At 63.5% G+C, this 115343-nt stretch carries 97 protein-coding genes and 1 pseudogene (2 of these 98 cut by a window edge); 52 read left to right on the top strand and 46 right to left on the bottom strand.

Going from position 1 to position 115343, the window contains the following annotated elements:
• From DV532_RS11185 to pobA, 3 genes are all read right to left on the bottom strand, one after another.
• On the bottom strand, positions 1–744 hold the 5' portion of the coding sequence (locus DV532_RS11185; protein ID WP_056801062.1) for a LysR substrate-binding domain-containing protein. The gene continues 138 nt to the left of window position 1, outside the view; 744 of the gene's 882 nt are visible here — the first part of the coding sequence; it begins with the start codon at positions 742–744; the stop codon falls past the left edge of the window.
• A gap of 70 nt (positions 745–814) precedes the next feature.
• On the bottom strand, positions 815–2605 hold the full coding sequence (ggt, locus tag DV532_RS11180) for a gamma-glutamyltransferase (RefSeq protein ID WP_056801060.1): 1791 nt from the start codon (positions 2603–2605) through the stop codon (positions 815–817).
• A 312-nt stretch (positions 2606–2917) separates the two neighbouring features.
• On the bottom strand, positions 2918–4105 hold the full coding sequence (gene pobA, locus DV532_RS11175; protein ID WP_056801058.1) for a 4-hydroxybenzoate 3-monooxygenase: 1188 nt from the start codon (positions 4103–4105) through the stop codon (positions 2918–2920).
• A 172-nt stretch (positions 4106–4277) separates the two neighbouring features.
• Here pobA and DV532_RS11170 point away from each other — a divergent pair, with 172 nt between their 5' ends.
• The 3 genes from DV532_RS11170 (at position 4278) to DV532_RS11160 (ending at position 6613) form a co-directional block, all read left to right on the top strand.
• Complete coding sequence (locus DV532_RS11170; RefSeq protein ID WP_056801057.1) at positions 4278–5156, top strand: helix-turn-helix domain-containing protein; 879 nt, start codon at positions 4278–4280, stop codon at positions 5154–5156.
• A 139-nt stretch (positions 5157–5295) separates the two neighbouring features.
• The gene (locus tag DV532_RS11165; RefSeq protein ID WP_056801055.1) at positions 5296–5694 is read left to right on the top strand and encodes a MerR family DNA-binding transcriptional regulator; all 399 of its coding nucleotides are present in this window, start codon (positions 5296–5298) and stop codon (positions 5692–5694) included.
• 19 nt (positions 5695–5713) lie between these two features.
• Complete coding sequence (locus DV532_RS11160) at positions 5714–6613, top strand: hydroxymethylglutaryl-CoA lyase (RefSeq protein WP_056801053.1); 900 nt, start codon at positions 5714–5716, stop codon at positions 6611–6613.
• A 532-nt stretch (positions 6614–7145) separates the two neighbouring features.
• On the opposite strand, the gene DV532_RS11155 is transcribed toward DV532_RS11160, so the two are convergent.
• Positions 7146–7664, bottom strand: coding sequence for an MgtC/SapB family protein (locus DV532_RS11155; protein ID WP_056801051.1), 519 nt, complete (start codon positions 7662–7664; stop codon positions 7146–7148).
• 240 nt (positions 7665–7904) lie between these two features.
• On the opposite strand from DV532_RS11155, the gene DV532_RS11150 reads away from it, so the two are divergent.
• The 5 genes from DV532_RS11150 to DV532_RS11130 all read left to right on the top strand — a co-directional run bounded on the left by DV532_RS11150 (position 7905) and on the right by DV532_RS11130 (position 14975).
• Positions 7905–8144, top strand: a complete 240-nt coding sequence (locus tag DV532_RS11150; RefSeq protein WP_056801049.1) for a DUF3203 family protein — start codon at positions 7905–7907, stop codon at positions 8142–8144.
• A gap of 121 nt (positions 8145–8265) precedes the next feature.
• On the top strand, positions 8266–9669 hold the full coding sequence (gene ccoG, locus DV532_RS11145; protein ID WP_056801047.1) for a cytochrome c oxidase accessory protein CcoG: 1404 nt from the start codon (positions 8266–8268) through the stop codon (positions 9667–9669).
• Positions 9670–9719: 50 nt separating this feature from the next.
• Entirely contained in the window at positions 9720–11129 is a 1410-nt protein-coding gene (mapR, locus tag DV532_RS11140) for a GntR family transcriptional regulator MpaR (RefSeq protein ID WP_013972935.1), read from the top strand.
• Between the two features lie 57 nt (positions 11130–11186).
• Positions 11187–12836 carry a PAS domain-containing sensor histidine kinase gene (locus DV532_RS11135; protein ID WP_056801045.1) on the top strand — a complete coding sequence of 550 codons (1650 nt, stop codon included), beginning with the start codon at positions 11187–11189 and terminating at the stop codon, positions 12834–12836.
• Between the two features lie 72 nt (positions 12837–12908).
• On the top strand, positions 12909–14975 hold the full coding sequence (locus DV532_RS11130; RefSeq protein WP_056801043.1) for a PAS domain-containing protein: 2067 nt from the start codon (positions 12909–12911) through the stop codon (positions 14973–14975).
• A 9-nt stretch (positions 14976–14984) separates the two neighbouring features.
• On the opposite strand, the gene DV532_RS11125 is transcribed toward DV532_RS11130, so the two are convergent.
• The 6 genes from DV532_RS11125 to DV532_RS11100 all read right to left on the bottom strand — a co-directional run bounded on the left by DV532_RS11125 (position 14985) and on the right by DV532_RS11100 (position 21247).
• Positions 14985–15731 carry an SDR family oxidoreductase gene (locus DV532_RS11125; RefSeq protein WP_056801041.1) on the bottom strand — a complete coding sequence of 249 codons (747 nt, stop codon included), beginning with the start codon at positions 15729–15731 and terminating at the stop codon, positions 14985–14987.
• A 116-nt stretch (positions 15732–15847) separates the two neighbouring features.
• Positions 15848–17383: a DHA2 family efflux MFS transporter permease subunit gene (locus DV532_RS11120; RefSeq protein WP_056801039.1), complete on the bottom strand. Its 1536-nt coding sequence runs from the start codon at positions 17381–17383 to the stop codon at positions 15848–15850.
• A complete protein-coding gene (locus DV532_RS11115; protein ID WP_056801037.1) occupies positions 17380–18573 on the bottom strand; it encodes an HlyD family efflux transporter periplasmic adaptor subunit in 1194 nt (397 codons plus the stop codon). The genes DV532_RS11120 and DV532_RS11115 overlap by 4 nt, the downstream gene beginning before the upstream one ends.
• A 30-nt stretch (positions 18574–18603) precedes the next feature.
• On the bottom strand, positions 18604–19077 hold the full coding sequence (locus DV532_RS11110) for a MarR family winged helix-turn-helix transcriptional regulator (protein WP_056801035.1): 474 nt from the start codon (positions 19075–19077) through the stop codon (positions 18604–18606).
• Positions 19078–19198: 121 nt separating this feature from the next.
• Positions 19199–19828, bottom strand: coding sequence for a response regulator transcription factor (locus tag DV532_RS11105; protein ID WP_082476992.1), 630 nt, complete (start codon positions 19826–19828; stop codon positions 19199–19201).
• Positions 19829–19840: 12 nt separating this feature from the next.
• Positions 19841–21247, bottom strand: coding sequence for a sensor histidine kinase (locus DV532_RS11100; protein WP_056801033.1), 1407 nt, complete (start codon positions 21245–21247; stop codon positions 19841–19843).
• Positions 21248–21442: 195 nt separating this feature from the next.
• On the opposite strand from DV532_RS11100, the gene DV532_RS11095 reads away from it, so the two are divergent.
• The 3 genes from DV532_RS11095 (at position 21443) to DV532_RS11085 (ending at position 26159) form a co-directional block, all read left to right on the top strand.
• On the top strand, positions 21443–23065 hold the full coding sequence (locus tag DV532_RS11095; RefSeq protein ID WP_056801031.1) for an acyl-CoA synthetase: 1623 nt from the start codon (positions 21443–21445) through the stop codon (positions 23063–23065).
• 137 nt (positions 23066–23202) lie between these two features.
• Positions 23203–24972: an acyl-CoA dehydrogenase C-terminal domain-containing protein gene (locus DV532_RS11090; RefSeq protein ID WP_056801029.1), complete on the top strand. Its 1770-nt coding sequence runs from the start codon at positions 23203–23205 to the stop codon at positions 24970–24972.
• 179 nt (positions 24973–25151) lie between these two features.
• Positions 25152–26159 (top strand): FecR family protein, encoded by a 1008-nt coding sequence (locus DV532_RS11085; protein WP_056801027.1) that lies wholly within the window; start codon positions 25152–25154, stop codon positions 26157–26159.
• A 13-nt stretch (positions 26160–26172) separates the two neighbouring features.
• Here the strand turns inward: DV532_RS11085 and DV532_RS11080 are convergent, their stop codons facing one another.
• Positions 26173–27492, bottom strand: coding sequence for a Na+/H+ antiporter family protein (locus DV532_RS11080; RefSeq protein ID WP_056801025.1), 1320 nt, complete (start codon positions 27490–27492; stop codon positions 26173–26175).
• 318 nt (positions 27493–27810) lie between these two features.
• Here DV532_RS11080 and DV532_RS31205 point away from each other — a divergent pair.
• Both DV532_RS31205 and DV532_RS31200 read left to right on the top strand, forming a co-directional pair.
• Positions 27811–29097, top strand: a pseudogene (locus tag DV532_RS31205) (HAMP domain-containing protein); the annotation flags it as partial.
• 102 nt (positions 29098–29199) lie between these two features.
• Positions 29200–29955 carry a methyl-accepting chemotaxis protein gene (locus tag DV532_RS31200; RefSeq protein ID WP_372339999.1) on the top strand — a complete coding sequence of 252 codons (756 nt, stop codon included), beginning with the start codon at positions 29200–29202 and terminating at the stop codon, positions 29953–29955.
• A gap of 33 nt (positions 29956–29988) precedes the next feature.
• Here the strand turns inward: DV532_RS31200 and DV532_RS11065 are convergent, their stop codons facing one another.
• Positions 29989–31884 (bottom strand): S8 family serine peptidase, encoded by a 1896-nt coding sequence (locus tag DV532_RS11065; protein ID WP_056801020.1) that lies wholly within the window; start codon positions 31882–31884, stop codon positions 29989–29991.
• 280 nt (positions 31885–32164) lie between these two features.
• Here DV532_RS11065 and DV532_RS11060 point away from each other — a divergent pair, with 280 nt between their 5' ends.
• From DV532_RS11060 to DV532_RS11050, 3 genes are all read left to right on the top strand, one after another.
• Positions 32165–33082 carry an AEC family transporter gene (locus tag DV532_RS11060; RefSeq protein ID WP_056801018.1) on the top strand — a complete coding sequence of 306 codons (918 nt, stop codon included), beginning with the start codon at positions 32165–32167 and terminating at the stop codon, positions 33080–33082.
• A gap of 34 nt (positions 33083–33116) precedes the next feature.
• Entirely contained in the window at positions 33117–33728 is a 612-nt protein-coding gene (locus DV532_RS11055; protein ID WP_056801016.1) for a cell wall hydrolase, read from the top strand.
• Between the two features lie 218 nt (positions 33729–33946).
• Positions 33947–34798: a CAP domain-containing protein gene (locus DV532_RS11050; RefSeq protein ID WP_056801535.1), complete on the top strand. Its 852-nt coding sequence runs from the start codon at positions 33947–33949 to the stop codon at positions 34796–34798.
• Here DV532_RS11050 and DV532_RS11045 read toward each other — a convergent pair.
• A complete protein-coding gene (locus DV532_RS11045; RefSeq protein ID WP_056801014.1) occupies positions 34765–35784 on the bottom strand; it encodes a GlxA family transcriptional regulator in 1020 nt (339 codons plus the stop codon). The two genes, DV532_RS11050 and DV532_RS11045, sit on opposite strands and share 34 nt — an antisense overlap.
• Positions 35785–35889: 105 nt before the next feature.
• Between DV532_RS11045 and DV532_RS11040 the strand changes: the two genes are divergently transcribed.
• From DV532_RS11040 to DV532_RS11025, 4 genes are all read left to right on the top strand, one after another.
• Positions 35890–36501 (top strand): LysE family translocator, encoded by a 612-nt coding sequence (locus tag DV532_RS11040; protein ID WP_056801012.1) that lies wholly within the window; start codon positions 35890–35892, stop codon positions 36499–36501.
• Positions 36502–36667: 166 nt separating this feature from the next.
• Complete coding sequence (locus DV532_RS11035; protein ID WP_056801010.1) at positions 36668–37018, top strand: cupin; 351 nt, start codon at positions 36668–36670, stop codon at positions 37016–37018.
• A 219-nt stretch (positions 37019–37237) separates the two neighbouring features.
• Positions 37238–39655 (top strand): glucose/quinate/shikimate family membrane-bound PQQ-dependent dehydrogenase, encoded by a 2418-nt coding sequence (locus tag DV532_RS11030; RefSeq protein WP_056801008.1) that lies wholly within the window; start codon positions 37238–37240, stop codon positions 39653–39655.
• A 111-nt stretch (positions 39656–39766) separates the two neighbouring features.
• The gene (locus DV532_RS11025) at positions 39767–41035 is read left to right on the top strand and encodes a carbohydrate porin (protein ID WP_056801006.1); all 1269 of its coding nucleotides are present in this window, start codon (positions 39767–39769) and stop codon (positions 41033–41035) included.
• A 79-nt stretch (positions 41036–41114) separates the two neighbouring features.
• Here the strand turns inward: DV532_RS11025 and argE are convergent, their stop codons facing one another.
• Together argE and DV532_RS11015 are read right to left on the bottom strand one after the other, a co-directional pair.
• On the bottom strand, positions 41115–42275 hold the full coding sequence (gene argE / locus DV532_RS11020) for an acetylornithine deacetylase (protein WP_056801004.1): 1161 nt from the start codon (positions 42273–42275) through the stop codon (positions 41115–41117).
• Positions 42268–42945: a DUF1028 domain-containing protein gene (locus DV532_RS11015; RefSeq protein WP_056801002.1), complete on the bottom strand. Its 678-nt coding sequence runs from the start codon at positions 42943–42945 to the stop codon at positions 42268–42270. Before DV532_RS11015 ends, argE begins: the two co-directional genes overlap by 8 nt.
• A gap of 363 nt (positions 42946–43308) precedes the next feature.
• On the opposite strand from DV532_RS11015, the gene DV532_RS11010 reads away from it, so the two are divergent.
• Together DV532_RS11010 and DV532_RS11005 are read left to right on the top strand one after the other, a co-directional pair.
• A complete protein-coding gene (locus DV532_RS11010; protein ID WP_056800999.1) occupies positions 43309–44628 on the top strand; it encodes an NAD(P)/FAD-dependent oxidoreductase in 1320 nt (439 codons plus the stop codon).
• A complete protein-coding gene (locus DV532_RS11005; protein WP_056800997.1) occupies positions 44628–45044 on the top strand; it encodes a RidA family protein in 417 nt (138 codons plus the stop codon). Before DV532_RS11010 ends, DV532_RS11005 begins: the two co-directional genes overlap by 1 nt.
• Before the next feature lie 64 nt (positions 45045–45108).
• On the opposite strand, the gene DV532_RS11000 is transcribed toward DV532_RS11005, so the two are convergent.
• The 4 genes from DV532_RS11000 to pgm form a co-directional block, all read right to left on the bottom strand.
• A complete protein-coding gene (locus tag DV532_RS11000; RefSeq protein ID WP_056800996.1) occupies positions 45109–47514 on the bottom strand; it encodes a TonB-dependent receptor in 2406 nt (801 codons plus the stop codon).
• A 66-nt stretch (positions 47515–47580) separates the two neighbouring features.
• Complete coding sequence (locus DV532_RS10995; RefSeq protein ID WP_056800988.1) at positions 47581–48525, bottom strand: FecR domain-containing protein; 945 nt, start codon at positions 48523–48525, stop codon at positions 47581–47583.
• Positions 48522–49034, bottom strand: coding sequence for a sigma-70 family RNA polymerase sigma factor (locus tag DV532_RS10990; RefSeq protein ID WP_056800987.1), 513 nt, complete (start codon positions 49032–49034; stop codon positions 48522–48524). Before DV532_RS10990 ends, DV532_RS10995 begins: the two co-directional genes overlap by 4 nt.
• A 78-nt stretch (positions 49035–49112) precedes the next feature.
• Positions 49113–50750 (bottom strand): phosphoglucomutase (alpha-D-glucose-1,6-bisphosphate-dependent), encoded by a 1638-nt coding sequence (pgm, locus tag DV532_RS10985; protein WP_056800985.1) that lies wholly within the window; start codon positions 50748–50750, stop codon positions 49113–49115.
• Positions 50751–50997: 247 nt separating this feature from the next.
• On the opposite strand from pgm, the gene DV532_RS10980 reads away from it, so the two are divergent.
• Together DV532_RS10980 and DV532_RS10975 are read left to right on the top strand one after the other, a co-directional pair.
• Positions 50998–51645, top strand: a complete 648-nt coding sequence (locus tag DV532_RS10980) for a DUF1345 domain-containing protein (RefSeq protein WP_056800983.1) — start codon at positions 50998–51000, stop codon at positions 51643–51645.
• Between the two features lie 264 nt (positions 51646–51909).
• Complete coding sequence (locus tag DV532_RS10975) at positions 51910–52170, top strand: DUF1652 domain-containing protein (protein ID WP_056800981.1); 261 nt, start codon at positions 51910–51912, stop codon at positions 52168–52170.
• On the opposite strand, the gene DV532_RS10970 is transcribed toward DV532_RS10975, so the two are convergent.
• From DV532_RS10970 to DV532_RS10930, 9 genes are all read right to left on the bottom strand, one after another.
• Positions 52167–54254 (bottom strand): bifunctional diguanylate cyclase/phosphodiesterase, encoded by a 2088-nt coding sequence (locus DV532_RS10970; protein ID WP_056800979.1) that lies wholly within the window; start codon positions 54252–54254, stop codon positions 52167–52169. The two genes, DV532_RS10975 and DV532_RS10970, sit on opposite strands and share 4 nt — an antisense overlap.
• A gap of 192 nt (positions 54255–54446) precedes the next feature.
• Positions 54447–55934, bottom strand: a complete 1488-nt coding sequence (locus DV532_RS10965; protein WP_056800977.1) for an efflux transporter outer membrane subunit — start codon at positions 55932–55934, stop codon at positions 54447–54449.
• Positions 55931–59038: an efflux RND transporter permease subunit gene (locus DV532_RS10960; RefSeq protein ID WP_056800975.1), complete on the bottom strand. Its 3108-nt coding sequence runs from the start codon at positions 59036–59038 to the stop codon at positions 55931–55933. Before DV532_RS10960 ends, DV532_RS10965 begins: the two co-directional genes overlap by 4 nt.
• Positions 59035–62133, bottom strand: a complete 3099-nt coding sequence (locus DV532_RS10955; RefSeq protein WP_056800974.1) for an MdtB/MuxB family multidrug efflux RND transporter permease subunit — start codon at positions 62131–62133, stop codon at positions 59035–59037. The genes DV532_RS10960 and DV532_RS10955 overlap by 4 nt, the downstream gene beginning before the upstream one ends.
• On the bottom strand, positions 62130–63437 hold the full coding sequence (locus DV532_RS10950; RefSeq protein WP_056800972.1) for an MdtA/MuxA family multidrug efflux RND transporter periplasmic adaptor subunit: 1308 nt from the start codon (positions 63435–63437) through the stop codon (positions 62130–62132). The genes DV532_RS10955 and DV532_RS10950 overlap by 4 nt, the downstream gene beginning before the upstream one ends.
• A gap of 230 nt (positions 63438–63667) precedes the next feature.
• Positions 63668–64168 (bottom strand): thiol peroxidase, encoded by a 501-nt coding sequence (tpx, locus tag DV532_RS10945; RefSeq protein ID WP_056800969.1) that lies wholly within the window; start codon positions 64166–64168, stop codon positions 63668–63670.
• A 166-nt stretch (positions 64169–64334) separates the two neighbouring features.
• Complete coding sequence (locus DV532_RS10940) at positions 64335–65615, bottom strand: serine/threonine transporter (RefSeq protein WP_056800968.1); 1281 nt, start codon at positions 65613–65615, stop codon at positions 64335–64337.
• A gap of 259 nt (positions 65616–65874) precedes the next feature.
• Positions 65875–67071 carry an amino acid aminotransferase gene (locus DV532_RS10935; RefSeq protein WP_056800966.1) on the bottom strand — a complete coding sequence of 399 codons (1197 nt, stop codon included), beginning with the start codon at positions 67069–67071 and terminating at the stop codon, positions 65875–65877.
• 193 nt (positions 67072–67264) lie between these two features.
• A complete protein-coding gene (locus tag DV532_RS10930) occupies positions 67265–68290 on the bottom strand; it encodes an Ldh family oxidoreductase (RefSeq protein ID WP_056800964.1) in 1026 nt (341 codons plus the stop codon).
• Between the two features lie 142 nt (positions 68291–68432).
• Here DV532_RS10930 and DV532_RS10925 point away from each other — a divergent pair, with 142 nt between their 5' ends.
• The 11 genes from DV532_RS10925 to DV532_RS10875 all read left to right on the top strand — a co-directional run bounded on the left by DV532_RS10925 (position 68433) and on the right by DV532_RS10875 (position 81088).
• A complete protein-coding gene (locus tag DV532_RS10925) occupies positions 68433–69305 on the top strand; it encodes a MurR/RpiR family transcriptional regulator (protein WP_056800962.1) in 873 nt (290 codons plus the stop codon).
• 22 nt (positions 69306–69327) lie between these two features.
• Complete coding sequence (locus DV532_RS10920; protein ID WP_056800960.1) at positions 69328–70080, top strand: transporter substrate-binding domain-containing protein; 753 nt, start codon at positions 69328–69330, stop codon at positions 70078–70080.
• 147 nt (positions 70081–70227) lie between these two features.
• On the top strand, positions 70228–70947 hold the full coding sequence (locus DV532_RS10915) for an ABC transporter permease (protein ID WP_003247720.1): 720 nt from the start codon (positions 70228–70230) through the stop codon (positions 70945–70947).
• Positions 70944–71654, top strand: coding sequence for an ABC transporter permease (locus tag DV532_RS10910; protein ID WP_056800958.1), 711 nt, complete (start codon positions 70944–70946; stop codon positions 71652–71654). Before DV532_RS10915 ends, DV532_RS10910 begins: the two co-directional genes overlap by 4 nt.
• Before the next feature lie 16 nt (positions 71655–71670).
• Positions 71671–72915, top strand: coding sequence for an FAD-binding oxidoreductase (locus tag DV532_RS10905; protein ID WP_056800956.1), 1245 nt, complete (start codon positions 71671–71673; stop codon positions 72913–72915).
• A gap of 22 nt (positions 72916–72937) precedes the next feature.
• Positions 72938–73720 carry an amino acid ABC transporter ATP-binding protein gene (locus DV532_RS10900; protein WP_056800954.1) on the top strand — a complete coding sequence of 261 codons (783 nt, stop codon included), beginning with the start codon at positions 72938–72940 and terminating at the stop codon, positions 73718–73720.
• A gap of 358 nt (positions 73721–74078) precedes the next feature.
• Entirely contained in the window at positions 74079–74888 is an 810-nt protein-coding gene (locus tag DV532_RS10895; protein WP_056800952.1) for a gamma-glutamyl-gamma-aminobutyrate hydrolase family protein, read from the top strand.
• Between the two features lie 450 nt (positions 74889–75338).
• Positions 75339–76250 carry a 5-dehydro-4-deoxyglucarate dehydratase gene (kdgD, locus tag DV532_RS10890; protein WP_056800950.1) on the top strand — a complete coding sequence of 304 codons (912 nt, stop codon included), beginning with the start codon at positions 75339–75341 and terminating at the stop codon, positions 76248–76250.
• A 104-nt stretch (positions 76251–76354) separates the two neighbouring features.
• Positions 76355–77716: an MFS transporter gene (locus DV532_RS10885; protein WP_056800948.1), complete on the top strand. Its 1362-nt coding sequence runs from the start codon at positions 76355–76357 to the stop codon at positions 77714–77716.
• 78 nt (positions 77717–77794) lie between these two features.
• Entirely contained in the window at positions 77795–79348 is a 1554-nt protein-coding gene (gene garD, locus DV532_RS10880; RefSeq protein ID WP_056800946.1) for a galactarate dehydratase, read from the top strand.
• Positions 79349–79507: 159 nt separating this feature from the next.
• Positions 79508–81088 (top strand): aldehyde dehydrogenase (NADP(+)), encoded by a 1581-nt coding sequence (locus DV532_RS10875; protein WP_056800945.1) that lies wholly within the window; start codon positions 79508–79510, stop codon positions 81086–81088.
• Positions 81089–81243: 155 nt separating this feature from the next.
• Here the strand turns inward: DV532_RS10875 and DV532_RS10870 are convergent, their stop codons facing one another.
• On the bottom strand, positions 81244–81993 hold the full coding sequence (locus tag DV532_RS10870) for a FadR/GntR family transcriptional regulator (RefSeq protein ID WP_056800943.1): 750 nt from the start codon (positions 81991–81993) through the stop codon (positions 81244–81246).
• Between the two features lie 177 nt (positions 81994–82170).
• On the opposite strand from DV532_RS10870, the gene DV532_RS10865 reads away from it, so the two are divergent.
• Positions 82171–82821, top strand: coding sequence for a DUF998 domain-containing protein (locus DV532_RS10865; protein WP_056801533.1), 651 nt, complete (start codon positions 82171–82173; stop codon positions 82819–82821).
• A gap of 74 nt (positions 82822–82895) precedes the next feature.
• Positions 82896–83225: a hypothetical protein gene (locus DV532_RS10860; RefSeq protein WP_056800941.1), complete on the top strand. Its 330-nt coding sequence runs from the start codon at positions 82896–82898 to the stop codon at positions 83223–83225.
• A gap of 32 nt (positions 83226–83257) precedes the next feature.
• Here the strand turns inward: DV532_RS10860 and DV532_RS10855 are convergent, their stop codons facing one another.
• Together DV532_RS10855 and DV532_RS10850 are read right to left on the bottom strand one after the other, a co-directional pair.
• Positions 83258–84199, bottom strand: a complete 942-nt coding sequence (locus tag DV532_RS10855; protein WP_056800939.1) for a LysR family transcriptional regulator — start codon at positions 84197–84199, stop codon at positions 83258–83260.
• Between the two features lie 27 nt (positions 84200–84226).
• Positions 84227–85201 (bottom strand): quinone oxidoreductase, encoded by a 975-nt coding sequence (locus DV532_RS10850; protein ID WP_056800937.1) that lies wholly within the window; start codon positions 85199–85201, stop codon positions 84227–84229.
• A 210-nt stretch (positions 85202–85411) separates the two neighbouring features.
• On the opposite strand from DV532_RS10850, the gene DV532_RS10845 reads away from it, so the two are divergent.
• Complete coding sequence (locus DV532_RS10845) at positions 85412–86320, top strand: LysR family transcriptional regulator (RefSeq protein WP_056800935.1); 909 nt, start codon at positions 85412–85414, stop codon at positions 86318–86320.
• Here DV532_RS10845 and DV532_RS10840 read toward each other — a convergent pair whose 3' ends face one another.
• Positions 86321–86839: a DMT family transporter gene (locus DV532_RS10840; protein ID WP_056800932.1), complete on the bottom strand. Its 519-nt coding sequence runs from the start codon at positions 86837–86839 to the stop codon at positions 86321–86323.
• A gap of 215 nt (positions 86840–87054) precedes the next feature.
• Between DV532_RS10840 and DV532_RS10835 the strand changes: the two genes are divergently transcribed.
• On the top strand, positions 87055–87861 hold the full coding sequence (locus DV532_RS10835) for a hypothetical protein (protein ID WP_056800930.1): 807 nt from the start codon (positions 87055–87057) through the stop codon (positions 87859–87861).
• On the opposite strand, the gene DV532_RS10830 is transcribed toward DV532_RS10835, so the two are convergent.
• Positions 87825–88406, bottom strand: a complete 582-nt coding sequence (locus DV532_RS10830) for a hypothetical protein (protein WP_056800928.1) — start codon at positions 88404–88406, stop codon at positions 87825–87827. The two genes, DV532_RS10835 and DV532_RS10830, sit on opposite strands and share 37 nt — an antisense overlap.
• A gap of 225 nt (positions 88407–88631) precedes the next feature.
• Between DV532_RS10830 and DV532_RS10825 the strand changes: the two genes are divergently transcribed.
• The 4 genes from DV532_RS10825 (at position 88632) to DV532_RS10810 (ending at position 93956) form a co-directional block, all read left to right on the top strand.
• Entirely contained in the window at positions 88632–90764 is a 2133-nt protein-coding gene (locus DV532_RS10825) for a TonB-dependent siderophore receptor (protein WP_056800927.1), read from the top strand.
• Between the two features lie 256 nt (positions 90765–91020).
• Complete coding sequence (locus DV532_RS10820; RefSeq protein WP_056800925.1) at positions 91021–91320, top strand: hypothetical protein; 300 nt, start codon at positions 91021–91023, stop codon at positions 91318–91320.
• Between the two features lie 448 nt (positions 91321–91768).
• Positions 91769–93073, top strand: a complete 1305-nt coding sequence (locus DV532_RS10815; protein WP_306109955.1) for a hypothetical protein — start codon at positions 91769–91771, stop codon at positions 93071–93073.
• A gap of 4 nt (positions 93074–93077) precedes the next feature.
• Complete coding sequence (locus DV532_RS10810) at positions 93078–93956, top strand: DUF6708 domain-containing protein (protein WP_056800924.1); 879 nt, start codon at positions 93078–93080, stop codon at positions 93954–93956.
• On the opposite strand, the gene DV532_RS10805 is transcribed toward DV532_RS10810, so the two are convergent.
• Together DV532_RS10805 and DV532_RS10800 are read right to left on the bottom strand one after the other, a co-directional pair.
• A complete protein-coding gene (locus DV532_RS10805) occupies positions 93943–94755 on the bottom strand; it encodes a class I SAM-dependent methyltransferase (RefSeq protein ID WP_056800922.1) in 813 nt (270 codons plus the stop codon). The genes DV532_RS10810 and DV532_RS10805 overlap by 14 nt on opposite strands.
• A gap of 288 nt (positions 94756–95043) precedes the next feature.
• A complete protein-coding gene (locus tag DV532_RS10800; RefSeq protein WP_056800920.1) occupies positions 95044–97230 on the bottom strand; it encodes an OsmC domain/YcaO domain-containing protein in 2187 nt (728 codons plus the stop codon).
• Between the two features lie 247 nt (positions 97231–97477).
• Here DV532_RS10800 and DV532_RS10795 point away from each other — a divergent pair, with 247 nt between their 5' ends.
• From DV532_RS10795 to DV532_RS10785, 3 genes are all read left to right on the top strand, one after another.
• Complete coding sequence (locus tag DV532_RS10795; RefSeq protein ID WP_056800918.1) at positions 97478–97933, top strand: (2Fe-2S)-binding protein; 456 nt, start codon at positions 97478–97480, stop codon at positions 97931–97933.
• Positions 97933–100182 carry a molybdopterin cofactor-binding domain-containing protein gene (locus tag DV532_RS10790; RefSeq protein WP_056800916.1) on the top strand — a complete coding sequence of 750 codons (2250 nt, stop codon included), beginning with the start codon at positions 97933–97935 and terminating at the stop codon, positions 100180–100182. The genes DV532_RS10795 and DV532_RS10790 overlap by 1 nt, the downstream gene beginning before the upstream one ends.
• Before the next feature lie 120 nt (positions 100183–100302).
• Positions 100303–101322 carry an XdhC family protein gene (locus DV532_RS10785; protein WP_056800914.1) on the top strand — a complete coding sequence of 340 codons (1020 nt, stop codon included), beginning with the start codon at positions 100303–100305 and terminating at the stop codon, positions 101320–101322.
• A 16-nt stretch (positions 101323–101338) separates the two neighbouring features.
• On the opposite strand, the gene DV532_RS10780 is transcribed toward DV532_RS10785, so the two are convergent.
• From DV532_RS10780 to DV532_RS10765, 4 genes are all read right to left on the bottom strand, one after another.
• Positions 101339–102130 (bottom strand): ABC transporter substrate-binding protein, encoded by a 792-nt coding sequence (locus DV532_RS10780; protein WP_056800912.1) that lies wholly within the window; start codon positions 102128–102130, stop codon positions 101339–101341.
• A gap of 234 nt (positions 102131–102364) precedes the next feature.
• Positions 102365–103006, bottom strand: coding sequence for a LysE family translocator (locus DV532_RS10775; protein ID WP_056800910.1), 642 nt, complete (start codon positions 103004–103006; stop codon positions 102365–102367).
• Positions 103007–103056: 50 nt separating this feature from the next.
• Positions 103057–103257, bottom strand: a complete 201-nt coding sequence (locus DV532_RS10770; protein WP_056800908.1) for a DUF1289 domain-containing protein — start codon at positions 103255–103257, stop codon at positions 103057–103059.
• Between the two features lie 8 nt (positions 103258–103265).
• Positions 103266–103583, bottom strand: coding sequence for a hypothetical protein (locus DV532_RS10765; protein WP_056800906.1), 318 nt, complete (start codon positions 103581–103583; stop codon positions 103266–103268).
• Between the two features lie 316 nt (positions 103584–103899).
• On the opposite strand from DV532_RS10765, the gene DV532_RS10760 reads away from it, so the two are divergent.
• Positions 103900–105648 (top strand): BCCT family transporter, encoded by a 1749-nt coding sequence (locus DV532_RS10760; protein WP_056800904.1) that lies wholly within the window; start codon positions 103900–103902, stop codon positions 105646–105648.
• An 87-nt stretch (positions 105649–105735) separates the two neighbouring features.
• On the opposite strand, the gene DV532_RS10755 is transcribed toward DV532_RS10760, so the two are convergent.
• Positions 105736–106215, bottom strand: a complete 480-nt coding sequence (locus DV532_RS10755; RefSeq protein ID WP_056800903.1) for a VOC family protein — start codon at positions 106213–106215, stop codon at positions 105736–105738.
• Between the two features lie 222 nt (positions 106216–106437).
• On the opposite strand from DV532_RS10755, the gene DV532_RS10750 reads away from it, so the two are divergent.
• Positions 106438–107088: a TIGR04211 family SH3 domain-containing protein gene (locus tag DV532_RS10750; protein WP_056800901.1), complete on the top strand. Its 651-nt coding sequence runs from the start codon at positions 106438–106440 to the stop codon at positions 107086–107088.
• Between the two features lie 115 nt (positions 107089–107203).
• Here the strand turns inward: DV532_RS10750 and DV532_RS10745 are convergent, their stop codons facing one another.
• Positions 107204–108127, bottom strand: a complete 924-nt coding sequence (locus DV532_RS10745; RefSeq protein WP_056800899.1) for a LysR family transcriptional regulator — start codon at positions 108125–108127, stop codon at positions 107204–107206.
• Positions 108128–108249: 122 nt separating this feature from the next.
• On the opposite strand from DV532_RS10745, the gene DV532_RS10740 reads away from it, so the two are divergent.
• Together DV532_RS10740 and DV532_RS10735 are read left to right on the top strand one after the other, a co-directional pair.
• Positions 108250–108984: an SDR family NAD(P)-dependent oxidoreductase gene (locus DV532_RS10740; RefSeq protein ID WP_056800897.1), complete on the top strand. Its 735-nt coding sequence runs from the start codon at positions 108250–108252 to the stop codon at positions 108982–108984.
• Between the two features lie 18 nt (positions 108985–109002).
• On the top strand, positions 109003–109209 hold the full coding sequence (locus DV532_RS10735; protein WP_056800895.1) for a 4-oxalocrotonate tautomerase family protein: 207 nt from the start codon (positions 109003–109005) through the stop codon (positions 109207–109209).
• Between the two features lie 34 nt (positions 109210–109243).
• Here DV532_RS10735 and DV532_RS10730 read toward each other — a convergent pair whose 3' ends face one another.
• Positions 109244–110125, bottom strand: coding sequence for a LysR family transcriptional regulator (locus DV532_RS10730; RefSeq protein ID WP_056800893.1), 882 nt, complete (start codon positions 110123–110125; stop codon positions 109244–109246).
• Between the two features lie 109 nt (positions 110126–110234).
• Here DV532_RS10730 and argC point away from each other — a divergent pair, with 109 nt between their 5' ends.
• Positions 110235–111176 (top strand): N-acetyl-gamma-glutamyl-phosphate reductase, encoded by a 942-nt coding sequence (gene argC / locus DV532_RS10725; RefSeq protein ID WP_056800891.1) that lies wholly within the window; start codon positions 110235–110237, stop codon positions 111174–111176.
• Positions 111177–111256: 80 nt separating this feature from the next.
• The gene (locus tag DV532_RS10720) at positions 111257–111943 is read left to right on the top strand and encodes a GNAT family N-acetyltransferase (protein WP_056800889.1); all 687 of its coding nucleotides are present in this window, start codon (positions 111257–111259) and stop codon (positions 111941–111943) included.
• Between the two features lie 111 nt (positions 111944–112054).
• Here the strand turns inward: DV532_RS10720 and DV532_RS10715 are convergent, their stop codons facing one another.
• The 4 genes in view from DV532_RS10715 to DV532_RS10700 are tightly spaced (each overlapping or abutting the next) and all read right to left on the bottom strand, a layout consistent with a single transcriptional unit that may run on beyond the window.
• The gene (locus DV532_RS10715; RefSeq protein ID WP_056800887.1) at positions 112055–112810 is read right to left on the bottom strand and encodes an ABC transporter permease; all 756 of its coding nucleotides are present in this window, start codon (positions 112808–112810) and stop codon (positions 112055–112057) included.
• Positions 112810–114015: an ABC transporter substrate-binding protein gene (locus DV532_RS10710; protein ID WP_056800885.1), complete on the bottom strand. Its 1206-nt coding sequence runs from the start codon at positions 114013–114015 to the stop codon at positions 112810–112812. Before DV532_RS10710 ends, DV532_RS10715 begins: the two co-directional genes overlap by 1 nt.
• Positions 114002–114823 (bottom strand): ABC transporter ATP-binding protein, encoded by an 822-nt coding sequence (locus DV532_RS10705; protein ID WP_056800883.1) that lies wholly within the window; start codon positions 114821–114823, stop codon positions 114002–114004. The genes DV532_RS10710 and DV532_RS10705 overlap by 14 nt, the downstream gene beginning before the upstream one ends.
• On the bottom strand, positions 114820–115343 hold the 3' end of the coding sequence (locus DV532_RS10700; RefSeq protein WP_056800881.1) for an acyl-CoA dehydrogenase family protein. Its footprint extends 541 nt past the window's final position; the window shows 524 of its 1065 coding nt (coding positions 542–1065); the start codon falls outside the window, past its right edge — the gene reads right to left on this strand; its stop codon occupies positions 114820–114822. The genes DV532_RS10705 and DV532_RS10700 overlap by 4 nt, the downstream gene beginning before the upstream one ends.

Here is a 115343-nt window from a genome sequence, read left to right as displayed (position 1 = left end):
GTGCTCGCCAGTGGCCGCCCTGGGCGGCAGCAGGCTGATACCCATGCCATCGGCAACCGCGGCCTGGATGCCGCTGAGGCTGGAGCTGGTAAAGCTGATGCGCCAGCGCCGGCCCATGCCCTCGATGGCGGTGATCATGTCGTCGCGGTACAGGCCGCGTGGCGGGAAGGTCACCAGCGGGATCGGGTCCAGCTCGAAGGCTGGCGCGCGCGCGCTGTCGATCCACTGCAGGCGCTCAGGCCAGCAGGCCACGCCTTCGCGGCTGTTGCGCCGCTGCTTGAGCAGCACCAGGTCGAGTTCACCGTTGTCATAGGCCTGGCTAAGGTCGCGGCACAGGCCGCTGGTCACTTCCAGCTTCACCTGTGGGTGTAGCCGGCTGAACGCCGACAGCGCATTGGTGGTGCGCCCGCCAACGAAGTCCTCGGGTACACCAAGGCGCACGGTGGTGCCAACCATCGCTCCGGCCAGGGCCTCGAGCATCTGGTCGTTCAGCGCCAGCATATGCCGGGCATAGCCGAGCAAGGTCTGCCCAGCGTCGGTCGGCAACACGTCGCGATTGCCACGCACCAGCAGGCGGTGGCCGACCATGTCTTCAAGGCGGCGCACCTTCTGGCTGATGGTCGACTGGGTGGAGTGCAGGCGCGCGGCAGCGGTGGTGAAGCTACCGCAATCGGCGACCACGACAATAGCGCGTAGCAGGTCGAGGTCGAACAGGGCTCTATTCGATTTCACGCTGATAGACATCTTGGTATTCAACTTATGAATGGCAAGACTGACTTCTATCACGCCACTCCATACACCGCAATGCGTTGGCCTAGTCGCCCAGCGCGACGCCTTCACGCCGTGGGTCAGCACCGCCCGACCAGCCTGCGCCGGTGCGCTGAATGATCTGCATGCCACTGGTCAGGGTCATGGGCACCACCTCATGCCCCCAGGCCGCCAGCTGTCGTATCAGCGCCGGGCTGGCCAGCCCCGCCTCCACTTCGGTGCCCGCATTACGGCTGCCAAAGTTGGGCAGGCCGGCGGCCTGCTGTGGGTCGAGCTGCCAATCCAGCAGGCCGACCAGCGCCTTGTTCACGTAACCGATGATTTGCGAGCCACCGGGCGAGCCAAGGCTGGCCAGCAGCTCGCCAGAGGTTCGTGAGAACACCAGGGTCGGCGCCATGGCCGACAGCGGCCGCTTGCCCGGCTGCACCCGGTTGGCGACCGGCTTGCCATGTTCCTGAGGGATGAACGAGAAGTCGGTCAGGTGGTTGTTGAGCAGAAAGCCCTTGACCATCAAGTGCGCGCCGAACGCCGCTTCCACCGACGTGGTCATGGCCAGGGCTTGGCCGCGGTCATCCACCGCGCTGAGGTGCGAGGTGGCAATGCGCAGCGGCGAGCGGTCCGGCGCCAGGGCCAGGTCGGCGCCCTGCGGCTGGCCCGGAGCGGCGCGCTTCATGCTGTACTCGCCTATTTTTGCGGCGCGGCTGGCCAGGTAAGCGGGGTCGGTCAAGGCCTTGACCGGGACCGGCACATAATCGCTGTCGGCCAGGTACTGGGCGCGGTCGGCATAGGCCAGGCGTTCGGCTTCGGCTATCAAATGAACTGCCAATGGTGGTGCTTCCAGGCCGGCCGGGGACGACGTCGCGACAGGGCGCAGTAGCGCCAGGTTGCGGGGTGGCGAGGCGCGCTGCACGGCTTCGAGCATGCCCAGGGTCTGCAGCACCGCCACCCCACCCGACGACGGCGGCGGCATGCCGCAGATACGCCAGGCCTTGTAGGGGCCACACACCGGTTCACGCTGCTTGGCCCGGTACTGCTGCAAGTCCTGCAACGACAGGTAGCCGGCGTTGGCATGGCCGCGCACCTCGGCCACGATGGCTTCGGCGATCTCGCCGGTATAGAACGCCTCGGGGCCTTGCGTGGCAATCTGCTCGAAGGTTTGTGCAAGCTCGGGGTTGCGCAGGATCGTCCCGACCGCCAAGGGCCGGCCTTGCCCATCCAGGAAGTAGCGAGCCATGGCTGGCGAACCGCTAATGAACGGGTCCTCGGCCAGCAAGGTGTGAAGGCGTTGCGACACCGCAAAGCCGTTACGCGCCAGGGCGATGGCCGGGGCGAACAGGTCGCGCCAGGGCAGCTTGCCGTGTTGCTCGTGGGCCAGCTTCAGGGCGCGTAGCACCCCCGGTACGCCAACCGCACGCCCGCCGATCTGCGCCGCCCTGAACGGCATTGCTGAACCATCGGCTTGCAGGAACAGCTTTTCGGTCACCGCCGCCGGGGCTGCCTCACGACCATCGAACGCCTGCACACGCTGGCCATCCCAATAGAGGATAAACGCCCCGCCACCAATGCCGCTGGATTGCGGTTCGACCAGGGTCAGCACCATCTGCATGGCGATGGCCGCATCGATGGCGCTGCCGCCGGCACGCAGCATCGCCCGCCCCGCCGCGCTGGCCAGCGGGTTGGCGGCAGCGGCCATGTGCCGGCTGGCGTGCACCGGCTGCAGGCCACTGCGGTAGCCGGAGGCCAGTTCCGGTGGCGCGGGCAACAGCTGATCGGCACCGGCCCAGCCACTGGCGACCAGCAGGCAGAGGGCGCCCATCAGGGGCGCGGGGGATTTCATCGTTGTGCTTCCTGCCATTACTCATTCAGCAGGCACTGTCGGTCATGCGCAGACTTAACTTCAAGCCCTGGCGTGTTTTTCCTGGATGCAGGTTTGGGCTGCGCTGTCGCGCAGAAAACTGAGTTTGCAAGCGGTCCGCTGAGCCTGTGGGAGCGGGCATGCCCGCGAAGCATCCTACACGGTGCCTGGCACCGGCTGCGCCGGTGTTCGCGGGTAAACCCGCTCCTACAAAATTGCTGTTAAATCTATGAGTTATGTGCAGGCCTATGGGCGCTGGCTTGTCGGCGATGAGGCCAGGGCAGGCACAACACTTCAGGCCACCTCCTCGAACGGCAAGCCCACATAGTTCTCGGCAATGTTCACCAACCCCGCTGGCGAGGTCAGGAAGTACTCACGGTCCGCCTCCTGCATCTTCTGGTCCCAGGCGTCCTTGTGGCTGCCGAAGTCATGCAGCAGCTGGGTCATGAACCAGCTGAAGCGCTCGCCTTTCCACACCCGGCGCAGGGCCAGCGGCGAATACTGCTGCAGCAGGTCCGTGCGCCCTTCGCGGTACACCTTGAGCAGGATACGGTACAGGTAGTTGACGTCCGATGCCGCCAGGTTCAGCCCTTTGGCGCCGGTCGGCGGGACAATGTGCGCGGCGTCCCCGACCAGGAACAGGTGACCGTACTGCATGGGTTCGACCACCAGGCTGCGCAGCGGCGCAATGCTTTTTTCCAGGGCCGGGCCGGTGACCATCTGCGCTGCCACTTCGACGGGCAAGCGGGCCTTGAGTTCGCCCCAGAAACGCTCGTCGGACCACTCCTCCACACGGTCGTGCAAAGGGACCTGCAGGTAATAGCGGCTGCGCGTTTGCGAACGCTGGCTGCACAGGGCAAAACCGCGCGCGTGGTGGGCGTAGATCAGCTCGTGGTTGACCGGCGGTGTATCCGCCAGCAGGCCCAGCCAACCAAATGGGTAGACCCGCTCGTACTGCTTCAGCACGCCGTCGGGGATGCTCTGCCGCGAGACGCCGTGAAAGCCGTCACAACCGGCGATGTAATCGCAGTCCACGCGGTGCACCTGGCCGTCCTTCTCGTAGGTCAGGTAGGGCCGCTCGCCCTTGAGCTCATGCGGCTGGACATTGCTCGCCGCGTAGATGATCGGCGCACCACTGGCTTCACGTGCTTGCATCAGGTCACGAGTGACTTCGGTTTGGCCATACACCATCACCGTCTTGCCGCCAGTCAGGGCCTTGAGGTCCAGGCGCTGGCGGCGCCCACCGACCAGCAGCTCGACTCCTTCGTGGACCAGGCCTTCACGGTCCATGCGCTCGGCCACACCGGCCTCACGCAGCAGGTCGACCGTGCCTTGTTCGAGCACCCCGGCACGGATGCGGCCCAGCACGTACTCGGGCGTTTGGCGTTCGACGATCAGCGTATCGATACCGGCATTGTGCAGCAGCTGGCCTAGCAGCAGGCCAGACGGACCTGCCCCAATAATTGCGACCTGAGTTTTCATTGTTGTTGTCTCTGTGCGGGTGATGCCGGCCCTGGACTGGCAGCCGGGCGGCATCTGCTGTTAGGGTTTGCCCGTGCATTTTTACTGGCAAAAACAGCCTTTGAACTGTGCTATTCCATACATAAACTGCACTTTTACAAAAAGCGTTCGGTTACCGGACAGGCCAAAAGCTATGAAACCCACCCTCCCCGGCGTCCCTTTGTTCAAGCTGTATGGCGAAAACCAGGCCTGGCCCGGTACCGACCTGTTGCACTGCGAGTCGATCCCGGCGCGTAGCCGCCTGCACCACTGGGAGATCAAGCCGCACCAGCATGCCGAGCTGTTCCAGTTGCTGTATGTGCAGCGCGGCCGGGCCGAGGTGGAGATCGAGGGCGTGCGCAGTGTCATTGGCGAAGCGGCGATCCAGGTGGTGCCGCCGCTGACCGTGCACGGCTTTCGCTTCAGCGCCGATATCCAAGGGTACGTGCTGACCTTTGGCACGGCACTGGTGGCTAACCTGGAGCAGCGCCTGGGTGCACCCCTGGCGGTGCTGGCGAAAGCGGCGTGTTACCCGCTGGGCCGGGACCGTGTGCGCCTGCGCAGCCTGATCGACACCCTGCAGCAGGAGTACCAGGGCAATGCCCCGGCGCGGGCCGCCCTGCTTGAGGCGCTGGTGACGGCATTGATGGTGTGGATCAGCCGCCGCCAGCAGCTGGGGCAGGCACCGCGCAACCGCGATGAACGTGACCGCCAGTTGCTGGGGCAATACCTGCGCCTGGTCGAGGCGCATTACCGCGAGCACTTGTCAGTGGAGGATTTTGCCGCGCGGTTGAAGGTGCCGAGCCTGCAGTTGAACCAACTGTGCCGAGCGCTGAGCGGGCAGACGGCGCTGCAAGTGGTGCACCAGCGGTTGCTGCTGGAGGCGCGGCGTAATCTGGTTTATACGCGGATGAGCATTGGGCAGTTGTCGGATAGCCTGGGGTTCACCGACCCGACGTACTTTGCCCGGTGGTTCAAGCGGTTGAGCGGGCAAACGCCCAATGGGTATCGGCGGGCGGTGCAGCCGGACTGATTGGCGATCGCCTGCCCGGGCCTCTTGGCGGGTAAACCCGCACACAAGGACCGTGCAGGCGATACACATTTGCGCCCCAGCTTGACGTATACGTCAAGCTGCCCTCAGGATACCTGCATACCCCACGCCGAGCCCCAGCATGAGTACCCAGACCTACAGCATCTCCGACCTGTCCCGCGAGCTGGACATCACCACCCGCGCCATTCGTTTTTACGAGGAGCAGGGCCTGCTGAGCCCCGAACGCCGCGGCCTGGAGCGTATCTATACGGCGCGTGACAAGGTCAGCCTGAAGCTCATCCTGCGTGGCAAGCGCATCGGCTTTTCATTGGCCGAGTGCCGCGAACTGATCGAGCTGTACGACCCGTCCAGCGGCAACCTCAAGCAGCTCAACAGCATGCTGGCGAAAATCGCCGAGCGCCGCGCGCAACTGGAGCAACAGATGCTCGACATCCACCAGATGCAGCTGGAGCTGGACACCGCCCAGGAGCGCTGCGAGCAAGCCCTGGCCGCCACCCTGAACAACAAAGACAACCGCTGAACGCCACAGGAAAACCGCCATGTCCTTGCCCAAACACGTCCGCCTGGTCGAAGTAGGCCCCCGCGACGGCCTGCAGAACGAAGCCCAACCCATCAGCGTCGCCGACAAGGTGCGCCTGGTGGACGACCTCACCGAGGCGGGTCTGGCCTATATCGAAGTAGGCAGTTTCGTCTCGCCCAAATGGGTGCCGCAGATGGCCGGCTCCGCCGAAGTGTTCGCCGGCATCCACCAGCGCCCCGGTGTTACCTATGCGGCGCTGGCGCCGAACCTGCGCGGCTTCGAGGATGCCCTGGCCGCCGGGGTGAAGGAAGTGGCGGTGTTCGCGGCCGCCTCCGAAGCCTTCTCGCAGCGCAACATCAACTGCTCGATCAGCGACAGCCTCAAGCGCTTCGAGCCGATCATGCAAGCCGCGCGCAGCCACGGCGTGCGCGTGCGCGGCTATGTGTCATGTGTGCTCGGTTGCCCCTATGAAGGCAAAGTCAGCGCCGAGCAGGTCGCCCCAGTGGCTCGCGCCCTGCACGACATGGGCTGCTACGAGGTATCGCTGGGCGACACCATTGGCACCGGTACCGCCGGCGATACCCGGCGCCTGTTCGAGGTAGTGTCGGCCCAGGTACCGCGCGAGCAACTGGCTGGGCACTTCCACGATACCTATGGCCAGGCGTTGGCCAACGTGTATGCCAGCTTGCTCGAAGGTATCAGCGTCTTCGACAGCTCTGTGGCCGGGCTGGGCGGCTGCCCCTACGCCAAGGGGGCTACCGGCAATATCGCCAGCGAAGACGTGGTGTACCTGCTGCAGGGACTGGGCATTGAAACCGGCATCGACCTGGACCGGCTGATCGCTGCCGGCCAGCGTATCAGCAGCGTGCTGGGCCGCGGCAACGGGTCGCGGGTAGCACGGGCACGCAGCGCGCAATAAATCATACGGGTGTCACAGGCGTGTGGGTGAAGTGTTACCGCCCCCACGTTTCACAGCAAAAAATCGGGTAACAGGGAAACAAATCGGCAGATTTTCAGGCCGGCTGGTTTTGGCTGAAAATGCTAACTGCTTGATTTCAAAGGGTTTTCAAAAGTTGGCACGTACCCTGCTATATCTCTGGTACAAGAACAAAAAAAATGTGACACCCAATAAAAACAACAGATAACGGCTCTGACATAACAAGAACAACACGGCAGAGGCGCAGCAAGCAGATTTTTTTGGAGTAGACACGCTTTTCAGGGGTACGCCCCGCGGTCTGGCACAGAACAATAAAACTACCTAAAGGTAGCGACAGCCAGGTTCGGATCAGCATTGATGAAGGCAGGTCAGCGCTCAAAAAAATACGTTTGCTCTTGACCCCGCATGGGGGTCACCCGCAACACGAAGACAGGCTTACAAAAACAACAAAAGGCCGGTCTCAATAATAAAAAAAGAGCAGGCAACAACGCTTTGAGGGGAGCTTCGGCTCCCCTCAGTGCTTCCGGTCCTTTTCCTCCTGCTGCTTTCCCTCCTCCTGCCCTTCGACTTTTTCCACCAGCAATGGCATCGTGCCCAGCACCAGCAGGGCCAGCACCGTGCTGATCAATGCCGTGGCTTCACGGCCCATACCCGCGGCCGTACCGATGGCGGCGGTCATCCACAACCCGGCGGCGGTGGTCAGCCCCTTCACATGGCTGGCGTCCTGGCCGTTACCCTTGAGAATGGTCCCCGCCCCCAGAAAGCCGATACCGGCCACTATGCCCTGGACCACCCGGCTCAATGCCTGCTCATCAGCCCCGGCCATGCTCGGCGCCAATACGAACAGCGCGGCGCCCAACGAAACCAGCATGTGCGTGCGCACCCCGGCGGCCTTGCCCTTGTGCTCGCGCTCAAACCCCAGCACGGCGCCAAGCAAGGCGGCCATCAGCAGGCGCACGAGGATTTGCGTTACCTGGCGCCCGTCGGTGATATCGGCAAATTCGGCCTGGATTGCTTGCCAGATGAGGTCCATGGCACTGTTCCCTTACCAGAGCATTGTGTCGCCAAGCCCGGACTCTTCGCGGGTAAACCCGCTCCTACCTAAGAAACACAGCACCCGCCTGTAGGAGCGGGCTGGCCCGCGAAGAGGCCGAGCCTGCCATCTGCAAGGGTTGACCTGCGCACCCAACACAAAGTGCCGCTGAGCCCGCGGATGCAGCAACCCGCTCGGCACTGTGGTCCACCCTGTAACCGCCCCCAGGAGGACCACCCCATGCCCATTGAAATCGACGAAACCACCCGCCGCTGCACCCTGATCGGCGAAAACCTGCGTCTGGAAGGTGATGGCCCAGCCATCGAAATCGTCACCGACGAACAGCTGCACATGTCGGTGGCTCTGCTCGCCGGCCAGCGGGTGCCGATCACCGAAGCCGAAGCCGACGCACTGACCGTGGTAGGTGCGGTGGATAGCCGCAGGCATTTGAAGGCCAGCGTGCCAGGCTCGGTAATCTAAGGCTTGGCGGGGTCAGGCCGGTAATCTGATACGGTTTTTATCGCAAAATCTGAGCCTGTGCTGATAACAGCCTCAGGGCCATAGTGCTCATGCCTGATCGAGGCCTGATGAGCACCCAGCCATGAACGATAGAATCCCTTTCACAGAGATCGCCACCACTCCCGCCAGCCCCCAGCCGCGACGCACCGACTACGGCATTCATACCCGCAGCTTCACCGGGCTGTACCGCAACCTGCGCATTGGCTTTGCCGGTGCCCTATTTGCCCTGTTTTTCGGCACTGCCTGGCTGAACTGGAACGGCCGCCAGGCGGTGCTGTGGGACTTGGGTAACAGCAAATTCCACATCTTTGGCGCCACCTTCTGGCCGCAGGATTTCATTTTGCTGTCGGCGCTGTTGATCATCTGTGCCTTCGGCCTGTTCGCCATCACTGTGTTCGCCGGCCGTGTGTGGTGCGGCTACAGCTGCCCGCAGAGCACCTGGACCTGGCTGTTCATGTGGTGCGAAAAGCTCACCGAGGGCGACCGCAACCAGCGCATCAAGCTCGCCGCCGCGCCCTGGAGCCTGAACAAACTGGCCCGGCGCACACTGAAGCACAGCCTGTGGCTGGCTATTGGCGTACTCACCGGGCTGACTTTCGTTGGCTACTTCACCCCGATCCGCCCACTGGCGGCAGACCTGTTCACCTTGCAACTGGGCGGCGTGGCGCTGTTCTGGGTGCTGTTCTTTACCGCCGCCACCTACATCAATGCTGGCCTGCTGCGCGAAGCGGTGTGCCTGCACATGTGCCCTTACGCACGCTTCCAGAGTGTGATGTTTGACAAAGACACCCTGGCGGTCGCCTATGACCCACGTCGCGGCGAAGCCCGTGGCGCGCGCAAAAAAGGCAGCGACGCCCAGGCCCAGGGCCTGGGTGATTGCATCGACTGCACCCTGTGCGTACAGGTGTGCCCGACCGGCATCGATATTCGTGACGGTTTGCAAATGGCCTGCATCGGTTGCGCGGCGTGCATCGATGCCTGTGACGGGGTAATGGACAAGATGGGTTACTCCCGCGGCCTGATCGGCTACAAGTCCGAACACAGCCTGCAAGGTGGTACCACCCATTGGCTGCGCCCGCGCCTGCTGGGCTATGCCGCCGCGTTGGTAGTGATGATCGCGGCACTCGGGGTGGCCTTGCAGTTGCGCCCGATGGTATCGCTGGACGTGATCAAGGACCGCGGCCTGTTCCGCGAAAATGCCCAAGGCCAGATCGAGAACATCTACCTACTCAAGGTGATCAACAAGACCGAACGTACCCAGCACTACGCGCTGCGCCTGCTGGACGCCGACGGTTTCGTCTTGCAGGGCAACACGACGTTGGTGATTCCGGCCGGTGAAATGAGCGAACTGCCGGTGTCGGTGGCGATGCTCGCCGAGCGCCCGACCAGCAACTCGCAGCCACTGAGCTTTGAAATCAGCGAACGTGACGACCCTGCTATTCGCAGCGTGGCCAACAGCCGCTTCGTCGCGCCGATGAACCGCTGATCCCTTACACTGATTCCACCTTGCCTGCCAGGCTTCGACAGAAGGCCAGAATGAAACGCTACGAACGCTTTGCCGACGACATCGCCGAACTGATCCGCTCCGGGGTACTGGGCCCCGGCCAACGGGTGCCCTCGGTGCGCTACGCCAGCCAAACCCACGGGGTCAGCCCGTCCACCGTGTTCCAGGCCTACTACCTGCTGGAGCGGCGCGGGCTGATCCGGGCGCGGCCGCGTTCGGGCTATTTCGTCAACGCCCACGCCCCGCGCCAGTTCAGCGAGCCGCAGGCGTTGCAGCCGGTCAGCGAGTCCACCGATGTCGATGTCAGCGCGCTGGTGTTCTCGATCCTTGACTCGATCAAAGACCCCAACACCGTGCCGTTCGGCTCGGCGTTCCCTAGCCCCGAGCTGTTCCCGCTGCAACGCCTGTCGCGTTCGCTGGCCAGCGCCAGCCGCAGCATGGACCCACGCATGGTGGTGACCGACCTGTCGCCCGGCAACCCGCAGCTGCGCCGGCAAATTGCCCTACGCTACATGGTCGGCGGGTTGATGTTGCCAATGGAGGAGCTGCTGATCACCAACGGTGCACTGGAAGCCCTGAACCTGTGCCTGCAGGCCGTCACCCAGCCGGGCGACCTGGTGGCTATCGAGGCGCCGGCCTTCTACGCCTGCCTGCAGGTGCTGGAGCGGCTCAAGCTCAAGGCGGTGGAGATCCCGGTGCACCCGCGCGAAGGCATGGACCTCGGCGTACTGGCGCAAACCCTGGAAAAGCACCCGGTCAAGGCAGTGTGGTGCATGACCAACTTCCAAAACCCAGTGGGCGCCAGCATGCCCGAGGCGAAAAAACAGGCACTGGTGGAGTTGCTGGCGCGTCATCAGGTGCCGTTGATCGAAGACGATGTGTACGCCGAGCTGTACTACGCGCAGCAGGCGCCCAAGCCGGCCAAGGCCTTCGACACCCAGGGCCTGGTGATGCACTGCGGCTCGTTCGCCAAAAGCCTGGCACCCGGCTACCGCATTGGCTGGGTGGCGGCTGGGCGCTTTGCGCAAAAGATCGAGCGGCTCAAACTGATGACCTCGCTGTGTGCCTCGATGCCAGCCCAGGCGGCCATTGCCGACTACCTGCAGCACGGCGGCTACGACCGCCACCTGCGCAAGCTGCGCTACGCCCTAGAAGGCCAGCAGGCCAACATGCTGGCGGCCATCGCCCGCCACTTCCCGGCGCAGACGCGGGTCAGCCAGCCGTCTGGCGGCTACTTCCTATGGTTAGAACTGCCCGAGCAGATGGATGCCCTCAAGCTGTTCCACATGGCCTTGGCGCAAGGCATCAGCATCGCCCCCGGGCCGATTTTCTCGCCCACCCGGCGCTTTGGCAACTGCATCCGCCTTAACTACGGCAGCCCCTGGCATGAGGATGCCGAACGGGCCATGGAAACCCTGGGCAGGATCATTCGCTCGTTCTGATGGCCGGTGGTGGGGTGGGCGGCTATAGTTGCTCGATCCGCTCCCTGGGCCCTCGCCATGCAACCAGACCCGCTGCCGTCATTGGCACAGCTGCAAGCACGTGTCGCCGAACTGGAAGCGCAGTTGGCCGAGCGCGACAACGCTGCACAGGCCCACAACAAGTTGCTCGGCGAGCTGCTCGACAACAGCCAGGTCAACGTGTTTGCCGCCGACCGCAAAATGCGCCTGGTTGCCATCAACCGCATGGCCCGCGAAACTTTCCAGCGCTACCGTGGCTTCGTGCCGCAGGTGGGCGATTACATACCGCAGTTTTTGCTCAACCAGCCTGACATCATGGGCCGCCTGGCGCCGGTGTGGCCGCGCGTGCTGGCCGGCGAGGCCTTCATCGATACCATCAGCCTCGGGCCACCTGATACCCCGCGGTATTACGAAATCCGCTACCACCCGCTGCGCGATGCACAGCAGCACATTCAGGGTGGGTACATGTTCGCCTACGACATCACCGAACGCATGGCTGAGCAAGAGCGCCTGCGCATGGCTGAGCAAGCCCTGCGCCAAGCGCAGAAAATGGAAGCCGTCGGCCAGTTGACCGGCGGCATCGCCCACGACTTCAACAACCTGCTGGGCAGCCTGCTGGGCGCGCTGGAACTGGCCGCACAACGTCTGGGCCAGCAACGCCTCGCCGACACCGCCCGCCTGTTGGAGCTCAGCCGCAACAACGCCCTGCGCGCCGTTGCCCAGGTGCAACACCTGCTGGCTTTTTCGCGGCAACAGACGCTGGTACCACAAGCAGTCGATGTGCAGCGCCTGATCGCCGACATGCATGACTTGATCCGCAGCTCGGCCGGCCCGCACATCGCCTTTTACGACCTGAGCCAGGCTGCGCAATGGCCGATCCGCATTGACCCGCGGCAGCTGGAAAACGCCCTGCTCAACCTGTGCATCAACGCCCGTGAGGCCATGCCCCAGGGCGGCACGTTGAACCTTGGTTGCGAAAACACAGCGCTTGATACAGCCAAGGCCAAGCGCTTGGACCTGCCTGAGGGCCGCTATGTGCACATCAGCGTCCAGGACTCCGGCATGGGCATGTCCCAGGACGTGCTGCAGCGCGCCCTGGAACCGTTCTTTACGACCAAACCGCTGGGCCAGGGCACTGGCCTGGGGTTGTCCATGGTATATGGTTTCGCACGGCAATCCGGGGGCCAACTGTGGATCGACAGCGTGCCCGGGCAAGGCACCTGCGTTCACCTGTATTTCCCTGCAGACGAACGCGCCAGCGCTTGCGCCCAGCACCTGCCCGCTGCTGCCACTCCCAGCCTCCCCTCGCAACCACCGGCGCGCCGGGTAATGCTGGTGGAGGACCAGCCGGCCCTGCGCTTGGTGCTTGTCGAAGTACTCACAGAACTTGGCCATGAGGTGCAGGCGTTCGACTGTGGTGGCCCGGCGCTTGAGGCGTTGCGCACAGGCCCGCTGCCTGACCTGCTGATCACCGACATCGGCCTGCCTGGCGAGGTAGACGGTTATCAGCTTGCACACGCGTATCAGGGCCTTGCCAGGCAAGGCCCGGTGTTGCTGATTACCGGTTATGACATGGCCGAAGCGCTGGCCAGTATCAAGCCCGACGGGCCTATCGAACTGCTGCCCAAACCCTTCCACCTACAAAACCTTGGCGAACGAATTGCCCGGCTGCTGGGTACCACCGAGTAGTGGCACTGGCCAGCTATCGGCCTGCAGGTGAACACGCTAAAGTCTGTGTGGTCTCTTTGGTCGGATGTCGGCATGCCCTCCCGCGATCTGCACACACTGCGTCAACAAGTCGAAGCCCTGCAACAGCAGAACGCGCTGCTGGAAGCACGCCTTGCGGCGCATCAGGACAACGGCCAGGATTTTTACCGTTCGTTGTTCGACACCATGGACGAAGGCTTCTGCATCATCGAGTTCTTCGACGGCCCGCATGGCCCGCTCAGTGACTATGTGCATGTCCTGGCCAACGCGGCCTACGCCAAGCACGCCGGTATCCCCAACGTGGTCGGGCAGAAGCTGCGCGAAATGGTGCCCGATGAGGCCGATGATTGGGTGGCACGCTATGGCGCTGTGCTGCGTACCGGCGAGCCACTGCATTTCGAGCAAGAACTGGTCGCCACCGGCCATGTATTGTCCGTTACCACCTTCCGTATAGAGCCCGCCGAGAAACGCCAGGTGGCCGTGCTGTTCAAGGATGTCACTGAACGTCGGCGCGCCGAACAAGCCCTGCAGCGCCTGAACGAAGAACTCGAACAACGGGTGAATACCGCGCTGGCGGAGCGCCGGCTGTTTGCTGAGCTGGTCGATCACAGCGTGGTCAACGTACACGTGATTGGCACGGATATGCGTTGGCTGGCCGTCAACCGCCAGGCCAAGCATGACTTCCGCGTGCTGTACGGGCAAACGCCGGAAATTGGCGAATACATGCCTGGGCTGATCAACGATGGCAGCCATGACCAGACGCCGATTTTGCCCATGTGGCAACGCGCCTTGGCTGGCGAGCAGTTCATCGAAACGGGCGCCTTTGGCAAGGCACCTGAGCGGCGCCATTACGAACTGCGCTTCAACGCCTTGCGCGATCATCATGGCGCGATACAAGGCGCCTTCCTGTTCGCCTATGACATCAGCGAGCGCGTCCAGGAGCAGGGGCGCCTGGCCAAGGCCGAAGAGGCTTTGCGCCAAGCCCAGAAAATGGAAGCCGTGGGGCAGCTCAGTGGGGGCATTGCCCACGACTTCAACAACCTGCTGGGCAGTATCCTCGGCGCCCAGGAGTTGATGCGCCAACGTCTGCAGCAGTCGCGCTTCGATGCGCTGGACCCGCTGCTGGAGCTGTCCAGCAGTTCAGCGCAACGGGCTTCATCCCTGGTGCACCGGCTGTTGGCGTTCTCCCGCCAGCAAACCCTGCAACCCTGCTCCACGCAGGTGGCTACGCTGGTGGCCGGCATGGAGGACTTGCTACGCCGCACCATCGGCCCGGCCATCACCCTCAACAGCCAGTTCGCCAGCCAGTTGTGGCCGACCTTCATCGACCCACCGCAACTGGAAAGCGCCTTGCTCAACCTGTGCCTCAACGCCCGTGACGCCATGCCCGTGGGGGGTGTGATCGACATCATCGGCGACAACCTGCTGCTCGACGACGTACAGCCCCAAGCGCAGGGGCCAGCCCCCGGCGAGTACGTAAGGCTGAGTATCGTCGACAACGGCCGCGGCATGTCGGCGGAGGTAGCGGAGCGCGCAGTCGACCCGTTCTTCACCACCAAGCCCCTGGGCCAAGGCACCGGCCTGGGCTTGTCGATGATCTATGGTTTTGTACGCCAGTCGGGGGGGCACCTGCGGGTGCTGTCGGTGCTTGGTGAGGGGACTCGCATCGAACTGCTGCTCCCACGCCACCACGAACAGCCCGAAGCACCTACGCCCAAACCGCAGCGCCGGCTATTGGAAAAGAGCAGCACGGCTGCGCAGCGTATTCTGTTGATCGAGGACCAGACGGCCCTGCGCCTGGTGGTCTGCGAAGTGCTGGAAGAGCTAGGTTACCGGGTCGATGCTTTCGCCAACGGCCCAGCTGCCCTCGCGCATCTGCAAAGCGGTGAGCGGCCAGACCTGCTGCTGAGCGATATAGGGCTGCCGGGCGGTATGAATGGCCGCCAGGTGGCGGAGCGCTGCCGCGAGCGCTACCCCGACCTGAAGGTGCTGTTCGTCACGGGCTACGATGAAAGTGCGGCGCACTGTGACGGCCAGTTGCTGCAAGGGACGCGGGTGCTGACCAAGCCCTTCGAACTGGACGTGCTGGCCGAGCAGGTGCGCGAGCTGCTGATGGATTGACCGGCGCGCTCAGCGCCCGCCGCCTAGGTCGATAAAACTTCCGGTGGCGTAGGATGCTTTGTCCGAGAGCAGCCAGAGGATGGCCTCGGCAACTTCCTCGGGGCGCCCGCCGCGGCCCATGGGTAAGCCGGGTTCGAGCTTGCTGACCCGGTCCGGGTCGCCAGAAAGCGCATGGAAACCGGTATGGATATAGCCTGGGCGCACGCCATTCACCCGCACGCCCTCGCCCGCCACTTCCTTGGCCAAGCCCAAGGTGAAGGTATCGAGCGCGCCTTTGGAGGCGGCATAGTCCACGTATTCGTTGGGCGAGCCCAGGCGGGCGGCCACCGACGACACGTTGACAATGGCCCCGCCCTGCCCGCCATGCCGCCGAGCCATGCGCAGTAAGGCGTGCTTGGCGCAAAGCATGGGGCCGACGACGTTGGTTTTCATGACCTTGAGCAGGCGGAATTCGGACATGTCCTCGACCCGGCTTTGCTGGCCGATGGTGCCAGCGTTATTGACCAGCGCGGTAACCGGGCCAAGTTCCTCATCGACGCGCTGGAACAGCTGGATGACCTCGTCTTCGACGCTGGCATCGGCGCGCACGCTGATGGCCTGTGCGCCCAAGGCGCGGACCTGGTCGAGGATGTGCTCGGCGGCCTGGTCGTCGGCGTGGTAGTTGATGCAGATGCGGTAGCCCTGCTGGGCGGCCTGCAGCGCCGTGGCCGCGCCTATGCCGCGGCTGGCGCCGGTGATGACGATGACTTTCTGCATGGCATTGCCAATCGTTTGGGAAGGGAGGATCGACAATAGGGGAAATGGGACAGGATGGGAATAGAGGGTTGGGGCTTCGGGGTGCCGGGCTTGAAGCAGGGGTTGGCGTGCCCACCTCAATGCCCCGCCGAAGCCGGCCCCGCCTTCGCGGTAAAAGGTGGCTTGGCAAACCACACCAGCAGGATCAACCCGGCAAACACCCAGGTCATCAGCGTGAAGTAATCCACCGTCGACATCATGTAGGCCTGCCCGTTGAGTATCTGCTCCAACTGCGCATAACCCTGCGGGCTGGCCCCGCCCAACTGCTCAAGCGTATGCCGCGTCGCCGGGTTGAACGGGCTGATGTGCTCGCTCAGGTAGGCATGATGCTGATCCGCCCGACGAATCCAGATCCAGGTGGTCAACGAAGCGGCAAAACTCCCGCCCAAGGTCCGCAAGAAAGTCGCCAGCCCCGAGCCGTCGGCAATCTGCTGTGGCGGCAGGTCAGACAGCAGAATGCTCAAAGTCGGCATGAAGAACAGCGCCACGCCAATACCCATGAACAGTTGCACCAAGGCCACATGCTGGAAGTCCACTTCACTGGTGAACCCAGCACGCATGTAGCAACTGGTACCAATTGCCAGAAACGCCAGCCCGGCCAGCACCCGCAGGTCGAAGCGGTGCGCGTACTTGCCCACGAACGGCGACATGATCACCGGCAACAGGCCGATCGGCGCTACCGCCAGGCCTGCCCAAGTCGCGGTATAACCCATCTGCGTCTGCAACCATTGCGGCAGGATCAGGTTGATGCCAAAGAACCCTGCATAGCCCCCAACCAACACCAGGGTGCCAACGCGGAAGTTGCGGTGCGCAAACAGCCGCAGGTTCACCACCGGATGGCGGTCGGTCAGTTCCCAGATCACGAACACCGCCAGGAACACCACCGAAATCAGGCTGCCAACAATGATGAACGACGACTCGAACCAGTCCAGGTCATTGCCTTTGTCGAGCACCACCTGCAGGGCGCCAACACCGATGATCAGCGTCAGCAGGCCAATGTAGTCCATGGGCTGGCGGCTGATCACCACCGGCCGGCTACGCATTTGCTGGCGCACCACGGCAGCGGCGAACAGGCCGATGGGGACGTTGATGAAGAAAATCCATGGCCAGCTGTAACTGTCGGTAATCCAGCCCCCCAGAATTGGCCCGGCAATCGGCGCCACTACGGTGACCATCGCCAGTAGCGCCAGTGCCATCCCCCGTTTAGCCGGTGGATACACCGCAATCAACAGGGTCTGGGTCATCGGGTACAGCGGCCCGGCCACTACCCCCTGCAACACGCGAAAGCCAACCAGTTCGGGCATCGAATGGGCAATGCCGCACAGGAACGAGGCCAGCACGAACAGCAACGTGGCCCAGATGAACAACTTCACCTCGCCAAACCGCCGGCTGAGCCAGCCGGTGAGTGGCAAGGCAATGGCGTTGCTTACCGCGAACGAGGTGATGACCCAGGTGCCCTGCTCGTAGCTCACCCCCAGGTTGCCGGAAATGGTCGGCAAGGCCACGTTGGCGATGGTGGTGTCGAGCACCTGCATGAACGTCGCCAGCGACAGGCCGATGGTGGTCAGCAGCAGGCTTGGCGGCGTGAACTGGGCAGCAGCGTTGTCGCTCATCGTTGGGCCGTCTTGCCGCTCGCGCTGTTTTCGTGAATTAACCGCGCGATCAGGGTGTCGGCTTCGACCAGTTGGCGGTCGTAAACTTGGGTGGTGTAGCTGGCCTGCTGCGGTGGCTGCTGGGCCAGGGCCGGGCCGCTCTGGTCGTGCAGGTCGACCTCGACCACGGTGGACAGGCCAATACGCAGCGGGTGGGCCTTGAGCTGGTCGGGGCTGAGGTGGATACGCACCGGCACCCGCTGGACGATCTTGATCCAGTTACCGGTGGCATTCTGCGCCGGCAACAGGGCGAAGGCACTGCCGGTCCCCGCGCCCAGGCTGTCGACCGTGCCGCTGTACTTGACCTCGCTGCCATACAGGTCAGCGCTGATTTCCACCGGCTGGCCGATACGCATGTCACGCAGCTGGGTTTCCTTGAAGTTGGCGTCGATCCATACCTGGTCCAGCGGGATCACCGCCATGGTCGCGGTGCCCGGTTGCAAGCGCTGGCCCAACTGCACGGTACGCTTGGCGACGTAACCGGTCACGGGCGCTACCAGGGTGGTGCGGGCGTGGTCAAGGTAGGCCTGGCGCAGGTCGGCGGCAGCGGCCATCACCTCGGGGTGCGAGGACACTACGGTGTCGTCGACCAGCGCACTGCTGGTGCTGAGCTGCTGGCGCGCACTGTTGACGGCAGCCTGCGCCACGCTCAGGTCATCGCGAGCATGGGACAGTTCTTCAGCAGCGATCGCCCCACTGTCAGCCAGGACCTTGCGCCGGTTGAAGTCCTGCTGGGCCTTGCGCAGTTCGGCCTGGCGGGTTTCCAGCTGGGCCTTGAGCGAGTCGACGTTGCTGTACAGCCCACGGACCTGGCGCACGCTGCGCGCCAGCTTGGCTTCGGCGGACTGCAAGGCTACCTCGCTGTCGGCCGGGTCGAACTGCAGCAACACCTGGCCTGCATGGACCAGGTCGCCGTCATCGGCACCAATGCTGGTGACAGTGCCTGTGACCAGCGGAGTGATCTCCACCACGTTGCCGTTGACGTAGGCATCGTCGGTACTTTCGTGCCAGCGCCCAACCAGGCTGTACCAGGCCCAGGCGCCAGCCCCGGCAAGGATCAGCAGCACCAGCAGGCCAAGCAGCCAGACCTTGCGCTTGCGTGATGGCGCGGGCGCGGCGGAGGGAGTCGGGGTGTCTGCGGGAGTGGCCATGACAATACCTTGGATAATTCGTGACAGGGTTCAACGATCGCCGAAGCGACGGATCGTCAACGGGTCGCCGGCACCGAGCAAAACCTTGGCCAGCAGGCCTTCCAGGGTTTTGAGTTCTTCGGGTTCCAGCACGCCGCACAACTCGTTCATGGCCGCAGCACCGATTTCCGGCAGGCGGTCAGCCAGGCGCTGACCCTCGGCGCTGAGCGCCAGGCGCACCTGGCGGCGGTCGTCGGCGCAGCGGTTGCGCACGATCAGTTCCTTCTGCTCGAGGCGGTCGAGCATGCGGGTCATCGAACCGCTATCCAAGCCCAGGTAGCGGCACAGCTCGGCCGGGGTGTCCACCTGGTACTGGGTGACGATGATCAGCACCTTGAACTGCGCGGCGGTGACGCCTTCGGATTCCAGGTGCCAGTCAAGAATGCGGTCCTTGAGGATCGCCGCGCGGCCAAGCAGCATGCCGATGGCGCAGGTCTGGAAGTTTTCGGGCGAGAAATGGGCCATTAGCGACTGCTCGGGTAATTGTGTAAAAATATTACTGCCTAAGCAGTGAATGTCAAAGCCTTGATTAGCTAGCTATGGAAAATTTCATGATTAAGCGCTGGTGAGAGCGCGCAAGTCGCCGTTACAGCACTTTCAAGCCCAGTGCATCCACCGCCCCGCAGGCGATGGCAATGCCTACCAGCTCCGCCAGGCTACCCGCCTGCAGCCGCTTCATCACCCGCCCCCGGTACAGGTCCACGGTCTTCACGCTAATACCCAGCTGCTCGGCAATCTCGCGGTTGTTCAGCCCTCTGGCCAAGGGCACGAACACATCACGCTCGCGCGGCGTCAGGCCATTGATACGCGCCTGCGCCTCGGCCAGCGCTTGGTCGCCCTGCCGCGCCCGCCCTGCCTGCTCCAGCGCAGCCTGCACGCTGTCGAGCAGCAATTGGTCGTTGTACGGTTTTTCGATGAAGTCGCAGGCGCCCGCCTTGAACGCGCGCACCACGATCGGTACATCGGCATGGCCGCTGACAAAGATCACCGGCAGCGCCAGGCCGCGCTCACGCATCGCCTGCTGCACCGCCAACCCGCCCAGCCCCGGCATGCGTACATCCAGCAGCACGCAGGTGGGCCCATCATCCACGCAAGCATCGAGAAACGCCTGCCCGCTGGCGAACGGCAAGGCCTGCAAGCCCACCGACTGCAACAGCCACACCGTCGAATCCCGCATGCCCTGGTCGTCATCGACCACATACACTTTCGCTTGCACCGCCCTCTCCCCTTATCCCCTACTGACCACCAGGCGGCAGCACAGTACCAAACCGCCATTGTCGCCCGCCCGCGCCCACAGGCTGCCGCCAAAGCCTTCGATCAGGCTACGGCTCATGCTCAAGCCCAAGCCCAGGCCGTCGGCTTTGCTGGTGGTAAACGGCGTGAAAATGTCATCCAGGCGCTCGGGCGTTACGCCTGGGCCCTGGTCGGCCACCTCCACCAACACGCCGTCACCATCGCGCGCGGCAGCGAGCAGGATACGTGACGGCTGCTCGCCATGTTGCTCGCGGTTGGCATCAATGGCGTTGCGCAGCAGGTTGAGCAGTACCTGTTCCAGCAGTACCCGGTCGGCATACACCGAGGGCAGTTGCGTGCTCATGCGCAACTCGATGGCCACTTGGTCGCGTGCGGCCTCCCAGGCGCACAGGCGCATGGCCTCGCCAGCCACCTGCGTCACATCCAGTGCCTCCAGGCGACGCGGCCCCTTACGCAGGAACGCGCGCAGGCGGCGGATCACTTCAGCCGCATGGGTGGCCTGTTCGGTAATGCGCTGCAGGCCTTGCCCTACCCGCCCGCGGGCTTGCGGGTCGCGCTCCAGGCCCTGCAGGTAACGCTGGCTGGCGTTGGCATAATTGACCACTGCGGCCAGCGGCTGATTGATTTCGTGGGCGATGCCCGAAGCCAGCTCGCCCAAGGTCGCCAGCCGGGCACTGTGGGCCAGGTTCTCCTGGGCCTCGATGCGCAAGGTGATGTCGCGGGAAACGCTGACCACCTCCACCACCGCGCCCGTGTAGGTTTCGCGGATGGCCCGGCTGGCGGTCTCGAACCAGCGATAGCCACCCGCTGCCTGGCGCACCCGGCAGGTCATGGTGTGGTAGCCGTCCTGATCCAGTGCGGCGGCCGCCTGGCGCAAGACCTGGCGGCGTTCGCGTGGGTGCAGCAGGGTATGCACGGCCATGCCGCGCAGCTGCTCGGGCCACAGCCCGAGCAGGCGGAATGCCGCCGGCGAGGCATCGAGAAAGCGGCCGTCGGGGCTGTGCCGGGAGATCAGGTCGGTGGTGTTCTCGATAATCAAGCGGTACAGGCGCCGGGCGCGGCTGGCCTCGCGGGCGCCCTGACGCTCTGCGCTGGCATCACGGCAACGCGCCAGCACCCGTTGGCCCTGGTCCTCAGGGATGAAGGTCCACAGCAATGTGCGCTCGCCAAGGTGCACTTCGACATCGGCAATCGCCCGGTGCTGGCGCAGGCACGCACGCACTAGCGCGGCGCAGTTGGCCGGCAGCCAACTGGCCAGCGCCGGGCCTTCATCGGCCCATGCCTGCAGCGCCGGGTTAACTGCCAGCGGCTTGGCATCGGCGGCCAGCAACACGCTGGGTTGTGGGTCTTTGGCGAGCAACGGGTAGGCAGTCTGGTCCACAGTAGGCGGCTCGTTGTTATAGTAGTTTTACTATATTGCTATAGTCGATATTCCTAATACCATAGCGACTCGCGTAAAACTGCGACAAGGGGGAGCGGCCCATCGCCCGCCTCCCTGCACCCTGAACAGAGCTAACAATCAGCCATCGGGGGCCAAGCGCACAGGCTGCGCCTGCCTCCCTTACAGGATTACCGCATGTCGATCTATGCCCAGGGCCTGATGCCCGCTGCCGTCAACCATGTCGCCCTCACCCCGCTGAGTTTCATCGAACGCACCGCTGCCGTGTACGGCAACTACCCCGCGGTAATCCACGGCGCCATCCGCCGCAACTGGCAGGAAACCTACCAACGTTGCCGGCGCCTGGCCAGCGCCCTGGTGGGCCGCGGAATCGGCCGTGGCGACACCGTCGCGGTGATGCTGCCCAACATTCCAGCCATGCTCGAAGCCCACTTTGGCGTGCCCATGACCGGCGCCGTGCTCAATACCCTTAACGTACGCCTGGACGCCGAGGCCATCGCCTTCATGCTGCAGCATGGCGAGGCCAAGGTGCTGATTACCGACCGCGAGTTCCACAGCATCATCGAAGCGGCCCTGGCCTTGCTCGAACACCCACCCCTGGTGGTGGATGTGGATGACCCGGAGTACGGCGAAGGCCGTGCGGTCAGCGACCTGGACTATGAGGCGTTCCTTGCTGAAGGCGACCCGGAATTTGCCTGGGAATGGCCCGATGACGAGTGGCAGGCCATCTCGCTCAACTACACCTCCGGCACCACCGGTAACCCCAAGGGTGTGGTTTACCACCACCGCGGCGCCTACCTGAACGCTCTAGGCAACCAGATGATCTGGGCCGTGGGCCATCGTCCGGTGTACCTGTGGACCTTGCCGATGTTCCACTGCAATGGCTGGTGCTACCCGTGGACCATTACCGCCCTGGCCGGCACCCACGTGTTCTTGCGCCGGGTCGACCCACAAAAAATCCTCACCCTGATACGCGAACACCGGGTCAGCCACCTGTGCGGCGCGCCAATCGTGCTCAACGCCCTGGTCAACATGCCCGAGGCGGCCAAGGCGGCCATCGAACACCCCGTGCAGGCCATGGTCGCCGGCGCCGCGCCACCGGCCAAGGTCATCGGCGCTGTGGAACAAATGGGCATCCAGGTTACCCACACCTACGGCCTGACCGAAGTCTACGGCCCAGTAACGGTGTGCGCCTGGCATGACGAGTGGGACGAACTGTCGCTTGAAGACCGCGCACGCATCAAGTCGCGTCAGGGCGTGCGCTACCCGACCCTCGACGGCCTGATGGTCGCCGACCCGCAAACCCTCGAGCCGGTGCCCCGCGACGGCAACACCCTGGGCGAGATTTTCATGCGCGGCAACACTGTGATGAAAGGCTACCTGAAGAACCCCGAAGCCACCGCCGAAGCCTTCCGTGGCGGCTGGTTCCACACCGGCGACCTGGCCGTGTGGCACGCCGATGGCTATGTCGAGATCAAGGACCGGCTCAAGGACATCATCATTTCCGGCGGCGAAAACATCTCCACCATCGAGGTCGAAGACGCCCTGTACAAGCACCCGGCGGTGCTCGAAGCCGCAGTGGTGGCGCGCCCGGATGAAAAATGGGGGGAAACCCCGTGCGCCTTCGTCGCCCTCAAGCCGGGCCGCGAAGACACCCGCGAAGCCGACATCACCAACTGGTGCCGTGAGCACCTGGCCGGGTTCAAGGTGCCGAAGACCGTGGTGTTTGGTGAACTGCCGAAAACCTCCACCGGCAAGATCCAGAAGTACCTACTGCGTGACCGGGCCAAAGCCCTCTGAAGCCGCAGCTGCCTCATCGCCGGCAAGCCAGCTGCCACAGGTACTGCGCAAGGCTTGAGGCTTGCACCAACCCTGTGGCAGCTGGTTTGCCGGCGATGAGGCCCGCACAGACAACCGCAATCTTCCAAGAGCACACGATGACCACCTACACCGCCCCCCTGCGCGACATGCGCTTTATCCTGCACGACGTGTTCAACGCCCCGGCCCTGTGGGCTCGCCTGCCCGCCCTGGCCGAGCGCATCGACGCCGCCACCGCCGATGCCATCCTCGAAGAAGCGGCCAAAGTTGCCGGCCAGCTAATCGCCCCGCTCAGCCGCAACGGTGACGAGCAAGGCGTGCGCTTCGCCGCCGGTGAAGTCACCACCCCCGATGGCTTCCGCGAGGCCTGGCGCACCTACCGCGAAGGGGGCTGGGTCGGCCTGGGTGGCAACCCCGAGCATGGCGGCATGGGCATGCCAAAAATGCTCGGTGTGCTGTTTGAAGAAATGCTCTACGCCGCCGATTGCAGCTTCAGCCTGTATTCGGCCTTGAGCGCCGGCTGCTGCCTGGCAATCGATGCCCACGCCAGCGAAACGCTCAAGGCCACCTACCTGCCGCGCCTGTATGACGGCCGTTGGGCCGGCACCATGTGCCTTACCGAACCCCACGCCGGTACCGACCTGGGGCTGATCCGCAGCCGCGCCGAACCCCAGGCTGACGGCAGTTATCGCATCAGCGGCAGCAAAATTTTCATTACCGGCGGCGAGCAAGACCTGACCGACAACATCATCCACTTGGTGCTGGCCAAGCTGCCTGATGCGCCTGCCGGCGCCAAAGGTATCTCGCTGTTCCTGGTGCCCAAGTACCGGGTGGAGACCGATGGCAGCCTGGGTGCGCGAAACGCCGCCCATTGCGGCTCGATCGAGCACAAGATGGGCATCAAGGCCTCGGCCACCTGTGTGATGAACTTCGACGGTGCCGAAGGTTACCTGGTGGGTGAACCGAACAAAGGCCTGGCGGCGATGTTCACCATGATGAACTACGAACGCCTGTCTATCGGTATTCAGGGTATCGGCTGTGCCGAGGCGTCTTACCAGAGCGCCGCCCGCTACGCCAACGAGCGCCTGCAAAGCCGCGCCGCTGGAGGCCCGCAGGCAAAAGACAAAGCTGCCGACCCGATCATCCACCACGGCGATGTGCGACGCATGCTGCTGACCATGCGTACCCTCACCGAAGGTGGTCGGGCATTCGCCGCCTACGTCGGCCAGCAGCTGGACCTGGCGCGCTACGCCGAGGACACCGGCGAGCGCGAGCATGCCCAGCGCTTGGTGGCGCTGCTGACGCCGGTGGCCAAGGCGTTCTTCACCGACAACGGCCTGGAAAGCTGCGTGCTCGGCCAGCAAGTGTATGGCGGCCATGGCTATATCCGCGAATGGGGCCAGGAACAGTTGGTGCGCGACGTACGCATCGCGCAGATTTATGAAGGCACCAATGGCATCCAGGCCCTCGACCTGCTCGGGCGCAAGGTGCTGGCCGACGGGGGCCAGGCGCTGGCCAGCTTTGCCGCCGAAGTGCGCGCCTTCAGCGTGGATGCGCCATTGCACCGTGAGGCCTTGCAAGCGAGCCTGGCGCGGCTGGAAGCGACCAGCGCCTGGCTGCAGGCGCGTGCTAGCGAGGATGCCAACCTGGTCAGCGCAGTGGCGGTGGAGTACCTGCAACTGTTTGGGCTGACGGCGTATGCCTATATGTGGGCGCGGATGGCGGCGGTGGCGGTGGCCAGGCGTGACGAGGACACCGCGTTTCATGGGGCCAAGCTGGCCTGTGCGGAATTTTTCTTCGCGCGAGTTTTGCCGCGAAGCCTGGGGCTGGAGGCCTGTATTCGGGCGGGTAGTGGCAGCCTTTATGGGCTGGAGGCTGCGCAGTTTTGACTGAAGCTTGGGGGGCGCTTTGCGCCCCTTTCGCACCGCAAGGCCGCTCCCACAGGCGGTAACCGCTGAAAACGCTTGGCAATCCGACGAAAAAACGGCACAACTGATAGTCATTCGCCATTACCTCGGTTCTCGGGAGCCCTCCTGCAAGGGTAGAATGCGCAAAACCCGGAGCCGCAATGAACCACGACCGCCTCAACCCCAGCCCAGACGATGCCATCACCGACGCCGCCGCGCACTGGTGCATGCGCTTGCACGCCGAAGATTGCACGGCGGCCGAGCGCGAGGCGTTCGCCCGCTGGCTGGCGGCCGAGCCGCGGCATGCCGAGGAATACCAGGCGATGCTGGAGATCTGGCAAACTGCCGACCTGTTGCCGCGCAACGCCACCGTCATCGACTTCAACCCGCCGGCGCCACAGGCTGCACGCCCGCGCAACTGGCGGCCACTGGCGTCTGCCGCCGCCATCGCCCTGGCGGTGCTGCCGCTGGCCGGCTGGGTGGGCTGGGAGCAAGGTTGGCTACCCAATCACTACCAGCACTTCGAAGCCGGCGACCGCATGCAAACCGTGCAGCTGAACGACGGCAGCACAGTGCAACTCAACCTCAACACCGAACTCAGCTACCTGAACTACAAGGACCGGCGCCAGGTCACGCTCAAGCGTGGTGAGGCGTTCTTCAAGGTGCAGCACGACAGCAACCACCCGTTCATCGTACATGCCGGGCAGGGCCAGACCCGCGTCACTGGCACCCAGTTCAACGTGTGGAAGTATCAGGACCAAGTCAAGGTCACCTTGGTGGAAGGTTCGGTACTGGTGTCCAGTGAAGGCAGCGCCGGTGGCTACCGCCTCGGCCCCGGCATGCAGGCCAGCTATCACACAGGCGATTTCGAGCCGCAACTGGACCAGAGCGACGACTACAGCAACAGCCTGGCCTGGCGCAGCGGCAAGCTGGTGCTCGATAACCTGAGCCTGGAACAGGCGCTGCCGGTGATCAACCGCTACCTCGACGCGCCGCTGCTGCTGGCTGATGCCAGCACCGGCCGCATCCGCATCAGCGGCATCTACAACACTCACGAGGTAGGCCGCCTGGTCAACAACTTGCCCAAGGTGCTGCCGGTCTACCTGACCCGCAGCAAGGACGGCAGCACCGTGCTCAACCGCATCTCGCCGCCGCCCAACAAAGGCTGACGCCCTTCCCGCCTTACAGTGTCATCGCTGCCAGCCAACCAAATACCAACAGTGGCAGGTTGTAGTGGATGAAGGTAGGCACCACGGTGTCCCAGATATGGTGGTGCTGGCCGTCCACGTTCAGGCCTGAGGTGGGGCCCAGGGTTGAGTCCGAGGCCGGCGAACCCGCGTCGCCCAGGGCACCGGCGGTCCCGACGATGCACACCGTGGCCAGCGGGTCGAAGCCCAGTTGCACGCACAGCGGCACGAAGATCGCGGCCAGGATCGGTACGGTGGAGAACGACGAACCGATGCCCATGGTCACCAGCAAACCCACCAATAACATCAGCAAGGCACCAATCCCCTTGCTGTGGTCGATCCACTGCGCCGAGGTTTCCACCAGGCTGTTGACCTCGCCGGTGGCCTTCATCACATCGGCAAAGCCTGAAGCGGCAATCATGATGAAACCGATCATGGCCATCATCTTCATGCCCTCGGTGAACAGGTCGTCAGTGTCCTTCCATTTGACGATGCCCGACAGCGAGAAGATCAGGAAGCCGACCATGGCGCCGATGATCATCGAGTCCAGCCACAGCTGGACGATGAACGCTGCGCCAATCGCCAGCCCTGCCACCAGCAGGGTTAGCGGGTTGTACTGCACGCTTACCTGCTCTACCTGCTCGATGCGCGCCAGGTCGTAGTCACGCTTTTTACGGTAACTGATGAACACCGCCAGCAGCAGGCCGACGAGCATGCCGGCGGCCGGTATGGCCATGGCGTGGGTAACGTTGACGCCGCTCACATCGACACCCGCGCGGGCAACGTTGGCCAGCAGAATTTCGTTGAGGAAGATGTTGCCAAAGCCCACCGGCAGGAACATGTACGGGGTGATCAGGCCAAAGGTGATCACGCAGGCAATGAGCCGGCGGTCGATACGCAGTCGGGTCAGTACGTACAGCAGCGGTGGTACCAGCAGTGGGATGAAGGCAATGTGGATGGGCAGGATGTTCTGCGACGACACCGCCACCACCAGCATCAGGCCGACCAGCAACCATTTGACCTTGCTGCCGTTGGCATGGCCCTGGCGGTCGATCATGGCCAGGGCGCGGTCGGCCAGGGCATGGGCCAGGCCAGACTTGGCAATGGCCACGGCAAATGCGCCCAGCAGTGCATAGGACAGCGCCACCGTGGCACCACCGCCCAGGCCACCGTTGAAGGCCTTGAGCGTGCCCTCGATACCCAGGCCACCGACCAGCCCACCGGTCAGTGCGCCGATGATCAGGGCGATGACCACGTGCACGCGGGACAGGCTGAGTATCAGCATGATGCCGACCGCGGCGATCACTGCATTCATGGTTGGCTTACCTCAATGTGGCAGAAAAAAAGCGCGAACTCTGCAGCAGTGCGCGGCAGATGTCAAAAGCGCCATGTTGCGGCGGATTACGCGGGCGCCCAGTTTTAAATTGAATGTTTGAATAAAGAAAAAGTGGTGAGGGCCGATATAGGTGGGAGGCTGGGTGCCTGGCTGGAGAGGTGTGTCGCCTGTGAGATCGAGCGCCGCGCGGGCGGCGCTCGATCTCACAGGCGACACACCTCTCCAGCCAGGCACCTCCCAGACCACACCACAAAAAAAGCCATAACCCTTACTGCCCCAAAAAAAGGGACCCACCCCATGCCTTTGCGACAACTTTCCATCCAGTGGAAAATCACCCTGCTCGCTGGTCTCTGCCTGGCCGGCATCGTCACCCTGCTCGTCGGCCTGTCGCTGTACCGCATGGAGCACAGCTCGGACCTGGTCAAGGCCAGCAGCATGCAGATGCTGACCGAGTCGGCACAGTCGCGCATCGAGTCGCAGGGCGAGGTGCAGGCGCTGAATATCCGCCGCCAGTTCATGGACGCCTACCAGTACGGCGCAGGCTTTGCCCGCCAGGTGTTGTTCCTGCGCGAGCAGGCAGATAAGCGCTTTCTCGATGCTTTCGACCTGCGCGAGGACATGACCCGCCAGGTGCGCGCCGCCTTGCAGGCCAACCCCGATCTGCTCGGCCTGTCGCTGGTGTTCGAGCCCAATGCGCTGGACAACAAGGACAGCCTGTTCGCCGGCAAGGCGGAGCTGGGCAGCAACGAAACCGGGCGTTTCGCCCTGTACTGGTCGCAACCACGTGTCGGCCAGCTGACAGCCATGGCCCTGCCCGAGCATGACATGGCCAACACCGAGGTCGGCCCCAGCGGCCAGCCGGCCAACACCTGGTGGGTGTGCCCGCGCGTGTCCGCCCAAGTGTGTGTGGTAGAGCCCTATTTCTACGACATCGATGGCCAGCAGGTGCTGATGACCAGCATCGTCTTCCCGCTAGCGGTCAACGGCAAGGTAATCGCCACCCTGTCCGTCGACATCAACCTCAACAGCCTCCAGGCGTTGAGCCAGGACGCCAGCCGCGGCCTGTACGAAGGGCGTACCACGGTCGGCATCCTCAGCCCAGTCGGCTTGCTGGCTGGCTACAGTGCCGATGCCAGCAAGCTGGCCCAGCGCTTCGACCAGGTCGACACCGCCAAAGGCGCGGAACTGGTACGCAAACTGGCTGACGGCAAAATGACCATCCTGCACGACCAGCAGCGCCTGAAAGTGCTGGCGGCGTTCCGGCCAATCCCGGATGCCCAGCCTTGGGGCGTGCTGCTGGACGTACCGGAAAACGCCCTGACCGGGCCGGCCGAAGCGCTGAAACAGGAACTGGACGCACTCAATACCAGCGGCACCCTGCTGGAACTGGGCCTGGGCCTGGCCGCCGCCATCGCCGGCCTGCTGATGGTCTGGCTGATGGCGCGGGGCGTGACCCGGCCGATTCTCGGCGTGGCCGCGATGCTCAAGGACATCGCCAGCGGTGAAGGCGACCTCACCCGCCGCCTCACTTACCAGAAACAGGACGAACTGGGCGAACTGGCCGGCTGGTTCAACCGCTTCCTCGACAAGCTGCAGCCGACCATCGCCGAGGTCAAACGCTCGGTGCAAGCCGCCCGCGGCACCGCCGACCAGTCTTCGGCGATTGCCAGCCAAACCAGCGCCGGCATGGAGCAGCAGTACCGCCAGGTCGACCAGGTGGCCACGGCCTCACATGAAATGAGCGCTACCGCCCAGGACGTCGCCCGCAGCGCTGCCCAGGCCGCACAAGCCGCGCGCGACGCCGACCAAGCTACCCGCGAAGGCCTGGCGGTGATCGGCCGCACCACCGACAGCATCGATGCCCTGGCCGCCGACATGAGTAACGCCATGGCCGAAATCGAAGGCCTGGCGCAGAACAGCGAGAAGATCGGTTCGGTGCTGGAAGTGATCCGTTCGATTGCCGAGCAGACCAACCTGCTGGCACTCAATGCCGCCATCGAGGCGGCCCGTGCTGGCGAGGCTGGCCGTGGCTTTGCCGTGGTCGCGGATGAGGTGCGCAACCTGGCCCAGCGTACCCAGGAGTCGGTGGAAGAAACCCGTCAGGTGATCGAGGCGTTGCAGAACGGCACCCGCGAAGTGGTCGGCGCCATGGACAACAGCCACCGCCAGGCCCAGGGCGGTGTGCAGCAAGTTGGCCAGGCCGTCACCGCGCTGCAGCGCATCGGCCAGGCGGTGACTGTAATCACCGACATGAACCTGCAGATCGCCTCGGCCGCCGAGGAACAGAGCGCGGTGGCCGAGGAAATTAACAGCAACGTGGCAACCATTCGCGACGTCACCGAATCGCTGTCGGGGCAGGCCAACGAATCCGCGCGGGTCAGCCAGTCGCTGAACAGCCTGGCCAACCAGCAGCAGGCGCTGATGGACCAGTTCCGCGTGTAATACCGAACAGGGCCGACAGTTGCCGGCCCTGGCTCAGGCCTCGAACCTGCCTCCGCCGAGGATACGGTCCAGCAACACCAGCGCGCCATGCACATTGGGCCTGGCGCCCATTGGCAGCACGTCGGTATCGGGCAATGTGGCGTCGTCGTAACCGCACGCCATGACCAGCTGGTGCATTTGGTTGCCATTGAGGTAGATGTGGTGCTGCTCCAGCGCGTAGGACTGGATCAACCCCAACGCCCCGCACACCATGGGCGTAGCGCTGGAGGTGCCGGCATAGGCATCGGTGTAGTCCCTGTTCTCACCGGGCAAATCTTGAAGGTGCCCTTTGGACAGCGTGACTACGCCATCTCCCCACGCATTGAGCATGCGGTACGGGTAACGGTAGTTGGAGTAGACAAACGGCTTGCCGTCATAGGAATGACTGGCGCCTACCAAAATGGCACCGGAGTCTCCATGGTCGGCAAAATACCGCCAATTGGCCAAGTCGATACCCCGCCCTTCAACGACACCTTTGCTTTCCAGTGTTTTAGTGCTGCCATTGCCCGCCGCATTGACGACCACAGCACCTCGCCGGCTCAACTGCTGCATGACTACCCACCACGCCCTCTCGTGCACAGTGGGTAACCGCGTGGCCGTGTCTACCTCAGTATGGGTTTGGCGGTTGATGCCGACGATGTCCCCTGGTTCAACAGTACGCAGCAGGTCTTTCAGCGCCTGGAACTGGCCATCTGCACCCTTCGTGCGGTTGTTATGCAGGTACAGCTCGCTGTCGTGGCTGATCCCGGTGGCGCCGAACCCATTGCGCACAGCCAGGATGATTCCCACCGAAGCGGTGCCATGGCTGGGGTTTTCGTTTGGCTCGAGCGAGACCACTTTCAAGCCTGGGTTATCTTGCAAGTCCTCATGCTCAGGGTATAACCCTCCGTCACTGAAGTGTATCCGCGTCGCTCTGCCCGTCACATTTTCTGCCCAGGCCTTGCGCACATTCAGGCCTTGCCAGCGTGGCCCGGGTTCGTCGAGGTAGGTTTGCAGAGGTTCGAAATCAGGCGTGGCCTGGGCATTTTCATGGGCTCGGTTGCCCGCCACCACGGCAACACCGGTCAACACGGTTGCCAATAACCCAGCCAGGCCAAGCGCAATTAGGTTTGGTTGCGGCGCCGAGGGCAGCACCTGCAGAGACTGCACATACTCCAACGCGGCCACTGTATTGAGCAATGCAAGGTACGTGTCGTTGAGCATGCTGGCTGGCTGCTCCAAGACGTAGAACGGGCGCAATGCCATGAGCTTGGGGTCGTCGCGCTCGCTTTCAGCCAGCGCGGGAAGAAGCGAGATGACCGCCTTCAGGTTCGGCCAGTGACGCACCAGCACGGAACCAGAGCCGGGCTCAAGATCGTGGATAAAGCGCCCATGCCCCCCGGGGGCAAACTCGATGACTACCGTGGGGTACGCCGTGCTGGCGGCCACAGCGGGTAACTCCGGCGGCATATGACTTACCTCTTCCACCGCCCGCTTGCGGCGCCCGCCAGCAGCAGGTAGCGGTACCTTGTCGAGCACGCTCCTGTGGCATTCATCAGCCTTTATGTCGAGCACCAGGGGCGGCATATCAATTACCCCAGCAGCGCCAACCGGCCGGTCGAGGGCCTTCGCATGCTCATCGAGCAGCACTACCCTAGGCCGGATGGTATAACGGCCCGCTTGTTCCTCTGCGATCAATGTGGCCGGGCACCCATAATCACTCAGGTTTCCACTTCGTGCCTGGGAATAGGCTGAAACGCCTTTGAACGACACCGCCCCCTCCGGTTCGGCCCTTTCGAGCTCGTAGCGGATGCGGTTGACCTTGTGCAGGTCTGCACCGTAACAGCGAACATGCAGTTTCCCATCGAAACGAAAGTTGCGGTAATAGACGAAATTCAGCTGGAGAGTCATCAGCAATACCTTGCAAAGTGGGTGTGCGCCAAATGGCGACGCCACCTTTGCAATGTGCGCGAGGGGTTAGCACCGGGAGGCCCTTCCCGGCTGCCCTGCGAAACAGGCACCGGCTGCCACAGGGCCACAACCATGGCCCTTACCTGTGTGGCTGGCTTGCCGACGAAAGGGCCGGGCCTGAAAATGCCGCTCAGTGAAGAACACAATGTGTTTACAGATCGATCCGCCCCCGTAGTCTTGCCCCGTACCCGTACCCGTACCCGTCCACGGAACGCTGACCATGCTCCACTTGCTACTCACTACCCTGCTGCCGATCATCTTGCTGATAGCCTTGGGCACTTTCCTGCGCCTGCGTGGCTTTCTGGCCGAAAGCTTCTGGCCCGGCGCCGAGCGCCTGAGCTATTACGTACTGCTGCCGTCGCTGTTCCTCCACGGCTTGGCCACCGCCAACCTCGATGGCGTACCGGTGCTGGGCATGGTCGGCGTGCTGATGCTCTCGACCCTGGCCGGGGCCGTACTGCTGGTGCTGTACCAGGCCGCAATGAGCCACGATGGCGCCGACTTCACCTCGGTGTTTCAAGGCGGTATCCGCTTCAACAACTACATCGGCGCCACCCTGGCAGCCGGTATCTACGGCAGCGCCGGCATCGCCCTGGCGGCGGTGGCCAACGCCGCCATAGTGCCCTTGGTCAACCTGCTCTGCGTGCTGGTGTTCGCCCGTTTCAGCGCTCGCCACAGCTCAACGGCCACGGTGTTGCGGGCCATCTTCGCCAACCCGTTGATCGTCGGTTGCGCGGGTGGGCTGCTGTTGCGTGCCACTGGGCTGGGCTTGCCGGCGGGTATCGAACCCACGGTCAAGGCCCTGGGCCAGGCGGCCCTGCCGCTGGGCCTGTTGTGCGTCGGTGCAGCGTTGGGGGGCGCCCGCCTGGGCCAGCAGGTACGCCCGCTGATGGCGGCTTCTGCCTTCAAGTTCCTGGTCATGCCGCTGACCACCTGGGGCTTGTGCCGGGTGCTTGGCCTAAGTGGCCAGGCGGCAGTGGTGGCGGTGCTGTTCCAGGCACTGCCCACCGCATCATCCGCTTATGTGATGGCCCGCCAGATGGGCGGCAACGCGCCGCTGATGGCCACCATCATTGCCCTGCAAACCGTGGCGGCCGCCGCCACCCTGCCTTTGGTGTTAATGCTAACGCTTGGCTAGACTGTGAAGCAGCCCACAGTTCGGAAGCTTGCCCATGCGCCTTTCGTGGATGGTGATTGGTTTGGCCACGGCCCTGCTTGCAGGCCATTTGCACACCGCCGCTGCGGCCAAAGCCGCCGTCGCCGAGGACAAAGCCGAGGTGCTTGAGGAGAAAGTGGTGAATGACGCCCCCCCTCCGAAAAAGGCCGAAACCCTCACCCCGGGTGAAGCGCAGGCAGTAGACCCAGCCGGCAAAGCACCGCTGGATGACAGCATCACCTGCCTGGCCCGCACCATCTACTGGGAGGCCAAGGGTGCCGACGCCCAAGACATGACCGCCGTGGCCAGCGTGGTGCTCAACCGTTTGGGCCACGATGGCTTCCCGGATACCATCTGCGGCGTGGTCAAGCAGGGGGTGGAGAGCAAGGCCTGCCAGTTCTCCTGGTGGTGCGACGGGCGCTCTGACCAAGTCGAGGAAGCGCAACGCTACGACATTGCCAAGGAGATCGCGCGCAAGGCGCTCAACCAGCAATTAAAAGACCCCACCGGGGGCGCGTTGTACTTTCATGACCGTACGGTGCACCCAGACTGGGCCAAGGCCTACCGCAAGACAGCGCAGACCACGCATTTTCTGTTCTACAAACCGCACCAGGCGGTGGCGCGCTGATACCCGCGCGCAGCGAATAAGGGCAAAAAACGGGCGCTTGATACGAATGATTACCAACGCTTCGCACTTTTCCGACTAGCCATGGTCTACTCCCTCTTTTGCTGCCGGCAACCATCGGCGGCGCTTTCATTGCCTTGCACGATCCCGGGCCAAAAGCCCTGGGCTTGTGTAGGATGGGCAGCGCCTACCACGACGCTGCCAGCCATAGGGAGATCTACATGCGCGTCCTGCCATCCGTTGCCGCCTTGTCGCTGGGCCTGGTCGTCTCGACCGGGGCACTGGCCGCCACCGGCGAAGAGGCGCAACTGATCGATTCGATCAATGTCTATCGCAGCAAGGCCCAGCCCTGTGGTGGCGAAGCGTCGCTGGAGCTGCCGCCGCTCAACAGCGATACCCGCCTGGCCCTGTCGCCAGAAGGTACCCGGGACCTGCAGCAAGCCATGACCCGCGCCGCTTATCCCATGGTCAACGTGCAGGCCATCAGCCTGTCGGGGCCGCGCGATGCGCGCGCCGCGATGCATGCCATCGAAGAGAGTTTTTGCCAGGTAGTGCTCGACCCGCAGTTCGTCGATATCGGTGTCAGCCAGGAGGGCCGCGACTGGCGCATCGTGCTGGCCCGGCCGTTGCTCAGCGGTCGCCTGGGCGACTGGCAGGCCGAGGGGCAGAAGGTACTGCAGGAAATCAACGCTGCGCGCAAGGTACCACGCCAGTGCGGCGGCCAGCCCTTCGCCGCGGCCCCCGCACTTAGCTGGAGCACGACGCTGGCCGGGGTCGCTGCCAACCACACCCGCGCCATGGCCAACCAGAACTTCTTCGACCATATCGACAAGGATGGCCGCACCCCCGGCGACCGGGCCGAACTGGCGGGCTACCTGTATCAGCAAATTGGCGAGAACATTACCGCCGGGCGTGATACCGCGCGCAAGGTAGTCGATGGCTGGCTCGATAGCCCGGGGCATTGCGCCACGCTGATGAACCCAGACTTCCGTGAGCTGGGCGCTGCCTATGCGGTAGACCCGAAGAGCGATGCGGGCATCTACTGGACGGGGTTGTTCGGGACGCCGCAGTAAACCTGGCTGGCGCGATCCCCGGCGCGGCCTTGTCGTAGCTCAAGCGCCGTGCACCCAAACCGCCGCCGCACGCATTTGCCCAGGTAACTGGCATCGCCCAGGCCCACTTCATCGGCAATTTGCGCCAGGCTATGGCTGGAGTTGAGCAAGCGCCAGCGCGCCTGCTGCAAGCGCATCTCCAGCCACCAGGCGTTGGCGCTCATGCCATGGCTGGCGTGAAACTGCCGGTCCAGCTGGCGCCGGCTGATGCCTAGCTCAGCGGCCAACTGCTCCAGCGCCAACGGCGTACCCAGGTGATGGCGCATCAGTGCCTGCGCACGCTGTACCTGGCGCCCCTGCCCGGCCCCCAGTTCCAGCGAGCGCAAGGCATGGCGGCTGTCGCGGGTTTCGTCCACCAACATGTCGGCCAACCCCTTCAGCGCCCGGGTGCGCCCACAGGCATGTGACAGCAGTGCGACAGCCAGGTCGATGGCCGCGGTGCCGCCGGCGCAAGTGATGCGGCTGCCGTCGATGCAATACAGTTGCTCGGGCAACACCTGCAAGTGCGGGAAGGCGGCCCGGAACTCCGCTTCGTGACGCCAATGCACCACCACCTTGTGCCCCTGCAGCACCCCACAGGCCGCCAGGAGGAACGCGCCATTGTCCACCCCCACCAGCTTGACCCCGGCTTTGCTAGCCCGCCTGAGCAGGGCCTGGTAACGCGGGGCCAGCGCGGCAGTGGCCATGGCATTGCGGCCGCCGAACACCACCAAGTAGTCGAAACTAGCCAGTTCGAGCTGGCCGACCACGGCCTCCATCTGCACCACCGCGCCGCTGCTCGACGCTACCGGGTCGAGGGTGAGCCCCGCCACGGTCCAGCTGCAGTAACGCTGCTGGCTGTAGTCCTCGTCATCGGCGCTGAAACGCAACTTGTCGAGAAAGGCCCCAAACGGCAGCAGGGCAAAGTCCGGTAACGGCATGATGAGCAAGCGGATATCGGGCAGCATGGTACGGTGTCCAAATACGACCATCGAATGTCCAGATCATACTCTGCTTGGTCAAGTACAGCGCCATAGACTGGCGCCCTCGGTACCCCACAAGGCATTTTTACCATGGCACTCAATACCTGGCTCCTCTACCTGCTGGCGAGCATCGGTCTGTCGCTGACCCCAGGCCCCAACAGCCTGCTGGCCCTGACCCACGGCGCGCTGTACGGCGCCCGGCGGACGCTGTTCACCATCGTTGGCGGGGTGTTCGGCTTCAGCGCCCTCATCGCCCTGGCGATGTTCGGCCTTGGCGCCTTGCTGCAGACCTCGGCCTCGCTACTGAGTGTGCTCAAGTGGGTAGGTGGCGCATACCTGATCTGGCTGGGTATACAACTGTGGCGTACCCCTGGCCTGCACCTGGAGCTGTCGCAGCAAAGCGCGCGGCTTGGCAATGCCAGCCTGTTCCGTCAAGGCCTGCTGTCGGCCATGGCCAACCCCAAGGTGCTGCTGTTCTATGGCGCTTTCCTGCCGCAATTCATCGACCCGCAGCGTGGGCTGCTGCTGCAGTTCGGGGTGATGGCGGCAACTTTTGCCAGCGTTGAGTTCGTGGTGGAATACCTATTGGCGCGGCTGGCGTTTCGCATACGGCCTTGGCTGGCCAAGAGTGGCAGAGGTTTCAACCGCTGCTGTGGCAGCCTGTTCGCCTTGATTGGCGTGGTGTTGCCGCTTGGGCGGTAGCACGGTCAGCAAGGCTGGCTAACGGCCCTATCGCCAAGACTTTGTCCGTCGACGGCCCATTTTCCAAATCTCGGAAAGTTCTTACAAACGGGCGGGCGGCTCAAGAAGCGCGGCGGGTGGCAATTGCGTCCATAGTGGAACAACCCCCTTTCCAGCGAGGCTTGCCATGACCCCGAACAACCTGTTGATTGCCCTGCCCCCCTTCGACCCCACCACTGCCGAACGTGTCGACGTACTGCTCAGCCGCCCGGGCGTGCGCGTGGAACGTATCGTCTCCACGGGCCAAGCCAGCCCGCCCGGCTTTTGGTACGACCAGGCCGAAGGCGAATGGATCGTACTGCTCAGGGGTGCTGCGGGCCTGCGCTTCGAGGACGAAAGCCATACCCGCCTGTTGGCGCCGGGCGATTGCCTGGACATCCCACCGCACGCCCGCCATCGCGTGGAATGGACCGCCCCCGGCACAGCCACCATCTGGCTCGCAGTGTTCTACGGCAGTGGCGCACCGTGGCCTGCGTGAAGCCCGGAGAATCAAAGTACGACCAACGCCGTAATGCGGGTTGTTTAACCTTCATGAACACCTCGTTTAATGCAATTTTAAGCGCACGATCTAAACTTTTAGCCACACCTTAGCGGGCCCCACCCTGCGACAATCAGCCTCATAAAATTATGTACCAACTTGTTAATTAGCAAGCTAAGGGATTAGACTGCGCGCATTCCACCTGCTGAGATCCCTGGCATGAAAGACACACCGCGCGCCTCTGGCGCCACAAACATCCTCCTGGTCGGCTTGGGCGTGATCATCGCCCTGCTCGGCCTGCTCCTGGCTGCGGGCGGCGTCAAGCTCGCTGGCCTGGGCGGTTCCTGGTACTTCCTGATAGGCGGCCTGGCCATGGCCATCGCCGGCGTCCTCATCGCGCGCCGCAAGCAGGCTGGCGCCTGGCTGTACGCAGGGTTCCTGGTGGGTACCGCCATCTGGGCGCTGAGCGACACTGGCCTGGTGTTCTGGCCACTGTTCTCGCGCCTGTTCATGTTCGGCGCAATCGGCCTGGTGGTGGCGCTGGTCTACCCGCTGTTGGCCCGCGCCAGCGGCGCCAGCGCCGGCCGTGGTGCCTATGGCGTTGCCGGGGTGATGGCCGTGGTGCTGCTGATTGCCGCCGGCAACATGTTCGTTGCCCACCCCAGCGTCGCGCCTACCGGCAAAGGCCCGGGCATGACCCCGGTGGAAACCGGCATGCAACAGAAGGACTGGGCGCACTACGGCAATACCGAAGGTGGCAGCCGCTTCGCCGCGCTGGACCAGATCAACCGCGACAACGTCAACAAGCTGCAAGTGGCCTGGACCTACCACACCGGTGACGTGGCCATCAGTGATGGTAACGGTGCCGAAGACCAGCTCACCCCCCTGCAGGTCGGCAACAAGGTGTTCATCTGCACCCCGCACAACAACCTCATCGCTCTCGATGCCGACACCGGCAAAGAGCTGTGGAAGAACGCGATCAACGCCCAGTCCAAGGTCTGGCAGCGTTGCCGTGGCATGGCCTACTTCGACGCCACCGCAGCGATCGCCCAGCCAACCCAGCCGAACAGCTCGCCGATCACAGCCGCTAGTGTGCCGGCCGCTGCCAACTGCCAGCGTCGCCTGCTGACCAACACCATCGACGGCCGCCTGATTGCCGTCGATGCCGACACTGGCGAGTTCTGCCAGGGCTTCGGCAACAACGGCCAGGTCAACCTGATGGCCGGCCTGGGTAACGTGCCAGACTCCTACTACCAGCTGTCCTCCGCGCCGCTGATGGCCGGCACCACCGTGGTGGTCGGCGGCCGCGTCGCCGACAACGTGCAGACCGACATGCCAGGCGGCGTGATCCGTGGTTTCGACGTAATCAGCGGTGAAATGCGCTGGGCCTTCGACCCAGGCAACCCGGAAGATCGCCAGGCGCCACAAGGTGAAAACACCTACGTGCGCAGCACCCCGAACAGCTGGGCACCGATGTCCTACGACCCCGCGATGAACACCGTGTTCCTGCCAATGGGCTCGTCGTCCACCGACATCTACGGCGTTGAGCGCAACCAACTGGACCACACCTATGGCGCTTCGGTGCTGGCCCTGGACGCCACTACCGGTAACCAGAAGTGGGTGTACCAGACCGTGCACAACGACCTGTGGGACTTCGACCTGCCCATGCAGCCGAGCCTGATCGACTTCACCAAGGACGACGGCCAGTCGGTGCCTGCCGTGGTGATCGGCACCAAGGCCGGGCAGATCTTCGTGCTCGACCGCGCCACCGGCAAGCCGCTGACCCAGGTCGACGAAGTGCCGGTCAAGCCAAGTAACATTCCAAACGAGCCGTATTCCCCAACCCAGCCGAAGTCGGTCGGCATGCCGCAGATCGGCGCGCAAACCCTGACCGAGTCGGACATGTGGGGCGCCACCCCGTATGACCAGCTGCTGTGCCGTATCGACTTCAAGAAGATGCGCTACGACGGCCTGTACACCGCACCAGGCACCGACCTGTCGCTGAGCTTCCCAGGTTCGCTGGGTGGCATGAACTGGGGCAGCATTTCCACCGACCCGGTGCATGGCTTCATCTTCGTCAATGACATGCGCCTTGGCCTGTGGATCCAGATGATCCCGTCGCAGAACAAAGGCGGCGCAGCGTCCGGTGGCGAAGCGCTGAACACCGGCATGGGCGCAGTACCGCTCAAGGGCACCCCGTACGCGGTGAACAAGAACCGCTTCCTGTCGGTGGCCGGTATTCCGTGCCAGGCGCCGCCATTCGGCACCCTGACCGCCATCGACATGAAGACCCGCCAGGTGGCCTGGCAGGTACCGGTGGGTACCGTTGAAGACACCGGCCCCCTCGGCATCCGCATGCACCTGCCGATCAAGGTCGGCCTGCCAACCCTCGGCGGCACCCTGTCGACCCAAGGGGGCCTGGTGTTCATCGCGGGCACCCAGGACTTCTACCTGCGCGCCTACGACAGCAGCAACGGCAGCGAAATCTGGAAGGCTCGCCTGCCCGTGGGCAGCCAGGGCGGCCCGATGACCTATGTCTCGCCGAAAACCGGCAAGCAATACGTAGTCATCACTGCTGGCGGTGCGCGCCAATCGACTGACCGTGGCGACTACGTGATTTCTTACGCCTTGCCGTAAGACCGCGTCGCCTTCTTCGCGGGCACGCCCGCTCCCACAAGGATCAACGTTGAACCTGTAGGAGCGGGCTTGCCCGCGAATGGGCCCTGAATAACAACCCGAGACCCTGCAATGCCATCCGCAATTCGCATCACCCCCACCCTGCTGCTAGCCCTCGCCAGCAGCACCGCCCTGGCCGACGACAACCTGCTGACCCGCAGCACCCTGACCGGTGATTGGGGCGGCCTGCGTCACCAGCTGGAAGCAGACGGCGTCAAGTTCAGCGGCGATTACAGCGGCGAAACCGCCTACAACGCCCACGGCGGCCTGCACCGCTCGGCACGCTACTCGCAGAACCTGAAGCTGGGCGTGCAGTTCGACCTGTCGAAACTGTATGGCCTGGACAACGGCGGCAAGGTCCAGCTGACCATCAACGACCGCCGTGGCAACAGCGCCTCGGAAGACCTGGTGGGCAACCGCCTGCCGATCCAGGAAAACTACGGTGGCCTGTACACGCGCCTGACCGAGCTGAGCTACGAGCGCACCCTGTTCACCCCGGCGCTCAACGTCAAGCTCGGCTACATGGCCATGGGCAACGACCTGGGCGGCCTGGACAGCGGCATCCTGTGCAACTTCATGAACGCCGGTTTCTGCGGCCACCCGCTGAACATGTCCGGTGGCAGTGGCTGGACCAACTACCCCAATGCCCACCTCGGCGTGCGGGTGAAGTACGACCTGTCGCCGGCCTGGCAACTGCGCGTGGCGGCGTTCAACGTTGACCCGCAAAGCAATGGCAATTCCAGCCGCGCCTGGCACCTGGGGCCCAAGCACACCACCGGCACCGTGGTACCAGTAGAGCTGGTGTACAAGCTGCAGGGCAAACTGCCTGGCGAGTACAAACTGGGCTACTACTACGACAGCTCCGATGCAAAGCGCATCGGCAGCGACGAGGAAGTTTCCGGTCGCGGCGGCCACTACCTGCTGATTGACCAGGCGGTGTGGAGTGACCAAGGCTTGCCAGGCCGCAGCCTGCATGCCTTCGGCCAGTATTCGGCAGCGAGCAAGGCCGCTTCGCCGTTCACCAAGTGGTATGGCGCCGGCGTGGTGCTGTACCAGCCGTTCGCAGGCCGCCCAAAGGATACCGTGGCGCTGGGCTACGGCCGTGCCGTGCCGAACCCACGTAGCCGCGACGTGCTGGAAGATGCCGCGTTCGATGCCGGCCAACAGTTCCCCGACATCGACAGCGCCGAACAGTTGATCGAACTGAGCTACGGCTACCAGGCCACGCCGTGGTTGAACCTACGCCCGGATGTGCAGTACATCATCGAGCCGGGGGCGTTCTCCGGGAAAGCCATCGACAACGCGCTGGTGGTTGGGTTGCAGGTCAAGGCATCCTTCTAAACCCTTTAGGGCCGCTTTGCGGCCCTTTCGCGACACAAGGCCGCTCCTACAACAGCCCGCGCAAGGCCGGGAGCCGCTGTCACGCCTGCTTGAGGTAATCCACCAACCTCAGCAACATGGCATCACACCCCCGCAACTGCTCGACACTGACAAACTCATCCGGCTTGTGCCCCTGGTCCATGCTCCCAGGCCCACACACCACAGTCGGGATGCCCGCCTGGTCGAACAATCCGCCTTCGGTGCCAAACGCCACCGTACCAAACTGCTCCGAGCCACTGAGCAACGCCACCAAGCGCGCCGCCTCGCTGTCCGCCGGAGTGGCCAGCCCCGGGTACGCACTTAACGGTTCCAGGCGAATGGCGCTGGCCGCATTGACCTTGCACATGCGCGGCAGCAACTCGGCCTCGGCATAGGTCTGCAACTGGTCGGCCACCGTCTGCGCTGCGAAACCCGGCAGTGCCCGCACTTCGAAATCGAACTGGCACTGCGCAGGCACGATGTTCAGTGCCCTGCCGCCGTTGATCACACCGGCCTGTACGGTGGAAAACGGTGGGTCGAAGCGTTCATCATGCTGATCCGGTTGCGCCAGTGCCGCGCCAATCTCGCCCAGTTTGCCGATCAACTTCGCTGCATACTCGATGGCATTCACCCCATACGGCGCATACGCTGAATGGCAGGCCGCGCCCTGTACTTGGCAGCGCATCGCCAGCTTGCCTTTGTGGCCCAGCACCGGCTTGAGCTCGGTGGGCTCGCCAATCAAGCACAAGCGCGGCTTGTGCGGGCGCTGTGCAAGCGCCGCGAGCATCGAGCGCACACCCAGGCAGCCGACTTCCTCGTCATAGGAGAACGCCAGGTGCACCGGCATCCGCAATGGCTGGGCGAGGAAGGCGGGCACCGCCGCCAGTACCGAAGCGATGAAACCCTTCATGTCGACCGTACCACGGCCATACAGGCAGCCGTCGCGCTCACTCAGGGCAAACGGCTCGACCGTCCAGGCCTGGCCGTCCACTGGCACCACATCGGTATGCCCAGACAGCACCACGCCACCCACGTCCTGGGGGCCGATTGTGGCGAACAGGTTAGCCTTGGTGCCCTCCGGGTTATGGAACAGCTCGCTTTCCACCCCCAGTTCGGCCAGGTAATCACGGATAAAGCCGATCAGCGCCACGTTGGAATCTCGGCTGACCGTGGCAAAGCCGATCAACCGGGCCAGCAGCGCGCGGCTGGCAAATTCACTCATCGCCCGGTACCCCATAGCTTGGCGCTAGCGTCGGGTCGAGCGCGCGGGTAACGTAATCTTGCATCTGCGGCCGGTAGGCCTGCCACAGGCCATCGAGCACACCAATCGGGTCGGCATCGGCCCAGTCCACGCGCAGGTCCACCAGCGGCCAGGTCAGCTCACCGGCGATCTTCAACGCCGCCGAGTGCACCGGCCCGGCCTCGCCGCCTGCGGCCATCGCCGCGTGCATGGCAGCCAGCAGGCGGTCGGCCAGGTGCCCAGCCGCCTGCTCGAAGGCCTGCACCATCGCTTCGATTACCTGAAGCGAGGCCAACAGGTTGCCCGCCGCCGCGCATTGCTCACCGGCCACGGCATGGTGCGTGCCCAGCGCCTCGCGGCCGGTGAACAGTGCCACCTGGCCGTGGCTGTCGATGACCGTTACCTGGCGGTACTCGCTCCAACCATTAGCGCTTAGCACCCGGTCCAGCACCGCCGCAGGCGGCAACTGGCCCTGTTCCAGGGCATCGAGAATTTGTGGGCCCAGCGCCGGCAAGGTGATGTTCTGGGTAGCGACCGCGCCCACACCGGCCCGCACCCAGGGGCAACGGGCGCCCACGGCGATGCTTGACGAGCTGATGGCGATACCGACCTGGCCGGTTTCCTGGCAACGACCGATGATGGAGAAAGTCATGTCATGGTTCCTGTGTGCTGTGCGATACCCGGCATTCTGGGTGGAACCTTCGGGCAGGCGAAACGACCTTTTTCCGAGGGGTTAGGCAGGAAAAAACTACGCTCGGGCAGCGCATGTCGAATGCGCGGTGCTCGCCGTGGCACCTGCATTGCCTGGGAGGTCCAGCGCCACCCGCGCGGCGCCTCGCGGGCAAAGCCCGCTCCTCCATCTGATTCGCCACAAAATTCGGGGCCTTCGCCGTTTTATAGGCAAGCCCCAGCTAAATACTATTTTCGCCATTTCCACGGCATCCCTAGTCTGGCCCCAGGCAACGGCGGTCCTCCAAACCGACCTGACAAAAACCGCCTGACAAAGGGCTCGGACATGACACTGAACAACCTCGAAATCGACACCCTCGTCGTCGGCGCCGGCCAAGCCGGCGTGGCCATGAGCGAACACCTGAGCAAGCTTGGCGTGCCGCACCTGGTGCTGGAGCGCAAGCGCATCGCCGAGGCCTGGCGCACGGGCCGCTGGGACTCGTTGGTGGCCAACGGCCCGGTCTGGCACGACCGCTTCCCTGGGCTGCAATTCAACCTCGACGCCGATGCCTTCGCCGGCAAGGACCAGGTGGCCGACTACTTCGAGCAGTACGTACGCACGTACAACCTGCCGGTTCGCACCGGCATCGAAGTGAAGAAAGTACTGCGCAACAGTGACCGCCCTGGTTTTACCATCGAAACCAACGAAGGCGTGATCCGCGCCAACCGTGTGGTCGCCGCCACCGGCCCATTCCAGAAGCCGGTGATCCCGGCCATCGCGCCGAAAGACAGCAACTTGCACCAGATCCACTCGGCGGCCTATTTCAACCCCGAGCAACTGCCCGAAGGTGCTGTGCTGGTAGTCGGCGCCGGCTCCTCCGGCGTGCAGATCGCCGAGGAACTGATGCGTGCCGGGCGCCAGGTATACCTTTCGGTCGGCGCCCACGATCGCCCACCGCGCGCCTACCGCAACCGCGACTTTTGCTGGTGGCTGGGCGTATTGGGTGAGTGGGATGCAGAAATCGCCAAGCCCGGCCGCGAACACGTGACCATCGCTGTCAGCGGCGCGCGGGGTGGCCACACCGTGGACTTCCGTGCCCTTGCCCACCAAGGCATGACCCTGGTCGGCCTGACCCAGTCGTTCGCCAACGGCGTGGCGCACTTCCAAGACAACCTGGTCGAAAACATCAACCGCGGCGATGAAAACTACTTGGCCCTGCTGGATGCCGCCGATGCCTACATCGAACGCAACGGCCTCGACCTGCCAGAAGAACCTGAAGCACGCCATCGCCTGGCCGACCCGGCATGCATGGTCAACCCGCTGCAGCAACTGGACCTGGCCAAGGCCGGCGTCACCAGCATTATTTGGGCCACCGGTTACGGCGTGGATTTCAGCTGGCTGCAGGTCGACACTTTTGACGCCAACGGCAAGCCGCAGCACCAGCGCGGCGTCGCCCGCGAGCCCGGCGTGTACTTCCTGGGCTTGCCGTGGCTGTCGCGCCGCGGCTCGTCGTTCATCTGGGGCGTGTGGCACGACGCCAAGCACGTCGCCGGGCACATCGCCACGCAACGCACCTATACCGCCTACCGCGACCGTGAACAACGCGCTGCGGATGAGCAGCAACAATCCAAGATCCGCAACGTCAGCACCCTCGGAGCCCACTGATGCCTACCCATACCCGCATCCGCATGTTCAACACCAAGCAAACCTACCCCAACCAGACCCTGGACAACGACCTGTGCCAGGCTGTGCGGGCCGGTAACACCATCTATGTGCGCGGCCAGGTCGGTACCGACTTCGAAGGCAAGTTGGTGGGCTTGGGTGACCCACAGGCACAAACCGAGCAGGCGATGAAAAACGTCAAGCAGTTGCTCGAAGAGGCCGGCTCGGACTTGTCGCACATCGTCAAGACCACCACCTACATCACCGACCCACGCTTCCGCGAGCCGGTGTACAAAGAAGTGGGCAAATGGCTCAAAGGCGTGTTCCCGATTTCCACCGGGCTGGTGGTTGCCGGGTTGGCCCAGGCCGAGTGGCTAATGGAAATCGATGTGATCGCCGTGGTGCCTGATCCCCTTTGATCGGTTTAACGCGGTCAATTGTAGGAGCGGCCTTGTGTCGCTCCCACAGGGGCCGCGCAGGGCTTTAAAAACCCACAGTGGCCGAGAGCAGGTAAGTACGAGGGGTAGAAAGTGTCAGCCCCGGCTCACTGTCATCCGAGGCCCCAGCCGAGCTCCAGTAACGGTGATCCAGCACGTTCTCGACACTGGCCCGCAAAGTAACCTGGGTAGCGTCCACCTTGAACGCATAACGCGCGCCTACGTCATAGCGCTCCCAGCCATCGATCTGCTTGCTGTTGTTCTGGTCCAGGTACTGCGAACTCGAGTGCATACCCCGCGCCGTCAGGGTCAGGCCGCTCATCCCCGGCACATCCCATTCGGCACCGAGGTTGACGTTGTACTCGGGCGTGGCCGGTGCACGGTTGCCATCGTAGGCGCCACCGACGGTGTCAGTCAGTTCGCTGTCAAGGTACATCACCCCGCCCAACACCCGTACGCCTTGCACCGGTTCGCCGAACACGCTCAGCTCGATACCGCGGTTGTCGCGCTTGCCATTGGGGCCAAACACCCGCGAAGCAGGGTTGGTTTCGTAGGCGGGCTGGCGGATGCGGAAGGCACTGGCGGTAAAGGCGACCTGGCCCAGATCGTACTTGGCCCCCACCTCCACCTGGCGGCTGGTGAACGGCGGGAAAATCTGGTCTTCGTTGATCGACGTCGAAGGCGCGATCTTGCCTTGGCTCAGGCCCTCCATGTAGTTAGCGTACAACGATAGCTGCTCGGTGACCTTGAGCAGCACACCGCCCGAGGGCGACAGCTTCTCTTCGTCGTAGGCCGTTTCGCCTTTGACGCCATCGCTCCAGTCATCCACCTGCACCCGCTGCCAGCGCGCGCCCACGGTCAACAGCAGGCGGTCGTCGAGGAAGCCGAGGGTGTCGGCCAAGGCTACGCCGGAAAAACGGTTTTCCGTGTATACCTCAGGGTCGATACGGGTTGGCGTGCCCGGCGTCGGCGTCGCGACCGGGTCGTAGAGGTTACTGGGCGCCGCAGCATAGCGGGCACCGCCGTTGGTGAAGTCCATGTAGTAGTAGGTGGCGGCGAGGTTCAGCTCGTGGCTGACCGGCCCGGTATGGAACCAGTTGCGCACACCGGCCATGGCGGTGCGCACCGTTTCGTCCCGGGTGAAGTCGCGTGGCTGCACGGTGAAGTCGCCAGCATCGTTGATGATCGACACGTTGTGGCGCAGGAAGTCATGGTTGCTCTTGCGCGCGCCAACCGCGCCGTAGGCCAGCAGCGACTCGCTGAGGTCATATTCGGCATGCAGCGCACCAAAGGTGTCGCTGGTGCGCGCCTTGCTCCAGGCCTGGGCGTAGTTGTGGCGCACGTCGTCAGCATCCGGCACCTTAGCATTGGCGCCGACCAGCACACGCTCCTGCGGCGCATCGGTATCGCGTTCGGTGTGGCCGAGGTCGGCCGACAACCGCAGGCGCTCGCCACGGAAATCCAGGCCCAGCACCGCCATTTCGCGCTCGACACGCTGGTGGTCCCATTCGGTGTCGCCCCCCTGTTTCACCCCATTGAAGCGCACGCCAAACTGCTGCTCTTCGCCAAAACGCCGGCCAATGTCCACGGCGCCGCCGGCCTGGCCCGCCGAGGCATAGCTGCCGGTGAACTCGGTGATCGGCTGCTCGCCGGCACGCTTGGGCTGAACGTTGATGCCGCCGCCGACACTGCCACGTGGCGAAATGCCGTTGAGCAACTGGCTGGGGCCTTTGACGATGTCGACCCGGTCGGCCATTTCCATGTCGATCGAGTAGGTCGGCAGGATGCCGTACAGGCCGCTGTAGGCGACGTCACTGTTGAACAGGCTGAAACCGCGAATGGTGAACTGCTCGAAGCGCCCGCCTGCGGGGTTGGTGGCGCGTACCGAAGGGTCACTGGCGATCAACTCGCCCAAAGTCCGCGCCTGCTGGTTTTTCACCCACTCACTGGTGTAGCTGGTAATACTGAACGGGGTTTCCATGAAGTCGCGCGAACCGAGCAAGCCTTGCGCGCCCTGGCGGGCTACCTGGCCACCGGCATAGGGTTGCGTTTCGCTGCTGGCGGCCAAGCCGCTAACGATGCTGATCGGGGCGATTTCCAGGGGCCCGCCCGCCGGGGGCGCCGGCACCAGGGTGAAGCTGCCCTCGCCCACCGGCAGCAACTGCAGGCCGCTGCCGCGCAGCAACTGAGCGAAACCTTCGTCGACACTGTAGCTGCCGGAAAGGCCGTTACTGTGCCTGCCGTTGACCAGCACCGGGTCCAACGACAGGCTGACCCCGGCCTGCTCGGCAAAATGGGTCAGCACGGCGCCAAGGCTTGCTGCTGGCACCTGATAACTGCGCCGGGCGGGTTCATCGGCCCATGCGGGTGCACACAACAACAGGCTCATCGCGAACAACGGATGTGCTGCACGCGCCAGTGGGCGCAGGCGGCAAGACTTTACGGCAGGCATTGAACAGGGCTCCCCTTTATTTGCTCCTACCGGTATTGACCGGTGAGCGAAAAAAAGGGGACAGGCTCATGCACGAGTTTCCCGCGCGGCCAGGCTTACCCAATAGCGTGTACGCGTGTGCACCTGCAACGGCAGGCTGGCGGCGAGCAAGGCCAGCACGCGGTCGGTGTCGTCCAGGCGGAACGTACCTGTTACCCGCAGTCCCTCCAGCGCCGGTGCCCAGCGCAACACGCCGGGACGGTAACGGCGCAGCTCGTGCAACAACTCGCCCAAGGGGCGATCCTCCAGCCGCAGCACGCCTTCGCGCCAGCCCAGTGGCCACAGGGCCAGGCTTGTCACAGGGCCGATACCAACCGCCTGCAGGTTGGCCTGTTGCCCGGCCTGCAGCACCCGGGCCGGGCCGCGCAGCGGTTGCAGGCTGGCCGTGCCGTTAAGCACCGATACCCGGCAAGCTTGATCGACCAGGCGCAGGCATACCTCGCCAGCGTCAAGCACGACCTGGCCATAGGGCACCTGCACCGTAAGCCCCAGGTTGCCAGGCACTCTGGCTGCCACTTCGCCACGCAGTAGTACCAGGCGGCGCGCACCTGGGGCGAAATCCACTGCACTGTCAGTGTTCAACTGCACGAATGTGCCGTCGCTCAGCAGCACTTGCTGGCGCTCCCCGACGGCGGTGTGCAGGTCTGCGGTCCAGGCGTCCAGCGGTAGCTCTCGGCTCACCAGCCACGCCGCCGGCAGCAACGCCGCTAGCCCCAAGGCCTGCTTGAGCAGCGCTCGGCGGCCGGCATCCGGACGGCCCAGGGTAGCCATGGCCAGGGGGCTGGGCAGTTCGGCAAAGCGCTGGCGCAACAGCAGTGCCTTTTGCCAGGCACTTTCGTGCAAGCCGCTGCGGGCGCGCCATTGCGCCAGGCGCAGCAAGTCACGCTGGCTGGCGCCGCCGGAATCGACCAGCGCCAGCCAGCGGGCAGCGGCACGCACAGCCTCGCGGGTTGCGGGGGTATGCGGAATCATTGCAAATCGGCCAGCAAGCAATGCTCGTAGGCTTGTGCCATGTAGCGTTTGACCGAACGCTCGCACACGCCCAAGCGCTTGCCGATTTCGGCGTAGCCCAGGCCTTCCAGCTGGCTCCAGAGAAAGGCCTTGCGCACCGGGGCCTTTAGGCCGTCGAGCAATTCATCCAGTGCTTGCAGGGTTTCTAGCAATACCCAGCGTTGCTCTGGCGAGGGCGTATGTTGCTCGGGCAGTAGCGCCAGCGCATCGAGGTAGGCCTGCTCCAGGCTGCGCCGCTGGTGGAAGTTGCTCAGCAGGCGTTTGCCCACGGTCAGCAAGTAGGCGCGCGGTTCACGGATGTCGGCCAATGGCTGGGCGCTGGCCAGTATGCGCAAGAAAGTATCCTGGCTGAGGTCGGCAGCATCCCAGGCATTGCCCAAGCGCCGGCGCAGCCAGGTTTCCAGCCAGCCGCGATGCTCTCGGTACAGTGCTGGCAGGCTAGGCTGCGGTGGCGGCGCGGCGTCGATCATGGGATAGGCTCTGCGGTAGTGTAAATAAGATTAATTCTAATTTACACCAAGCCGCAGCACCAAGCGGTTTGTTACCTATCAGGCAATCGCCGCGTCCACCAGCACCTGCGCTTCCTGCACCAGGCGCTGCAGGTGTGCTTCGTCGATAAAGCTTTCGGCGTAGATCTTGTAGATGTCCTCGGTGCCCGATGGCCGCGCCGCAAACCAGCCATTGGCGGTCATCACCTTTAGCCCGCCAATCGCCTGGCCATTGCCCGGTGCGTGGCTGAGGATCTGCACGATCGGCTCACCGGCCAACTCGGTCGACTTCACCTGCTCCGGTGCCAGCTTGCTCAGCAAAGCCTTCTGCCGCGCGTCGGCCTTGGCCTCGACACGGGTAGCGAACGGCTTGCCCAGCGCTGCGGTCAGGTCGGCGTAGGCCTGGCTTGGGTTGCGACCGGTGCGGGCGGTCATTTCGGCGGCCAGCAAGGCCGGGATCAGCCCGTCCTTGTCGGTGGCCCATACCGAGCCATCGCGGCGCAGGAACGAAGCCCCGGCACTTTCTTCGCCACCAAAACCGAGCGAGCCGTCGAACAGGCCCTGGGCAAAGAACTTGAAGCCTACCGGCACTTCGTACAGTTCCCGGCCCAGGCGCTGAGTGACGCGGTCGATCAGGCCGCTGGAAACCACCGTCTTGCCCACGGCAGCATCGCTGCGCCATTGCGGGCGGTGGCGGTACAGGTAGTCGATGGCTACGGCCAGGTAGTTGTTCGGCTGCAGCAGGCCATCGGCGGTGACGATGCCGTGGCGGTCGTGGTCCGGGTCGCAGGCGAAGGCCACGTCGAAACGATCGCGCAGGCCAATCAGGCCCTGCATGGCGTACGGCGAGGACGGGTCCATGCGAATCTGCCCGTCCCAGTCGACGGTCATGAAGCGGAAGGTCGGGTCGACCTCGGTGTTCACCACTTCCAGGTCCAGCTTGTAATGTTCGGCAATCGCCGACCAGTAGCGCACGCCTGCCCCACCCAGCGGGTCGACGCCCAGGCGCAGCTTGGCGCCACGTATGACGTCGAAGTCGATAACGTTTTCGAGGTCGGCCACATAGGTGCTCACGTAGTCATGGCGCTGGGTGGTCGCGGCCTGCAGCGCCTGGGCATGGTCCATGCGCTTGACCCCTGCCAGGTTGGCCGCCAGCAATTCGTTGGCCTTGGCCTCGACCCACTTGGTCACGTCACTGTCGGCCGGGCCGCCATTGGGCGGGTTGTACTTGAACCCACCGCTTTGCGGTGGGTTGTGCGACGGGGTAATGACGATGCCGTCGGCCAGGCCCTGCTGGCGGCCACGGTTATAGCAAAGGATGGCGTGGGACACGGCCGGGGTCGGCGTGTATTCGTCGTCTTTGGACAACATCACCTGTACGCCGTTGGCGGCCAACACTTCCAGGGCGCTGGCAGTGGCCGGTGCCGACAGTGCGTGGGTATCGGCACCGATGAACAGCGGGCCATCGATGCCTTTTTCCTGGCGGTACAGGCAAATGGCCTGGGTAATAGCCAGGACGTGATACTCGTTGAAGCTCAATTCAAGCGAAGTGCCCCGGTGCCCCGAGGTGCCGAAGGCCACGCGCTGTGCCGCCACGGCAGCGTCGGGGCGGCCGGTGTAGTAAGCGGTGAGCAGTCGGGGAATATCGACCAGCACGCTGGCCGGAGCCGGCTTGCCTGCCAAAGGACTGAGCGTCATGCAGAAACCTCGAGTTCAACGGATGTTGGTGTGGGAGCGTGCAGTGTACTGAGAGTTGCGAAAGCGCGCGATGGGCGCAATCAAAACACGAACCTGTAGGAGCGGGCTTGCCCGCGAACACGGGCGCAGCCCGTGCCCTCCCACCGTGGTGCCTGCTTCGCGGGTGAACCCGCTTGCACCGCGTCTACCGCTCATCTGGCTTATGAAGGTCTAGAGTACAAGCCATACACCCTGTTAACGAGGCCCCATGGCTTTCCATCACCTGACCCGCACCCACCCGCGCCTGACCCTCGCCGCCGCCGTCGGCCTGCTCGGCGCCTGGCTCATCCCCGCAGACGACACCGTGCAGCACATCCTCGCCGGTTGGAACCTTGGTGTGTGGCTGTACCTGCTGCTGGTGCTCTACCTGACCTGCAGCGCCAGCCCCGAAAAGGTCCGCAGGGTCGCCCGCGTCGAAGATGAAAACGCCGGCCTGGTGCTGCTCACCGTAAGCATCGCCGCCATCGCCAGCCTCGCCGCCGTCACCCTGCAACTGGTATCCAGCCGCGGCCTGCAAGGCACCGCCCTAGCCCTGCATTACCTCTATACCGGCCTGACCGTGGCCGGCTCATGGCTGCTGATCGGCTGTATCTTCAGCCTGCACTACGCCCGGCTGTTCTACACCGGACAAAACCACGAACCACCGCTGCGCTTCGCCGACGGCGAACGCCACCCCGATTACTGGGACTTCCACTACTTCTCGTTCACCCTCAGCGTGGCGGTGCAAACCTCCGATGTGGGCGTCGCCGGGCGGGGCTTACGGCGGGTGGTGTTGGCCCATTCACTGGTGGGGTTCGTGTTCAATACGGCGATCCTGGGGTTCACCATCAATATCGCCGCCGGTTTGCTCGGCTGATCCCGCCACTCGTCTGAAAAAATCACCCTTCGCATGGCGGTAAGGTGGCAGCTTGACTGCTGCTGTCGCGCCAGGAAAACGTTTGCCGGGCCGATAGCAATCATCGTCCACGGCTGACAAGGATGTGACCGCTGTCATGCATTCGCACATTTGTCGTATTTACAGCCGAGAATCGCCGGTGGCAGGTGCTATGGTTACCTTCCCGGCGGCCGCATCGATGTGGCCACTCACTCACCGCGTCCGAGCACGGACAAGGAGGCTGGCATGAACAAGTTGACGTTCCCCAACGCCTGCCAGGTGATGCGCTGGCATTTTCACCCGCTGGGCTTCGAGGCCAGCATGGATGCGCCACGCAGCATGGTTGCGCGGTTGTTCGACCGAGTCACCGGCGAAACCCTGCTGGCGATTGCTGGCATCCCTTGCGCGCCAATCATGGCTGCTGCAGACGTGGAGCGCATCATCGAGGCCGTCGAGGCGGAAATGGATGCGTTCTTCCCCGCTTTTACCCTGCGCGACGCGGGTTAACCCGCTGCGCTATTTTCCGGGTGCATGGCCTGTAACTTGCCCATGAACTGCTCGGCCGGCACTGGCTGGCCCAGCAGGTAGCCTTGCAGCGAATCACAGCCCAGGCGCGTCAAGAAAGCCTGTTGCTTATCGGTTTCCACCCCTTCGGCAACGATACGCAGGCCCAGTGCCTGGCCCAACGCGACAATTGCCGAGACGATGGCCGCATCATCACTGTCGTGCTCCAGGTCGCGCACGAAGCCGCGGTCGATCTTCAGCTCGTTGGCCGGCAGGCGCTTGAGGTACATCAGGCTGGAATAGCCCGTACCAAAGTCATCGATGGACAGGTCCACACCCATGCCGGACAGGCGTTGCAGCACTGTCAGGCTAGCATCGGCGTCGTGCATGGCGGTGGTTTCGGTAATTTCCAGGGTCAGACAGTTGGCTGGCAGGCCGTTTACCTGAAGCGCCCGTGCCACGCTGTCGACCAGCCCGCTATGGCAGAACTGGATGGCCGACAGGTTCACCGCCATACGCCAGCCCAAGTGCCCCTCGTCTAACCACTGGCGCATCTGCCGGCAGGCTTCAATTAGCACCCACTCTCCAATAGGGATGATCAGGCCGGTCTTTTCCGCCAGGCCGATGAAGCGGTCGGGCGCCAACAGGCCCTGCTGCGGGTGCTCCCAGCGCAGCAACGCTTCGGCACCGATCGGCTGGCAGGCCTGGGCGTCGAACTTGGGCTGGTAGTGCAAGCGGAATTGGCGCTGCTCCAAGGCTTGGCGCAGGTCCTGGAGCAGCTGCAACTGCTGGCGGGCATTGCTGTTCATCGACACGTCGAAGAAGCTGTAGCCATTCTTGCCAACGCTCTTGGCGTGGTACATGGCGGCGTCGGCATTGCGCAGCAGCTCGTGCTGGTCCAGGCCATTGCCGGGATACACGACGATACCCAGGCTCGCCGTCAGTTGCAGATCATGTTCGGCCACACGAAATGGCCGTGACACCAGGTTGACCTGCTTGACTGCCACGTCCATGGCATCGTCCGGCTCGCGCAGCTCTACCAGCAGCACGAATTCGTCGCCGCCGATGCGCGCCAAGGTGTCCTGGCTGTGCAGATGGCCGCGCAGGCGCGCCGCCACAGCCTTGAGCAACAGGTCGCCGATATGGTGGCCGAAGGCATCGTTGACCGGCTTGAAGCCGTCCAGGTCGATGAACATCAGCGCAAAACAGCCGCCCTGCTCCGCCACCTTGGCAATGGCTTGCTCAATGCGGTCGGCCAGCAAGGTGCGGTTGGGCAGGTCGGTGAGGGTGTCGTGCAGGGCCAGTTGCGTCAGCTCCTGGTTGGCCAGCGTCAATGAACGCGCCAGCTCGGCGGTGCGTGCCTCAAGGCGGGCGTCCAGCACCGAGGTGAGCAAGGCCACCGCCAACACCGCCAAGGTGGTGATCAGGACCAGGTAGACCAGGCCATCGCCCTGCAGCCCGCTGCCTAGCGCACCACAGAAGCTGCCGGCCGGGAAGTTCGCCGCGGCCATGCCGGTGTAATGCATGCCGACAATGGCAAAGCCCATCACTACCGCCGCCATGCCGCGGATCTGCCGCACATACGGGGTATGCGCGCGCAGGCGGAAGGCAATCCACAACGCCGCCGCCGAGGCGCCCACGGCAATCAGCAGCGAGGCACCGAACAGTGTCGGGTCGTAGTCGATACCTGGCAGCATGCGCAGCGCAGCCATGCCGGTGTAGTGCATACAGGCGATGCCGGCCCCCATGATCAGCGCACCGAAGCACAGCTGCAACCATGGCAGGCTCGCCTGGCTGACCAGCCACAAGGCAAAGCCCGAGGACAGCACGGCGATCAGCAGCGAGAACGCGGTCAGGGCAAGGTCATAGCCCAGGTCGATGGGCAGGCTGAAGGCAAGCATGCCGATAAAGTGCATCGACCACACGCCGATGCCCATGGCTAATGCACCGCCGCTCATCCACAGGGCGGCAGCCCGGCCCTTGGCCGTGGCAATGCGGCCGGTCAGATCAAGGGCGGTATATGACGCCAGGATCGCCACGCACAGCGAAATCAACACCAGCGAAGAGGAATAGCTACCGGTCAGCATTGGGAGTTCCAGCGACGGGACAGGGGGCCCGAAAAAGCTGACGATTGTACTCAAGCTTTGGCGAAACGCACGGGGTTTTTGCGAATGGGAATGGGAACGGATCCAAACCTTTGCCGCCGCAGGCGAACACTGGCGCAGCCAGTGCCGGGCCGCGCACTGAAATACTTCGCAGGCAAGCCCGCGCCTACAAAGTCAATCCTGCTCGGCAAACGCCGGCTCAGCCTCCCAGCCACCACCCAGCGCGGCAACCAGCTGCACACTGGCCACCAAGCGCCCCTGCAGCAGGTTCAGCACATTGCGCTCGTTGCTCAGCGCCGTGGTCTGCACGTTGACCACATCCAGGTAACCGATCAGCCCCGCGCGATACTGGTTCTCGGTCAGGCGCAGCGATTCGCGCGCGGCATCCAACGCCTCCTGGCGCACCACCGCTTCATCGCCATACACCTTCAATTGCACCAGCAGGTTTTCCACTTCCTTGAAACCATCCAGCACGGTCTGGCGGTACTGCGCCACGGTCTGGTCATACGCCGCCACCGTGCGGTCCACCTCGGCGCTGCGCTTGCCGGCGTCGAACAAGGTCAGTGCCAGTTGCGGGCCCACCGACCAGTAACGATTGGGCAGTTCGATCCAGTTGCTGAAGCTGCTGCTGGAATAACCGCCGCTCATGCTCAGGCTAAGGTCCGGGAAGTACGCCGCCCGCGACACGCCGATATTGGCGTTGGCCGCCATCACGTTGCGTTCAGCCGCGGCGATGTCCGGGCGCCGCTCCAGCAACTGCGAAGGCAGAGAAACCGGAACCTGCGGCAGCGCCGGTATGGCCTTGCTGTCGGCCAGGGCAAAGTCCGCCGGGGCCTTGCCCAGCAACACGGCAATAGCGTTCTCGAACTGCGCGCGCTGCCAAATCAAGTCGATCAGGTCGGCCTGGGTGCTCTTGAGCTGGGTGCGTGCCTGGGCCACCGCATCCGGGCCGGCGACACCCGCGCGATACTGGTTTTCGTTCATTCGCAGCGAACGCTCATAGGCCGCCACGGTAGCTTCCAGCAGGCGCTTCTGCTCATCGATCACGCGCAACTGCAGGTAGTTTTGCACCAGCTCGGACTGCTGACTGAGGCGGATCGAGGCCAGGTCGGCCAGGCTGGCTTCGGCACTGGCTTGGTTGGCATTGAGGGTTTCCCGCAGCTTGCCCCACAGGTCGATCTCCCAACTGACACCCAGCTGGGCGTTGTAGGTGTTGCGAATACCGCTGCTGTTGTTCGACAGGCTCGAACTGGAGCTGCCGGTGCCCTGGGCCGAGCGATTCTTGCTGGTGCTCAAGTCCAGGCTGGGGAACAGCGCCGCCCGGCTGCTGCGTACCAGCGCCTGGGCCTGGCGGTACTGGGCTTCCGATTGCGCCACGGTCTGGTTGCTGCGGTTCAGTTCTTCGACCAGCGCATTGAGCCCGGCGTCGCCATAAATTTCCCACCAGGCGCCACGGGCAATGGCATCAGACGGCGCGGCCTGGGTCCAGCCTTCGGCGTGCTTGAACTGCGCCGTACTGCTCAGCTCGGGGCGGTGGTAGTCCGGGCTCAGGGTGCAGGCACTGAGCAAGGCCACGCACAACCCAGCGCTGAACAGGCGCGAGCCACGCCTACGGGTCAGCGCTTGCAAGGCACGGTGAAGTGGAGTTTGGGCAAAATTCATAGCGGGGTTTCCAGGGCGGCGTCGGTGCGCACGCCGCGCCAACGGTTGAAGCGGTGACGCAGGCGGTCCAGATACAGGTAAACCACCGGCGTCGTGTAAAGGGTGAGGACCTGGCTGAACACCAGGCCACCAATGATGGTCAGGCCCAGCGGCTGGCGCATTTCTGCGCCTTCGGCATGGCTCAGCAGCAGCGGCAAGGCGCCGAGGATAGCCGCCAGGGTGGTCATCAGGATCGGCCGCAGGCGCAGCAGGCAGGCTCGGCGGATCGACTCCTCCGGCGACAAGCCCTGCTGGCGTTCCAGCTGCAGGGCCAGGTCGATCATCAAAATGGCGTTTTTCTTCACCACGCCGATCAGCAGGAACAACCCCAGCAGCGAGATCAGGCTGAACTCGCCACCGGTGACGTACAGCGCCAGCAAAGCGCCGACGCCGGCCGAGGGCAGTGTCGAGAGAATGGTCAGCGGGTGGATGTAGCTTTCGTAGAGAATGCCCAGCACCAGGTACACCAACAGCAGCGCGCCAAGGATCATCAGCGGCTGGCCTTGCTGGGTCTTGGCGAAGGCATCGGCGCTGCCCCCGAGCCTGGCGATCACTTCCTCGGGCAGGCCCAGCTTGGCCACCGCGCGCTCCAACGCCGCCATGGCCTGGTCGGGGCTGTAGCCTTCGGCGACGTCGAAGGCAATGCTCTCAGCGGCGAATTGGCCCTCGTGGCTGACCCGGTCATTGGCCAGGCTGTTCTCGTAGCGGGCGATGGTCGACAACGGAACACGGGCACCGTCGGCGGTAATCACCTGCACCTGTTCGAGGGTGCTTGGGTCCCAGGCGTATTTCGGGTTGATCTCCAGCACCACTTGGTACTGGTTGAGGCTGTCGTAGATGGTCGAGATCTGCCGCTGGCTGTAGGCGTTGTTCAGCACCGTGGTGACCATGTCCATGTCGATGCCCAGGCGCTTGGCCTGGTCGCGGTCGACCACCAGAGTCACCTGCTGGGTACCGGCACCGTCGCGGGCGTCGATAGCGGTTAGCTGCGGCAGTGTGCGCAGCGCTGCGACCACCATGGGGAACCACAGGCGCAGCGCCGCCAGGTCGCCGCTCTGCAGGGTGTACAGGTACTGCGACGAGGTCTGGTCACGGCCGCCACCGCCCAGTTGCAAGTCTTGGTCGGCCATCAGGAACAGGCGCCCGCCCGGCACCTTGGGCATCTCCTTGCGCAGGCGCTCGATCACCTTCTGCGCATCGATCTTGCGCTCGTTGATCGGCTTCAGGCGCACCAGCACAAAGGCGTTGTTGGTGCCGCTGTTACCGCCAATGAAACCGGCCACGCTCTGCACCGCAGGGTCGGCCAGCAAGGCGCGCCGGTAGGTTTCCATTTTCGGCTGCATCACGCTGAACGACAGGCCGTCGTCACCACGGATGAAACCCATCAGCTGGCCGGTGTCCTGCTGCGGCATCAGTGTCTTGGGCACTACTACGTACAGGGCGACGTTGACGCCGATGGTGGCCAGCAGGCTGATCAGGGTCAGGCGCTTGTGGCGCAAGGCCCAGCCCAGGCTGCGGTCATAGGCATCGACCATGCGCTGGTGCAGTTTGTCGCTCCAGTGCTGCAGGCGGCTCTTTTCGGCTTTGTGCGGCTTGAGCCAGCGGGCGCACAGCATAGGGGTGAGGGTCAGCGACACCACCAGCGACACGATGATCGCCGCCGCCAGGGTGATGGAGAACTCCTGGAACAGGTTGCGCACGATGCCACCCATGAACAGGATGGAGACGAACACCGCCACCAGCGATACGTTCATCGACAACAACGTGAAGCCCACTTCCTTGGCCCCAAGGAAGGCCGCCTTCATGGGCGGCTGGCCGTCTTCGATGTGCCTGGAAATGTTCTCCAGCACCACGATGGCGTCGTCCACAACCAGCCCCGTAGCCAGGATCAGCGCCATCAGCGACAAGTTGTTCAGCGAGAAACCACACAGGTACATGACGGCGAAGGTCCCCACCAGCGACACCGGCACCGCCAGGCTGGGGATCAGCGAGGCGCGCAAGCTGCCGAGGAACAGGTAGACCACCAGGATCACCAGCACCACGGCGATCAGCAGCGTGTGCTCGGCCTCTTTCAAGGTGGCCTTGATCACGGGCGAGCGGTCCATGGCCACGTTCAACTGCACACTGGCCGGTAGCAATGACTGCAAGGCCGGCAACTGTGCCTTGATCTGCTCGACCGTTTCGATAATGTTGGCGCCGCTCTGGCGGTTGACCACCAGCAACACCGCGCTCTGGTCATTGAAGAAGCCGCTGTTGTAACGGTTCTCGACGCTGTCAGTGATGGTTGCCACGTCGGACAGGCGCAGGATGGTGCCGTTCTGCTGGCGAATTACCACCGGCTCGTAATCCTTAGCGCTTTCCAACTGGTCGTTGGCGCGCACCTGCCAGTTGCGCTCGGCGTCTTCGACAAAGCCCATGGGCCGGCGCTGGTTGGCGTTGGACACCGCAGTGCGCACTTCGTCCAGCGACAGGCCGTACTGGTTGAGCAACTGCGGCTCGACAGCGATACGCACCGCTGGCAGCGAACTGCCACCGATCTGCACCTCCCCTACCCCCGCCACCTGGGCCAGGCTCTGCGACAGGATGGTGTCGGCCAGGTCGTACAGCTGGCCTTTCTGCAGCACGTCCGAGGTCAGCGACAGCACCATGATCGGTGCCTGCGACGGGTTGATCTTCTTGTAGGTGGGCATGCTGCGCATGCCGCTGGGCAGCAGGTTGCGGGTGGCGTTGATCGCCGCCTGCACCTCGCGCGCCGCCCCGTCGATATCGCGGCCCATCTCGAAACCGATGATCACGCGGGTGGAGCCTTGGTTGGAGCTGCTGGTCAGCGTGGTTACGCCAGCGATGCTGCCCAGCTTGCGCTCCAGCGGTGTAGCTACGGTGGAGGCCATGACCTCGGGGCTGGCCCCTGACAAGTTGGCCGACACCACGATTACCGGGAAGTCCATTTGCGGCAGCGGCGCCACCGGCAGCAGGCCGAAGCTAACCCCGCCCAGCAGCATGATCGCCAGGCTCAACAGCATGGTCGCCACCGGGCGCCGGATGAACGGACCGGACAGGTTCATGCCTCGGCCTGCTTCACGTCAGTAGCCGGGCGCCAGCGGCGTGCCAGGCGGTCGAAGTACAGGTAGATGACCGGTGTGGTGAACAGCGTCAGCACTTGGCTGACCAGCAACCCGCCGACCATCACCAGGCCCAGCGGCTGGCGCAGTTCGGCGCCGGACCCGGTGGCGAGCATCAGCGGCACGGCACCGAACAGCGCGGCCAGGGTGGTCATCAGGATCGGCCGGAAGCGCAGCAGCGCCGCCTGATAGATGGCATCGCGCGGGCTCATGCCCTGGTGGCGCTCGGCCTCGAGGGCGAAGTCGATCATCATGATCGCGTTCTTCTTGACGATGCCGATCAGCAGGATGATGCCGATAATCGCGATCATGCCCAGGTCATTGCCGCTGATGAGCAGGGCCAGCAAGGCACCGACGGCCGCCGACGGCAGGGTGGAAAGGATGGTCACCGGGTGGATGTAACTCTCGTACAGCACGCCCAACACGATGTACATGGTCACCACCGCCGCCAGGATCAGCAGCAAGGTGCTCGACAACGACGCCTGGAAGGCCTCCGCAGCACCCTGGAAGCGGGTTTGCACGCCCAGCGGCATGCCGATGTCTTTTTGCACCTGCTCGATGACCTGTACCGCCTCGCCCAGCGATGCGCCGTGGGCCAGGTTGAACGACAGGGTTACCGCCGGAAACTGGCCGATGTGGGAAATGGCCAACTGCGCCTGGCGCTGTTCGATGCGCGCCAGGGCCGACAGGCGCACTTGGCCGCCATCGGAGGCCTTGACGTGCACCGACTGCAGTGCCTGCGGGCCGATAACCGCCGCGTCCTTGGCTTGCAGCACCACGCGGTACTGGCTGGCCTGGGTGTAGATGGTCGAGATTTGGCGCTGGCCGAAGGCGTCGTACAGGGCGTTGGTGATTTGCGACACGCTGATGCCCAAGCGGCTGGCCATGTCGCGGTCGATCACCAGGTACACCTGCAGGCCCTTGTCCTGCAGGTCGCTGGCCACGTCGGCCAACTGCGGGCGCTGCTGCAGCGCCTGCACCAGCTTGCCGCTCCACTGCGCCAGCAGGTCAGCGTCCGGCGACGACAGGCTGAACTGGTACTGGGTACGGCTAACCCGGTCTTCGATGCTCAGGTCCTGCACCGGCTGCATGAACAGGCGGATGCCCACCAGCCGGTCGACTTGCGGCTGCAGGCGGTTGATCACTTCGCTGGCGCTGACGTCGCGCTCGCCATGGGGCTTGAGGTTGATCAGCAGGCGGCCGCTGTTGAGGGTGGCGTTATCGCCATCGACGCCGATGTAGGAGGACAGGCTCTGCACCGCCGGGTCCTGCAAAATCACCTTGCTCAGGGCCTGCTGGCGTTCGCTCATGGCGGCGAACGAGGTGGACTGCGGCGCTTCGGAAATACCCTGGATCACCCCGGTGTCCTGCACCGGGAAGAAGCCCTTGGGCACCACCATGTACAGGAATACGGTAAGCGCCAGGCTGGCCACGGCTACCAGCAGGGTCAGCGGCTGGCGCTTGAGTACCCACTGCAGGGCACTGCCGTAGTGCTTGATCAGCCAGTCGATCCAGGCGCCACTGGCGCGATAGAAGCGGCTTTGCTCTTCTTCCTTGGGTTCACGCTTGAGCAGGCGCGCGCACATCATCGGCGTCAGGGTCAGCGACACCACCAGGGAAATCAAGATGGCCACCGCCAGGGTAATGGCGAACTCGCGGAACAGGCGGCCGACCACATCGGCCATGAACAGCAGCGGGATCAGTACTGCAATCAGCGAGAAGGTCAGGGAGATCAGGGTGAAGCCGATTTGCCGGGCCCCCTTGAGCGCCGCCTGCATGGGCGTCTCGCCCTCTTCGATGTGCCGGGAAATGTTCTCCAGCATGACGATGGCATCGTCGACCACGAAGCCGGTGGCAATGGTCAGCGCCATCAGCGTCAGGTTGTTGACCGAAAAGCCGGCCAGGTACATCACGCCGAAGGTGCCGATCAGCGACAGTGGCACGGCAATCGACGGGATGAGGGTGGCGCTGAAGCGGCGCAGGAAAAGGAAGGTGACCATCACCACCAGGGCGATGGCAATCAGCAGTTCGTGCTGCACGTCCTTGACCGCCGCGCGGATGGTCTGGGTGCGGTCGGTCAGTACCGAAACATCGAGGCCAGCCGGCAGGTTGTCGGTGATCGAGGGCAACAAGTCCTTGATGCGGTCGACCACTTCGATGACGTTGGCACCTGGCTGGCGCTGGATATTCACCAGCACCGCGTGGTTCTCGTTGGCCCAGGCAGCCAGGCGTTCGTTCTCCGCGCCATCAACGATTTCGGCGACGTCCTTCAGGCGCAGTGGTGCACCGTTGCTGTAGGCCAGAATCAGGTTGGCGTATTCCTCGGGGGAACGCAGCTGGTCGTTGGCGTCGAGCATCGACACCCGGGTGGGGCCGTCGAAATTACCTTTGGGCTGGTTGACGTTGGAGGCGCCGATCAGGGTACGCACGTCTTCCAGGTTAAGGCCGTTGGCGGCCAGGGCGTCGACGTTGACCTTAATCCGCACCGCCTGGCGCTGGCCACCGGCGATGCTGACCATGCCCACGCCGCTGATCTGCGCGAGCTTCTGCGCCACGCGAGTGTCGACCAAATCGTTGAGTTTGGGCAACGGCATGGTCTTGCTGGAGATGGCCAGGGTCAGCACTGGGGTGTCGGCCGGGTTGACCTTGTTGTACACCGGCGGTGCCGGCAGGTCGCTGGGCAGCAGATTGCTGGCGGCGTTGATGGCGGCCTGCACCTGCTGCTCGGCAACGTCCATGTTCATGTCGAGGTTGAAACGCAGGGTCAGCACCGAGGCGCCGCCAGAGCTGGTCGAGGCCATCTGTTCAAGGCCCGGCATCTGGCCGAACTGGCGTTCCAGTGGCGCGGTGACGGCGCTGGTCATGACTTGCGGGCTGGCACCGGGGTACAGGGTCATGACCCGGATGGTTGGGTAATCCACCTGTGGCAAGGCGGAAACCGGCAGCAGCTTGTAGGCGATCAGGCCGGCCAGGACGATGGCCAGCATGCTCAGCGTGGTGGCAACCGGCCGCAGGATGAACAGGCGCGAGAGGTTCATGCGCCCGCCTTGCCTGCTGCATTTGCGGGCTGCGCTTCACCGGTTTGCGCCGAACCCTTGGCTTCCTGGCCTTGCAGGTGCTGGCCAGGGCTGGTTGGCACTTGCGAGCTGTCTTCGACCACCTCCACCTTGGTCCCTTCGCGCAGCCGATCGGTACCTTCCAGCACCAGGCGGTCGCCGGCCTTCAGGCCTTCGAGGATCACGCTGTTCTGGCCATCGCTGGCGCCCACCTTGAGCTTGCGCACGTTCACCGTGCTCTCGGCGTTGACCACATAGGCGAAGCTGCCGTCGTTGCCAAACTGGATGGCCGCCGCTGGGGCCAGGGTCACCTGCTTGAGGGTATCGGCCAGCAGGCGCACATTGACGAACTGGTTGGGGAACAGCGCCAGGTCCTTGTTCTGGAAGCGGCCTTTGAACTTGAGGGTGCCGGTGGTGGTGTCGATTTGATTGTCGATGCTGCCGAGCTCGCCGGTGGCCTGTAGCTTGCTGTCACTGCGGTCCCAGGCCTCGACTGGCAAGCTGGCACCGCTGCGGTAGCGCTCAAGCACCGTGCTCAGCTCGGTTTCCGGCAGGGTGAAAGCCACGTTGATCGGCTCGGTTTGGGTGATGACTACCAGCGCGGTGGTGTCGTTGGCCGCCACCAGGTTGCCCAGGTCGAGTTGGCGCAGGCCCACACGGCCGTTGATCGGCGCGCGAATTTGAGTGAAGTCGAGGTTCAGGCGCGCGTCGTTGACTTGCGCCTGGTTGGTTTTGACCAGCCCCTGAAACTGCGCCACCTGCGCTTCGGCGGTGTCCAGGGTTTGCTTGGCGATGCTGTCTTCGGCGTACAGGCCTTTATAGCGGGCCAGGTCAACCTGGGCATTCTTCAGCTGCGCCTGGTTTTGCGCCAGGGTGCCTTCGGCTTGTTGCAGGGCGATGCGGTAAGGACGCGGGTCGATCTCGGCCAGCAGGTCGCCGGCCTTGACCTGCTGGCCCTCCTTGAAGTGGACCTTCACCAGCTCGCCAGCCACGCGGCTGCGGACGTTGACGGTATTGGTCGCAGTGACCGTACCCAAGGCCTTGTAGTACAGCGGGAAGTCGCCGACCCGCACCGGCTCGACACGCACCGGTACCGGGTCACTGGAGCCGCCAAAGCCCGGGCGACTGCCCATCATGCCCACGCCCTTGCCGCCGCGCCCGCCGCTGGCTTCTTTGTGCGCAGGCGCCGCTGCAGGCCACAACCACCAGGCCAGTGCAGCCACCAGCAGCAGGATCAGCAGGCCGACCAGCCAGCGACGAGGGGAACGGGAATTGGGCACTTGCATGGGTTGAACGAACCTTGTTCGGAATGACGACTTGGGGAGGTTGAACGATAAGCACTGACATCGTTTTAGCAAAGGGCCTTTACCAGAGGTTTACCTTTGCCTGACGTTGGCAAGACCCTGAACTTTAAACGAAAACGGCCCGGAACGCGTTCCGGGCCGTTTACAGGGTGTTGCTTGGAGCGTTAGCGGGATAAAAGGTTTCCGTTGCCTGCCCCGCCCCTACACAACGCTTACTTCAGTACAGCCAGCGCCGCCTCGTAGTTCGGCTCGTCAGCGATTTCGCCAACCAGCTCGCTGTGCAGCACCTTGTCGTTCTCGTCCAGCACCACTACGGCACGGGCGGCCAGGCCGGCCAGCGGGCCGTCAGCGATGGCGACGCCGTAGTTCTCGAGGAACTCGCGACCACGCAGGGTCGACAGGTTCTTCACATTGTCCAGGCCTTCGGCGCCGCAGAAGCGTGCCTGGGCGAATGGCAGGTCGGCGGAGATGCACAGCACCACGGTGTTGGCCACATCGTTGGCCTGGGCGTTGAACTTGCGCACCGACGTGGCGCAGGTTGGGGTGTCGACGCTCGGGAAGATGTTCAGCACTTTGCGCTTGCCGGCGTAGTCCTGCAGCGACTTGTCAGCCAGGCCTTCGCCCACCAGGGAGAAAGCCGGAGCCTGGGCGCCGGCCTGTGGCAGGTTGCCGTTGACCTGGACCGGGTTGCCTTTGAGAGTCACTTGAGCCATGACGAAATCCTTATGCGGGGTTTGAAAAGGACACTGAGTTAAGCATGAAGGCAGCCGGGTGCCTATGGGGCAGGCGAAATTGTTCTATTGCCGGATAATTTTTGTGGACAAAAAAATGCCCGGGTGACTACAAGCGCCCCGGGCATGCTTTATTACACGCGGCGAATCAGCCCAGCAGGCCGTACACCACCGAGGTCAGCGCAACCAGGCCGACAATCACGACGAATACGTTGGATGCCGCGCCGCTGTACTTGCGCATCGACGGCACGCGGCGAATGGCGTACATCGGCATCAGGAACAGCAGCACGGCAAGGATCGGGCCGCCGAGCGATTCGATCATGCCGAGAATGCTTGGGTTGAGGGTAGCGACGATCCAGCACACCACCAGCATCAGCGCCGCTACCACGCGGTCCAGCGCCTTGGCACCGGGACGTGCGCCGGTTTTGGCGATGATACCCTTCAGGCCTTCGCTGGCGCCGATGTAGTGGCCGAGGAACGACTTGGCAATGGCCACGAAGGCGATCAGCGGGGCGGCGAACGCAATGGTCGGGTTGCTGAAGTGGTTAGCCAGGTACGACAGAATCGACAGGTTCTGCGCCTTGGCCTCGGCCAACTGGGCGCTGCTCAGGGTGAGCACGCAGCTGAACACGAAGAACAGCACCATCACCACCATCAGCACATGGGCACGGCGCAAAATCTGCCCGCTGCGCTCATCGGCGTGCTCGCCGTAGCGGCGCTTCTGGTCAACCGCAAAGGCCGAGATGATCGGCGAGTGGTTGAACGAGAACACCATCACCGGAATGGCCAGCCACAGGGTGTGCAGGAAGGCCGAGGCCGGTGGCACCTGGGTGGCGCTGTCGAGGATGCCACCGGTCCAGTGCGGCACCAGGTACAGGCCCAGCAGCGCCAGGGCGACGATGAATGGGTACACCAACAGGCTCATGACCTTGACCGTGGCCTGCTCCCCGCAGCGCACGATGGCCAGCAGGCCGAGGATCAGCACGAACGACAGGATGGCCCGCGGCGGCGGCTGCAGGTGCAACTGGTGCTCGATGAAGCTGGCCACGGTGTTGGTCAGCGCCACGCTGTAGATCAGCAGGATGGGGAAGATCGCGAAGAAGTACAGCACGGTGATCGAGGCACCGGCGGTAATGCCGAAGTGCTCCTTGACCACCTCGGTGATGTCGCCGCCGTTGCGCCCGGAAAGGACGAAACGGGTCAGCCCACGGTGGGCGAAGTAGGTCATCGGGAAGGCCAGCACGGCCAGGATCAGCAGCGGCCAGAAGCCGCCAAGGCCGGCGTTGATCGGCAGGAACAGGGTTCCGGCGCCGATGGCTGTGCCGAACAGGCCCAGCATCCAGGTGGTGTCGTGACGCGACCAGCTGCCGAGGGTGGCGGGGGTCGATTCTGCAAAGCGTTGATCAACGCTTGGGGCCTGCTCATTCATTCCGGGTGAAGCTCCACTCGCAAGACTGCAACAGGCTGAGAATGGCGAAATAGTGCTATCGCCCAACTCAACCGGAAAAGAGGGGCGCGATTGTGCACGGAAAGGTTGCACTTGCGAAGCCCTTTTCCGAGGGGCGGTTGCACTTGTCTTTACAAGTGCGGTGAACGAGCAGGGTTAGCGTAAAAAAATAGGAGCGGTTTGCCCGCTCCTACCTGGGTATTGCACAAGCCACAACGGGCCGCATCACGACTCTGGCGGGTTACTTCTGCACGGCAGCGAAGGCTTCGGCTACCCGTTGCAGATTGGCCGGGCGCAGGCCCGACATGCACACGCGGCCGCTGTCGATCAGGTATACGCCGAACTCGTCACGCAGGCGGCGTACTTGCTCGACGCTGAAGCCGGTATAGCTGAACATGCCACGCTGGCGCAGGAAGAACTGGAAGTCCTGGCCTGGCAGCAGCACGGCCAGGGCATCGACCAGCGCCTGGCGCATGTCAAGGATACGCTTGCGCATCACTTCGACTTCCTCGGCCCACTGGGCATTCAGGCCAGCATCGCCGAGCACACCAGCGACCAGCTGGGCACCGAAGTTAGGCGGGCTGGAGTAGTTGCGGCGCACAGTGGCCTTGAGCTGGCCGAGCACGCTCTGGGCAGTGGCGTCGTCATCGCAGACCACCGACAGGCCGCCTACCCGCTCGCCGTACAGCGAGAAGATTTTCGAGAACGAGTTGCTGACCAGGCACGGCACGCCGGCGCGGGCCATTTCGCGAATGGCGTAGGCGTCTTCCACCAGGCCTTCGGCAAAGCCTTGGTAGGCGATGTCGAGGAACGGGATCAGTTGGCGTGCCTTGACCACTTCGACCACGTGTTGCCACTGGTGTGGTTCCAGGTCGGCACCGGTGGGGTTGTGGCAGCACGGGTGCAGCAGCACCACGCTGTTGGCCGGCAGGGTTTGCAGGGTGGCCAGCATGCCGTCGAAGTCCACGCCACGGGTGGCCTGGTCGAAGTACGGGTAGGTGTTCACCTTGAAACCGGCGCCTTCGAAGATGGCGCGGTGGTTGTCCCAGGTCGGGTTACTGACCCAAACTTCGGACTGCGGGAAGTAACGCTTGAGGAAGTCGGCACCGACTTTCAGGGCACCGGAGCCCCCTACGGTCTGCACGGTGGCCACGCGCCCGCCGGTAACGGCCGGGTGATCGGCACCGAACAGCAGCGCCTGAATCGCCTGGCGGTAGCTGGCCAGGCCTTCCATCGGCAGGTACAGCGAGGCTTCGTGGTCCTGGCCAGCGATGCGTTTTTCCACCGCGTCCACTGCTGCCAGCTGCGGCACCACGCCGGCCTCATCGTAGTACAGGCCGATACTCAGGTTGACCTTGTCGGCGCGTGGGTCGGCCTTGAAGGTTTCCATCAGCGAGAGAATCGGGTCGCCGGCATAGGCATCGACATGTTTGAACACAGCGTGCAGCTCCTTGGATCAGGACGGTACGAAAAGTCAGCCCTGAGCATACCCGGAGTGTGGGCTCAGGAACATCCACTATTGTGCAAGGTTGTCTATGCAACATTGCATGTCTGGGCTCCCACAGGGATATCACTGCCTTTGAAACCTGTGCAGTACCTGTGGGAGCGGGTTCACCCGCGAAGAGGCCGGCTCAGCCAAGCAACTCTTTAAGTCCCTGCAACTCCTGCTCAGTCAGCGCCACCCCCTCCTCCTCGGCCACTTCGCGCTCGCGGTAACGCCGCTCGCCCGGCATGCGCGTCAGCCCCACCGCCTGCATCTGCTCCACCAGCTCGCGGCTGCGTTGGGCAAAGCGCTCGCCCTCGGCCTTGCTCGGGTCGATGACGATGATCAGCTGCCCGGTCCACGGCGTTTTCGCCCCCGGGTGCCCCGACCAGTCGAACTCCCAGGAGAAATGCCCGCCGGTCAGCGCCGCCGCCAGCAACTCGACCATCATCGACAAGGCCGAACCCTTGTGCCCACCAAACGGCAACAAGGCGCCGCCTTCCAGAATCGCCTTGGGCTCGGTGGTCGGCTCGCCATTGGCGTCCACGCCCATGCCTTCAGGCAATTGCTGGCCGGCACGCGCGGCAATCTGTACGTCGCCGTGGGCCATGGCGCTAGTGGCCATATCGAAGACGATCGGATCATGTTCGGCGCAGGGCGCGGCAAAGGCGATGGGGTTGGTGCCGAACAGCGGCTTGCGGGCGCCATGCGGCACCACGCAGGTCATGCTGTTGACCACGCTCAAGGCCACCAGGCCTTCATCGGCGAACGGCTCAACATCGGGCCACAGCGCGGCGAAGTGGTGCGAGTTATGGATCGCCAGCACGGCGATGCCGGCATTGCGCGCCTTGGCCACTAACAACTCACGGGCCTTCGCCAGCGCCGGCTGGGCAAAACCGCCAGCGGCATCGACGCTGACATAACCCGGCGCCACATCGCTGACCTTAGGCGTGGCCTGGCCGTCGACCCAGCCGCTGGCCAGGGTCGAGACATAGCCAGGCATGCGGAACACGCCATGGCTGTGGGCGCCATCGCGCTGGGCGCTGGCGCAGTTATAGGCCAGCACCTGGGCCACGCTTTCGCTGCAACCATGGCGCTGGAAAATGGCCTGCAACAGGTCCTGCAACTCGGTAAAAGGCACGCGCACGGTGGTGCTGGTGGAAAGTGCGGACATCTGAAGCTCCTTGTTGGAATTGGAATGGCTACAGCGTTGCAACGACAAAAACTTTCCTGCATGTGACAGCTATCTGTCAAATGTTGACTTGATGACAGAAAACATTCATTTTCTTCCCAAGCCTCACCCCTGGAGCCGCAGCATGAGCCAACCGATCAAGCAACGCCTGGAAAACAGCCTCGAAGGGGCCGCTGCCTCGGGCCGCAAGATCGCCAGCTACATGCTCGCCAATCTGCATGAACTGCCGTTCCAGACCTCGGCCAGCATCGCCGTCAAGCTGGGCGTCAGCGAATCCAGCGTGGGACGTTTCTGCCGCTCATTGGGTTATGCCCACCTCAAGGCGTTGAAGCAAGACCTGCAGAACGATTTGGGCGATGGCCCATGGCTGGTGGGCGACCGCCTGCAAGATTACCGCCAGAACCAAGATGCCAGCGACAACGCCGGCAGCCTGGAGCTGGAAATCGCTGCCCTGGTGCGCGTGCACGAGTATCGCCAGAGCAGCGCCTGGCACACCGTCGCGCAACGCCTGGCGAGCAAGCCGCGGGTATTCATCGCCGGTTTCCAGACCGAGCGCGGCATCGCCATGTGCATGAGTCACCTGCTGCAGTACCTGCGCGATGGTGTGCAATTGGTCGACATCAGCGCCGGGCACTTCGGTGACGTGTTGCTGGGCCGCGCCGAGGACAGCGCCTTGCTGGTGTTCGAGGCCCGCCGTTATTCCCGCCATGCCCTGCTGCTGTGCCAGAAGGCGCGCGAGGCTGGCATTGCGGTCACCCTGGTGACCGACCCCTTCTGTGACTGGGCCGATGCCAACGCCGACGAGGTGTTTCGCATCCCCACCGAGTTCAATCTGTTCTGGGAATCCACCTCGACCATGCTGTCGTGGGTGCACCTGATGGTCAACGAGGTCTGCAAGAAGCTCGGGCCAGATGTTGAAAAACGCTTGGAAGCAACTGCCGCTCTACATAACGAATTCGTCGGCTACACCTCGTGGTCGTCGGGTAAACAACAATAGCAAGAGTGCAATGAGGTGCGAGATGAACAAGACCATGGCCTTGGTGGGTGCGTGTGCCCTGCTGCTGTCGGGTGCCGCCAGTGCCGAAACCCTGCGTTTCGCCACTGAGGGCGCCTACCCGCCCTTCAACTATGTCGACGCCGATAACAAGCTGCACGGCTTCGATGTCGACATCACCCATGCCCTGTGCGAGCAGATGAAAGTCGAATGCACGCTGGTGGCCCAGGACTGGGAAGGCATCATCCCGGCCCTGATGGCACGCAAGTACGATGCGGTGGTCGCGTCGATGATCGACACCGAAGAACGGCGCAAGAAAATTGCTTTCACCGAACATTACTACCGCACCCCGCTGACCGTAGCCGTGGCCAAGGACAGCAAGATCGACGATGCCCAGACCAAATTCGACGGCTACACCGTCGGCGCCCAGTCGTCGTCCACCCAGGCCATTTACGCCGAAGACGTCTACGCCAAGGCCGGTGCCGACGTGAAGCTGTACCCGACCATGGACGAAGCCAACGCCGACCTCGCCGCAGGCCGCCTGGACGGGGTGATCGCCGACAAGTTCCCGCTGCACGAATGGATGACCAAGAACGGCGGGGATTGCTGCAAGATCCTCGGTGATGTGGCCGACACCAAGGCCGACGCTGCCATTGCCGTGCGCAAGGACGACGAAGCCCTGCGCCAGCGCCTGAACACCGCGCTACAACAGATCGTGGCCAACGGCACCTACCAGAAAATCGCCAGCAAGTACTTCGCTTTCGATATCTACAACTGACCTTAGAGCCCGTATCGCCTGATCGGGCCCTATCCCCGGCAAGCCAGCGCCCACAGGTAGCTCACTGACCTTGAAAACAGTGGGGTGCCTGTGGGGAGCTGGGTTTGCCGGCGATGAGGCCGGTAAGGTCAACACAAGGTGTTCGTCATGCTCGATCAATTGTCCTTGCTGTCCTTCGCCAGCGGAGGCTGGGGCCAGGCGCTGCTGGCCGGCGCGCTGGTCACTGTTTCCTTGGCACTGGCCTGCCTGCCCATTGGCCTGCCGCTGGGCCTGGTCGTTGCCCTGGCGGCGCGCTCGCGCAAGCGCCTGCCACGGGCCTGGGCCACTACCTTTTCCACCGTGTTCCGCGGCCTGCCCGAGCTGCTGACGCTGCTGATCATCTATTACGGCTGCCAGATCGCCGCACAGAAGATTCTCGCGGCGATGGGCTACCAGGGTGAGTTCCTGATCAACACCTTCCTTGCCGCGATGATCGCCTTCAGCCTGGTGTTCGCCGCGTTTTCCAGCGAGATCTGGCTGGCAGCCTTCAAAACCCTGCCCAAAGGCCAACTGGAAGCCTGCTCGGCGCTGGGCCTGAGCAAGCGCACGGGTTTTTTCAAGGTGCTGCTGCCACAGCTTACCCGCATCGCCCTGCCCGGCTTGTCCAACAACTGGCTGTCGCTGCTCAAGGACACTTCGCTGGTTTCCACCATCTCGCTGGTCGACCTGATGCGCCAGACCAACCTGGCGGTCAGCGTGACCAAGGAGCCGATGTTCTTCTATGGCGTCGCCTGCCTGGGCTACCTGCTGTTCGCGGCACTCTCCGGGCGCGTGTTCGCCTACATCGAACGGCGTAGCAACCGCCACCTGCAAGGAGCACGCGCATGAGCTTCGAACAACTGTTGGCGCTGGTCCTCGACCCAGACCTGCTGGAGCGCTACGGCCCGCGCTTCCTCGATGGCCTGCTGGTAACCGCTAAGCTGGTGGTGATTTCCTTCAGCCTGGGCGCCGTACTCGGCTTGTTGCTGGCCTTGGCACGCATGTCGCGCAGCCTGCTGCTGCAGCGTATGGCCGCCGGCTATGTGTACTTCTTCCGCGGCTCGCCGCTGCTGGCCCAACTGTTCCTGCTGTATTACGGCCTGGGTTCGCTTAAAGGCTTCTGGCAAGACGTGGGGCTGTGGTGGTTCTTCCGCGAAGCGTGGTTCTGCACGTTGCTGGCGTTCACCCTGAACACCGCCGCCTACCAGGCCGAGATCTTCCGCGGCAGCCTGATGGCCGTCGCCCCCGGCCAGCATGAAGCGGCACGGGCCTTGAACCTGAAGCGCTCGACCACCTTCTTCAAGGTGATCCTGCCGCAATCGCTGCTGGTGGCCATCGGACCGCTGGGCAACGAACTGATCCTGATGATCAAGGCCAGCGCCATTGCCTCGCTGGTGACCATTTACGACCTGATGGGTGTGACCAAACTGGCCTTCTCGCGCAGTTTCGACTTCCAGATCTACCTGTGGGCCGCCGTGCTCTACCTGGTGATCGTCGAACTGGTGCGGCGCCTGCTGAAACACCTGGAAGCCCGCCTGGGCCGCCACCTGAACTGACCGAAGGATACGTTCCATGCATTGCCAGACCCTTGTCCTCGGCGCCGGTATCGTCGGCGTCAGCACCGCGCTGCACCTGCAGGCCCGTGGCCGCCAGGTAATTTTGATCGACCGCGACGAGCCGGGCAGCGGCACCAGCCACGGCAACGCCGGGCTGATCGAGCGCTCCAGCGTCATCCCCTACGCCTTCCCCCGGCAACTGGGCGCGCTGCTGCGCTACGGCCTGAACCGCCAACCCGACGTGCGCTACAGCCTGGCGCACCTGCCCAAAGCGGCGCCCTGGCTGTGGCGCTATTGGCGCCAGTCGGCCCCCGGGCGCCTGGCCGGGGCCGCCGCCGACATGCTGCCATTGGTGCAGCGCTGCGTCGAAGAGCACGACGCACTGATCGCTGCCGCTGGCCTGGAAGGGCTGGTGCACGCCAAAGGCTGGATCGAAGTGTTCCGTGACCCAGCGCTGTTCGAGCAGGCCAAGGCCGACGCCAAAGGCCTGAGCCGTTATGGCTTGCAGTTCGAAATCCTCGAATGCGGGCAACTGCAAGCCCGCGAGCATCAACTGGACGCCACGGTGGTCGGCGGCATCCACTGGCTCGACCCCAAGACCGTGAACAACCCCGGCGCCCTCACCCGGGGCTATGCGGCGCTGTTCATGCAGCGTGGCGGGCAGTTCCTGCATGGCGATGCGCGTAGCCTGCGCCAGGCCAACGGCAAATGGCAGGTGGACAGCCGCCGTGGGCCGATCAGCGCCGACGAGGTGGTGGCCTGCCTCGGCCCGCAGTCGGCTGAACTGTTCAGCGGCCTGGGCTACCAGATCCCGCTGGCGATCAAGCGTGGCTACCACATGCACTACAGCACCCGCGACGGCGCGCAGCTGGAGCATTCCATCTGCGACACCCAGGGCGGCTACGTGCTGGCGCCGATGGCCCGAGGCGTGCGCCTGACCACCGGCATCGAGTTCGATGCCAGCAGCGCGCCTGGCAACCAGATTCAGCTGGGCCGCTGCGAAGCCCTGGCGCGCAAGCTGTTCCCGGCGCTGGGCGAGCGCCTGGACGACACCCCCTGGCTGGGCCGCCGGCCGTGCCTGCCGGACATGCGCCCGGTCATTGGCCCGGCCCCTCGCCACCCAGGGCTGTGGTTCAACTTCGGCCACGCCCACCACGGCCTTACCCTGGGCCCGGTCAGCGGCCGCCTGCTGGCCGAACTGGTCACTGGCGAGCGCCCCTTCACCGACCCCGCGCCCTACAGCGCGAGCCGTTTCGACTGAACCCCTGCGGGAGAACAACAACATGACCGCACCACTGAGCCTTGCCACCCTTGCCCCTGAAACCGACCCACGCCCGGTGCTGATCCGCATCGAGGGCCTGAACAAGCACTACGGCGCCTTCCACGTGCTGCGCGACATCGACCTGCAAGTGCGCGAAGGCGAACGCATCGTGCTGTGCGGGCCGTCCGGCTCGGGCAAATCGACCCTGATCCGCTGCATCAACCGCCTGGAAGTGGCCCAAAAGGGCAGCATCCAGGTGGACGGCATCGACCTGGCAGCCACCACCCGTGAAGCGACGCAGATACGCAGCGACATCGGTATGGTGTTCCAGCATTTCAACCTGTTCCCGCACATGAGCGTGCTCGACAACTGCCTGCTGGCCCCCACCAGCGTGCGCGGGCTGTCGCGCAAGGATGCCGAGGAACGGGCGCGCATGTACCTGAGCAAGGTCGGCATCGAAAGCCAGGCGCACAAGTACCCCAGCCAGTTGTCTGGCGGCCAGCAGCAGCGCGTGGCGATTGCCCGGGCGCTGTGCATGAAGCCACGGATCATGCTGTTCGACGAACCCACCTCGGCGCTGGACCCGGAGATGGTCGCCGAAGTGTTGGATGTGCTGGTGAAACTGGCCGGCACCGGCATGACCATGCTCTGCGTCACCCATGAAATGGGCTTTGCCCGGCAGGTGGCCGAGCGGGTGCTGTTCCTCGAGGGCGGGCAGATCATCGAAGACAGCCCACCGCAGGTGTTCTTCAACCAGCCGCGTACCGAACGGGCCAAGGCGTTCCTGGCGCAGATCCTGCACTGACACCTGTTCTGGCCTCTTCGCGGGCGTGCCCGCGAAGAGCCCAGTACAGACGACACCTTCATTGCACCGCTGCAAAGACCCAACTGCATCGTTAAATATTATTGACCGCCACCCCCGGCAAACCCACGCCGGCACAGGCCCGCATCGGTTTCAGCCCCCAAAAACCGGCGCATTCCCCGCCCCAATGCCCTCTCTCGTCGTTTGACATATCGAACGGCTCTGGCAAGCTATCTACAAGCCCCGACCGGCATCGTCGCCTCCGATGAGCCGGCAGTGCTCGGGGCTACAGGCTGCACCCCAGGCCCCGCGCCGTGCACCTGCACAACAACGACAGGCCGAACCTGTCCCAAGGTGACATATGTCCAACAGCAACATTGGCAACAAGCAATCCTCCCTGCGCAAACCCGTCGTCCTGATGACCATGGGCAGCCAAGAGCGCAAAGGCCATGACTATCAGGTCATGACCCACAAATACATCACCCCGCTGGTTGAGTTTTCCGATTGCGTCCCGGTACTGGTGCCCACCTGCTGCGGCATCGACGACCTCGAGACCTACCTGGACATGGCCGACGGCGTATACCTGACCGGCGCTGGCAGCAACATCGACCCGGCCCTGTATGGCCAGGACAACGAAACCCCCGGCAAAGGCCAGGACCAGAACCGCGACCTGTTCGACATCCCACTGGTCAAGGCGGCGATCAAGCGTGGCCTGCCGATCTTCGGTATCTGCCGTGGCATGCAGGAAATCAACGTGGCGCTGGGTGGCGACATTTACCAAAAGGTGTACGCCGAGCCTGGCTTCAACGACCACCGGGAAAACCCGGAAGACCCGGTCGAAGTGCAATACGCACAGGTGCACGGCGTGAAGATCAAGCCAGGCAGCTGGCTGCGTGAAACCCTGGGTACCGACGAGATTCGCGTCAACTCGCTGCACGGCCAGGGCCTGCACAAACTCGGCGCCGGCCTCGAGGCCATCGCCCATGCCGAAGACGGCCTGGTCGAGGCGATTCATGCCCCGAGCATTTCGCCGTTCCTGTTCGCTGTGCAGTGGCACCCGGAGTGGCAAGCAGCCAAGAACCCCGACTCGATCAAGATCTTCCAGGCCTTCGGCGACGCTTGCCGAGCCCAGGTACGCAAGGCGCAGGTCAAGCGCCAGCACGCTGCCTGACCGTTAGTTTCCTCTGCTTTGATCGCGGGGCGGCGCAAGGCCGCCCCCGTTTCCTCGGTCACCCTCTGCTGGTCCCAGAACACTTCCCGTGGAAACGGGCGGCGGGCTTGTGCCTGTCTCCGCGATCGTTTTTTCCTTCCCCCTTAAGAGATACGATGACTGGTCGCGGATAGTCTGCCGCCTGTGTCTTCTGCATCTTTGGTTGTCGCTTGTCCCGGCCTCTTCGCGGGCAAGCCCGCTCCTACAAGGGTTTTAATACGCAAATACGCCGCGCTACGCGTGTAGGAGCGGGCTTGCGCGCGAAGAGGTCGGTACAGGCAATAACACTTCCGCCCTACCCCCGCCACAAAAAATCTCAAGGAGGGACTAGTCATCGCTCATGTTGTACGATAACTTACCTCTAACGCAGAACAACACCCTTCACCCAAGCGCCACAGGATGCCAACAACAATGACGCCACAAGAACTGAAATCCATCCTCTCCCACGGCCTGCTGTCTTTCCCGGTCACCGACTTCAACGCCCAGGGCGACTTCAACCCGGCGGGTTACATCAAGCGCCTGGAATGGCTTGCCCCTTACGGCGCAAGCGCCCTGTTCGCCGCCGGCGGCACCGGTGAGTTCTTCTCCCTGGCCGCCAGCGAGTACAGCCAGGTGATCAAGACTGCGGTCGACACCTGCGCCACCTCGGTACCGATCCTTGCTGGCGTCGGCGGCTCCACCCGCCAGGCCATCGAGTACGCGCAAGAAGCCGAGCGCCTGGGTGCCAAAGGCCTGCTGCTGCTGCCGCACTACCTCACCGAAGCCAGCCAGGACGGCGTTGCCGCTCACGTCGAGGCCGTGTGCAAGTCGGTCAACATCGGTGTAGTGGTGTACAACCGCAACGTCTGCCGCCTGAATGCCGACCTGCTGGAAAAACTGGCCGAGCGCTGCCCGAACCTGATCGGCTACAAGGACGGCCTGGGTGACATCGAACTGATGGTGTCGATCCGTCGCCGCCTGGGCGACCGCTTCAGCTACCTGGGAGGCCTGCCGACCGCCGAAGTGTATGCTGCCGCCTACAAAGCCCTGGGCGTACCGGTGTACTCCTCCGCTGTGTTCAACTTCGTGCCGAAGACAGCGATGGACTTCTACCACGCCATCGCCCGCGACGATCACGCCACCGTTGGCAAGTTGATCGACGACTTCTTCCTGCCGTACCTGGATATCCGCAACCGCAAGGCCGGCTACGCCGTGAGCATCGTCAAGGCCGGCGCCAAGCTCGCTGGTTACGACGCGGGCCCGGTGCGCACCCCGCTGACCGACCTGACTGGCGAAGAGTACGAAATGCTCGCCGCCCTGATGGACAAAATGGGGCCGCAATAAGCGCCCCCCTGCGGCCTGCCCTTGCCGCCCCCGGAGTGGGAAGCCTCCACTCCGGTTACAATTCGTAAGCCCGCACAAAAATAACTAGTGGGAGTATTGCCAGCATGCAAGCGACTAAAAAGACGCATGTGCGCTACCTGATCCTGTTCATGCTGTTCTTGGTGACCACGATCAACTATGCCGACCGCGCGACCATTGCAATCGCAGGCTCCAGCCTGCAGAAAGACCTCGGCATTGACGCCGTAACCCTCGGTTATGTTTTTTCCGCCTTTGGATGGGCTTACGTGGCCGGCCAGATTCCTGGTGGCTGGCTGCTCGACCGCTTCGGCTCCAAGAACGTCTACGCCTTCAGCATCTTCACCTGGTCGCTGTTCACCCTGCTGCAAGGCTTTGTCGGTGGGTTGCCCGTGGCCTGGGCCGTGGTAACGCTGTTCACCCTGCGCTTTCTGGTCGGTTTTGCCGAAGCCCCGTCGTTCCCGGGTAACGCCCGTATCGTCGCGGCCTGGTTCCCTACCGCAGAGCGCGGCACTGCCTCGGCGATCTTCAACTCAGCACAGTACTTCGCCACCGCGCTGTTCGCCCCGATCATGGGCTGGATTGTCTTCACCTTCGGCTGGGAACATGTGTTCGTGGTCATGGGCGGCTTGGGCATCCTGTTCTCGTTCGTGTGGATGAAAACCATCTACAACCCCAAGCAACACCCGCGCATCAGCCAAAGCGAACTCGAACACATCGAGCAGAACGGTGGCCTGGTGGACATGGACCAAAAACGCAACAACAGTGGCCCCAAGTGGGGCTATATCAAGCAACTGCTGACCAGCCGTATGCTGTTGGGCGTGTACCTGGGCCAATACTGCATCAACGCCATTACCTACTTCTTCCTGACCTGGTTCCCGGTGTACCTGGTGCAGGAACGGGGGATGACCATCCTCAAGGCCGGCATCATCGCCTCGCTGCCGGCCATTTGTGGCTTCATCGGTGGCGTGCTGGGTGGCGTGCTGTCGGACTGGCTGCTGCGCCGCGGTCACTCGCTGACCTTCTCGCGCAAGCTGCCGATTGTCTGCGGCCTGCTGTTGTCGACCACCATGGTGTTCTGCAACTACGTCGACGCCGAGTGGATGGTGGTCGGCTTCATGACCCTGGCGTTCTTCGGTAAAGGCATCGGCGCGCTGGGCTGGGCGGTGGTCGCCGACACCTCGCCCAAGCAAATCGCTGGGCTGTCAGGCGGTTTGTTCAACACCTTCGGCAACATCGCTTCGATCACCACGCCGATTGTCATCGGTTACATCATCAGCGCCACCGGCTCGTTCAAGTGGGCCCTGGTGTACGTGGGTGCCAATGCCTTGGTGGCAGTGTTCAGCTACCTGGTCATCGTCGGCCCGATCAAACGCATCGAGCTGCGCGACGCCCCAAAGCCTGAGGCCGAGCCAGCCGCCAATGGCGAACTGGCGAGCTCGCGTCACTGAGTGAACACGCCTGCGCCCAGCAATTGCCGGGCGCAGGCGGATGTATAACGCCTGAGCAATCATCAGAAGGGCCCGAACATGCAGTTGATCGAACATTCCGAATCGCCTCGCTACGTGCGCCTGCACGACGACGACAATGTCGTGGTCGTGGTCAACGACGGTGGCCTGAGCGAAGGCGCGCGCTTTGCCGATGGCCTGACCTTGGTCGAAGGCGTGCCACAAAGCCACAAGGTGGCCACTGTAAACATTGCCAAGGGCGAGCCGGTACGGCGTTACGGGCAGATCATCGGTTACGCCCTTGAGGACCTGCGCCAGGGCAGCTGGGTTCAGGAAAGCCAGCTGGCCATGCCCTCGGCCCCCGCCCTGGACAGCCTGCCGCGCTGCGACGCCGTGCCTGATCCGCTGCCGCCACTCGAAGGCTTCACCTTCGAGGGCTACCGCAACGCCGACGGCACCGTCGGCACCCGTAACATCCTCGGTATCACCACCACCGTGCAATGCGTCACCGGTGTGCTGGAACATGCAGTCAAGCGCATTCGCGACGAGTTGCTGCCCAAGTACCCTAACGTCGATGACGTGGTCGCCATCACCCACAGTTATGGCTGTGGCGTGGCGATCAACGCCCGCGATGCCTATATCCCGATCCGTACCGTACGCAACCTGGCGCGCAACCCGAACCTGGGCGGCGAAGCGCTGGTCATCAGCCTGGGCTGCGAAAAGCTGCAGGCCAGCCAGGTGATGCACGACAACGACCCGTCGGTGGACCTGACCGAGCCGTGGCTGTACCGCCTGCAGGACGCCAGCCTGGGCTTTGTGGAAATGATCGAACAGATCATGCAACTGGCCGAAAGCCGCTTGCAAAAGCTCGACCAGCGCCGCCGCGAAACCGTGCCGGCCAGCGAACTGATCCTGGGCATGCAGTGTGGCGGCAGCGATGCCTTCTCGGGCATCACCGCCAACCCGGCGCTGGGCTATGCCTCGGACCTGTTGGTACGCGCCGGTGCCACCGTGCTGTTCTCGGAAGTGACCGAAGTGCGCGATGCCATCTACATGCTCACCTCACGGGCGGAAAACCAAGCGGTGGCAGACGCCCTGGTACGGGAAATGGACTGGTATGACCGTTACCTGCAGCAAGGCGCCGCCGACCGCAGCGCCAACACCACGCCGGGCAACAAGAAAGGCGGCCTGTCGAATATCGTCGAGAAGTCACTGGGTTCGATCGTCAAGTCCGGCAGCGGCGCTATCCAGGGCGTGCTCGGCCCGGGCGAACGGGTCAACCGCAAAGGCCTGATCTTCTGCGCCACCCCGGCCAGCGACTTTGTCTGCGGCACCTTGCAACTGGCTGCCGGCATGAACCTGCACGTGTTCACCACCGGCCGCGGCACCCCGTACGGGCTGGCCATGGCGCCGGTGGTCAAGGTATGCACCCGCAGCGAGCTGGCCCAGCGCTGGCCAGACCTGATCGACATCGACGCCGGGCGCATTGCCAGCGGCCGCGCGACCCTCGAGGCGCTGGGCTGGGAGCTGTTCCACTACTACCTGGACGTGGCCAGCGGCCGTAAGCAAACCTGGGCCGAACAGCACCGCCTGCACAACGACATCACCCTGTTCAACCCGGCGCCGATTACCTGATGCCCCGGCCTTGCGCAATCTTCGAACTGTTCCCACTCCCTGTGGGAGCGGGCATGCCCGCCAACACCGGCGAAGCCGGTGCCATATACCGAGTTGCCTGATTCGCGGGCGCGCCCGCTGCCACAGTCAATTCCACACTTAAGCCAACAGGAGCACCCCATGCCTGAAATCCTCGGCCACAACTTCATCGCCGGCCAGCGCAGCGCCGCTGGCACACAGCGCCTGCAAAGCCTGGACGCCAGCACTGGCGAGGCCCTGCCCTACAGCTTCGTCCAAGCCACCGAAAGCGAAGTGGACCAAGCTGCCAAGGCCGCCGCCGCTGCCTTCGCCGAGTTCCGCCAGCTGGCCCCGGCGCGGCGCGCCGAGTTCCTCGACGCCATCGCCGCCGAACTGGACGAACTGGACGACGCCTTCGTCGCCATCGTCTGCCGCGAAACCGCCCTGCCTGTTGCCCGTATCCAGGGTGAGCGCGGCCGCACCAGCGGCCAGATGCGCTTGTTCGCCCAGGTATTGCGCCGTGGCGACTTCCTTGGCGCACGTATCGACCTGGCCCTGCCCGAGCGCCAGCCCCTGCCCCGCGTAGACCTGCGCCAGATGCGCATCGGCGTTGGCCCGGTCGCCGTGTTCGGTGCCAGCAACTTCCCGCTGGCGTTCTCCACCGCCGGCGGCGATACCGCTGCGGCCCTGGCCGCGGGTTGCCCGGTGGTGTTCAAGGCCCACAGCGGCCACATGGCCACCGCCGACCTGGTCGGCTGCGCCATCCAGCGTGCTGCCGAGCGCACCGGTATGCCCAAGGGCGTGTTCAACATGGTCTTCGGTGGCGGCGTCGGCGAGTGGCTGGCCAAGCACCCAGCCATTCAAGCCGTGGGCTTCACCGGCTCGTTGAAAGGCGGTGATGCCCTGTGCCGCATGGCCGCCGAGCGCCCGCAGCCAATCCCGGTGTTTGCCGAAATGTCCAGTATCAACCCGGTGATCATCCTGCCGGGGGCCCTGGCCAAGCGTGGCGAGGCCATTGCCCGTGAACTGGCTGGCTCGGTGTGCCTTGGCGCCGGCCAGTTCTGCACTAACCCGGGCTTGGTCATCGGCCTGCAGTCGCCGCAATACAGCCAACTGCTGGCCGAACTTGGCCAGCAGCTGGACCAGCAAGCCGGCCAAACCCTGCTCAACGCCGGTGGCCTACGCAGCTATGTCGGTGGCCTGGAGCACCTGCACGCGCATGCCGGCATCGAGCACCTGGCCGGCCAGACGCAGGCAGGTAGCCAGGCGCGCGCCCAGCTGTTCAAGGCTGACGCCCGCCTGTTGGTCGAGTCTGACCCGCTGCTGCAAGAGGAAGTGTTCGGCCCGACCACTGTTGCCGTGGAAGTGCAGGACAACGAGCAACTGCGCGCCGCCCTGCTTGGCCTGCGCGGCCAGCTGACCGCTACCCTGATCGGTGAACCGGAGGACCTGCTGGCCTATGCTTGGCTGGTGCCGCTGCTGGAGGAGAAAGTCGGGCGGATCCTGATCAATGGCTATCCGACCGGTGTCGAAGTGTGTGATGCAATGGTGCACGGCGGGCCGTACCCAGCCACTTCGGATGCGCGCGGCACATCGGTCGGCACCCTCGCCATCGACCGCTTCCTGCGCCCGGTGTGCTACCAGAACTACCCGCAAGCGCTGTTGCCCGAGGCACTGCGCGATGGCAACCCGCTGGGGCTGCGCCGGCTGGTGAATGGACAGTGGAGTGACGGGGCAATCTGATTTCCCCCCACTTGAAATACGAAAGCCCCGGATTAGCGGGGCTTTTTATTTTCCGGTGTCCCGTCCTCTTCGCGGGTGAACCCGCTCCTACAACGGCGCGGTCCCTGTAGGAGCGGGTTCACCCGCGAAGAGGCCGGGACAGGCTAAAAACGGCTTCAGGCACCTTGCGCTTCAGCCTCTTCATGCGCCTGGCGCAAGCGCTCACGGCTATTGCTCAGGTGCATGCGCATGGCCATCTTCGCCCCTTCGCTGTCATGCCGGGCAATGGCTTCGTAGATCGCCTCATGCTCATGCATCAACCGGCTCATGTAATGCGCTTGGTCATCATGGGCCAGCCGCGCCGAATTCAGCCGAGTACGCGGGATGATGCTGGTGCCCAGGTGGTTGATGATGTCGGCGAAGTAGTGGTTGCCGCTGGCTTGAGCGATGCGCAGATGGAACTGGAAGTCTGCCGACACGGCATCGCTGGCGTGGGCCGCGCCTTCGTTGAGTTCATCCAGCGCCGCACGCATGCCGGCCAGTTGTTCATCGCTGCGCCGCTGCGCCGCCAGGCCCGCCGCCTCGATCTCCAGGGCAATGCGCAACTCCAGCACCGCCAGCACTTCGCGCAGGGTTACCACCGTCGCCGGGTCGATGCGGAAGCCGCCCGTGGCCGGCGCGTCCAGCACAAAGGTGCCGATGCCGTGGCGTGTCTCGACCTGCCCGGCGGCCTGCAACCGCGAGATTGCCTCACGCACCACCGTGCGGCTGACACCCTCCTCGGCCATGATCTGTGATTCGGTCGGCAGCTTGTCGCCGCGCTTGAGTTGGCCGCTGCGAATGCGCTCGGTCAGCACCGTGACCAGTTCCTGGGCCAGACTGCGCGGCTTACGCCGGGTCTTTGCCTGTACCTGCTGCTCTGTCATTGCCCTGTATTTCACCTTGAAAGACAGCGCTCATCATAGCGCAAGCAGTTGTACGATCACATACACACGGTGCGGTATTTCTCGACACGCTCGATTGAACGCTGGCAGTGCTGGCCCTACACCCAAGGAAGCCTGTACTGTGCGGCTTCACGCTTATCCATGGACGGAAACCACAGCATGAAAACCCTTGATCGCCTATTGCTCGCCAGTGGCCTGCTGATCCCTGCTTGGCTGTTGGCAGGCGTAGCGCTCACCGCCCAGGCTTACCCCGGTTACGACCACCTGCAACAGGCCATGAGCCAGCTCGGCGCTGTCGGTTCACCAACCCACAACTGGTCACCGCTGGTCAACAACTTCCCCCTCGCCGCCTTGTTTGCGTTGTTTGCCTGGGGCCTGGCGCGGCGCTGGCGGGGCTCGAAACTGGCGTTGCTAAGTGCGGCCCTGGTGCTGCTGCATGGCATCGGCAGCCTGGGTACCGGCTGGTTCCCCTGCGACCAGGGTTGCGCGCCGGCACAGCCGTCCACGTCACAGCAACTGCACAACCTGTCCGGCCTGTTGATGTTCCTCTCGCTGACCCTGACAAGCGCCGTGTGGGCTTGGCTGGGCAACCGTATTGCCGGCTCGCAGGCCTTCGCCCTGTTCTCCCTCGTCTGCGTAGTACTGGCGATTGTCACCGCCGCATTGATGGGGCAGGCGGCACAAGACGGCCAGTGGTTCGGCCTGTACCAGCGGCTGAACTATGGCGTGTCGGTGATCTGGGTTGCCAGCTTGGCTTGGGCCAGCCTGCGCGTGCCAGCCGCCAGGACGCTGCGCATGGCCGAAATCTGACGGCAAATTGCTGGCCCCCAGCACCTTTAAGCCAAGGCAAACTTCGTGTTCCTTCAGATGCTTAGGACAGCAATATGCGAGTACTTCTAGCAACGGTGGCCGGTTGCCTGCTGGCCTCACTCGCTTCCGTCGCCCAGGCGCGCGCGCTGAACCAGAACGATCGCCACACCTGCGGCTGGGGCGCGCAGATAGCCGCTGAAGCCCAGCAGGCCAAGCTTTCCGGGGTAACCCTGTATGCCACGCGCAAGAAGCTGCAGGTACGCAAATTTGCCAAACCCTGGATGCGCATGACTGCCTTTGGCATTACCGAGCAGACTTACAACAGCCGCTCGCGGCTCAAGCCTGCGGCGATCAAGCAGACCTACTACGAGCAGTGTGTACAGCATGCTCTAGCAAGGCGTTAATTTGCTATTTATCAAGTATTTATGATGCAAACTTAACACCGTTCATGAGCCTGTAAATGGCGCCAAGGGGCGCCGGCCTCGAAGCGTGCTTCCAGCCAGGCTTTGAAGGCCCCCACGGCGGCGGTGTTAAGGCGCGCGGTAGGCCGCACCAGGTAAATGCCCGCCGCCACGTCCAACTGCCATTGTGGCAGCACGCGCACCAAGCGCCCGCGGGCCAGGTCCTCGCCCATCAGCCAGTCACCCCCGGCCAGAATCCCCACCCCACGCCTTGCCGCCTCCAGCAGCGCTTCGTTGTCGTTGCTGCGCAGGCTGCCGGCGACCTTGACGCTCACCTGCTGCCCAGCACTCATCAGCCGCCATTCAGGAAAGCTACGTAAGCCACTGAAACTCAAACAATTATGAACTGCCAAATCCTCTGGCTGAACAGGTACGCCATGCCGGGCCAGGTATTCGGGCGACGCACATAGGATGCGCAGGTGATCACACAGCTTTTTAGCCACCAAGCGATTGTCCGCCAACTCACCAATACGGATGGCTGCATCAAAGCCCTCGCCAATCAGGTCGACAAAGCGGTCGGCATATTCGGCCTCCACCGTCACCTGTGGGTAGGCCAGCACAAAGTCAGCCAGCATCCCGCTCAACCAGCGCCGGCCCATGGCAGCCGGCAACGCCAAGCGTAAACGCCCTCGCATTGTTGCGGCGCCTTCGGCCGCCTCCTGTTGCGCTTCGACGAGCAGGCGGCTGGCTTCACGCACCTTGGCCACCAGCCGCTCGCCTGCATCGGTGAAGCGCAGCTGCCGCGTACTGCGCTCAACCAAGCGTATGCCCAAGCGTGCTTCCAATGCGCTCAGGCGCTTGGACAGCACGGTGGGGTGGCGCTCCAACTGCCGCCCGGCAGCAGCAAACGAGCCCTGCTCGTGCAAGGCCAGCAAGGTGGCAAGTTCATCGGCGCAGCGGCTGTCGAAGGCATCCATGGCAAGGCTCGGCGGTGGCTTGGGGCATCAGGCAGTGAGGATCAGCGCGCCCTCCGACAGCCCCTGCTCCAGGTCCGCGTGGGCCCGGGCCGCATCGGCCAGCGGGTAGTGACGCCAGACCCGAGGCTGGATGATACCCTCGGCGACCGCCGCCAGCACATCGGCGGCACGTTGCTGGTACTCGTCGACCGTGCGGGTGTGCGCCGCCAGCGAGGGCCGGGTCAGGTACAGCGAACCTTTGGCATTGAGCGTGGCGACCTCGATGGCCGCCGGCGCGCCGGAACTGCCGCCGAACGACACCAGCAAGCCACGCACCCGCAAGCTGTCCAGCGAGGCTTGCAGCGACACCTTGCCGACACAGTCATAGGCTACGTCCACCCCTTGGCCCTGGGTCAGCTCACGCACCTGGCCGGCCAAAGTGGCCGCGTCGAACACCAGCACATGGTGGCAGCCCGCGGCCTGCGCCCTTGCCACGCTTTGCGGGCGCGACACCACGCCAATCACCGTCGCCCCCAGATGCCGCGCCCAGGGCGCCATCAGTTGGCCCAATGCACCGGCTGCGCCGTACAACAGCACTTGGCTACCCGGGCCCACGGCATACGTGGTTTTCAACAGATACTGCGCCGTGATGCCTTTGAACAGCACGGCGGCGGCGGCCTGGTCATCCAACTGCGGCGGTAACTTGACCAGGCGCTCGGCCGGGTACAAGCGGCCGCTGGCGTAACCGCCAAGCGGGCCCATCGCATAGGCGACCCGGTCGCCCACCTGCACGTTGTGCACCCCCTCGCCGAGGGCCGTGACCTGCCCAGCGCCTTCCAGCCCCAGCCCACAGGGCAATGCCAGCGGGGCACCGCCCTTGCGTTGCAGCACGTCAAGCGGGTTCACGCCCATGGCTGTCTGCTCCAGCCAGACTTCGCCAGGCCCAGGAGGTAGTGGTTGCAGGGGTGCCAGCTGCATGACATCGGCAGTGCCGGTGCTGTTGAGAATGATCCGCGTAGCCATGATCGAATCCTGCTGAGTGGTTGTTCGTCTCAGGCTAATCAGGTGGGCAAAGTTGAACAATCAGGCAGAATGCAGATGATTTCTGCACCGGTTGCAGCAATTTAGTCTGTGCCCAGCAGCCGACCGCACAGCGGCCCCGACAAACACCATGCCCCTGGGTATTTGTTAAGCTGATTTAAACCGTCGGACAGGACCAAGGCCATTCACCCCATGGATGAACTGCGCAAGATCGACCTCAACCTGCTGCTTGCCCTGCACGCCCTGCTAAGCGAAAAGCACGTCACCCGCGCCGCCCTGCGCCTGCACCGCAGCCAACCTGCGGTAAGCCACGCCCTGGCGCAGTTGCGCACGCACTTCGACGACCCCTTGCTGGTGCGCCAGAACGGCCGCTTGGAGCTAACCACCCGCGCCCAGTCCCTGGCCATGCCGCTGCAGGACGCCCTGGGCAACCTCAATGGCCTGCTGGCCGCCGCGCAGTTCGAGCCCGCCAAGGCGCAGCGCCGCTTCAGGCTGTCGCTGTCCGACTATTCCTCGCGGATTATCCTGCCACCCCTGCTGCGTCACCTGCGCCAGGTGGCACCTGGGGTGGACCTGGCCATCAGCCAGGCCAGCCGTGAAACCATGCAGGCCCAGTTGCTCGACGGCGAACTGGACCTGGCCCTGGGCATCTTCCCGGAACTGCCCCAGGCCATCACTGCTCAGCCGCTGTTCGCCGACAGTTTCATCAGTGTGGCCGATCAGCAAGTGCTACCGGCCAGTGGTGGCCTGGCCCTGGCCGACTGGCTGGCCCGCCCGCATGTGTTGATGGCCATGCGCCCGGATGCCTTTGACGAAATCGAGCGTGCCCTGGCCGCCAAAGGCCTGCGCCGGCGGATCGCCCTGGCCTTGCCGCATTGGAGCGCCGCTGTCGAGGTGCTGGCCGGCACCGACCTGATCCTGACCGTGGCCAGCCGTGCAGTAGGTTCCCTGCGCGATCACCCCATGCTGCGCCCGTTCGAGCCGCCGCTGGTGATCCCTTCGTTCGACTACCAGCAGGCCTGGCACAGCCGCAAGGACAGCGACCCCGGCCATCGCTGGCTGCGTGAAACCGTGTGGGCCTGCAGCCAACCGGGGCGCTGATCAGCTTTCTGGCTGTTTCAGCACGGCTGCGGCACTAGCCGGCGCGCCCGCCGCCCAGGTGCCTTGCACCAGCAGCGCACCGCACAGGATTAGCCCAACACCCACCAGCCTGGCCAGGTTGAGTGGTTTGCCGCCCAGCCCCATCACCCCGAAATGGTCGGCGACCACCGCCGTGATGATCTGCCCCGCCACCACCAGCACCAGAAACCCCGCCGCACCCAGTTTAGGGGTTAGCGCCGCAGCGCCGGCCACATACATTGCCCCCAGCACACCGCCAACCCACAGCCACCAGGGCCCCTGCAAGGCCTTGCCCAAGTCTGGCGCAGGCACCCTGAGAAGTAGCAGTGCAGCAATGACAACCAGCGAACTTACCGTCAACGAGGTGAATGCGCCCCACAACCAGTGCCCTAGCGCCCGGCCGACGGCGGCATTACCCGCAGCCTGGAACGGCAGCACGGCACCGGCAAGCAACGCCAGGGCAAAGGGCAGCGCCAGAAGGCACAGGGTTTTGCTGAACATGGCAGATTTCCTTAGCGTCAAATGTTCAGGCAATGATCAAAAAAACCTCGCCACGCTGGGAAATTGAAAGTGTGCACCTGGGTTATTCGCCGTATGGATACCATGCCTGATACGGCCAATTGGGCTAGCATGCTGCGCAGCCGCGGCACCCTGCCGCCAAACCGGCAAGGCACGGCTGAAACCAGACGGAAAACGTATGTGATGGAGCACATTCGATGACAGCTGAACGCACATTCCTGATCGATCACGGGCAGTTGCCCACCCGCAACCTGGCCGAATGCCTGGCAGTGAATCAAGCAACCCTGGTTGGCGCATTGGCGGGCCAATTGCCCGAGACATTGATCCAACAGTTAACCCATTGCGCCGAACAAACCCGCGCGCTGGGCCTGTCGAAAAAAATCGCCGCCATTGGCCTTGCCCTTGGGCAGTGGCTGGAGCCTGCACCTGCGCACCTGCGCCAGCAAGTGTTCGAGCAGTGCAGCGCACACGGCTCTGATACCGTGCGCAGCTGGGCGGCCTTCGCGCAGGCGCACCTGTCGCGCACGCTCGACCTTGAGGCTGCATTGCAGGCCCAGTTGCGTTTTGCGGGTGATGACCATTTTGGCGTGCGCGAATGGGCCTGGCTGGCCTTGCGCCCGCGCCTGGCTCAGGCGCTGGAAAACGCCCTTGTCCTGCTCGCTCGACATGCCAGCGACAGCAACCCATTGGTACGCCGCTTTTGCATCGAGGTGCTGCGCCCGCGCGGCGTTTGGTGCGAGCACATCGCCGCACTCAAGCAGGCGCCGGAAACAGCCGAGCCCCTGCTGGTGCCCCACCTGGCCGAAACCGACAAGTATGCCCAGGACTCGGTTGCCAACTGGCTCAACGATGCCAGCAAGACTCGGCCCGACTGGGTAATCCAGCTGTTCGAACGGTATCCGCCGTCATGCAAGGCATCACGGCGGATCTATACGCGGGCAACCCGTAGCCTGCCCCAACAGAAGGGTCAGCGCGAAGTTTCGACGCGCAGTACTTCTGTGTAGATCGCGTCGACTGTCTGGCCGACCTTGAGGTTTTTCATGCGTGCCTGCAGGTCAGGGTTCTCAACCTTGACCACCTGCAGTTTGCCCTCAGGCGGTAGCAGGCTTACTTCGTGCTTCTTCAGGTCGATCTTTTTGATTTGCGAGGTGACCTTGACCTGGCGGAACGCCTCGCCGCCGGGGTTGGGGTTGTTGGCCGTGGCGCGGATGGTACCGGACTCCTCAGTCGCTTTCGGCGCGCCGCCCACTTCGGGGTTGAGCACATAAGCCACCGCGCGGGTCACATAGATATCAACCTGGTCACCCACCTTGAGGTTGGGCAGCGCTTTGGCCTTTTCCGTGAGCTGGAAGGTGACATCCTTTTTGTCGTCGGGGCCTTTCACTGTGACTTGGCGGTTAGCCAGGTCGATGGCCGTCACCTGCGTGGTGACGTGGCTTTCTAGCGCCTCACTGCCGATAGGAATACCGGCAGCTTGCACCGTGAAGCTGGCGACGGAAGCCAGCGTGGCAAGGGCAACAGCACGAGCGAGAGAGCGAATTTGAGTCATAGGCCTGCTTCCATGTGATCAAGACCGGGTAAGTGCGTGAAATGTTGCTGCGCTAACAAGCATAGCCGTTACCCGCCGCCTTGCCGCCCGAGCCCTCCTGCGACGCATTTCGTCATTTTTTTGCCTGCGGCACCCTTGCGAAAGCAAATGCGAACTCTTTACACTTGCTTTACATTTACAAATCATTACTATTCGCGACTTCAAATAACAATTGAGTCGTCGGTAATGGCAAATATGTCTGTTGCTCCAGCATCCCTATCTGTGCTTGGCCTTCTGGTTGTACCTGCTGTTTACGCTGCTGCCACCCCCGCAACCCAGGGCAGCCTCGCCCTGCCTGCCACCGCTGTCACCAGCGCCTACGAGCAGCAAAGCTACAAGGCCAGTGAAAGCCGCAGCGCCCTGAAAATCGACGCGCCATTGCGCGACATCCCGCAAACCGTCAACGTCGTGCCCGAGAGCGTGATCAAGGACCAGGGTGCGCAGTCCATGGAAGACGTGCTGAAAAACGTGCCCGGCGTGGGCCTGTCCAATGGTGACGGCCAGCGCGACCAGGTCACCATTCGCGGCTTCAGCGCCATTGGCGACATGTACATCGACGGTGTGCGCGACGACGCCCTGTACTTCCGCGACCTGTCCAACATCGAGCGGGTCGAGGTGATCAAGGGCCCGGCCGCCGTGCTGTATGGGCGTGGCTCTTCGGGGGGCCTGATCAACAGCATCAGCAAGAAACCAAGCTTTGCGCCCAAGCGTGAAGTCGGCATGAGCTTCGACAGCGAAGGCAAGCGTCGCACCCAATTCGACACCGGCTGGGCCGACCCGCAAAGCAACCAGGCCTACCGCGTGACCGGCGCCTTCGAAGACAGCGACACCTTCCGCGATGATGGCTACATCGACCGCAAGGCTATCGCGCCGTCGGCCTACTTCCGCCTTTCCGACGACCTGGAACTGAACCTGGGCGCTAGCTACCTGTACGACAAGCGCCTGATCGACTTCGGCATCCCGGCGCTGGGCAACCGCCCAGTAGATGTGGACCGCGACAAGCGCTTCGGCTCCGGCGATGCCGACCAGGACTACGCCCGCAGCGAAGTGTTCTCGCTGACCGCCAGCCTGGACTATCGCATCAACGACGACTTCACCCTGACCAACACCAGCCGTTACTACCACTACGACCTGGACCGCAACAACACCCTGGCCGACAGCAGCCCGACGCGCTTCGTCACCGCGCCCAACGGCGAACTGCTGGTCAAGCTCAACCGCGGCAACGTCGCTCGCGACGAATACGGCATGTTCAACCAGACCGAGCTCAAGCAACAGGCGCAGTTGGCCGGTATGCAGCACAACCTGTTGTATGGCGTGGAAGTGGGCTTCCAGGACAAGTACCAGCGAGTGCTCAGCCAAACCAACGTGGCCCAGGTACCGGTGTATCGCGACGCGCTGGTGCCGGTACCGGATCACGCCGCCAACCTGTCGTCCAAGGGCACCAACTTCCAGCAGACCACCGGCCTGTACGTGCAGGACTTGATTGAGCTGAATGAACACTGGAAGGCGCTGGTCGGCGTGCGTTACGACATTTTTGGCCAGGAGTACGACGACGACCGTTTGCAGAACGTCGACCTCGACCGTACCGACAAGACTTGGAGTCCGCGTGCCGGCCTGGTTTACCAGCCGGATGCCATCCAGTCCTACTATGTTTCGGTCAGCCGCAGCTACCAGCCCTCGGGCGAGGTGTTCGCGGTCAGCCCGACCAACCAACACCTGGAGCCGGAAGAAACCACCAACTACGAAATCGGCGCCAAGTGGGACCTGCTGGACAGCCGCCTGTCGCTGACGGCGGCGGTATTCCGCCTTGAGCGCACCAACATGAAGACCGCTGACCCGGCCAACCCCAACTTGACCGTGCTGGCCGGTGAGCAACGCACCGACGGCTTCGAAGCCACCGTCAGCGGTCAGCTCACGGATAAATGGCAGATCTATGCCGGCTACGCCTACCTGGACGCCGAAATCACCAAGTCCAACAGCAAGACCAATGGTGTAGCCAACGAAGGCCAGACCCCTACCCTGACGCCACGTAACAGCGCCAACGTCTGGCTGGTGCGTACCCTCACCCCGCAATGGCGCGTGGCCGCCGGTGCCAACTACGTCGATGAGCGCTACACCGCACTCGACAACGTGGTGGTGATGCCGGGCTACACCACCTTCGACGCCGCGCTGCTGTACAGCGTGCCGCAGTGGGATGCCGCGCTGCGCCTGAAGAACGTGTTCGACCGCGACTACTATGCCTCCGCACACGGCTCGGTGGACCTGATTACCCCGGGTGCACCGCGCACGCTGGAAGCCAGCTTCAACTACCGTTTCTGATCGCTGGCAAAATGTGCAACCTTGCGCGCCCTCTGTAGGGTGCGCTTGGCAAATGAACCCCGTGACGACGCCATAGTTCACCGTTGCGCTTGAATGGCATATCCTGTGGCAGCATCAGACTTGTTCAAATCCGCAGGCTTGCGCACCTCTTGTAGGAGTGGGCTTGCCCGCGAACACGGGCGGAGCCTGTGCTATCCACTGCGTTGCCTCACTGGCTGAAAGCCCTAGCAACCAACGCCTACCCAGGAGGCAACACATGAGCAGCAAAGCGTTTTGCCCCTACACGCCCTGGGCACTGACCACCCTGCTCGCCCTCAGCCTGGCACTCACCGCCGGTTGCTCCAGCAAAACCAGCAAGGCTAGCTATGCAACGCCACCCACAGGCTCCAATTGTTTCGCCAAAGCCGTCCCCACCACCGGCGAAGGCGGCCTGGCGTGGGGTAATACCCTGAGCATTGCCCGGCAGAAGTCGCTGAACAACTGCGTGCGCTATGCCACTCGGTCGGGGGGCACACCGAGAACCTGCCAAGTAGTAATGGCCAAGTGTAAAAACTGAACGTATATAAATAAGAAAATAAACTAAGAAATTTCTTACAAACAAAACCACTCAACTCCCTCCCCCAAACCACGCTCAAGCAGCGACTAATCAAGTCAAATATATTCTTACACTTTAGACCTCGACTAAAAAGCGACAGCCGAGGCATTGTCTTGCCACTGAAACACGCAATCAATCCCTTAACCCTGGCAATCAAAGTAACTTTCCTACAACAAACATAATATAAAAATACTCCACACTCGCACGACGCACATCCGCATCGAGATACATGCATTCCATGAAATGTATGGGCAACACACTTCTCAGCCGTGAAGCAGGCTTTTTCGCTTATTTCATGATCGACAAAGGTTGCCCCTGAGCAAGGAGCTCTCATGACAGACGCCTCCGTCAGCAGCGCCACCTCCGGCCCAGCCTGCAGTGCACGTATGCCGAGAAAGCGCTGGGGCTGTTGGCGGCGCGCTATCAGATTACCGGGCAGGCCATCGCGGAAAATCCATTTAGCCAGGAGGTGGAGAAGTACCTGAAAAGCGGTATGGCGCAGGTTGAAGAGATGAAAGCGCTGCGCGTCTCTGGAAGCCGAACTGTGTCAATCGAATTGACCACCACCGCGCGGGTGAAACCCAATTTTCTCGGGTTACTGACATCGGGTGTTGGCGGTGGCTTGAACGCAGGGATGCTGTGGTTCAACGTGGTGTCGCTCAAGACCGCCTACAACAGCCTGCAGCAGAACAATGCACCGGAATACACCATGGGGTTCGCTTCATCGATTTTCGGGGTGATGGGTGCGGCGGCAGCGACACTGGTGAGCGTGCGGGCAACGCAAAAAGCCGTGATGCTGAGGTTGAGTTCAACAGCACCTGGAATGGCCTTTGGCAATGGAATTATAAAGTTTCTAAATAGTAATCTTTTTGCGCGGATATCAGGCTACCCGGCAATAATATCAGGACTATTCTCAGATGGTTTTAAGGCAGTACGCCAATGGCAGAACGGCAACCTTATTTCAGGTCTATATACAGCGACTGGTGGTACAACAACTGCTGTAGGATCAATTCTTATTCTAGAAGGAAGCCTTGCCATCGCTGGCACGACAGTTCTAATCCCCTTTGCGGGTTGGACGGCAGCGGGGATTATTTTGATCGGAGCCGCTTTAATGGGTGGTGGTCTGCTTCTCCACTCAATGGCCCATTCCCGCCTTCACAGCCCTTTAGAATTATGGGCCAGTAGAAGCATCTTCGGCACAAGGGAGAACGACGGCGAAATCCGTGAAAATATAAAGCTGAACTTCGAGAAAAAACTCCCACCTTTTCGCCATATACAGGAAGAAGTTGAATCATGGCAGATTGAATACTTCTCACCGAGAACTCTATCAGCGCCGGACTCACAACAGCTCGGCTTAAGCGGTCTCACGACAAACTTTAATATAAACAACGAATGGCCAACGCCTGACTGGGCAACAATAATCCATAGCCACACTATTGAGACAGAGCCAACACTAAATATAGCTATAATTTTGCCAGAGTTCATAATAGGCCAAAGCGAATGGTCAGGGAGCTTAGTGAGCCAGAACCTAGATAAAACTACAACCACCCTCCACACAACACCTGATTGCTACATAACCCCAGCAGGGTTAGTCATTCATTACAAGGCTAGAGCCAAGCAAATCAGGTCCGCCACACTAAAACTTAACTACTTTACCAATCAAAGGCTAAACAACGATACCCCTTCCATTGCCATCATTCATCTGGAGCGCTAAAACCGTGACAACTACCTGGCTTTTTAACCCAGCCCATAGATCAGGCATAAAGCCCAGAATTTGCGGCCAACTTGTTCACGCAACCCATTCACACTTATGCTTGCGAAATCCATGGGTCTCCGACTCAGTTTTCATGGGAAAGACTTACACAGCAATGTTTTTATCCACAGGCCTATTTTCTTGGTACAATCTTTTTGACGACACTATAGACTATTCAATCGATGGCGGCGTTGCTTTCATCGCGATACTGATGCTGTTACCTTTCATTTTTTCTCCATTTTTAGCCTACAGGATTTTTTTCATAAAAAACCTATCAAATATCTATCTTAATAAGCACACAAAAAAAATCTACTACCAACATTTCAGAAAACTAATTATATTTGACTGGAACCATGTTGGGGGCGGTATTTTCGGTCGCAGGGAATTCGGTGGCTCATCTTTCACTACCAGTTACGCTTTAGCCTTCGCCCCTCGCCGAGACGATGGCAGCCTCCACCAAAAAGATTGCCTCTGGGTTGACAGTAACGAGCCCACCGACTCTGACATCCAATATGTCGCCGAAGTCTGGGAATACCTCCGCCACTTCATGGACCACGGCCCGGACAAACTCCCCCCACCCGGCGAACCCAACTGGTGGCACAAGCCACTGCACGCCATCTGCCTGACTCCAGCACAAGCCTGGCGCCACTATGCCCCTTGGCGAACTGGCGAACCCGGTGAAATGCAGGGCAAGAAGAACTGGCAACTGCCGTTCTGGGCCGTGCTGTTCCCCTACAACCTCACCGTCGCCATCTGCTGGTACCTCGTCTGCAAACTGTTCAATGTCCGGGCAGCGCCACCACCTGCTGAGGCCTTCGAAGGAGCGCCCGCTAACCCCGAATGATCACCACCTCCAGGTATTCACTCGGCACTACCAATGACGCAACGCCACCCACATTGCTGCCATTCAGCAACTCGGTCAGGTCGCGCTCCAACGCCGTGGCCGCCTCCGGCTCCAACGAGGCAAACGCCTTATGCACCGGCCCGTACCAGGTCCGGAACACCTCAATGAAATGCGCCGCCGAGCGATAGCGGAAGTTGAACTGCTGGCGGCTGACCTTCAACTCGCCAAGCGCCCCTTCGAACATCACCCGTAACTGTTCTTCATCACCCCAGCGCGAGGGCGGCAAGGCCCCGGCTGGCGGCGGCACATGCCGCCCAAGGGTCTTGAACATCTGCCCGACGAACCCTTGCGGGGTCCAGTTGGCCAGGCCGATCCGCCCACCGGGCCGGCACACCCGGCTCAATTCGCGCGCGGCCTGGGCTTGGTCGGGGGCGAACATCACGCCGAAGGTAGAAAGCACGGCATCGAAGGTGCCATCGGCAAACGGCAACGCTTCGGCATCGGCAGCCTGGAACACCACGTCGAAGTGCTCGGCCCGCGCCCGTTCTTCACCGCGCTTGAGCAGTTCGGGCACATAGTCGGTGGAGGTAACGCGGCAGCCGCGGCGGGCGGCGGCGAGGGTGGCGTTACCGTTGCCGGCTGCTACATCCAGCACCTGCTCGTCCCAGCGCAGGTCACAGACTTCGGCCAGGCGTTCACCCACCAATTGCAGGGTGGTGCCAATTACCGCGTAGTCGCCGCTGGCCCAGGCGGCTTGCTGGCGGGCTTTGAGGGCATTGCTATCCAAAGGGGTGCTCATGGTCTGCGCCTTCTGGTTGTGCGCGGCCGAGGTCCTTCTGGCGGTCAACGCGCCATGGAGGGTGGGAATGGGAGCAAAACGCTACGCGCCTGGAAGGCGAAGCGACAAGACAAAATGGGGATAGAGATGAGATCAAAGCGCTATATGAAGCACTACTGGCCCAATCACCGGCAAGCCCCCACCTCGACCGCATCGACTACAAGTCCTGCACAGTACTGGTGGGCGCTGGCTTGCCGGCGATGAGGCCAGATCAGACAGCGCAAGCCAGCGATTGGGGCACCGCGACTATCAAGCGAACTTGGCCCGGGCCGCGTGCAGCTTTTTATAGCTCTCGATCAGGCGCAAGTGGCGATCAAGCCCTTCGAGCTTCATGCTGGTCGGGGTCAGGCCATGGAAGCGCACGCTGCCATCCACCGAGCCCAGCACCGCGTCCATGCGCGGGTTACCGAACATGCGGCGGAAGTTGGCCTCGTAGTCGTCCATTTCCAGCTCGTCGTCCAACAGCACTTCCAGCACCACGTTCAACGCCTGGTAGAACAGCCCGCGCTCGACGGTGTTGTCGTTGAACTGCAAAAACGCCTCGACCAGCTCTTTGGCTTCCTCGAACCGCTGCACCGCCAGGCAGATCAGCAGTTTCAGCTCCAGAATGGTCAGTTGGCCCCACACCGTGTTCTCGTCGAACTCCACGCCAATCAGCGTGGTAATGGTGGTGTAGTCATCGACATCGCTGTTGTCCAAGCGCTTGAGCAGCAGCTTGAGGGAGCGGCTGTCCAGGCTGTGCAGGTTGAGAATGTCGGCGCGGAACGACAAGGCGCGGTTGGTGTTGTCCCAGATCAGGTCCTCGACCGGGTAGATTTCCGAGTAGCCCGGCACCAGGATGCGGCAGGCGGTAGCGCCGAGGTTGTCGTACACCGCCATGTACACTTCCTTGCCCAGGTCTTCGAGGATGCCGAACAAGGTGGCGGCTTCCTGCTGGTTGGAGTCCTCGCCGTGGCCTGAGAAGTCCCACTCGACGAACTCGAAGTCGGCCTTGGCGCTGAAGAAGCGCCACGACACCACACCGCTGGAGTCGATGAAGTGCTCGACGAAGTTGTTCGGCTCGGTCAGCGCGTGGCTTTCGAAGGTGGGTTGCGGCAGGTCGTTCAAACCTTCGAAGCTGCGGCCCTGCAGCAGTTCGGTAAGGCTGCGCTCCAGCGCCACTTCCAGGCTTGGGTGGGCGCCGAACGAGGCAAACACACCACCGGTGCGCGGGTTCATCAAGGTCACGCACATGACCGGGAACTCACCACCCAGCGAAGCATCCTTGACCAGCACCGGGAAGCCCTGCTCTTCCAGGCCCTGAATGCCGGCGACGATGGCCGGGTACTTGGCCAGCACCTCCTGCGGCACGTCGGGCAGGCACAGCTCGCCTTCGAGGATTTCGCGTTTCACGGCCCGCTCGAAGATTTCCGACAGGCACTGCACCTGCGCTTCGGCCAGGGTATTACCGGCGCTCATGCCGTTGCTGAGGAACAGGTTTTCGATCAGGTTCGACGGGAAGTACACCACCTGCTGATCGGACTGGCGCACGAACGGCAGCGAGCAGATGCCGCGCGCGGTGTTGCCCGAATTGGTGTCGTACAGGTGCGAGCCGCGCAGCTCGCCGTCCGCGTTGTAGATTGCCAGGCAATACTCATCGAGGATCTCGGCCGGCAGCGCATCGCGCGGGCCTGGCTTGAACCACTGCTCGTTCGGGTAGTGCACGAACGGTGCGTTGGCCAGGTCCTCGCCCCAGAACTGGTCGTTATAGAAGAAGTTGCAGTTCAGGCGCTCGATGAACTCGCCCAGCGCCGAGGCCAGTGCCGCCTCCTTGGTGGCGCCCTTGCCGTTGGTGAAGCACATCGGCGATTGGGCATCGCGCACGTGCAGCGACCACACGTTGGGCACGATGTTGCGCCACGAAGCGATTTCGATCTTCATCCCCAGCCCGGCGAGGATGCCCGACATGTTGGCGATGGTCTGCTCCAGCGGCAGGTCCTTGCCGGGGATGTAGGTGCTGGTGTCCGACACCGGCATCAGCAGGCCCTGAGCATCGGCATCGAGGTTGTCGACCACTTCGATCACGAACTCAGGACCGGTCTGCACCACCTTCTTCACGGTGCAACGGTCGATGGAGCGCAGGATGCCCTGGCGGTCCTTCTCGGAAATGTCCTCGGGCAGCTCGACCTGGATCTTGAAAACCTGGTTGTAGCGGTTTTCCGGGTCGACGATGTTGTTCTGCGACAGGCGAATGTTTTCGGTAGGGATGTCGCGGGTTTGGCAGTACAGCTTGACGAAGTAAGCCGCGCACAAGGCCGAAGACGCCAGGAAATAGTCGAACGGCCCCGGGGCCGAGCCATCACCCTTGTAGCGGATCGGTTGGTCGGCGATCACCGTGAAGTCGTCGAACTTGGCTTCGAGGCGGAGATTGTCGAGAAAATTGACCTTGATTTCCATGCGGGATTACCGTGAGTTAAGCGTGCAAAACGAAATTGGCCGGCATTATCCGGGTTTTCACGCCGGAAGTCCTGCTTGCGTGCCCCGCTTGCGCATTCCACCGAATTACTTGCCTGATCCTCTGAACCTGCCCCCGCCATCAGACCAGCGGTCGCCCCCCTGTGCTAGCGTTTCTGCACGGGGGGAACACCGTATTCCCCGCTCAGAAAAAACACAGCGACAGCAACCGTTGACGGGCAGGTGAACCATGGAACTACGCATCAACCAGAAGACCTACCAGGTCGAGGCGGACGCCGATACCCCCCTGCTGTGGGTGATCCGCGATGACCTGGGGCTGACCGGCACCAAGTATGGCTGCGGCCTGGCTCAGTGCGGCGCCTGCTCGGTGCTGGTGGACGGCAACGTGGTGCGCGCCTGCGTTACCCCGGTGGCCGGTGTAGTCGGGCGCGAAGTAACCACCATTGAGGCGATCGAGGCCGATGCCGTCGGTAAACGCGTGGTCGCGGCCTGGGTCGAGCACCAGGTCGCCCAGTGCGGCTACTGCCAGTCCGGCCAGGTGATGGCGGCCACGGCGCTGCTCAAGCACACGCCCAAACCCTCTGACGCGCAGATCGACGCCGCCATGGTCAACCTATGCCGCTGCGGCACCTACAACGCCATCCATGCTGCCGTGCATGAGCTGGCCCAAGGGGAGAAGGCCTGATGAACACGCCTGTCGATAGCCCCGCCGAACTGCTCCAACTGCAACTCGGCGAGACGGTCAACCTGTCACGCCGGCGCTTTCTTGCCGGCACTGCAGTCGGTGCCTTGGTCCTGGGTTTTGGCCTGCCCATGGGCTCGGCCCGCGTCCAGGCAGCGGCAGCAGCCAGCGCCGAACGCGGCACCCAGGTACCGGCATTTCTGGAGATCCGCCCAGACGGCACGGTACGCCTGCTGAGCCCGTTCATGGAGGGCGGGCAAGGCCCCTTCACCGCCATGGCACAGATCGTCGGCGAAGAGCTGGACGTCGACCCGGCCCATTTCGTGGTCGACAGCGCGCCGCCTGGGGAAGCTTATGTGGTAATGGAGAACGGCATGCGCATCACCGGCGGTAGCATGTCGGTGCGCATGAGCTACCCGACCATGCGCCGCCTGGGTGCCCTCGCCCGCGCCATGCTGCTGCAGGCCGGGGCCGAACAGCTGGGCGTGCCGCTCGAAGAACTCTCTACCACGCCGGGTAACGTGGTACATACCACGACTGGCCGTTCCATCGCCTACGGTGAGCTGGCCGAGCGTGCCATGGACCTGCCAGTGCCAGACCCGGCCAGCGTCAAGCTGCGCGACCCCAGCCAATTTCGCTGGATCGGCAAGCCGGTACGCCGCCTGGATGCCTACGACAAGTCCACCGGCAAGGCCGTGTACAGCATCGATATCAAGGTCGACGGCATGCTCCACGCCGCCGTGCAACATGCGCCCCGCCTGGGCATGACCGTTGGCAGCGTGCGCAACGAAGAGCAGGTCAAGGCGATGAAGGGCGTGCACTCGGTGCATCAGCTGCCAGGCGCCGTGGCCGTGGTTGCCGAACGCTGGTGGCATGCCAAGCGCGCGGTCGAAGCCATTCAGGTGGACTGGCAGGAGCCCACCGCCGACAGCCCACTACGGCCGATGCCGGCCGACTTCTCTAGCGACGGCTGGCGCGAGCACCTGGCCACCGTCGAGGGCCCGGCCCGCGACGAGGAAAACCAGGGGGATGTGCCCGGCATGCTGGCCAATGCCAAAACCCAGGTCGAGGCCACCTACCACAACCAGTACCTCAACCACGCCCAGTTGGAACCGCCATCAGCCCTGGCGCGCTTCAATCCTGATGGCACGCTGGACGTGTGGTTACCCAACCAGGCGCCGGACATGTTCCGTGACGACATCGCCAAGCGTACCGGCCTGGCCCCGGCGCAAATCACCCTGCATTCGCCGTTGCTGGGCGGCTTCTTTGGCCGCCACTTCCTGTACGACTCGGCCAACCCCTACCCGCAGGCCATTGCCTTGGCCAAGGCGGTGGGCCGGCCGGTGAAACTCATCTGGAGCCGCGAAGAAGAATTCTTGCGCGATGTACTGCGCCCGGTCGCCGTGGTGAAGTTCCGCGCAGCGCTGGATGCCGACGGCCTGCCAGTGGCCCTGGAAGCCGTAAGCGCCACCGAAGGCCCGACCGAGGCCCTCGCTGGCAAGCAGGGCGACAAGCTCGACCCGACCGCACTCGAAGGGCTGTCGGGCAAGTCCTACGCCATCGCCAACAAACGCATTGCGCAGATCTACGTCAAAGGCCCAGCCATGCTCGGTTACTGGCGCTCGGTGGGCAACTCGCTGAACGACTTCTTCTATGAGTCGTTCCTCGATGAACTGGCCGACAAAGGCGGCAAGGACCCGTTCGAACTGCGCCTGCACCTGCTGCGCGGCAATGCACGCCTGACCAACCTGCTGCAGGCTGTCGCCGAGTTGTCCGGTGGCTGGAAGCGTGGCCCCTTCACTGCCGAGGACGGCAGCAAGCGGGCACGTGGCGTGGCCATGGCTTCACCGTTTGGCTCGGAGGCCGCAGTGATTGCCGAGGTGTCGATCGAAAATGGCCAGGTCAAGGTACACGACATCTGGCAGGCCATCGACCCAGGCAGCATCGTCAACCCGGCGATCATCGAGCACCAGGTCAACGGCGCGGTAGCCCTGGGGCTGTCGCAGACCCTGCTGGAAGAAGCGGTATACGTGGATGGCAAGCCGCGCGCGCGCAACTACGACCTGTATCCGATCCTGCCGCCTTCACGCATGGCCCGGGTGCATGTGCGCATCGTCGAAAGCGGGGCGAAGATGGGCGGTATTGGCGAGCCACCGCTGCCCGCTGTGGCCCCGGCGGTGGTCAATGCGGTCGCGCAGCTCACCGGCCAGCGCGTGCGCAGCCTGCCACTGAGTCGCCATACCTTCAGCTGACTGCACCAGGACGCCCCATGCGGGCACGCCCGCAAGACCTGCTCAGTACCTGTAGGAGCGGGCTTGCCCGCGAAGAGGCCGGCACAGCCACCCTTGAACATCAGTTTTACCGGAGTCCCCATGGAAAGCATCGACCTGCTAGTGCTGCGCACCACTCGAGACTGGCTAGCCGCCGGCCACCGCGCCTTACTCGCCACGGTCGCCCGCACCTGGGGTTCTTCCCCTCGCCCGGTGGGCTCGATGATGGCCCTGCGCAGTGACGGCCGGGTGGTCGGCAGTGTTTCCGGCGGCTGTATCGAAGACGACCTCATCCACCGCTACACCACTGCCTACGGCGGCCCCGGCATGCCTGACGGCCTGCCCCAGGTGGTGCGCTATGGCGTCAGCGCCGACGAAGCCCACCGCTTCGGCCTACCCTGTGGCGGTACCCTCGAACTGGTTGTGGAATTCGCCCCGTCGCTGCCCCACCTCGAACAGTTGCTGGCTAGCCTAGACAGCGGCAGCCTGGTTCGCCGTGAGCTCGACCTGCACAGTGGCACAGCCCGTCTCACCGCCACCACCACCGCCGAACTGTTCCGCTTCGATGGCCAACACATGCTCAGCACCCTCGGCCCAGGCTACCGCTTGCTGTTGATCGGGGCCGGCGCGCTCGCCGAATACCTGGCGACCATGGCCCTGTTCAATGGCTTCAGCGTTTCACTGTGCGACCCACGCCCGGAGTACACGGCGGGGTGGAACCTGGCTGGCGTCAACCGCCTGGCTGGCATGCCGGACGACGTGGTGCGCGCCTTCGCCCCTGACCTGCGCAGCGCCATTGTCGCCGTCAGCCACGACCCCAAGCTGGACGACCTGGCCCTGCTCGAAGCCTTGCACAGCCCGGCGTTCTACATTGGCGCCATCGGCTCCCAGCGCAACAGCCAGCTGCGCCGCGCGCGGCTGATCGAGCACTTCGGCGAAAGCGAAGCGTCGCTGCAGCGCCTGCACGGCCCGATCGGCATCTACATCGGCAGCAAGACCCCAGCTGAGATCGCCGTCAGCGTCATGGCTGAGATCCTCGCGGTAAAGAACGACGTCCGCCTGCCTGGGGCGGCCAGCATGACCCGGGCCAAGCAAGCCGAACAGCTGGCGCGGTCCCTGTAAGACGTGCACCAGGCGGCTACTGCCAACGCCCCAGGTTCTGTTGCAACAGCTGCTCCGGCAGCGCCCCGGCAACGATCTTTTCCATCTCCCGTGCCAGCGCCTCACGCAGCTGCGGCTGATTGCACGGCGATTCGCGCGACATCGCCAGGTACAAACCTTCGCTGGAAATGGGTGGCGCCAGCACTTGCACCGCCCCTGTGATGCCCAGCGTACTTACCAGCGCCATGCCGGGGTACTGCTCGTACACCACGTAATCGCTGCGCTTGTGCATCAACTTCTCGAACGCTTGCCTGGCACTGGGCACTGCCTCGAGGGTGAGGTTTGCCTTGGCGTAGTCGTCGAACTGCTGGCCGTGGCTGTTGTTGACCAGCGTGCCGCCTTTACGGCCCTTGAGGTCGGCCCATTGCTGGTAGACAAAGGCATTGCCCTGGCGCACCCAAACCACGCTGGGGGTGTACAGAAATGGCGGGGCGACGAAGTCCATCTGTTGCTGGCGGGCTCTGGTCAGGAAATACCCGGCCATCAGGTCGATGCGGCCCGTGCGCACTTCTTCCTGGGCGCGCGACCACGGCCCGCTATAAACAACTTCGATTTCCAGCCCCAACTGCTTGCCCAGGTACTTGAGCAGGTCAGTATTGACACCGATCAGCTGCTGCGGGTTTTGCGGGTCGCGCCACAAATAGGGAGGGTATTCCGGGTTGCCGGTGGCGGTCAGCCGCCGACATGGCTCATCGGCTACCGCCGCCAAGGGCAGCAACAACAGGCACGGCAACAGCCGCAAGGCGTGGCGAAAGCAACGCTCGATCATCAACAACCCTCGACCCATGTAACATCCGGCGACCTGCAGCGGTGGCCAAAGGCTGCACTTCCTGTGGTTGGGCGCAGCATCCATTTGTGCGTGTAGACAGTTTGGACCATGGCAGGCCATCAGGCTGGCCTTTTATCGGCCAGAAGAAACAGGCCGGCAACAGCTGTGCCGGCCCAATCAACCGCCATTGGCGGCTACGAAGCTGGAGGTGTTGCGCTGCAACACCCGCCTACTTCAGGCCCCCTGCCGGCGCATCGCCAGGATGGCCGCGCCAAAACCGATGAAGGTTGTGCCCACCACCCGGCTTACCCAACGCGACAGCGAGGGCCGAGTCAATACGCCCTTGGCGCGTGCCGCCAAGGCGGCATACAGGCTCAGCGAAACCAGCGACAACGCTACAAAAATCCCGGTCAGGATCAGGAACTGCGGCAGCAACGCCGCCCCTTGATCGATGAACTGCGGGAACAGCGCGGTGAAGAACATGGTCGCCTTGGGGTTGGTCACCGCGGTAAGAAACGCCGACTTGTACAGCTTCAGCGGCGTCGGCCGGACCTTGGCTACGCCCTCTGCGCCGCCCTGCGCCAGCATCGGGCTTTTTTTCAGCAGTTGCCGCGCGCCCAAGTAGAACAGGTAGCCCGCGCCGAGGATTTTCACGGCATTGAACAGCATTTCAGAACTAGCCAGCAGTGCACCCAGCCCAAGCATGGCTGCAGCCGACAGGCAGAACAGCCCGGAGCCATTGCCCAGCGACGACCAGATCGCGCTGCGCTGGCCGTGGGCCAGGCTGTTATTGATGGCCATCAGGGTGGCAGGGCCGGGGCTGGCGATCGCGATGGCGGCGACCAAGGTAAACGCAAACAGCGAGTGAGAATCCATTATCAGGCTCGTCAAACAATCAGGAAGGTTCGCGTGGTACTCACGCAGGTTCAGTCGGCATTCTGCCGCTTGGCCGCCTTCTTGGCGAGAGCCTTCATGCGCGTTGCCGCCCGCTGCACGGTGGCCATCTTCTCGGGGCGCTTCATGCCCCGCCACTTGCGGATTTCATCGCGGGTGCGGCCACAGCTCACGCACAGCTCGCTGTTGAGCTGGCATAACGAGACGCAGGGGTTGTCGATGTCTTTGGCCATGCCACTGCTCAGCCGGGCATTTCTGCCTTTGCACGTTCGGCGGCGCTGTCAAACACCTGGCGCACTTCCTCGGCCTTGAGTTTGCTCACCGACCTGGCGGCCAGCAGTTCGTCAACCACGCGCAAGCCCTGTTCCAGGGCCGTGGCCAGTTGTTCGGCGTCGGAGGCGTCAGCGACATCACCCAGATAAGGAGCGATGAGGTACACGTACCGGTCCTGCAGCTTGAGCGCTTCTAGCGCGTCGAGGGCTTTCTGGAACCGATCGGCAGCGGCAGGGCTCATGCTCAATTTATCGAAATGAATCAGGCTCACACGGTCAGTGGCCATTTTGACGAATCTCCGTTTCCTGGTACGGCCAGGCCCACTAGCAGCAGCGCTTCTACGGTGCTCGGATGAGCAGGCCCGGTTAATGCCCATCAGGGTACCAGAACCCGAGGCAGAAAGGGCTATCGCCCCCAGAACTAAAAGTATTTGGCAGGTCGCGTAAGGGACGCCCCAGGGCGTTATGGGGACAGGAGCCGCTGTTTCGGGCGCAGGATAATCGGCCCGCAAATTTCCCCGCCGAGGCCGTCATCGAACTCGGTAGCCCATACAACAACAAGCCTGCGCCTGCAGGTAAGCCAGAAAAGGGGCCTCATCATTCATGGCAAAGGAACATATCACCGAAACACTCGACCTTGGCGTGACCGACCCCTCGAAAACCGCAGAAGCCCGCCAGGACCGGCATTTCGAGGGCAAGCTTGATTGGGTCGTCTTTGGTTTTACCAGCCTTCTGGCAATCGCTTTCGTGCTGTGGGGCTTCCTCAACCAGGCCAGCCTCGCCAGCAGCGCCTCCAGCGCGCAGTCCTGGGTCATTCTCAACTTCGGCTGGTTCTTCGTGCTCACCTCCACCTTGTTCGTGGTGTTCGTGCTGTGGCTGGCCGCCAGCCGTTACGGCCGGGTCCCACTGGGGCGTGATGGTGAACAGCCAGAGTTCCGTACGGTGTCTTGGGTGGCGATGATGTTCAGCGCCGGCATGGGCATCGGCCTGATGTTCTTCGGCGTTGCCGAACCCCTGTCGCACTACGTGTCGCCGCCACCTGGGTCAACCACCGGGCAGTCGAGCGAAGCCATGCAGGTGGCCATGGCCACCACGCTGTTCCATTGGACCCTGCACCCGTGGGCCATGTACGCCATTGTCGGCCTGGTGATTGCCTATGGCACCTACCGCCGCGGGCGTTCGCAACTGATTTCCGCCGCCTTCCGGCCGCTGATCGGCAAACACGCCAATGGCCCACTCGGCCGCCTGATCGACATGATGGCGATTTTCGCCACGCTGTTCGGCTCGGCCGCCTCGTTGGGCCTGGGCGCCTTGCAAATCGCCGGCGGCCTGGAATACAACGGCTGGATCGAAAGCCCCGGCAAACTGTTTTACATCTCGATCATTACCCTGCTGACCATTGCCTTCGTCACCTCGGCGGTGTCGGGCGTCGGTAAGGGCATCCAGTGGTTGTCCAACACCAACATGGTGCTGGCGTTGGTGCTGGCAGTGTTCGTGTTCATGGTCGGCCCCACCCTGTTGATGCTCAACCTGCTGCCGACTTCGATCGGCATCTACATCAAGATGCTGCCAGAAATGATGGCCCGCACCAACGCCAGCGGCGGCGAGCAAATGAACAGCTGGCTGGCGGGCTGGACCGTGTTCTACTGGGCGTGGTGGATTTCCTGGACGCCGTTCGTGGGCATGTTCATTGCCCGCATCAGCCGCGGCCGGACCATTCGCCAGTTCGTCACCGGGGTGCTGCTGGTGCCGAGCCTGGTCAGCCTGGTGTGGTTCACCATTTTCGGCGGCGCCAGTATCGAGGCCCTGCGCGAAGGCGCCTTCCAGCTGACCAACGGTGCGGTCAACAGCAACCACGCGCTGTACCAGTTGCTAGACAGCTACCCATGGGCCTCGGCGACCTCGGTGCTGGTGATGATCTTGGTAGGCATCTTCTTCGTCTCGGGGGCCGACGCGGCTTCGCTGGTGATGGGCACGCTGTCGGAGCACGGCACCACCACGCCATCGCGGCGCACGGTGATCTTCTGGGGCGCACTGACCGGTACGGTGGCCGCGATCATGCTGGCCATCGGCGACCCGCGAGACCCTGGCGAGGCGCTGACCGGGCTGCAAAACCTGACCATCGTCGTGGCGCTGCCGTTCGTCTTGGTGATGGTACTGCTGTGCCTGGCGCTGTACCGTGACCTGCGCAAGGACCCGATGATGCTGCGCCACCTGCGCGGCAATGAACTGATCGAAAAGGCCGTGCTGTATGGTGCGGTGAAGCATGGCGAAGAGTTCTACATTGTGGTGCAGGAGAAGAAGGCATCAGTGAAACCGGTAACGGCAGAGGCCGAAGTAACCGGCAACTGATCGCCCCCGAGGCGACCTTTGGGCTGCTGCGCAGCCCAAAGGGCTGGGTTTACGACGCCCGGCCGTTCTGGCACAACCGCCGCGGCATTAGCCTTTTAACGCCGCCTCTATCCTGGCCACGTCGATCTTGCCCATCTGCATCATGGCCTCGAACGCCCGTTTGGCCGCTGCGCGGTCGGGGTGGTCCATGGCTTGGATCAAGATGCGTGGGGTGATCTGCCACGAGATCCCCCATTTGTCCTTGCACCAGCCGCACACGCTGGCCGCGCCGCCGTTACCAACAATGGCATCCCACAAGCGGTCGGTTTCGGCCTGGTCCTCGGTGCTGACCTGGAACGAAAACGCCTCGCAATGCGTGAAGGCCTTGCCGCCATTGAGCCCCACGCAGGGGATGCCCATGACGGTGAATTCGACGGTGATCACCTCACCTTGCTTGCCCGACGGGTAATCACTCGGCGCCTTGTGTAACGCAATCACCCTGCTGTCGGGGAAAACGCTGGCATAGAAGTTGGCGGCTTCCTCGGCATCGTTGTCGTACCACAGGCAGATGGTGTTCTTGGCTGTCATGGTCTTGCTCCATGAAAGAGTGTGAACGCTTGAGTGTAGCCCTGGCATGAGCCCCGGTCGCTGGCCGCGGCGATCTACCCTGCAACATCTTGCAGACATTTCCGACGTTAGGTGATGAACCTGCTGACAAAAAAACGGTCTTTCGCTGACGGTCAACTCAGCGACCGGTTCATCGGCCCAGTCAGCGGGCCTACTTTTGTCCTGTTTCAGCGAAGACCCCACATGCCCGACTCCCGCCCCACTGCTTCCGCCTTTAATGCCCTGCGCAGCGGCCTGATCGCCAGCCTGGTAGCCCTTGCCGCCCCAGTGCACGCCGAAGAGCCTGCCAGCGATGCACGCTGGGTTAGCGACAGCCTGAGCACCTACGTGCGCAGCGGCCCAACCGATGGCCACCGTATCGTCGGCACCCTCAAGTCAGGGCAGAAGCTGACCCTGATCGGCAGCCAAGGCAATTACAGCCAAGTGCGCGGGCAGAACGGTGATTTGGTGTGGATCCTCAGCAACGACTTGCAGGCAGTGCCGGGCCAGGGCGAGCGCCTGCCGCAGCTCGATGCTCAGGTCGCCGACCTGACCGGGCAGTTGAAAACCATCGACGACAGCTGGAAGAGCCGCGTGCAAGGCATGCAGGAAACCCTCGATTCGCGCAAAAAGTTGATCGACGAACTGGAAGCGCGCAACAAGGCGCTAAATGAACAGCTTGACCAGAGCCAGTCGGAGCTGCGCGATACCCAAGCCCGCCTGGGTGACGAGAACAAGCAGGTGATGATGCGTTACATGGTGTATGGCGGCAGCATTGCCGGCGCAGGCTTGTTGGTGGGGCTGATCCTGCCGGCGTTGACCCGTGGGCGCAAGAAGAACGATCGCTGGTTCTGACCGCTAGGCCACCCTGCACTGGCCTGTTCGCGGGCTTGCCCGCCAAGCGGCCAGTGCAGCAATGCGGCTACTTCCCGCGTGCCTTGTTGACATTCGGCACGACGCAGCAAAAAGCTCAGTTACCCAGCGCCAGGCCAACTTCGGCAAGCAGGAAATCGATGAACACACGTACCCGCAACGGCATGTGCCGGGCCTGGGGGTAGATCAGCGTGAACGGCCGCGAGGTCCCGCCAAACGCCCCGAGCACTTCGACTAACTCGCCACGGGCCAGGGCATCCTGCACGGTAAACCGGTAAACCTGCATCAGCCCGCCGCCATGGCGCACCAAGGTGGTGGTGGCAAGGAAATCGCCTAGGCAAGTGAATGCACCTTGGGTTTCGATCTCCACCTGGCGGCCATCCTGGCGAAAGCTCCAGGGCGGCCGGCGGCCACTGCTGGGCATTTCGAACTGGATGCACTCGTGCTGCAGCAAATCGTGCGGTGTCTGCGGCGTGCCGGCGCGGGCCAGGTAACCCGGTGTGGCCACCACCACCAGTTCGGCATCTTCCAGGCGACGCGCCACCAGGCGTGAATCCGCCGGCTCGCGGCCACGAATGGCAAGGTCGAACGGTTCCTCGGCAAAGTCGACGTTGCGGTTGCTGACATGCACATCCACCTGCACCTGCGGGTAGCGCTGAGCAAACCGCGGCAGCAACGGCAATAGCCGATGGTGGGCATAGGGTGTAGGGGCACTGATACGTAGGCGACCGCTCGGTTCGAGCTGCCCGCCTGTGACCTGGCGCTCGGCCTCGACCAGTTGCCCCAGCGCCTGCCGGCATTGCTGGTAATAGGCCTGGCCGGCCGCGGACAGGCGCATCTGCCGCGTGGTCCGTACAAACAGGCGCACGCCCAAACGCTGTTCCAGGCGAGCCACGCTGCGGCTGACCGCCGCCGGGGTAACGCCAGCGTCCGTGGCCGCAGCCGTGAAGCTGCCGCTGTCGGCGGCCAGGCAGAACAGCTCCAGGCTACCCAATTGCAAGTCATCGAAATGGCGGGTCATGGTGGCTCGATTGATTACATGATGTATCGATTGAAATACGCTGCGGCACATTTTTCAAGTGCTGATAGGCGCCTACAGTGGCTCCACACCGAGCCCATGGCTCACTTCACTGGAGATCACACATGCACACGCCCCGCACAGTCATCATCACCGGAGCCTCCAGCGGCCTGGGTTTCGCCTTGGCCGAGGCGTTCCTCGAACGCGGCGACAACGTCGTCGGCAATGCCCGCAGCCAGGCCCGTCTGGAGCAAGCCGCAGCCCGCCTGGGCAACCCATCGCGCTTTCTCGGCGTGGCCGGTGACATCGCCGAGCCGGGCACTGCGCAGCGGCTGTTCGCTGGCGCTGTGCAAGCGTTTGGCAGCGTCGACATCCTCATCAACAACGCCGGCATCTTCATTGCCAAGCCGTTTGCCGAATACACCGAAGCGGACGTCGACGCCCTGGTCGGCACCAACCTCAAGGGCTTCTTCTACCCGGCCCAGGAAGCGGCGCGGATCATGACCCGGCAAGGGCATGGGCAGATCATCGCCATTACCGCCTCCATCGCCTTGCAACCCGACACCCGCGTGCCGGCCCTGCTGCCGGTACTGGTCAAGGGCGGCCTGAACCAGGCGGTGAAAGGCCTGGCGCTGGAGCTGGCGGCCAGCGGCGTACAGGTGAATGCCGTGGCGCCGGGGATCATCGATACGCCGCTGCACGGCGGCACTGTTCAGGGGCTGGGCGCGCTGTCGCCCAGTGGCCGCACCGGCACGCCCCAGGATGTGGTGGACGCGGTGCTGTACCTGGCCGACTCACACTTCGTCAGCGGCGTCATTCTACCGGTGGATGGCGGTAGCACCGCTGGCACTTGGCATTGACCAGAGGAGCAAGCAGCCATGCCTTATGTGCATATTCGCGTGACCGATGAAGGGGTGAGCGCTGAGCAAAAGCGCCAATTGATCGAACAGACCACGCACATGTTGCAGCAGGTGCTGGGCAAGCCGCCGGCCAGTACCTTTGTGGTGATCGAGGAAGTGCCCACCGACAACTGGGGTGTAGGTGGGGAGACGGTGACCGCAGTGCGGGCGCGAGCGCGGGGTTAACCCAAAGGGGGCTGCTTTGCGGCCCACTTGGCGCTCACTGGCGCAACCGTTCCAGCGCCTGCAACACATACCCCGTGGCCCGTTCCACCGGCCCTTCCCGGCAGGCAATGCCCAACTCTCGCCACAACCCCGGCCGCAACGGCCGGCGGGCAATGCGCCGGTCCAGCTCGGCCGCCTCCCCTTCTTGCGGCAGCAACGTCGCCCCGTACCCAGCCCCAACCAGGCTCTTGATGGCATCGTTGAAGTTCAGCTCGATCCGTGGTTCAGGGTACAACCCTGCCGCCGCGAACCACTCCCCGGTCACCCGCGACAGCTGGGTGCTGCTGTCGTTGAGAATCAACGCACGCTGCGCCAACCAGGTGGGTGTAACGCTGGCCGGTGGCTGCCAGTCGGCCGGCACGTAGGCGAGGATCGGGTCGCGCCGCCAGGGAGTAACCTCAAGCCCCTTGCCAGCCAGTTGCGGCAACGCCACCAGGCCAATATCCAGCGTGCCTTCGCGCAGGCGTGCCAACGAAGCCTGGGACGTCAGCACCTGCACCTGTACATCGATCCCAGGGTGCACGGTACCCAGGTGCTCCAGCGCCTGCGGCAGCAGATGGGCGATAGCACCGGTTGAAGCGCCCAGGCGCACGCGCCCGGTCAGGCCTGCGACCTGCCGGCGCACTTCGTCCAGCGCCAGGTCGGCGTCGGCCAGCAAACGGCGGGCGCGGGCCAACAGGGTTTCGCCGATGGCCGTGGGCCGCACTTGGCCGCGGGTGCGGGTGAGCAACGGGGCGCCGATACGCGCCTCCAGTTCGGCCACGTGCAGGCTGATGGTAGGCGGCGCCAGGTTGAGCTGACGGGCGGCTTCGGCAAAAGAGCCTAGGTCGCTGATAACCACCAAGGTACGCAGGCGGTCGAGGCTGATTTCGCGCATGTCAGTGCCGTTCTTCAGTAAACCTGAACATAACCGTCATGATATTCAAATTTCCATTATCAATACCACCGGCGAGCATAGGCCATCACTCCCCGACCGGACCCCAACCATGCACACCCCTGTTGTTTTCATTGACGGTGACCAAGGCACCACCGGCCTGCAGATCCATGCCCGCCTGCAAGGCCGCAGCGACTTGCGCCTGCTGACCCTGCCCGAAGCCGAGCGGAAAAACCCGCAACGCCGCCGCGAGGCAATCAACAGCGCCGACATCGCCCTGCTGTGCCTGCCCGATGACGCCGCCCGCGAGGCCGTGGCCGCGATTCACAACCCGCAGGTACGGGTGATCGACGCCAGCTCCGCGCACCGCACTACCCCAGGCTGGGTCTATGGCCTGGCGGAGCTTGACCCACAGCAACCTGAGCGCATTGCGCACAGCAAGCGCGTCAGCAACCCCGGCTGCTACCCCACCGGCGCCATTGCCCTGCTGCGCCCACTGGTCAAGGCCGGCTTGTTGCCAGCGGACTACCCGCTGAACATCCACGCCATCTCGGGCTATTCCGGTGGTGGCCGCGCTGCGGTCGAACGCCATGAACAGCCCGCGGCTGGAAAAGCCCCAGCCCTGCAGCTGTATGGCCTGGAACTGGCGCACAAGCACGTGCCAGAGATTCAGCAGCACGCCGGGCTATCGGCACGGCCGATGTTCATGCCCGGCTATGGCGCCTACCGCCAGGGCATCGTGCTGAGCATCCCGCTGCAGTTGCGGCTGTTGCCCGGCCAGGTCAGCGTCGAACAGCTGCAGGCCTGCCTGGCCGAGCATTACCAAGGCGCCCGCCACGTCCAGCTGATGCCCCTGCATCAACACGGCGCAGCGCCGGCCCTGGACCCCGAGGCGCTAAACGACAGCAACGACCTGCGCCTGGCGCTGTACGCCAACCCGGAGCATGGCCAGGTGGTGCTGACCGCAGTGTTCGACAACCTTGGCAAAGGCGCCTCTGGCGCGGCGGTGCAAAACCTCGACCTGATGCTTGGTGCATTACAGGTGCAAGGCTGAACGGCAAAACCGGTTAGACTGTACAGCCCGCGCCTGCACGGCGCGGGCCATCCATTTACCTGCCGGAGCCCGCCCCCCCGATGTTCATCCTGAGCCGCCTCGACAGCGTGCCGCCCGAATCCTTCCAAAACCAGATCCGCGAACTGGTCATTCACCACGTCGGCGACCTGAGCAGCGTCGCCATCAGCGCCGACAACCCGCTATACCCGCTGTACCAGTACGGCGTCGGCATGGAAGTGCACCAGTACCTGCAAGCGCTGGACGGCAGCCGTGGCCTAGCTGTGGCACTGACCTTGGCGCTGGATGCCGAGGCCCCCGACCAGTTGCTGGGTTTCGCCCTGTCGCTGCCAGCCGAGGACGATGCGCAGGCGTGTGCCCTGGCGTTCCTGGCCGTGCGCGCCAGCCATCGCCGCCAGGGCATCGCCCGGGCCCTGCTACGCGACCTGCAGGCACGCCATGCCTGCGTCGAGCTGAATGCCTTTGCCAGCCAGGTGCCGTGGTTTGAAGCGATGGGCATGCAGGTGGTGGCGGCCAATGGGCCGCAGGTGTTGATGAGCAGCACTGGGCAAGCCAGCGGCGCGTTGATTGGCAGGTTGGACATTGCGCCGATCTACCAGACGGCGGAGGTGATGCAGATTCACACCTACCTGCTCAACCAGCAGGGTGAGGATGCGATGATCGAAGCGGAACAGCTGCGTGATGAGCGGCTGGACGAGCTGACCGCCCAGGCTCGGGAATGTGTGCGGCAGCGCAAGACCGTGCATTGAGCCGCCGGCCTATCGCCGGCAAGCCAGCCGCCACAGGGCTATCACCGGGCCCGAGGGCGGTGGAAGACCTGTGGGGGGCTGGCTTGCCGGCGATGAGGCCCCACTGGCCTGTCAGCCATGCACCCAGCGCCGATGCAGCCCACGCGCCAAGGCATCCAGCACAAACCCCAGCACCCCGATCAGCAACACCATCGCCATCAGCTCGGAATACGCCAGCCGGTCGCGGGTATCGAGAATGAAATAGCCCAGCCCCGCACTCACCCCAAGCATTTCGCACGGCACCAGCACGATCCACAAAATGCCGATGGCCAGGCGCACGCCGGTCAGCACGTGGCCGATCACCCCCGGCACGATCACCTTGCACAAGGTCTCCCAGCGCGTGGCACTCAAACTGCGGCTCAACTGCAACCACCGCGGGTCCAACTGCCTGACCCCGGCCGCAGTGTTCAACAAAATGGGCCACAACGCAGCAAACGCCAACAGGAAGTAAATCGGCTGGTCACCCACGCCCATCAGCATCACCACCACTGGCATCCACGACAGCGGCGAGATCATGCGCAGGAACTGAAACGCTGGTGTGGTCGCTGCTTCCAGGTGCCGGTAGCTGCCCACCAACAAGCCCAGCGGCACGCCAAAAAGTAGCGCCAGCAGCAGCCCGACCAGGATGCGTGTGAGGCTGACCCAGATGTGCCCATAGACCTCAGCCTGCCCCAGCAACTCGACCAGGCTGGCCAAGGTCGCCGCCGGCGAAAAGCGCGCCGACAGGCCATCGGCCTGGCCGAACACGGCCACACCCGCCCACCACAACAGCAACAAACCCAGCAACCCGGCCAGGCCAAGCCCGGCATGTACGACATGCGTGCGCATCAGACCGCAAACTCCTCGCTACGCTCGAAGGTGTCGGCGATGCCGAACACCGACGGCCCGCCAACGGCGGCGATGGCGTTGCGCACGAAGCGGTCGTCGACCAGGTCGCGAGCAGTCTGAACGGGGTCCAGGCCAGCAAGGAACCCGTTGTCACCCTCGATCAGGGTGGTTTTCAGGCGCTTGACCAGCTCTTCGGTGTAGCTGGGGGATGGGTAAGGCTGGAAGTCGATGCGCTTTTCGTCCCACTGCTGGTGACGAATGGCGCCACTGGCAATGTAGCCGGCACGGTCCTCGGCCGCCGGGGCCAGCACCTTGGCCAACACCGCCGGCTCGTGCGGGGTGTACTTGTTGGGGCCGGCCTTGGACAACAGCGCAGCGGCTTCGGCGCGATGGTCGCGGGTCCAGTGCTGGGCCTTGACGATGGCGTTGACCACCTTCTGCGACCAATCCGGGCGGTTGTTCAGGTCATGCTCATGCATGAACACCACGCAGCAGGCATGGTTGCGCCACACATCGCCAGTGAAGCGCTGCACGCGGCCAACCTTGAGGTTCTCGGCCAGGGCGTTGAACGGCTCGGCGACGATGTAACCGGCGATGCGCTTGCTGGCCAGCGCCGGCGGCATGTCGGACGGCGGCAGTACCAGCAGATTGACTTCGTTGGCAGCCAGTGACGCATTGATTGGCTTCGATACCGGGGTCAGGCCGTTGTCGTTGAGCATCTGCTGCAGCACCACGTTGTGGATCGAATACCAGAACGGAATGGCCACAGTCTTGCCGCCCAGTTGCTGCAGGTCGCTGATGTCCGGGGCCACGGTCAGGCCCGAACCGCCCACGTGGTTCCAGGCTACGACCTTGGCCGGCACCTTGCTGCCATAGCGTGCCCACACGGTCATCGGCGACAGCAGGTGGATGACATTGACCTGGCCAGAGATGAACGCCTCGATCACCTGCGCCCAACTGCGCAGCAACACCGGGCGCTCGGCCTTGATGCCTTCGGCCTCGAACAGGCCGTTGTTGTGCGCCACCAGCAGCGGCGTGGCATCGGTAATCGGCAGGTAGCCGATACGCACCGGCGCATCCGGCTCGGCGGCGGCACGCGCCTGCAGGCTCGACAGCAACGGCAGGGCACCGGCGGCCGTGAGCATGGCACCGAGTTTGAGGAAATCGCGACGCGAAGAAGCGCTACAGCAGTCATCCATGCACATGGACAGCCTCCGAGGGCAACGGGGTGGGGGTAGGTTCGACTGTGCGGCTTGCCCGCCGAAGGGTTTTGAGGATTTCGATGCGCAAGGCGCCCAGCTCTTCGACCCGCTGCGCCCGCGGTTGCGGCAGGTCGATATGCCACTGGCCGAGGATGTGCGCTGGGTGGTTGCCCAGTAGCAGCACCCGGTCGGACAACAGCAGGGCTTCGTCGATATCGTGGGTAATCAGCACCGCCGCCGTGTTGTGGGTGGCAATCAGTTGTAGCAGCAGTTGCTGCATGTCGGCGCGGGTGACTTCATCCAGCGCGCCGAACGGCTCATCGAGCAGCAGCACTTCGGGCTGGCGCGCCAGGCAGCGCGCCAGTGCAGTGCGCTGGGCCATGCCGCCCGACAATTGCGCCGGGTACTGGCCGCGGGCATGGGCCAGGCCCACGGCAGCAATCGCCTGGTCGACGCGGGCACGCCGCTCGGCAGTGGCCAATTTGGGCTGGCGAGCGAAATCCAGGCCGAAGGCGACATTTTTTTCCAGGCTCAGCCAGGGCAACAGGCTTGGGTCCTGAAAAGCCACCGCCAGCCGAGGGTGCGGCCCTTGCAGCGGCTGGCCGTGCAGGGTCACGCTACCGCCACGGGGCTGTTGCAGGCCAGCCAGCACCCGCAGCAGGCTGGATTTGCCCACCCCGCTGGGGCCAAGGATGGTGACCACCTCGCCCCGTGCCAGTTGCAGGTCGAACTGCGCCAGCACCGCCTGCCAGCCACCTTGGCGCGGGTAGCCCAGGCTGATATCGCGGGCCTCGAGCAGTATTGGGCTCATGCAGCGCCCGCCTGGCGTTGCAGCTCGGCGCGCAGTTGCACCAAACTGGGCGTGACGATTGGCACGAAGGCTGATTCGCGCCAGCGGCGGGCGAAGCCTTCACCGTATTCACTGAGGTAGGCCTTGCCACCACTGGCCTGCAACTCCAGCTGCACCGCGTCGGCAGCGCATTCGGCCAGGGTAATGCGCAGTTTGAACAACGCCGCCGGTTGCTGCAGGAATCGGCCATCGAGCAGGCCCTGCTTAAGCTCGCTCACGGTGTTTTCCAAGCGCTCACTTAGCACCCGCCGCGCTTCGTCGAGGAACGCGTCGCGGCCGTGCAGGTGCCCCTGCACTTCCTCCAGCGCCCGCCGTGCCAGGCCGATGGCCATGCCGCACTGCAGCGCCAGGAAGGCCGGGCGAACCCGGGGCAGGAACTCGCGGGCATTTTCATGCAGCAGCCAACCTCGCTGCAGTTGTACCTGGTGGAAGGCCAGTGCTGCCGTGTTGCTCGACTGCAGGCCCATCAATTGCAGGTCTT

Origin of the sequence: Pseudomonas sp. Leaf58 (genome assembly GCF_003627215.1) — a bacterium.
Lineage (GTDB): Bacteria > Pseudomonadota > Gammaproteobacteria > Pseudomonadales > Pseudomonadaceae > Aquipseudomonas.
Note: the sequence above shows the minus strand (reverse complement) of the source record. Positions and strands in the feature narration are given on the sequence as shown.

Coding starts and splice junctions, on each gene's coding strand:
- ggt (WP_056801060.1), bottom strand. CDS start 2,605: ATGAAATCCCCCGCGCCCCTGATGGGCGCCCTCTGCCTGCTGGTCGCC.
- pobA (WP_056801058.1), bottom strand. CDS start 4,105: ATGAAAACTCAGGTCGCAATTATTGGGGCAGGTCCGTCTGGCCTGCTG.
- DV532_RS11170 (WP_056801057.1), top strand. CDS start 4,278: ATGAAACCCACCCTCCCCGGCGTCCCTTTGTTCAAGCTGTATGGCGAA.
- DV532_RS11165 (WP_056801055.1), top strand. CDS start 5,296: ATGAGTACCCAGACCTACAGCATCTCCGACCTGTCCCGCGAGCTGGAC.
- DV532_RS11160 (WP_056801053.1), top strand. CDS start 5,714: ATGTCCTTGCCCAAACACGTCCGCCTGGTCGAAGTAGGCCCCCGCGAC.
- DV532_RS11155 (WP_056801051.1), bottom strand. CDS start 7,664: ATGGACCTCATCTGGCAAGCAATCCAGGCCGAATTTGCCGATATCACC.
- DV532_RS11150 (WP_056801049.1), top strand. CDS start 7,905: ATGCCCATTGAAATCGACGAAACCACCCGCCGCTGCACCCTGATCGGC.
- ccoG (WP_056801047.1), top strand. CDS start 8,266: ATGAACGATAGAATCCCTTTCACAGAGATCGCCACCACTCCCGCCAGC.
- mapR (WP_013972935.1), top strand. CDS start 9,720: ATGAAACGCTACGAACGCTTTGCCGACGACATCGCCGAACTGATCCGC.
- DV532_RS11135 (WP_056801045.1), top strand. CDS start 11,187: ATGCAACCAGACCCGCTGCCGTCATTGGCACAGCTGCAAGCACGTGTC.
- DV532_RS11130 (WP_056801043.1), top strand. CDS start 12,909: ATGCCCTCCCGCGATCTGCACACACTGCGTCAACAAGTCGAAGCCCTG.
- DV532_RS11125 (WP_056801041.1), bottom strand. CDS start 15,731: ATGCAGAAAGTCATCGTCATCACCGGCGCCAGCCGCGGCATAGGCGCG.
- DV532_RS11120 (WP_056801039.1), bottom strand. CDS start 17,383: ATGAGCGACAACGCTGCTGCCCAGTTCACGCCGCCAAGCCTGCTGCTG.
- DV532_RS11115 (WP_056801037.1), bottom strand. CDS start 18,573: ATGGCCACTCCCGCAGACACCCCGACTCCCTCCGCCGCGCCCGCGCCA.
- DV532_RS11110 (WP_056801035.1), bottom strand. CDS start 19,077: ATGGCCCATTTCTCGCCCGAAAACTTCCAGACCTGCGCCATCGGCATG.
- DV532_RS11095 (WP_056801031.1), top strand. CDS start 21,443: ATGTCGATCTATGCCCAGGGCCTGATGCCCGCTGCCGTCAACCATGTC.
- DV532_RS11090 (WP_056801029.1), top strand. CDS start 23,203: ATGACCACCTACACCGCCCCCCTGCGCGACATGCGCTTTATCCTGCAC.
- DV532_RS11085 (WP_056801027.1), top strand. CDS start 25,152: ATGAACCACGACCGCCTCAACCCCAGCCCAGACGATGCCATCACCGAC.
- DV532_RS11080 (WP_056801025.1), bottom strand. CDS start 27,492: ATGAATGCAGTGATCGCCGCGGTCGGCATCATGCTGATACTCAGCCTG.
- DV532_RS31200 (WP_372339999.1), top strand. CDS start 29,200: ATGGAGCAGCAGTACCGCCAGGTCGACCAGGTGGCCACGGCCTCACAT.
- DV532_RS11065 (WP_056801020.1), bottom strand. CDS start 31,884: ATGACTCTCCAGCTGAATTTCGTCTATTACCGCAACTTTCGTTTCGAT.
- DV532_RS11060 (WP_056801018.1), top strand. CDS start 32,165: ATGCTCCACTTGCTACTCACTACCCTGCTGCCGATCATCTTGCTGATA.
- DV532_RS11055 (WP_056801016.1), top strand. CDS start 33,117: ATGCGCCTTTCGTGGATGGTGATTGGTTTGGCCACGGCCCTGCTTGCA.
- DV532_RS11050 (WP_056801535.1), top strand. CDS start 33,947: ATGCGCGTCCTGCCATCCGTTGCCGCCTTGTCGCTGGGCCTGGTCGTC.
- DV532_RS11045 (WP_056801014.1), bottom strand. CDS start 35,784: ATGCTGCCCGATATCCGCTTGCTCATCATGCCGTTACCGGACTTTGCC.
- DV532_RS11040 (WP_056801012.1), top strand. CDS start 35,890: ATGGCACTCAATACCTGGCTCCTCTACCTGCTGGCGAGCATCGGTCTG.
- DV532_RS11035 (WP_056801010.1), top strand. CDS start 36,668: ATGACCCCGAACAACCTGTTGATTGCCCTGCCCCCCTTCGACCCCACC.
- DV532_RS11030 (WP_056801008.1), top strand. CDS start 37,238: ATGAAAGACACACCGCGCGCCTCTGGCGCCACAAACATCCTCCTGGTC.
- DV532_RS11025 (WP_056801006.1), top strand. CDS start 39,767: ATGCCATCCGCAATTCGCATCACCCCCACCCTGCTGCTAGCCCTCGCC.
- argE (WP_056801004.1), bottom strand. CDS start 42,275: ATGAGTGAATTTGCCAGCCGCGCGCTGCTGGCCCGGTTGATCGGCTTT.
- DV532_RS11015 (WP_056801002.1), bottom strand. CDS start 42,945: ATGACTTTCTCCATCATCGGTCGTTGCCAGGAAACCGGCCAGGTCGGT.
- DV532_RS11010 (WP_056800999.1), top strand. CDS start 43,309: ATGACACTGAACAACCTCGAAATCGACACCCTCGTCGTCGGCGCCGGC.
- DV532_RS11005 (WP_056800997.1), top strand. CDS start 44,628: ATGCCTACCCATACCCGCATCCGCATGTTCAACACCAAGCAAACCTAC.
- DV532_RS11000 (WP_056800996.1), bottom strand. CDS start 47,514: ATGCCTGCCGTAAAGTCTTGCCGCCTGCGCCCACTGGCGCGTGCAGCA.
- DV532_RS10995 (WP_056800988.1), bottom strand. CDS start 48,525: ATGATTCCGCATACCCCCGCAACCCGCGAGGCTGTGCGTGCCGCTGCC.
- DV532_RS10990 (WP_056800987.1), bottom strand. CDS start 49,034: ATGATCGACGCCGCGCCGCCACCGCAGCCTAGCCTGCCAGCACTGTAC.
- pgm (WP_056800985.1), bottom strand. CDS start 50,750: ATGACGCTCAGTCCTTTGGCAGGCAAGCCGGCTCCGGCCAGCGTGCTG.
- DV532_RS10980 (WP_056800983.1), top strand. CDS start 50,998: ATGGCTTTCCATCACCTGACCCGCACCCACCCGCGCCTGACCCTCGCC.
- DV532_RS10975 (WP_056800981.1), top strand. CDS start 51,910: ATGAACAAGTTGACGTTCCCCAACGCCTGCCAGGTGATGCGCTGGCAT.
- DV532_RS10970 (WP_056800979.1), bottom strand. CDS start 54,254: ATGCTGACCGGTAGCTATTCCTCTTCGCTGGTGTTGATTTCGCTGTGC.
- DV532_RS10965 (WP_056800977.1), bottom strand. CDS start 55,934: ATGAATTTTGCCCAAACTCCACTTCACCGTGCCTTGCAAGCGCTGACC.
- DV532_RS10960 (WP_056800975.1), bottom strand. CDS start 59,038: ATGAACCTGTCCGGTCCGTTCATCCGGCGCCCGGTGGCGACCATGCTG.
- DV532_RS10955 (WP_056800974.1), bottom strand. CDS start 62,133: ATGAACCTCTCGCGCCTGTTCATCCTGCGGCCGGTTGCCACCACGCTG.
- DV532_RS10950 (WP_056800972.1), bottom strand. CDS start 63,437: ATGCAAGTGCCCAATTCCCGTTCCCCTCGTCGCTGGCTGGTCGGCCTG.
- tpx (WP_056800969.1), bottom strand. CDS start 64,168: ATGGCTCAAGTGACTCTCAAAGGCAACCCGGTCCAGGTCAACGGCAAC.
- DV532_RS10940 (WP_056800968.1), bottom strand. CDS start 65,615: ATGAATGAGCAGGCCCCAAGCGTTGATCAACGCTTTGCAGAATCGACC.
- DV532_RS10930 (WP_056800964.1), bottom strand. CDS start 68,290: ATGTCCGCACTTTCCACCAGCACCACCGTGCGCGTGCCTTTTACCGAG.
- DV532_RS10925 (WP_056800962.1), top strand. CDS start 68,433: ATGAGCCAACCGATCAAGCAACGCCTGGAAAACAGCCTCGAAGGGGCC.
- DV532_RS10920 (WP_056800960.1), top strand. CDS start 69,328: ATGAACAAGACCATGGCCTTGGTGGGTGCGTGTGCCCTGCTGCTGTCG.
- DV532_RS10915 (WP_003247720.1), top strand. CDS start 70,228: ATGCTCGATCAATTGTCCTTGCTGTCCTTCGCCAGCGGAGGCTGGGGC.
- DV532_RS10910 (WP_056800958.1), top strand. CDS start 70,944: ATGAGCTTCGAACAACTGTTGGCGCTGGTCCTCGACCCAGACCTGCTG.
- DV532_RS10905 (WP_056800956.1), top strand. CDS start 71,671: ATGCATTGCCAGACCCTTGTCCTCGGCGCCGGTATCGTCGGCGTCAGC.
- DV532_RS10900 (WP_056800954.1), top strand. CDS start 72,938: ATGACCGCACCACTGAGCCTTGCCACCCTTGCCCCTGAAACCGACCCA.
- DV532_RS10895 (WP_056800952.1), top strand. CDS start 74,079: ATGTCCAACAGCAACATTGGCAACAAGCAATCCTCCCTGCGCAAACCC.
- kdgD (WP_056800950.1), top strand. CDS start 75,339: ATGACGCCACAAGAACTGAAATCCATCCTCTCCCACGGCCTGCTGTCT.
- DV532_RS10885 (WP_056800948.1), top strand. CDS start 76,355: ATGCAAGCGACTAAAAAGACGCATGTGCGCTACCTGATCCTGTTCATG.
- garD (WP_056800946.1), top strand. CDS start 77,795: ATGCAGTTGATCGAACATTCCGAATCGCCTCGCTACGTGCGCCTGCAC.
- DV532_RS10875 (WP_056800945.1), top strand. CDS start 79,508: ATGCCTGAAATCCTCGGCCACAACTTCATCGCCGGCCAGCGCAGCGCC.
- DV532_RS10870 (WP_056800943.1), bottom strand. CDS start 81,993: ATGACAGAGCAGCAGGTACAGGCAAAGACCCGGCGTAAGCCGCGCAGT.
- DV532_RS10865 (WP_056801533.1), top strand. CDS start 82,171: ATGAAAACCCTTGATCGCCTATTGCTCGCCAGTGGCCTGCTGATCCCT.
- DV532_RS10860 (WP_056800941.1), top strand. CDS start 82,896: ATGCGAGTACTTCTAGCAACGGTGGCCGGTTGCCTGCTGGCCTCACTC.
- DV532_RS10855 (WP_056800939.1), bottom strand. CDS start 84,199: ATGGATGCCTTCGACAGCCGCTGCGCCGATGAACTTGCCACCTTGCTG.
- DV532_RS10850 (WP_056800937.1), bottom strand. CDS start 85,201: ATGGCTACGCGGATCATTCTCAACAGCACCGGCACTGCCGATGTCATG.
- DV532_RS10845 (WP_056800935.1), top strand. CDS start 85,412: ATGGATGAACTGCGCAAGATCGACCTCAACCTGCTGCTTGCCCTGCAC.
- DV532_RS10840 (WP_056800932.1), bottom strand. CDS start 86,839: ATGTTCAGCAAAACCCTGTGCCTTCTGGCGCTGCCCTTTGCCCTGGCG.
- DV532_RS10835 (WP_056800930.1), top strand. CDS start 87,055: ATGACAGCTGAACGCACATTCCTGATCGATCACGGGCAGTTGCCCACC.
- DV532_RS10830 (WP_056800928.1), bottom strand. CDS start 88,406: ATGACTCAAATTCGCTCTCTCGCTCGTGCTGTTGCCCTTGCCACGCTG.
- DV532_RS10825 (WP_056800927.1), top strand. CDS start 88,632: ATGGCAAATATGTCTGTTGCTCCAGCATCCCTATCTGTGCTTGGCCTT.
- DV532_RS10820 (WP_056800925.1), top strand. CDS start 91,021: ATGAGCAGCAAAGCGTTTTGCCCCTACACGCCCTGGGCACTGACCACC.
- DV532_RS10805 (WP_056800922.1), bottom strand. CDS start 94,755: ATGAGCACCCCTTTGGATAGCAATGCCCTCAAAGCCCGCCAGCAAGCC.
- DV532_RS10800 (WP_056800920.1), bottom strand. CDS start 97,230: ATGGAAATCAAGGTCAATTTTCTCGACAATCTCCGCCTCGAAGCCAAG.
- DV532_RS10795 (WP_056800918.1), top strand. CDS start 97,478: ATGGAACTACGCATCAACCAGAAGACCTACCAGGTCGAGGCGGACGCC.
- DV532_RS10790 (WP_056800916.1), top strand. CDS start 97,933: ATGAACACGCCTGTCGATAGCCCCGCCGAACTGCTCCAACTGCAACTC.
- DV532_RS10785 (WP_056800914.1), top strand. CDS start 100,303: ATGGAAAGCATCGACCTGCTAGTGCTGCGCACCACTCGAGACTGGCTA.
- DV532_RS10780 (WP_056800912.1), bottom strand. CDS start 102,130: ATGATCGAGCGTTGCTTTCGCCACGCCTTGCGGCTGTTGCCGTGCCTG.
- DV532_RS10775 (WP_056800910.1), bottom strand. CDS start 103,006: ATGGATTCTCACTCGCTGTTTGCGTTTACCTTGGTCGCCGCCATCGCG.
- DV532_RS10770 (WP_056800908.1), bottom strand. CDS start 103,257: ATGGCCAAAGACATCGACAACCCCTGCGTCTCGTTATGCCAGCTCAAC.
- DV532_RS10765 (WP_056800906.1), bottom strand. CDS start 103,583: ATGGCCACTGACCGTGTGAGCCTGATTCATTTCGATAAATTGAGCATG.
- DV532_RS10760 (WP_056800904.1), top strand. CDS start 103,900: ATGGCAAAGGAACATATCACCGAAACACTCGACCTTGGCGTGACCGAC.
- DV532_RS10755 (WP_056800903.1), bottom strand. CDS start 106,215: ATGACAGCCAAGAACACCATCTGCCTGTGGTACGACAACGATGCCGAG.
- DV532_RS10750 (WP_056800901.1), top strand. CDS start 106,438: ATGCCCGACTCCCGCCCCACTGCTTCCGCCTTTAATGCCCTGCGCAGC.
- DV532_RS10745 (WP_056800899.1), bottom strand. CDS start 108,127: ATGACCCGCCATTTCGATGACTTGCAATTGGGTAGCCTGGAGCTGTTC.
- DV532_RS10740 (WP_056800897.1), top strand. CDS start 108,250: ATGCACACGCCCCGCACAGTCATCATCACCGGAGCCTCCAGCGGCCTG.
- DV532_RS10735 (WP_056800895.1), top strand. CDS start 109,003: ATGCCTTATGTGCATATTCGCGTGACCGATGAAGGGGTGAGCGCTGAG.
- DV532_RS10730 (WP_056800893.1), bottom strand. CDS start 110,125: ATGCGCGAAATCAGCCTCGACCGCCTGCGTACCTTGGTGGTTATCAGC.
- argC (WP_056800891.1), top strand. CDS start 110,235: ATGCACACCCCTGTTGTTTTCATTGACGGTGACCAAGGCACCACCGGC.
- DV532_RS10720 (WP_056800889.1), top strand. CDS start 111,257: ATGTTCATCCTGAGCCGCCTCGACAGCGTGCCGCCCGAATCCTTCCAA.
- DV532_RS10715 (WP_056800887.1), bottom strand. CDS start 112,810: ATGCGCACGCATGTCGTACATGCCGGGCTTGGCCTGGCCGGGTTGCTG.
- DV532_RS10710 (WP_056800885.1), bottom strand. CDS start 114,015: ATGTGCATGGATGACTGCTGTAGCGCTTCTTCGCGTCGCGATTTCCTC.
- DV532_RS10705 (WP_056800883.1), bottom strand. CDS start 114,823: ATGAGCCCAATACTGCTCGAGGCCCGCGATATCAGCCTGGGCTACCCG.